The 111,697-nt window shown below is 72.7% G+C and carries 108 protein-coding genes, 1 other RNA gene and 1 pseudogene (1 of these 110 cut by a window edge); 51 read left to right on the forward strand and 59 right to left on the reverse strand.

What is annotated here, in order from left to right:
- Positions 1–2: 2 nt before the first annotated feature.
- From ACIG36_RS02815 to ACIG36_RS02830, 4 genes are all read right to left on the reverse strand, one after another.
- Positions 3–1,136, reverse strand: a complete 1,134-nt coding sequence (locus ACIG36_RS02815; protein ID WP_399920775.1) for an MAB_1171c family putative transporter — start codon at positions 1,134–1,136, stop codon at positions 3–5.
- Positions 1,133–1,648, reverse strand: coding sequence for a hypothetical protein (locus ACIG36_RS02820; protein ID WP_399920778.1), 516 nt, complete (start codon positions 1,646–1,648; stop codon positions 1,133–1,135). Before ACIG36_RS02820 ends, ACIG36_RS02815 begins: the two co-directional genes overlap by 4 nt.
- A gap of 266 nt (positions 1,649–1,914) precedes the next feature.
- Positions 1,915–2,496 (reverse strand): TMEM165/GDT1 family protein, encoded by a 582-nt coding sequence (locus tag ACIG36_RS02825; RefSeq protein ID WP_399920781.1) that lies wholly within the window; start codon positions 2,494–2,496, stop codon positions 1,915–1,917.
- Between the two features lie 208 nt (positions 2,497–2,704).
- Positions 2,705–3,487 (reverse strand): ABC transporter permease, encoded by a 783-nt coding sequence (locus ACIG36_RS02830; RefSeq protein WP_399920784.1) that lies wholly within the window; start codon positions 3,485–3,487, stop codon positions 2,705–2,707.
- Between the two features lie 268 nt (positions 3,488–3,755).
- Between ACIG36_RS02830 and ACIG36_RS02835 the strand changes: the two genes are divergently transcribed.
- From ACIG36_RS02835 to ACIG36_RS02845, 3 genes are all read left to right on the forward strand, one after another.
- Positions 3,756–4,424, forward strand: a complete 669-nt coding sequence (locus ACIG36_RS02835) for a DUF1524 domain-containing protein (RefSeq protein ID WP_399920787.1) — start codon at positions 3,756–3,758, stop codon at positions 4,422–4,424.
- A 255-nt stretch (positions 4,425–4,679) separates the two neighbouring features.
- Entirely contained in the window at positions 4,680–5,171 is a 492-nt protein-coding gene (locus ACIG36_RS02840) for a DoxX family protein (RefSeq protein WP_399920790.1), read from the forward strand.
- Between the two features lie 276 nt (positions 5,172–5,447).
- The gene (locus ACIG36_RS02845; protein WP_399920793.1) at positions 5,448–6,086 is read left to right on the forward strand and encodes a DedA family protein; all 639 of its coding nucleotides are present in this window, start codon (positions 5,448–5,450) and stop codon (positions 6,084–6,086) included.
- Positions 6,087–6,227: 141 nt separating this feature from the next.
- Here the strand turns inward: ACIG36_RS02845 and snpA are convergent, their stop codons facing one another.
- Positions 6,228–6,890, reverse strand: coding sequence for a snapalysin (gene snpA, locus ACIG36_RS02850; RefSeq protein ID WP_399920796.1), 663 nt, complete (start codon positions 6,888–6,890; stop codon positions 6,228–6,230).
- Between the two features lie 243 nt (positions 6,891–7,133).
- On the opposite strand from snpA, the gene ACIG36_RS02855 reads away from it, so the two are divergent.
- The 3 genes from ACIG36_RS02855 to ACIG36_RS02865 all read left to right on the forward strand — a co-directional run bounded on the left by ACIG36_RS02855 (position 7,134) and on the right by ACIG36_RS02865 (position 10,463).
- Positions 7,134–8,108 (forward strand): LysR family transcriptional regulator, encoded by a 975-nt coding sequence (locus ACIG36_RS02855; protein WP_399920799.1) that lies wholly within the window; start codon positions 7,134–7,136, stop codon positions 8,106–8,108.
- Positions 8,109–8,204: 96 nt separating this feature from the next.
- Complete coding sequence (locus tag ACIG36_RS02860; RefSeq protein ID WP_399920802.1) at positions 8,205–9,764, forward strand: glycoside hydrolase domain-containing protein; 1,560 nt, start codon at positions 8,205–8,207, stop codon at positions 9,762–9,764.
- 3 nt (positions 9,765–9,767) lie between these two features.
- Positions 9,768–10,463: a twin-arginine translocation signal domain-containing protein gene (locus tag ACIG36_RS02865; RefSeq protein WP_399920805.1), complete on the forward strand. Its 696-nt coding sequence runs from the start codon at positions 9,768–9,770 to the stop codon at positions 10,461–10,463.
- Here the strand turns inward: ACIG36_RS02865 and ACIG36_RS02870 are convergent.
- Positions 10,460–11,116, reverse strand: a complete 657-nt coding sequence (locus ACIG36_RS02870) for a hypothetical protein (protein WP_399920809.1) — start codon at positions 11,114–11,116, stop codon at positions 10,460–10,462. The two genes, ACIG36_RS02865 and ACIG36_RS02870, sit on opposite strands and share 4 nt — an antisense overlap.
- Before the next feature lie 208 nt (positions 11,117–11,324).
- On the reverse strand, positions 11,325–11,849 hold the full coding sequence (locus ACIG36_RS02875) for a GNAT family N-acetyltransferase (protein WP_399920812.1): 525 nt from the start codon (positions 11,847–11,849) through the stop codon (positions 11,325–11,327).
- 369 nt (positions 11,850–12,218) lie between these two features.
- Between ACIG36_RS02875 and ACIG36_RS02880 the strand changes: the two genes are divergently transcribed.
- On the forward strand, positions 12,219–12,746 hold the full coding sequence (locus ACIG36_RS02880) for a GNAT family N-acetyltransferase (protein WP_399920815.1): 528 nt from the start codon (positions 12,219–12,221) through the stop codon (positions 12,744–12,746).
- Positions 12,747–12,793: 47 nt separating this feature from the next.
- On the opposite strand, the gene ACIG36_RS02885 is transcribed toward ACIG36_RS02880, so the two are convergent.
- Positions 12,794–13,237, reverse strand: a complete 444-nt coding sequence (locus ACIG36_RS02885; RefSeq protein ID WP_399920818.1) for a DUF6255 family natural product biosynthesis protein — start codon at positions 13,235–13,237, stop codon at positions 12,794–12,796.
- Positions 13,234–13,419: a hypothetical protein gene (locus tag ACIG36_RS02890; protein WP_399920823.1), complete on the reverse strand. Its 186-nt coding sequence runs from the start codon at positions 13,417–13,419 to the stop codon at positions 13,234–13,236. The genes ACIG36_RS02885 and ACIG36_RS02890 overlap by 4 nt, the downstream gene beginning before the upstream one ends.
- A 282-nt stretch (positions 13,420–13,701) precedes the next feature.
- On the opposite strand from ACIG36_RS02890, the gene ACIG36_RS02895 reads away from it, so the two are divergent.
- The 3 genes from ACIG36_RS02895 (at position 13,702) to ACIG36_RS02905 (ending at position 15,692) form a co-directional block, all read left to right on the forward strand.
- A complete protein-coding gene (locus tag ACIG36_RS02895) occupies positions 13,702–14,289 on the forward strand; it encodes a DUF5919 domain-containing protein (protein WP_399920826.1) in 588 nt (195 codons plus the stop codon).
- Positions 14,276–14,752, forward strand: coding sequence for an NUDIX domain-containing protein (locus ACIG36_RS02900; RefSeq protein ID WP_399920829.1), 477 nt, complete (start codon positions 14,276–14,278; stop codon positions 14,750–14,752). Before ACIG36_RS02895 ends, ACIG36_RS02900 begins: the two co-directional genes overlap by 14 nt.
- 358 nt (positions 14,753–15,110) lie before the next feature.
- Positions 15,111–15,692 (forward strand): hypothetical protein, encoded by a 582-nt coding sequence (locus ACIG36_RS02905; protein WP_399920832.1) that lies wholly within the window; start codon positions 15,111–15,113, stop codon positions 15,690–15,692.
- Positions 15,693–15,725: 33 nt separating this feature from the next.
- On the opposite strand, the gene ACIG36_RS02910 is transcribed toward ACIG36_RS02905, so the two are convergent.
- Positions 15,726–16,064 carry a deoxyxylulose-5-phosphate synthase gene (locus ACIG36_RS02910; RefSeq protein ID WP_399920834.1) on the reverse strand — a complete coding sequence of 113 codons (339 nt, stop codon included), beginning with the start codon at positions 16,062–16,064 and terminating at the stop codon, positions 15,726–15,728.
- Positions 16,065–16,243: 179 nt separating this feature from the next.
- Here ACIG36_RS02910 and ACIG36_RS02915 point away from each other — a divergent pair, with 179 nt between their 5' ends.
- On the forward strand, positions 16,244–16,873 hold the full coding sequence (locus ACIG36_RS02915; RefSeq protein ID WP_399920837.1) for an ALF repeat-containing protein: 630 nt from the start codon (positions 16,244–16,246) through the stop codon (positions 16,871–16,873).
- A 91-nt stretch (positions 16,874–16,964) separates the two neighbouring features.
- On the opposite strand, the gene ACIG36_RS02920 is transcribed toward ACIG36_RS02915, so the two are convergent.
- The gene (locus ACIG36_RS02920) at positions 16,965–17,627 is read right to left on the reverse strand and encodes an HAD-IA family hydrolase (protein ID WP_399920840.1); all 663 of its coding nucleotides are present in this window, start codon (positions 17,625–17,627) and stop codon (positions 16,965–16,967) included.
- 222 nt (positions 17,628–17,849) lie between these two features.
- Between ACIG36_RS02920 and ACIG36_RS02925 the strand changes: the two genes are divergently transcribed.
- Positions 17,850–19,925, forward strand: a complete 2,076-nt coding sequence (locus ACIG36_RS02925; RefSeq protein ID WP_399920843.1) for a DHA2 family efflux MFS transporter permease subunit — start codon at positions 17,850–17,852, stop codon at positions 19,923–19,925.
- A gap of 85 nt (positions 19,926–20,010) precedes the next feature.
- Here ACIG36_RS02925 and ACIG36_RS02930 read toward each other — a convergent pair whose 3' ends face one another.
- Together ACIG36_RS02930 and ACIG36_RS02935 are read right to left on the reverse strand one after the other, a co-directional pair.
- A complete protein-coding gene (locus tag ACIG36_RS02930) occupies positions 20,011–20,547 on the reverse strand; it encodes a GNAT family N-acetyltransferase (RefSeq protein ID WP_399920846.1) in 537 nt (178 codons plus the stop codon).
- Between the two features lie 33 nt (positions 20,548–20,580).
- On the reverse strand, positions 20,581–20,907 hold the full coding sequence (locus ACIG36_RS02935; protein ID WP_399920849.1) for an antibiotic biosynthesis monooxygenase family protein: 327 nt from the start codon (positions 20,905–20,907) through the stop codon (positions 20,581–20,583).
- A gap of 158 nt (positions 20,908–21,065) precedes the next feature.
- On the opposite strand from ACIG36_RS02935, the gene ACIG36_RS02940 reads away from it, so the two are divergent.
- The gene (locus tag ACIG36_RS02940; RefSeq protein ID WP_399920852.1) at positions 21,066–23,117 is read left to right on the forward strand and encodes a bifunctional glycosyltransferase 87/phosphatase PAP2 family protein; all 2,052 of its coding nucleotides are present in this window, start codon (positions 21,066–21,068) and stop codon (positions 23,115–23,117) included.
- 62 nt (positions 23,118–23,179) lie between these two features.
- On the opposite strand, the gene ACIG36_RS02945 is transcribed toward ACIG36_RS02940, so the two are convergent.
- The 4 genes from ACIG36_RS02945 to ACIG36_RS02960 all read right to left on the reverse strand — a co-directional run bounded on the left by ACIG36_RS02945 (position 23,180) and on the right by ACIG36_RS02960 (position 26,398).
- Positions 23,180–23,875, reverse strand: a complete 696-nt coding sequence (locus ACIG36_RS02945; RefSeq protein ID WP_399920854.1) for a hypothetical protein — start codon at positions 23,873–23,875, stop codon at positions 23,180–23,182.
- The gene (locus tag ACIG36_RS02950; RefSeq protein ID WP_399920857.1) at positions 23,872–24,318 is read right to left on the reverse strand and encodes a DUF6114 domain-containing protein; all 447 of its coding nucleotides are present in this window, start codon (positions 24,316–24,318) and stop codon (positions 23,872–23,874) included. The genes ACIG36_RS02945 and ACIG36_RS02950 overlap by 4 nt, the downstream gene beginning before the upstream one ends.
- 1 nt (position 24,319) lies before the next feature.
- Entirely contained in the window at positions 24,320–24,940 is a 621-nt protein-coding gene (locus ACIG36_RS02955; RefSeq protein ID WP_399920860.1) for a DUF6230 family protein, read from the reverse strand.
- A gap of 219 nt (positions 24,941–25,159) precedes the next feature.
- Positions 25,160–26,398 carry a cytochrome P450 gene (locus ACIG36_RS02960; RefSeq protein WP_399920864.1) on the reverse strand — a complete coding sequence of 413 codons (1,239 nt, stop codon included), beginning with the start codon at positions 26,396–26,398 and terminating at the stop codon, positions 25,160–25,162.
- A gap of 299 nt (positions 26,399–26,697) precedes the next feature.
- Here ACIG36_RS02960 and ACIG36_RS02965 point away from each other — a divergent pair, with 299 nt between their 5' ends.
- Positions 26,698–27,867, forward strand: a complete 1,170-nt coding sequence (locus tag ACIG36_RS02965) for a steroid 3-ketoacyl-CoA thiolase (protein WP_399920868.1) — start codon at positions 26,698–26,700, stop codon at positions 27,865–27,867.
- Here the strand turns inward: ACIG36_RS02965 and ACIG36_RS02970 are convergent, their stop codons facing one another.
- Genes ACIG36_RS02970 through ACIG36_RS02990 form a run of 5 tightly spaced genes read right to left on the reverse strand, consistent with a single transcriptional unit; the run spans position 27,868 to position 33,617 of the window.
- Entirely contained in the window at positions 27,868–28,854 is a 987-nt protein-coding gene (locus ACIG36_RS02970) for an ECF transporter S component (protein ID WP_399920871.1), read from the reverse strand.
- A complete protein-coding gene (locus ACIG36_RS02975) occupies positions 28,851–30,473 on the reverse strand; it encodes an ABC transporter ATP-binding protein (RefSeq protein WP_399920874.1) in 1,623 nt (540 codons plus the stop codon). The genes ACIG36_RS02970 and ACIG36_RS02975 overlap by 4 nt, the downstream gene beginning before the upstream one ends.
- Entirely contained in the window at positions 30,470–31,684 is a 1,215-nt protein-coding gene (locus tag ACIG36_RS02980) for an energy-coupling factor transporter transmembrane component T (protein WP_399922159.1), read from the reverse strand. Before ACIG36_RS02980 ends, ACIG36_RS02975 begins: the two co-directional genes overlap by 4 nt.
- Entirely contained in the window at positions 31,681–32,370 is a 690-nt protein-coding gene (locus ACIG36_RS02985; protein ID WP_399920877.1) for an SCO2322 family protein, read from the reverse strand. The genes ACIG36_RS02980 and ACIG36_RS02985 overlap by 4 nt, the downstream gene beginning before the upstream one ends.
- Entirely contained in the window at positions 32,367–33,617 is a 1,251-nt protein-coding gene (locus ACIG36_RS02990) for a prenyltransferase/squalene oxidase repeat-containing protein (RefSeq protein ID WP_399920879.1), read from the reverse strand. The genes ACIG36_RS02985 and ACIG36_RS02990 overlap by 4 nt, the downstream gene beginning before the upstream one ends.
- A 318-nt stretch (positions 33,618–33,935) precedes the next feature.
- Here ACIG36_RS02990 and ACIG36_RS02995 point away from each other — a divergent pair, with 318 nt between their 5' ends.
- The 5 genes from ACIG36_RS02995 (at position 33,936) to ACIG36_RS03015 (ending at position 42,096) form a co-directional block, all read left to right on the forward strand.
- Entirely contained in the window at positions 33,936–35,423 is a 1,488-nt protein-coding gene (locus ACIG36_RS02995) for an aldehyde dehydrogenase (RefSeq protein ID WP_399920881.1), read from the forward strand.
- A gap of 174 nt (positions 35,424–35,597) precedes the next feature.
- Positions 35,598–38,252 (forward strand): class III lanthionine synthetase LanKC, encoded by a 2,655-nt coding sequence (gene lanKC / locus ACIG36_RS03000; protein ID WP_399920884.1) that lies wholly within the window; start codon positions 35,598–35,600, stop codon positions 38,250–38,252.
- Positions 38,253–38,291: 39 nt separating this feature from the next.
- Positions 38,292–38,411 (forward strand): SapB/AmfS family lanthipeptide, encoded by a 120-nt coding sequence (locus ACIG36_RS03005; protein ID WP_399920887.1) that lies wholly within the window; start codon positions 38,292–38,294, stop codon positions 38,409–38,411.
- Positions 38,412–38,545: 134 nt separating this feature from the next.
- A complete protein-coding gene (locus ACIG36_RS03010; RefSeq protein WP_399920890.1) occupies positions 38,546–40,261 on the forward strand; it encodes an ABC transporter ATP-binding protein in 1,716 nt (571 codons plus the stop codon).
- Positions 40,258–42,096 (forward strand): ATP-binding cassette domain-containing protein, encoded by a 1,839-nt coding sequence (locus ACIG36_RS03015; RefSeq protein ID WP_399920893.1) that lies wholly within the window; start codon positions 40,258–40,260, stop codon positions 42,094–42,096. The genes ACIG36_RS03010 and ACIG36_RS03015 overlap by 4 nt, the downstream gene beginning before the upstream one ends.
- Here the strand turns inward: ACIG36_RS03015 and ACIG36_RS03020 are convergent.
- Both ACIG36_RS03020 and ACIG36_RS03025 read right to left on the reverse strand, forming a co-directional pair.
- Positions 42,022–42,618, reverse strand: a pseudogene (locus ACIG36_RS03020) (LuxR C-terminal-related transcriptional regulator); the annotation flags it as partial. The gene ACIG36_RS03015 and the pseudogene ACIG36_RS03020 sit on opposite strands and share 75 nt — an antisense overlap.
- Before the next feature lie 35 nt (positions 42,619–42,653).
- Positions 42,654–43,292, reverse strand: a complete 639-nt coding sequence (locus tag ACIG36_RS03025) for a TetR family transcriptional regulator (RefSeq protein ID WP_399922163.1) — start codon at positions 43,290–43,292, stop codon at positions 42,654–42,656.
- A 252-nt stretch (positions 43,293–43,544) separates the two neighbouring features.
- Between ACIG36_RS03025 and ACIG36_RS03030 the strand changes: the two genes are divergently transcribed.
- The 4 genes from ACIG36_RS03030 to ACIG36_RS03045 all read left to right on the forward strand — a co-directional run bounded on the left by ACIG36_RS03030 (position 43,545) and on the right by ACIG36_RS03045 (position 47,698).
- Positions 43,545–44,918 (forward strand): glycosyltransferase family 4 protein, encoded by a 1,374-nt coding sequence (locus ACIG36_RS03030; protein ID WP_399920895.1) that lies wholly within the window; start codon positions 43,545–43,547, stop codon positions 44,916–44,918.
- 108 nt (positions 44,919–45,026) lie between these two features.
- The gene (locus tag ACIG36_RS03035; RefSeq protein ID WP_399920898.1) at positions 45,027–45,773 is read left to right on the forward strand and encodes a methyltransferase domain-containing protein; all 747 of its coding nucleotides are present in this window, start codon (positions 45,027–45,029) and stop codon (positions 45,771–45,773) included.
- Positions 45,770–46,876 (forward strand): prenyltransferase/squalene oxidase repeat-containing protein, encoded by a 1,107-nt coding sequence (locus tag ACIG36_RS03040; RefSeq protein ID WP_399920901.1) that lies wholly within the window; start codon positions 45,770–45,772, stop codon positions 46,874–46,876. The genes ACIG36_RS03035 and ACIG36_RS03040 overlap by 4 nt, the downstream gene beginning before the upstream one ends.
- Positions 46,877–46,909: 33 nt before the next feature.
- Positions 46,910–47,698, forward strand: a complete 789-nt coding sequence (locus ACIG36_RS03045; RefSeq protein WP_399920904.1) for a maleylpyruvate isomerase family mycothiol-dependent enzyme — start codon at positions 46,910–46,912, stop codon at positions 47,696–47,698.
- A gap of 18 nt (positions 47,699–47,716) precedes the next feature.
- On the opposite strand, the gene ACIG36_RS03050 is transcribed toward ACIG36_RS03045, so the two are convergent.
- The 7 genes from ACIG36_RS03050 to ACIG36_RS03080 all read right to left on the reverse strand — a co-directional run bounded on the left by ACIG36_RS03050 (position 47,717) and on the right by ACIG36_RS03080 (position 54,028).
- Positions 47,717–48,727, reverse strand: a complete 1,011-nt coding sequence (locus ACIG36_RS03050; RefSeq protein ID WP_399920907.1) for an LLM class F420-dependent oxidoreductase — start codon at positions 48,725–48,727, stop codon at positions 47,717–47,719.
- 178 nt (positions 48,728–48,905) lie between these two features.
- Entirely contained in the window at positions 48,906–49,796 is an 891-nt protein-coding gene (locus ACIG36_RS03055; RefSeq protein WP_399920910.1) for a hypothetical protein, read from the reverse strand.
- Positions 49,797–49,968: 172 nt separating this feature from the next.
- Positions 49,969–50,982 (reverse strand): N-acetylmuramoyl-L-alanine amidase, encoded by a 1,014-nt coding sequence (locus ACIG36_RS03060; protein WP_399920913.1) that lies wholly within the window; start codon positions 50,980–50,982, stop codon positions 49,969–49,971.
- A gap of 44 nt (positions 50,983–51,026) precedes the next feature.
- The gene (locus tag ACIG36_RS03065; RefSeq protein WP_399920916.1) at positions 51,027–51,665 is read right to left on the reverse strand and encodes a class I SAM-dependent methyltransferase; all 639 of its coding nucleotides are present in this window, start codon (positions 51,663–51,665) and stop codon (positions 51,027–51,029) included.
- A gap of 91 nt (positions 51,666–51,756) precedes the next feature.
- Positions 51,757–52,101, reverse strand: coding sequence for a DUF6083 domain-containing protein (locus ACIG36_RS03070; protein ID WP_399920919.1), 345 nt, complete (start codon positions 52,099–52,101; stop codon positions 51,757–51,759).
- Positions 52,102–52,253: 152 nt separating this feature from the next.
- Positions 52,254–52,871, reverse strand: coding sequence for a DNA-binding response regulator (locus tag ACIG36_RS03075; RefSeq protein ID WP_399920922.1), 618 nt, complete (start codon positions 52,869–52,871; stop codon positions 52,254–52,256).
- On the reverse strand, positions 52,868–54,028 hold the full coding sequence (locus ACIG36_RS03080; protein WP_399920925.1) for a sensor histidine kinase: 1,161 nt from the start codon (positions 54,026–54,028) through the stop codon (positions 52,868–52,870). Before ACIG36_RS03080 ends, ACIG36_RS03075 begins: the two co-directional genes overlap by 4 nt.
- A gap of 184 nt (positions 54,029–54,212) precedes the next feature.
- Between ACIG36_RS03080 and ACIG36_RS03085 the strand changes: the two genes are divergently transcribed.
- The 3 genes from ACIG36_RS03085 to ACIG36_RS03095 are packed head-to-tail and all read left to right on the forward strand — an operon-like array spanning position 54,213 to position 57,148.
- The gene (locus ACIG36_RS03085) at positions 54,213–55,079 is read left to right on the forward strand and encodes a MaoC/PaaZ C-terminal domain-containing protein (protein ID WP_399920928.1); all 867 of its coding nucleotides are present in this window, start codon (positions 54,213–54,215) and stop codon (positions 55,077–55,079) included.
- Between the two features lie 24 nt (positions 55,080–55,103).
- The gene (locus ACIG36_RS03090; RefSeq protein ID WP_399920931.1) at positions 55,104–56,189 is read left to right on the forward strand and encodes a Zn-dependent alcohol dehydrogenase; all 1,086 of its coding nucleotides are present in this window, start codon (positions 55,104–55,106) and stop codon (positions 56,187–56,189) included.
- Positions 56,189–57,148, forward strand: coding sequence for a 3-oxoacyl-ACP reductase (locus ACIG36_RS03095; RefSeq protein WP_399920934.1), 960 nt, complete (start codon positions 56,189–56,191; stop codon positions 57,146–57,148). The genes ACIG36_RS03090 and ACIG36_RS03095 overlap by 1 nt, the downstream gene beginning before the upstream one ends.
- 97 nt (positions 57,149–57,245) lie before the next feature.
- Here the strand turns inward: ACIG36_RS03095 and ACIG36_RS03100 are convergent, their stop codons facing one another.
- Together ACIG36_RS03100 and ACIG36_RS03105 are read right to left on the reverse strand one after the other, a co-directional pair.
- Complete coding sequence (locus ACIG36_RS03100) at positions 57,246–57,401, reverse strand: hypothetical protein (RefSeq protein WP_399920937.1); 156 nt, start codon at positions 57,399–57,401, stop codon at positions 57,246–57,248.
- A gap of 238 nt (positions 57,402–57,639) precedes the next feature.
- Positions 57,640–58,848: a hypothetical protein gene (locus tag ACIG36_RS03105; protein WP_399920940.1), complete on the reverse strand. Its 1,209-nt coding sequence runs from the start codon at positions 58,846–58,848 to the stop codon at positions 57,640–57,642.
- Between the two features lie 260 nt (positions 58,849–59,108).
- Between ACIG36_RS03105 and ACIG36_RS03110 the strand changes: the two genes are divergently transcribed.
- The 4 genes from ACIG36_RS03110 (at position 59,109) to ACIG36_RS03125 (ending at position 62,999) form a co-directional block, all read left to right on the forward strand.
- Positions 59,109–60,143, forward strand: coding sequence for an ABC transporter substrate-binding protein (locus ACIG36_RS03110; RefSeq protein WP_399920942.1), 1,035 nt, complete (start codon positions 59,109–59,111; stop codon positions 60,141–60,143).
- 89 nt (positions 60,144–60,232) lie between these two features.
- A complete protein-coding gene (locus tag ACIG36_RS03115) occupies positions 60,233–61,072 on the forward strand; it encodes a Nif3-like dinuclear metal center hexameric protein (protein ID WP_399920945.1) in 840 nt (279 codons plus the stop codon).
- Between the two features lie 13 nt (positions 61,073–61,085).
- Complete coding sequence (locus ACIG36_RS03120) at positions 61,086–61,829, forward strand: zinc ribbon domain-containing protein (RefSeq protein ID WP_399922166.1); 744 nt, start codon at positions 61,086–61,088, stop codon at positions 61,827–61,829.
- Between the two features lie 6 nt (positions 61,830–61,835).
- Positions 61,836–62,999 carry a bifunctional RNase H/acid phosphatase gene (locus ACIG36_RS03125; RefSeq protein ID WP_399920948.1) on the forward strand — a complete coding sequence of 388 codons (1,164 nt, stop codon included), beginning with the start codon at positions 61,836–61,838 and terminating at the stop codon, positions 62,997–62,999.
- A 96-nt stretch (positions 63,000–63,095) separates the two neighbouring features.
- Here ACIG36_RS03125 and ACIG36_RS03130 read toward each other — a convergent pair whose 3' ends face one another.
- From ACIG36_RS03130 to yaaA, 3 genes are all read right to left on the reverse strand, one after another.
- Positions 63,096–63,455: a hypothetical protein gene (locus tag ACIG36_RS03130; protein ID WP_399920951.1), complete on the reverse strand. Its 360-nt coding sequence runs from the start codon at positions 63,453–63,455 to the stop codon at positions 63,096–63,098.
- A 103-nt stretch (positions 63,456–63,558) separates the two neighbouring features.
- Positions 63,559–64,200, reverse strand: coding sequence for a bifunctional 4-hydroxy-2-oxoglutarate aldolase/2-dehydro-3-deoxy-phosphogluconate aldolase (gene eda, locus ACIG36_RS03135; RefSeq protein WP_399920953.1), 642 nt, complete (start codon positions 64,198–64,200; stop codon positions 63,559–63,561).
- Between the two features lie 92 nt (positions 64,201–64,292).
- A complete protein-coding gene (yaaA, locus tag ACIG36_RS03140; RefSeq protein WP_399920956.1) occupies positions 64,293–65,093 on the reverse strand; it encodes a peroxide stress protein YaaA in 801 nt (266 codons plus the stop codon).
- A 161-nt stretch (positions 65,094–65,254) separates the two neighbouring features.
- Between yaaA and ACIG36_RS03145 the strand changes: the two genes are divergently transcribed.
- From ACIG36_RS03145 to ACIG36_RS03155, 3 genes are all read left to right on the forward strand, one after another.
- On the forward strand, positions 65,255–66,721 hold the full coding sequence (locus tag ACIG36_RS03145; RefSeq protein ID WP_399920959.1) for an RNB domain-containing ribonuclease: 1,467 nt from the start codon (positions 65,255–65,257) through the stop codon (positions 66,719–66,721).
- Between the two features lie 29 nt (positions 66,722–66,750).
- Positions 66,751–67,161: RNase P RNA component class A (gene rnpB, locus ACIG36_RS03150), an RNA gene on the forward strand.
- 624 nt (positions 67,162–67,785) lie between these two features.
- Positions 67,786–68,067: a peptidylprolyl isomerase gene (locus tag ACIG36_RS03155; protein ID WP_399920962.1), complete on the forward strand. Its 282-nt coding sequence runs from the start codon at positions 67,786–67,788 to the stop codon at positions 68,065–68,067.
- Between the two features lie 127 nt (positions 68,068–68,194).
- Here the strand turns inward: ACIG36_RS03155 and ACIG36_RS03160 are convergent, their stop codons facing one another.
- Positions 68,195–68,620 (reverse strand): superoxide dismutase family protein, encoded by a 426-nt coding sequence (locus ACIG36_RS03160; protein WP_399920965.1) that lies wholly within the window; start codon positions 68,618–68,620, stop codon positions 68,195–68,197.
- A gap of 273 nt (positions 68,621–68,893) precedes the next feature.
- Positions 68,894–69,499 (reverse strand): hypothetical protein, encoded by a 606-nt coding sequence (locus ACIG36_RS03165; protein WP_399920968.1) that lies wholly within the window; start codon positions 69,497–69,499, stop codon positions 68,894–68,896.
- Between the two features lie 241 nt (positions 69,500–69,740).
- On the opposite strand from ACIG36_RS03165, the gene ACIG36_RS03170 reads away from it, so the two are divergent.
- The gene (locus ACIG36_RS03170; protein ID WP_399920971.1) at positions 69,741–71,222 is read left to right on the forward strand and encodes an alkaline phosphatase D family protein; all 1,482 of its coding nucleotides are present in this window, start codon (positions 69,741–69,743) and stop codon (positions 71,220–71,222) included.
- Positions 71,223–71,505: 283 nt separating this feature from the next.
- On the opposite strand, the gene ACIG36_RS03175 is transcribed toward ACIG36_RS03170, so the two are convergent.
- A complete protein-coding gene (locus ACIG36_RS03175; RefSeq protein WP_399920974.1) occupies positions 71,506–72,084 on the reverse strand; it encodes a methyltransferase family protein in 579 nt (192 codons plus the stop codon).
- A gap of 316 nt (positions 72,085–72,400) precedes the next feature.
- Between ACIG36_RS03175 and ACIG36_RS03180 the strand changes: the two genes are divergently transcribed.
- Complete coding sequence (locus tag ACIG36_RS03180; RefSeq protein WP_399920976.1) at positions 72,401–73,729, forward strand: multidrug effflux MFS transporter; 1,329 nt, start codon at positions 72,401–72,403, stop codon at positions 73,727–73,729.
- Positions 73,730–73,739: 10 nt separating this feature from the next.
- A complete protein-coding gene (locus ACIG36_RS03185) occupies positions 73,740–74,756 on the forward strand; it encodes a small ribosomal subunit Rsm22 family protein (RefSeq protein ID WP_399920979.1) in 1,017 nt (338 codons plus the stop codon).
- A 92-nt stretch (positions 74,757–74,848) separates the two neighbouring features.
- Here the strand turns inward: ACIG36_RS03185 and ddaH are convergent, their stop codons facing one another.
- Positions 74,849–75,730, reverse strand: a complete 882-nt coding sequence (ddaH, locus tag ACIG36_RS03190; protein WP_399922169.1) for a dimethylargininase — start codon at positions 75,728–75,730, stop codon at positions 74,849–74,851.
- Between the two features lie 71 nt (positions 75,731–75,801).
- Positions 75,802–75,987, reverse strand: a complete 186-nt coding sequence (locus tag ACIG36_RS03195; protein ID WP_399920982.1) for a DUF6243 family protein — start codon at positions 75,985–75,987, stop codon at positions 75,802–75,804.
- A 129-nt stretch (positions 75,988–76,116) separates the two neighbouring features.
- Here ACIG36_RS03195 and ACIG36_RS03200 point away from each other — a divergent pair, with 129 nt between their 5' ends.
- Positions 76,117–76,710 (forward strand): TetR/AcrR family transcriptional regulator, encoded by a 594-nt coding sequence (locus ACIG36_RS03200; protein WP_399920985.1) that lies wholly within the window; start codon positions 76,117–76,119, stop codon positions 76,708–76,710.
- Positions 76,711–76,873: 163 nt separating this feature from the next.
- A complete protein-coding gene (locus ACIG36_RS03205; RefSeq protein ID WP_399920988.1) occupies positions 76,874–77,605 on the forward strand; it encodes a bifunctional DNA primase/polymerase in 732 nt (243 codons plus the stop codon).
- Between the two features lie 68 nt (positions 77,606–77,673).
- On the opposite strand, the gene ACIG36_RS03210 is transcribed toward ACIG36_RS03205, so the two are convergent.
- The 7 genes from ACIG36_RS03210 to ACIG36_RS03240 all read right to left on the reverse strand — a co-directional run bounded on the left by ACIG36_RS03210 (position 77,674) and on the right by ACIG36_RS03240 (position 85,184).
- A complete protein-coding gene (locus tag ACIG36_RS03210; RefSeq protein ID WP_399920990.1) occupies positions 77,674–78,540 on the reverse strand; it encodes a hypothetical protein in 867 nt (288 codons plus the stop codon).
- Positions 78,524–79,516 (reverse strand): iron uptake transporter permease EfeU, encoded by a 993-nt coding sequence (gene efeU / locus ACIG36_RS03215; RefSeq protein ID WP_399920993.1) that lies wholly within the window; start codon positions 79,514–79,516, stop codon positions 78,524–78,526. Before efeU ends, ACIG36_RS03210 begins: the two co-directional genes overlap by 17 nt.
- A 37-nt stretch (positions 79,517–79,553) precedes the next feature.
- Positions 79,554–80,909, reverse strand: a complete 1,356-nt coding sequence (gene efeB / locus ACIG36_RS03220) for an iron uptake transporter deferrochelatase/peroxidase subunit (RefSeq protein WP_399920996.1) — start codon at positions 80,907–80,909, stop codon at positions 79,554–79,556.
- A 15-nt stretch (positions 80,910–80,924) separates the two neighbouring features.
- A complete protein-coding gene (efeO, locus tag ACIG36_RS03225; protein WP_399920999.1) occupies positions 80,925–82,055 on the reverse strand; it encodes an iron uptake system protein EfeO in 1,131 nt (376 codons plus the stop codon).
- Positions 82,056–82,179: 124 nt separating this feature from the next.
- On the reverse strand, positions 82,180–83,028 hold the full coding sequence (locus ACIG36_RS03230; RefSeq protein ID WP_399921002.1) for a heme ABC transporter ATP-binding protein: 849 nt from the start codon (positions 83,026–83,028) through the stop codon (positions 82,180–82,182).
- Between the two features lie 49 nt (positions 83,029–83,077).
- A complete protein-coding gene (locus tag ACIG36_RS03235) occupies positions 83,078–84,172 on the reverse strand; it encodes a FecCD family ABC transporter permease (protein WP_399921005.1) in 1,095 nt (364 codons plus the stop codon).
- Between the two features lies 1 nt (position 84,173).
- The gene (locus ACIG36_RS03240) at positions 84,174–85,184 is read right to left on the reverse strand and encodes a hemin ABC transporter substrate-binding protein (RefSeq protein ID WP_399921007.1); all 1,011 of its coding nucleotides are present in this window, start codon (positions 85,182–85,184) and stop codon (positions 84,174–84,176) included.
- Between the two features lie 113 nt (positions 85,185–85,297).
- On the opposite strand from ACIG36_RS03240, the gene ACIG36_RS03245 reads away from it, so the two are divergent.
- Together ACIG36_RS03245 and ACIG36_RS03250 are read left to right on the forward strand one after the other, a co-directional pair.
- Positions 85,298–86,740 (forward strand): HtaA domain-containing protein, encoded by a 1,443-nt coding sequence (locus ACIG36_RS03245; RefSeq protein WP_399921010.1) that lies wholly within the window; start codon positions 85,298–85,300, stop codon positions 86,738–86,740.
- Between the two features lie 139 nt (positions 86,741–86,879).
- Positions 86,880–88,481: an HtaA domain-containing protein gene (locus ACIG36_RS03250; RefSeq protein WP_399921013.1), complete on the forward strand. Its 1,602-nt coding sequence runs from the start codon at positions 86,880–86,882 to the stop codon at positions 88,479–88,481.
- Between the two features lie 81 nt (positions 88,482–88,562).
- On the opposite strand, the gene ACIG36_RS03255 is transcribed toward ACIG36_RS03250, so the two are convergent.
- Both ACIG36_RS03255 and map read right to left on the reverse strand, forming a co-directional pair.
- Complete coding sequence (locus ACIG36_RS03255) at positions 88,563–89,225, reverse strand: heme oxygenase (biliverdin-producing) (RefSeq protein ID WP_399921016.1); 663 nt, start codon at positions 89,223–89,225, stop codon at positions 88,563–88,565.
- Between the two features lie 148 nt (positions 89,226–89,373).
- On the reverse strand, positions 89,374–90,231 hold the full coding sequence (gene map, locus ACIG36_RS03260) for a type I methionyl aminopeptidase (protein ID WP_399921019.1): 858 nt from the start codon (positions 90,229–90,231) through the stop codon (positions 89,374–89,376).
- A gap of 76 nt (positions 90,232–90,307) precedes the next feature.
- Between map and ACIG36_RS03265 the strand changes: the two genes are divergently transcribed.
- Positions 90,308–90,538 (forward strand): hypothetical protein, encoded by a 231-nt coding sequence (locus tag ACIG36_RS03265; protein WP_399921022.1) that lies wholly within the window; start codon positions 90,308–90,310, stop codon positions 90,536–90,538.
- A gap of 416 nt (positions 90,539–90,954) precedes the next feature.
- On the opposite strand, the gene ACIG36_RS03270 is transcribed toward ACIG36_RS03265, so the two are convergent.
- Positions 90,955–92,289, reverse strand: a complete 1,335-nt coding sequence (locus ACIG36_RS03270) for an MFS transporter (RefSeq protein ID WP_399921023.1) — start codon at positions 92,287–92,289, stop codon at positions 90,955–90,957.
- 96 nt (positions 92,290–92,385) lie between these two features.
- A complete protein-coding gene (locus ACIG36_RS03275; RefSeq protein WP_399921026.1) occupies positions 92,386–93,003 on the reverse strand; it encodes a hypothetical protein in 618 nt (205 codons plus the stop codon).
- Positions 93,004–93,136: 133 nt separating this feature from the next.
- Between ACIG36_RS03275 and npdG the strand changes: the two genes are divergently transcribed.
- Entirely contained in the window at positions 93,137–93,850 is a 714-nt protein-coding gene (npdG, locus tag ACIG36_RS03280) for an NADPH-dependent F420 reductase (protein ID WP_399921029.1), read from the forward strand.
- Between the two features lie 99 nt (positions 93,851–93,949).
- A complete protein-coding gene (locus tag ACIG36_RS03285) occupies positions 93,950–94,141 on the forward strand; it encodes a hypothetical protein (RefSeq protein ID WP_399921032.1) in 192 nt (63 codons plus the stop codon).
- On the opposite strand, the gene ACIG36_RS03290 is transcribed toward ACIG36_RS03285, so the two are convergent.
- Positions 94,138–94,947 (reverse strand): site-2 protease family protein, encoded by an 810-nt coding sequence (locus tag ACIG36_RS03290; protein WP_399921034.1) that lies wholly within the window; start codon positions 94,945–94,947, stop codon positions 94,138–94,140. The two genes, ACIG36_RS03285 and ACIG36_RS03290, sit on opposite strands and share 4 nt — an antisense overlap.
- Before the next feature lie 125 nt (positions 94,948–95,072).
- On the opposite strand from ACIG36_RS03290, the gene ACIG36_RS03295 reads away from it, so the two are divergent.
- Positions 95,073–98,495, forward strand: coding sequence for an AfsR/SARP family transcriptional regulator (locus ACIG36_RS03295; protein ID WP_399921037.1), 3,423 nt, complete (start codon positions 95,073–95,075; stop codon positions 98,493–98,495).
- A gap of 45 nt (positions 98,496–98,540) precedes the next feature.
- Here the strand turns inward: ACIG36_RS03295 and ACIG36_RS03300 are convergent, their stop codons facing one another.
- The 3 genes from ACIG36_RS03300 to panB form a co-directional block, all read right to left on the reverse strand.
- Positions 98,541–99,365, reverse strand: a complete 825-nt coding sequence (locus tag ACIG36_RS03300; RefSeq protein WP_399921040.1) for an ABC transporter permease — start codon at positions 99,363–99,365, stop codon at positions 98,541–98,543.
- Positions 99,362–100,384 carry an ATP-binding cassette domain-containing protein gene (locus ACIG36_RS03305; protein ID WP_399921043.1) on the reverse strand — a complete coding sequence of 341 codons (1,023 nt, stop codon included), beginning with the start codon at positions 100,382–100,384 and terminating at the stop codon, positions 99,362–99,364. Before ACIG36_RS03305 ends, ACIG36_RS03300 begins: the two co-directional genes overlap by 4 nt.
- Before the next feature lie 115 nt (positions 100,385–100,499).
- Entirely contained in the window at positions 100,500–101,369 is an 870-nt protein-coding gene (gene panB, locus ACIG36_RS03310) for a 3-methyl-2-oxobutanoate hydroxymethyltransferase (RefSeq protein ID WP_399921046.1), read from the reverse strand.
- A gap of 204 nt (positions 101,370–101,573) precedes the next feature.
- Between panB and ACIG36_RS03315 the strand changes: the two genes are divergently transcribed.
- From ACIG36_RS03315 to ACIG36_RS03335, 5 genes are all read left to right on the forward strand, one after another.
- Positions 101,574–103,217 (forward strand): MFS transporter, encoded by a 1,644-nt coding sequence (locus ACIG36_RS03315; protein ID WP_399921049.1) that lies wholly within the window; start codon positions 101,574–101,576, stop codon positions 103,215–103,217.
- Entirely contained in the window at positions 103,214–103,813 is a 600-nt protein-coding gene (locus tag ACIG36_RS03320; RefSeq protein ID WP_399921051.1) for a TetR/AcrR family transcriptional regulator, read from the forward strand. The genes ACIG36_RS03315 and ACIG36_RS03320 overlap by 4 nt, the downstream gene beginning before the upstream one ends.
- Positions 103,814–104,024: 211 nt before the next feature.
- Complete coding sequence (locus ACIG36_RS03325) at positions 104,025–105,050, forward strand: endonuclease/exonuclease/phosphatase family protein (protein WP_399921054.1); 1,026 nt, start codon at positions 104,025–104,027, stop codon at positions 105,048–105,050.
- Positions 105,051–105,108: 58 nt separating this feature from the next.
- Positions 105,109–106,338 (forward strand): MFS transporter, encoded by a 1,230-nt coding sequence (locus tag ACIG36_RS03330; RefSeq protein WP_399921057.1) that lies wholly within the window; start codon positions 105,109–105,111, stop codon positions 106,336–106,338.
- On the forward strand, positions 106,286–106,507 hold the full coding sequence (locus ACIG36_RS03335) for a DUF2277 domain-containing protein (protein WP_399921060.1): 222 nt from the start codon (positions 106,286–106,288) through the stop codon (positions 106,505–106,507). Before ACIG36_RS03330 ends, ACIG36_RS03335 begins: the two co-directional genes overlap by 53 nt.
- Positions 106,508–106,603: 96 nt before the next feature.
- Here the strand turns inward: ACIG36_RS03335 and ACIG36_RS03340 are convergent, their stop codons facing one another.
- On the reverse strand, positions 106,604–108,358 hold the full coding sequence (locus ACIG36_RS03340; RefSeq protein WP_399921063.1) for an NAD+ synthase: 1,755 nt from the start codon (positions 108,356–108,358) through the stop codon (positions 106,604–106,606).
- 192 nt (positions 108,359–108,550) lie between these two features.
- Here ACIG36_RS03340 and ACIG36_RS03345 point away from each other — a divergent pair, with 192 nt between their 5' ends.
- Positions 108,551–109,150 (forward strand): DUF4234 domain-containing protein, encoded by a 600-nt coding sequence (locus ACIG36_RS03345; RefSeq protein WP_399921066.1) that lies wholly within the window; start codon positions 108,551–108,553, stop codon positions 109,148–109,150.
- A 96-nt stretch (positions 109,151–109,246) separates the two neighbouring features.
- Here the strand turns inward: ACIG36_RS03345 and ACIG36_RS03350 are convergent, their stop codons facing one another.
- Both ACIG36_RS03350 and ACIG36_RS03355 read right to left on the reverse strand, forming a co-directional pair.
- Positions 109,247–110,866: a multicopper oxidase family protein gene (locus ACIG36_RS03350; protein WP_399921070.1), complete on the reverse strand. Its 1,620-nt coding sequence runs from the start codon at positions 110,864–110,866 to the stop codon at positions 109,247–109,249.
- 79 nt (positions 110,867–110,945) lie between these two features.
- The gene (locus ACIG36_RS03355) at positions 110,946–111,434 is read right to left on the reverse strand and encodes a hypothetical protein (RefSeq protein ID WP_399921073.1); all 489 of its coding nucleotides are present in this window, start codon (positions 111,432–111,434) and stop codon (positions 110,946–110,948) included.
- 180 nt (positions 111,435–111,614) lie between these two features.
- On the opposite strand from ACIG36_RS03355, the gene ACIG36_RS03360 reads away from it, so the two are divergent.
- Positions 111,615–111,697, forward strand: the start of a protein-coding gene (locus ACIG36_RS03360) for an APC family permease (protein ID WP_399921076.1). The gene runs 1,384 nt beyond the window's last position; 83 of the gene's 1,467 nt are visible here — the first part of the coding sequence; its start codon is at positions 111,615–111,617; the stop codon falls past the right edge of the window.

Raw genomic sequence — 111,697 nt, forward strand, 5'->3', positions numbered from 1 at the left:
CGTCACGACGTCGCCCGCAGGGCGTCCGACAGGGCCACGAGCTGCCGTACGTCGGCGTCGAGTCCCTCCCCGTCGGGCATGGCGACCGGTACTGCCCGCACCACCGTGCGGTCGTCCGGGTCGTAGGCCTTCAGCGCGATCCGCAGCTTCCGCGCGACCTCCTCGGGAGAGGCGTTCCGCGCGGCCTCGCCCTCGAGTCCGAGCCGGGCCAGATACGGGCTGATCCGCACCAGGCCGTCCCGGCATTCGATGGCCCGCCGGTAGTGGCTGCGGTGCACACTGCGCACGCGCAGCGCGTCGCGCCAGGCGTTGGTGGGCACGCGGTGCAGCGCGTCCTGCGGGTAGGCGTCGTGCAGCAGCAGCCAAAGGGGCCGCAGCCGGTGGTAGTTGCGGCGGTGCTGCCACCAGACGCGCAGCGCCGCGCAACGGGTGGCGATGCCCGGATAGGTCACCCCGACGACGAACAGCGGAATGGACAGGGCCAGCAGCAGCGCCACGACCCGGGTCAGCGGCGGAGAAACGGTTCCGCCGTTCCAGCGGACCACGATGAACACCGCGCGAGCCGCACTGGAGATCACCATTCCGGCCATGGCCGCGGCCGCCAGCCACAGGCCGGTGGACAGCGGCCGGCGCGACGCGCGGGCGTAGCGCCAGGTCCACACGAAGGCCGAGGCGAGCGCGTAGTCCAGATACAGCCCGGCCGTCAGATAGAAGAGCGCGACGTGTGTGACCCGCATGTCGGCGGTGGCGTACACATGACCGTGCGCGCGTTCCGGCGTCAGCACGGTCAGCAGGGTGATCGCGGCGATCGTGAACGCCAGCGGAACCGTTTCCCGGCGGGCCCGCACGCGTCCGCGGCGGCGGTCCGTCGCCGAGTAGAGGTAGAAGCACATCAGGCAGTAGACGGTGCCGAGCAGCAGCACGTTCTGCAGCAGTTTGGCCGTGCCGTGCCCGACGGCCGCGTCGACGGCCCCGGCGATCGCGGGCATCCCGAAGGGGAAGGCCAGGCTCGCGCAGGCGAGGCAGAGGGTGACCGCCCGCAGCGGGTCGTCGTGCGGGGCCTTCACCAGCTGGTACGTCTTCCAGACCAGCGCCACGACCAGCACGACGCCGAGCAGCAGGGTCAGCGCGATCACAGCCACCCCTGCCGGTCGCCGAGGGCCGTCTGGACCCGTTCCAGGGAGGGGTCGTCGACGGCCCTGGGGGCCACCCGGTCCAGGACCGAGGCCCACTCCAGAATGATGGTGGCGACCAACTCGGCCTCGCGTTCGTGTTGTTCGTCGTAGGAGGTGCGGCGCAGGGCCCGTTTGACGGTGTCGAGGGAGAGGTTGGGCGTCATCTGACGCCAGAACTCGTCGTCGGTGTCGTCACTGTGATGGTCCGCCAGGATGTGCCCGACCTCGTGCAGGATGATGTGGTCCTGATGGGTCTTGCTGGTCTCCTGCTGGTACAGGATGTAGTCGGCGGTGGCGGTGGCGATCCACACCCCGAACGGGCCCGGCATGGGCAGCGAATAGGGCACCAGACGAATGGGCCTGCCGCGCTGTTCCCCCAGCAGCCGGCACAGTTCCTCCACCCGCAACGGCGGCCGGATGTCCAGGGCACGAAGCTCGCGCTTGCAGCGGCGCCGCAGCTCTCGCTCTTTCAAAGGTGCTCCCGCTTCAAAGGTGCTCCTGCTTCACATGCTTCGAATGTGCTCCGTGCTTCCTGTTTCCCGGGCGAGTCTAGGCCGTTCGGTGATCAATGCGGGTGGGGGGAGGGAGCGCCCGTTCCTTTCGTCCGCGGGCGTGCGGAGGGCCCCGCACCCCGGCGAGTACCTGGGGTGCGGGGCCCTTCGCATGCCTGTGGAAGCCGCCCGCGGACGGACGTCAACGGACGTCAGCGCCGGACGTCAACGGACGTCAGCGACGGACGTCAGGCGATGGCCGCCTCGTACAGGCTGAAGCCCGCCAGTGCCAGCATCACCAGCGCCGCCACCTTCGTGATCAGCCGCAGCGGGACCCGGCGCATCAGGGTGCGGCCGCCGACGATGCCCAGGCCGGCCACCGACCACAGGGCCAGGACCGCGCCCACGCCGACGGAGACCGGGTCGTCGTAGCGGGCGGCGAGGTTGGCCGTCATGATCTGGGTCAGGTCGCCGAACTCGGCGACCAGGATCAGCATGAAACCGGCACCGGAGACCTTCCAGAAGGACTGGTCGGCGGGCCTGGCGACCTCTTCCTCCCCGTCGTTCTTCTTCAGCAGCAGCATCGCCGCGCCCGCGAGGAAGAGCACTCCGACCACGGCCTGGACGAGCCGCTGGGGGAGCAGGGTGAGCACGCTGCCGGCCGCGATGGCGAGCGCCACATGGACGAGGAAGGCGGCCGCGACGCCCGCGAAGACGTAGGACGCGCGGTAGCGGGTGCCGAGCACCAGCCCGGCGAGGGCGGTCTTGTCGGGCAGCTCGGCCAGGAAGACGACGCCGAAGGCCAGGGCGGCGACGGTGAGACTGAACACGGGGTGGATCCCTCTGTCGGTGGGGCTGCCGCACCGGAACAGTGACCTGGGACGAATCAGGGGTCGCTTCGGCACGGCAGCGTCATGGACACTGCGGCCGAAGGTCTCGCCGGCCCCGGCGCGGTGTCCGAGGCCTCCGGGCGCCGGCCGGGCCTGGCCCAGCAGTATGTCGACGGTCCGGCGAAGAGCTACTCCCCTTCTGCTCCCCTCAGGATACGGGACCGCCGCACCGGTGCAGCCGGCCGCGCGCGACCAGCTCCAGCACCACCGCGACCGCCACCGCCTGCACCATCATCAGCGCGACCAGCACAAACATCTGCACCACGCCCGCCTGCACCGGCGAGGCGCCGCCCAGCAGCATCCCCACGTACGACCCGGGCAGCGTGACCAGCCCCACAGTGCGCGTCTGGTCCAGGCCCGGCAGCAGCGCGTCGGAGGCGGCCGGCCGGGCGATCTCCAGCCGGGCCTCGCGCGGCTGCAGGCCCAGCGCCAGGCCCGCCTCCACCTCGCCGTGCCGCGTGGACAGCTCGTCCAGCGCCCGGCGGCCGCCCAGGACGGTCGCGGTCAGGGCGCCGCCGATGAGGATGCCGGTGACGGGGATCAGGGCGATGCCCCGCAGTGGTACGAGCCCGGTCGCCAGCAGCGCGAGGACGGGCGGCACCACCCCGGCGGCGATCGGCGCGGCCGCCCACCACCAGCTGCCGTTGTCCGTGACGCGCCGCCCGGCCGTGCGCACCGCGACGGCGTACATCAGCACCAGGAAGCACAGCAGCAGCGGAACGGCCCGTACGACCCAGCCGATGAGGGCCGAGACCGCGGCCAGCTGGAGGACCGCGCGCAGCCCGGCGAGGGCGATCTGCCGGCTGTAGCCGCGCTCGCGGCTGTCGGCGAGGCGGGCGACGGCCGCGACGGTCACGGCGGCGGCCAGCAGGACGGCGAGGACCGCACCGAGCGTGGCGTTGGCGGGCAGCAGGACGTCGGCGGCGAGCACGCGGCCACCCTACGGCCCGTCGGCCGGGACCCGGTCCCGCGTGGCGGGGGCCGCCGGCCGGTCACGTCGGCTGAACACCCGTACGGGCGTGTGCATCTGGCGCCGCATCAGGAACGGGGGATTCCGGGACATCTCACGTCGCCGACCCCTTGCCTTGACATGGCCGCGTCGCCATCCTGTCACCTGGCGACCACCCCCTATACATCCGTCGCCGCGATGCTGGCCGCGCTCCGGCGGCCCCACCCCCTCCACCCTCAAGGGAGTTCTCATGTCCGCACTGCGCGTCCCATCGGCCTCGCGCGGCGTCTACGCGCGTCGTACGGCCGTCGTCGCGGGCCTCACCGCCCTCGTCGGCACGCTCGTGCTGAACGGCCCGGCCGCCCAGGCCGCGCCGCCCACCCCGCCGGACGCCGCCACGGCCCGCGCCCAGCTGGGCAAGCTGACGGTGAAGTCCGAGGGCTCGATGGACGGCTACAGCCGGTCGAAGTTCCCGCACTGGAGCACCCAGCACGGTGCCTGCAACACCCGCGAGGTCGTCCTCGAGCGCGACGGCGAGGACGTCGAGCAGGACGCGAAGTGCGCGGCCGTCAGCGGCAGCTGGTACTCCCCGTACGACGGTGCGACCTGGGAGGACGCCCAGGACATCGACATCGACCACGTCGTGCCGCTCGCGCAGGCGTGGCGGTCGGGGGCCAACACCTGGACCAACGCCCAGCGCCAGGCCTTCGCCAACGACCTCTCCCGCCCCCAGCTGATCGCGGTCACCGACCGCGTCAACCAGGCCAAGGGCGACAAGGACCCCGCACAGTGGCTGCCGCCGCTCAACTCCTACCGCTGTACGTACGCGCGGATGTGGGTGTCGGTGAAGTACGACTACAAGCTGACCGTCGACTCCGCCGAGAAGGCCGCCCTGGCCGGCATCCTCAACGGCTGCTGAGCGACTGCTGAGCGACGTACGAACCGGAACCGGCCGGGCCCCCGTGTGCGAGGAGGGCCCGGCCGCCGACGTTCGCGGGCTGCCGCGGAGGGCGGAGGGCGGAGGGCTGTGGGGCTTCGGGTCGGCATGTTGCGGTTTGTTGCGGGTGTGTTGCGTAAGCAAGAAATCAAGAAACTTGAACTTGCAAGTACTGCTGAGGCATGCCTAACCTGATGGGGTCCTTGTTTCCTGTCCCCGACACGAGGAGCTCGACCCATGCCCCCCACGCCCACCGCGGCCGCGCCCTCCCCGACCCCGGCGCGCACCGCTTCGGACGTTTCCGCCTCCCCGCTCGTCGAGCGCCTCGACGCGGCTCGCCCGTACGCCCTGTCCCTGTTCCGCATCGTCGTCGGCCTGCTCTTCGCCTGCCACGGCGCGGCGTCGCTGTTCGGCGTGCTCGGCGGTGCCATGGGCTCCAACGGCGGCACGATCGCCGCGGGCACCTGGCCCGGCTGGTACGCGGCCGTGATCCAGCTCGTCGGCGGTGCGCTCGTGCTGCTCGGCGTCGGCACCCGCAGTGCGGCCTTCATCGCCTCGGGCTCGATGGCCTACGCCTACTTCAACGTGCACCAGGGCGAGGGTCTGTGGCCGATGCAGAACGGTGGCGAGGCCTCCGCGATGTTCGCCTGGGCGTTCCTGCTGCTGGTCTTCACCGGCCCGGGTCCGCTGGCGCTCGACCGGATCTTCGGTCGCGGCAAGCGGGGCTGATGCCGGGCGACGTCGCGCCGACGGTGACATAGGTGTCACCCGGCGTCATCGTCTGTCGCCTCACGTCACCGGCCGGTGCTCCGCTTGTGCGGGACACCGGCCGCGGTGTGATGGTCGCGACGTCCGGAGCCCGGCGTCCGGCGCGTGATTCGAACAACATCGCGGACCCTGCGCTCATCCCCCAGCAGCCCCAGGCGTACGCTGTACGGTTGTGAAGGCCGCCCCTGCCGCTCCCCTGCGACGTCGCGGCGGGGGACCGTACCGGGAGATCAGGACGTGCTGGAACAGTTGGGGTCATTGGCCGAGACCCCATGGATATACGTGATCGTCGGCCTGTCCGTGCTACTTGACGTGTTCCTCCCGGTGCTGCCGAGCGGGGTCCTCGTGATCGCCGCCGCCACCGCGGCCGCCGGCTCCGCCGCGGGTGCCGTGGGCGAGGCCGCGCACGGTCACGCCGGCTTCGCCGACATGTTCGCGCTCGTGATGTGCGCCGCCACCGCCTCCGTACTCGGCGACATGGTCGCCTACCGCCTGGCCTTCCGCGGCGGCGACCGCTTCGACCGCGCCATCGCCCGCTCCCGGCGGCTGACCGCCGCCCAGGCCAAGCTCGGCACGGCCCTGCTGCGCGGCGGCGGCCCGCTCGTCGTCCTGGCCCGCTTCGCGCCCGCCGGGCGCTCGGTGGTCAGCCTCGGCGCGGGTGTGATGCACCGCAGGGTGAAGGAGTTCCTGCCGTGGTCCGCGCTGGCCGGCCTGACCTGGGCCGCGTACAGCGTGAGCCTGGGCTACTTCGGCGGCCAGTGGCTGGGCGCGACGTGGCTCAGCACGGCGGTCTCGGCGTTCGCGCTCTTCGCGGCCGGCGCGGGGGCGGCGTTCCTGATGCGGCGCCCGGTGGAGCCCGAGGCGCAGCCGCAGTAGCCGCGAGCAGCCGCAGTAGCCGCAGTAGCGTCGCGCGGATGTCATGACACCACGGCCCGGTTCCGCTCGGAACCGGGCCGTGGTGCTTGGTGCTCAGTGCCCGGTGCTTCGCACTCAGTGCCTTGCGCCGGCCTCGTCGGGTCAGTGGGCCTTGGTGAAGGGCGCCTTGTCGAAGGCCTTCAGGCCGTTCGCCCAGAGCTGGTTGACGCGGCTCTTCTCGGCCGAGTTCGGGTAGGCGTTGGTGCAGGACGGGCCGGGGCCGCCGCCGGACATCAGCTCGCTGCACGGACCGGAGTAGTGGTCCGGCAGGCCGAGCACGTGACCGGTCTCGTGCGCGGTGACGCGGGTGGAGTCGTACTGCTCGTTCTGCCGGTAGTCGAGGAAGATGTAGCCGCGGCCGTGGCCGTCGGTGCTGGCGTACGAGCCGCGGGAGTCGTTGCCCTCGTAGTATCTGAAGTCGGCGTTCGAGCCCGAGCGCAGCTGAACGTTACGGACCGAGCTGTTCCAGATCTGCGCGCTTCTGGCTATCTCCGTCGCGAAGCTCGGCGCCCGGCTGGCGTCGTAGGTGACGGTGACGACGCGGATGCCCGGCGAGGCGGCCTGCTTGGCCTTCGCGGACTTCATGACGGCCTCGAAGAAGGCCTTGTTGTTGGCCTCTTCGGACTTCGAGCCGACGTACGAGGACTGTGTGTGCTGCGGGGCCGCGCCCTGGTCCGCGGTGACGGCGGAGGCGGGAACGGCGGTCATCGTCGCTGCCAGCCCGAGGCCGAGGGCAGCCGACAGCACCATCGTGGAGCGTTTCATGTGGGGGACTCCATTCGTGCCGAGAGCCTCTTCGGCCGTCGCGCGGTGGGTCGCGACGGCCGGGGCTCACCGGGTGAACTCCTGTTCCCCTTGAGTCTCTGACGAGATATCAATGGTGCGGATGATGCCAGTTGGGCATAGCGCCATCCAATCGCCTATCCTCCGCCACCTGGTGGCCGGCCAGGGCGTCCAACTGCTGATATGCGTCCGGGATGTGTCTGGTGTGACGTACGGGGCGCGGTTATGCTCCCTGCCGTGGAGCTTGAGGTCAGGCACCTCCGTGCACTTTGCGCCATCGCGGACACCGGCAGCGTGCGGAAGGCCGCCGTCCAGCTGGGCATGACCCAGCCCTCGCTCACCACCCAGCTCCGCCGCATCGAATCCACCATCGGCGGACTCCTCTTCACCCGGGGCCAGCACGGCAGCCACCCCACGCCCCTGGGTCACTCCGTCCTCACCCGTGCGCGGCCGATCATCGCGGAGATGGCCGCGCTGGTGGCGGCCGCCCGGGACGCGGCCGTCGGCGTCGGCGGACTGCGCCTGCGCATCGGCAGCATCGGCAGCCGCGCCGTGACGGGCTGGCTGCGCCGCATCCACCAGCGCCTTCCGGACACGGACACCACGATCCACATAGAGGTCTCGTCCAACACCCTGCTGCAGCTGCTGGCGACCAACCAGCTCGACGTGGCCTTCGTCCACGAGACGGCGGGCTTCCCGCTGCACGTGCCGGAGGGCGTCGAACGCCGCGTCCTCATCGCCTCCGAGCCCCGCTTCGTCGCCCTGTCCGCCGGCCACGCGGCCGCCGGGCGGCCGGTGGTCCGGCTCGCCGAGCTGGCGAACGACGCCTGGATCGTCGACCCGACGGCGGACGACGAGGCCACGGCCCTGCGCCGCGCCTTCATGGCGGCCGGGCTCGACCCCCGCCTCGTCCACGTCCGCGACAACACCACGGCCGCCGAGCTCGTCGCCGTCGGCGAGGCCGTCCGCCCCTGCCCGCCGACCGCCGAACCGGTGCCGGGCACGGTCGTCCGCCCCCTCTGCGGCGACCCCCTGACCACCCAGCTCTCCCTGGCCTCCCGGCACGGCTCCTTACCCCTGTGCGAGCTGGACGCCCTCTTCACCGACCTGACGTCCGCCTACGCGGAGGTCGCCCGCGCCAACGCCACGTACCGCGCCTGGCTCGACCGCAAGGGCGGGCTGCTGCTGCCCTCGCCCTAGGGGGTGTCCGATGGGGCGGCGGGGGCACGTCGGCCCGGGGCCACGTTGGCCGTACTGCGTCTGTGTCCGTGCCGAGGGGCGGTGCGAGCATGCGGCATGGCAGATGAAATGGTGCGCAAGGCGCAGCAGCTGTACAACGCCACCTACCGTGGCGTGGCCGGCCTGCCGGTGCTGGAGGAGAACGGGCGGACGTCGTGGGACGTCATGTACGCCCTCACCCGGGCCCTGCAGTACGAACTCGGCATCGCGCCGCTGTCCAACAACTTCGGCCCCGCCACGCTGGCCGCGCTGCAGGCGAAATATCCGGTCGTCGACCGGAACAACGGGACGGTGAACATCAATCGCCTCGTGCAGACCGCCCTTTACTGCAAGGGCTACGACGGCGGCGACCTCGGCGGCGTGTACGACGACCGGGTGGCGGCCGCCGTCGGCAGCCTGAAGCAGAACATGGGCGTGGCCGGCGCGTTCCCCGGCGACGGCGTCACGCCGAAGGTCTTCAAGGCGCTGCTGACCATGGACGCGTACGTCACGGCGAACGGCGGAAGCGATACCGTCCGGTCCATTCAGCAGTGGCTGAACGGCCGGTACGTCGACCGACGGAATTTCTTCGTCGTGCCGTGCGACGGGCATTACTCGCGCGATGTGCAAAAGGCCCTGCTGTTCGCCATCCAGTACCAGCTCGGCATGAGCGACGACGTCGCCACCGGGAACTTCGGGCCCGCGACGAAGGAGGGGCTGAAGAAGAACACGGTGTTCGTGGGCTCCAGCGGCACGTTCGTACTGCTCTTCTCCGCCGCCATGATCTTCAACAAGCGGACGGGGGTGTCCTTCCGCGACACGTTCACCTACGAACTCTCCCAGGCCGTCCGCGGCTTCCAGGACTTCGTGAAGCTGCCGGTCACGGGGACCGGTGACTTCCCCACCTGGGCGTCACTGCTGGTGTCCAGCGGCGACACCACCCGGCGCGGCGCCGCCTTCGACTGCGTCACCGAGATCACCCCGGCACGGGCCGACGCGCTGCGGGAGGCCGGGTACGTGGTCGCGGGCCGGTACCTGACGAACGCCCCTGGCTCGTCCTGGGACAAGAAGATCCAGCCCGGCGAACTGGAGGTCATCAGGAGCAAGGGCCTGCGGGTCTTCCCCATCTATCAGACGTACGGCGGATCGGTGTCGTACTTCAACGAGAACCAGGGCCTCGCGGACGCGCAGGCGGCGTTCGACGCCGCGCGCGGATACGGATTCAAGCGCGACACCTGGATCTATTTCGCCGTCGATTTCGACGTCCTGGACCACCAGGTGACCGACGCCATCCTCCCGCATTTCCGGGGCGTCAAGCGGAGGATGGACGAACTGGGCGGCGGCGCGGACGGCACGGACGGCACGGACGGTGCGTATTACCGGATCGGCGTCTACGGTCCGCGCAACGCCTGTTCCCGGGTCTCGGCGGCGGGGCTGGCCACATCGGCGTTCGTGGCGGACATGTCGACCGGTTTCTCGGGAAACCTCGGATATCCGCTGCCGGAGAACTGGGCGTTCGACCAGATCGCCACCGTGACCGTCGGGAGCGGCGACGGAAAGATCGAGATCGACAACAACATCCTGTCCGGGCTCGACATGGGCCAGAACGAGTTCGACGAGATCGAGGGAGGCCGCTGACTCATGGCCGGGATATCGCGTCGCACGGTGCTGAAGGGGGCCGGCGTGGTGGCGGGAGCCGCCGCGTTCGGAGGATTCGGCGGACTCGACGGATTCGCCGCGCCTGCGGAGGCTGCAGGGCATCGCCTCAGCGCCAACGGCTGGGAGATGACCCCTGCCGTCGACGGCGGAGGCCCCGTCCCCGGCACCGACCTCGACGTGGCGCTGCGCGCCGGCGCCGTGACGATCGTCCTCGTCCACGTGGTGCGCCGGTTCCACTACGAGATCGCGCCGCTGGGGGAGGGCCAGGTCGTCGGCCACCTCGCGCCGGGCCGGGTGGCCCGTACGTCCGCTGAAAGCAACCACGCGTCCGGGACGGCGGTGGCGATCCGCCCCGACTGGTACCCGCGGGGAGGGCGGGGCGGGTTCTTCCCGCTCGAGATGCTGGTGGTCCGCGACGTCCTCGCCGAATGCGAGGGCGTGGTCAGGTGGGGCGGCGACGACCGGACGCGCCCGTACGAGGCCTTGTTCCACATCGACGTACCGCCCGGCGACCCCCGGCTCGACCGGGTCGCCGCGAAGATCCGCGGCTGGGCGGCGAGACCGGGGGCCGGGGCGGGGGCGCCCGTTGACGTGTCGGCGCCGCAGCGCCGGGCGGCGGCGGAACGGCTGGCGCGCCGGCAGGGAGGGCGGGAGGGGCCGGGGGCGGTAGAGGGCTAGCGGGGTGAACCGTCCAGCAGGTTGGTGATGAGCTTGCGCAGCCGTCCCTCGATCACCGGCTGTACGCCGTGCACGAGCTGTGCGCCGTAGACGACGGCGGTCCCGGCGGGCGGGGCGCTGGTCCAGCGGGTGCGGGGGACGTGCCGCAGCGCGGCCAGGGCCTCGGGCGGGGCATGGTGCGAGATCTCACGGGCGAATCGCGTGCCGGGCAGGAAGCCGCTGCCCGGTTCGGCGGTGCGGTCGGTCCACAGGGCTTCGGAGGAGGAGGTGTCGACGAAGAACTCCCCGCCGCGCTCCGCCTCCTGGAGGTGGAAGGCCACGCGCGCGACGCGCTGGGGCCGCGTGTACGGGTCCTCGACGCCGTGGAGGTGCGGCGGTATCTCGTCCCCGGGGCCGAGGTCGTGGTAGTCCCACGGCGTGACTCCGGCGACGGACGGGAAGACCCGCCGGATCGCTGGCAGGGCCCGTTCGACGGCGCCGTTCAGGATGTCCTGGACGTCGTCGGGCGGCGTCATGCCGTCGCTGGGGCGCGCGGGAACCCATCCCGTCGCGTCGAGGTGCTCGTCCAGCGTCTTGATGACGTGGGCGGTCTCGTCGGGGGTGAGGAACCCCTCGATGGTGTGGACGGCCAGCGTCTCGGTCATGTGAATCACGCGGTAACTCACACCTCTCGCGGTGGTCGGCGGTGTGGAGCGACGTGAAGCGTCGTGCAGTGTTGTGGAGCGTTCCGTCGCTGCGCATTCCAGTCGCGTGAGGTGGGGAGGGCAAGCGCCGGAACATGCCCCGCGGAAGCGCGGCGGCGCGTACGCGGGCGCGCCGGGGGCGCACGTGGGTGTCCCCCCGGCGGTCCGTACCGGGTGGCTAGATGCCGAAGGGTGCGGCGTAGCGGACGGTGCCGCTGGGCAGCGGCCGGCCGGCGTCGAGGGCGAGGGCCATCATGGCCTCGTCCGGGACGTCGATGGTCAGCCGGATGCCGTGGGCGGACGCACGGGTGAAGCCGAACCGCGGGTAGTAGTCCGGGTGCCCGAGGACGGTGACGAAGTGCTCGCCCATGCCCTCGGCGGCCAGCAGCACGGCCCGTACGACGGCCGAGCCGGCGCCGGTCCTCTGGTACTCGGGCAGGACGGCGACGGGGGCCAGGCACAGGGCCGGTGTGTCGTCGATGTGGCAGCGGGTCAGCAGCGCGTGCGCGACGGGCCGCGTGCCGTGCCGCGGGTCGGTGGCGACGACGGACAGACCGTCGATCCACGAGGCGTCGGCGCGCAGGGCGTCGACGAGGTCGGCCTCGAGGGGGGTCTCGAAGGCGGCCAGGACGATCTCCCGGACGGCGGGGATGTCGGCGGCGGTCTCGGCGCGGGTGATCCAGTCGGTGCGGCGAGTGCTCATGACGGTGACGATTCCCGATTCTGTGAGGTGTGGTGTTCGTAGGGAGGACGGACGGACCGGGCGAGGTCAGGCGGTCGCCGTCGCCGTCGCCCGGGACATGGGGGTGGCCTCGAGCACGGTCATCAACCCCACCTCCCTTGCTTCCTCGATCAGGCCGAACACAACACGAGGCCGTCCACCGTAGCAGCCGGAAAATGGGTTGCTGAGTGCGAAAAGGCGTTGTTAGCGTCGCGTCTGCGCGAGGGGTATCGCGCAACACGTGAGAGGCCTGTGAGGCCTGCGGCAAGGGAGGTTGATGAATATGGCCGCCGTCGGCCGTCATCAGCATGCCCTTTTCCGTTTTCACCGTTCCGATGACCGGAGTCTCACGTGTCTTCTGCTTCCTCTTCCTCTTCTTCCTCTTCCATCTCATCCCAACTCGACCTGACGACCGACCGCCTGGTCCTGCGGCCGTGGACGGCCGACGAGGCCACCGCCGTCGTGGCGGGCGACCGCCGGCCCGGCTGGGCCGAGGACTTCCCCGCCGAGGGCGACGGCGTCGTTGCCGGCCTCTTCGGCGAGTTCCCGGCCTGGCTGGGCGCGTACGGCCACCGCTTGGTCGTCGAGCGCGACAGCGGCTCGGTGGTCGGCTCGATCGGCCTGTTCTGGCCCCCGAACGACGGCACGCTCGAGATCGGCTACGGCATCGTGCCGTCGCGGCGGGGCCGCGGCTACGCACCCGAGGCGACGCGGGCACTGGCGGAGTTCGCCCTGACCGCACCGGACGTCCACACAGTATTCGCGAACGTGGAGTTGGCGAACCCGGCGTCGGTGCGGGTGCTGGAGAAGGCAGGCTTCGAACGGTGCGGTGCCGATGATTCCGCCGAGGGTGTGGCGCGGTTCCGCTTCATGAGGTGAGGCGAGGGGCGGCGCCCTGTGGGGCGCCGCCCCTTCCCCATGGGGCCTCAGGGCGTGCCGCGGGCGCTCCACCGGTTCGCTTCGCGCAACTTGCGGAGGAGTTCGGCGCGCCGCGCGTCGGCTCCCATCGCTCCCGTACCGACGACGGTGGGCCCGTCGGGGTCCGGCCGCTCCGGCGGTTCGAGGGCCAGACCGAGGGCCCGGTAGTCGCTGACGCGCCGGGTGCCGCAGTGGGGGCAGGTCCGGATGCCGCCGGATGCCGGCCAGTCGCTCTCGGGGTGCGAGCAGGTACGAGCGCCCCCTTCGAGGCCCGGCCCCTCGGAACGTGCGAGGGGCAGTCGGCGGCGGGGCGGTTGGCGTTCGGCGCGTGGCGGTGGGTACGAGGGCGTCGGCGCGGCGGCGAGCACGGGCCGGGTGCCCAACGCACACCCGGCGCGGTGCAGCACCATGACCATGGGCAAGGCCGAGAGCGCCGCCTGCACGCCGCTCACGAGTGCGCCGCCCGCAGATGGCGCCCCATGGCGACGGCCGTCGCCTCGGCCTTCTTCCGGTTGCCGTCTCTTACGGATGCGTAGTGCTTGGCCTTGATCTCCGCGCATCCCGCGCACGGCGCGGACGGCGAGACGGCGACGCTCTCTTCAGGGAGGGGGCTGTTGAACTGGACATTGGTCATGGTGGCCAATCTCCTGCCTCGAAGGGGTCGTTCCTACTGCGTTCGGCGGCCGTTGGGGACGAAGTGGGGCTAGCTTGCCAAGCGTCCCTAACGTCCCCGGGGGTAGTGATGAACGAAGCTCTGCGCCGTGCGATGGCCGACGCGAGGGTTACGGACCGCCAGCTGGCTGAGCGGTGCGGCGTTGACATCAAGACAGTGAGCAGGTGGATCACCCAAGCGGGAAGAGTGCCCCGTGCCCGCCACCGCTGGGCCGCTTGTGAGGCACTTGGGGAGGATGAGGCAGTGCTCTGGCCGGCGGCCGCCAGGAAAGCCATCAAACTCGGGCCGGACAGGGAGGTCGTCTCCGTCTACCCGTATCGCTCCGCTTGCCCGGCATCCCTGTGGCGCTCGTTGATCACCAACGCTACGAATGAGCTGACCTTCGCCGGGTACACCAACTACTTTCTCTGGCTGGAACAGGCGCGCTTCGGTACGGCACTGCGTCGCAAGGCGGCCCAAGGTTGCCGTGTCCGCTTTCTCGTCGGAGAGCCGGACAGCGCCCTGACACGGGCCAGAGAGGAGGACGAAGGGGTGCCTCTGACTCTGTCCACCCGTATTCGGGTAACTCTCGCGGAGCTGGAGAAGATCAGGAACCAGTCAGGCATCGAGGCGCGGTTCAGCGGGGGGCACGCTCACCTCTCGGTTTTCCGCTTCGATGACGACATGATCGTGACTCCGTTGCTGACACACCGCGTCGGGCACGATGCTCCTACGCTTCATCTGCGCCGCTGTCAGAACGACGGCATGTTCGATCGTTTTGCCTCCCATGTCGAAGAACTGTGGCGGAACGGGACTTCGGTCTGGGAAGGGGATCGCCATGGGCAGGCGTGACTTCGAGGACGACCCCGATGCTCCTGCAGCCAACAGCCTGGTTCCTGCTGCGTCGGTGGTCGTCGTCGACGGTGCCGGGTGTGTGCTGCTTCAGCGGCGAAGCGACAACGGGATGTGGGCCCTGCCAGGCGGTGCCATGTGTCTCGGCGAGTCCTTGGAGGAGTGCGCCGTACGGGAGACGAAGGAGGAGACCGGCATTGATGTCGAGGTGCTCGGCATCGTGGGCACGTACACCAATCCCCGGCACGTCTTCGCATACGACGACGGGGAAGTACGCCAGGAGTTCTCCATCTGCTTCCTCGCCCGCCCGCTCGGGGACGAGGCCGGACCACTCACGGTGTCGGACGAGTCCACGGACGTGCGTTGGTTCGCCCCTGAGGAGGTGGACGCGTTGCCTATGGTGCCGAGCATCCGCAAGCGCGTGGACGACTGGCGGCATGGGCGCATGCCTGCGATTCGGTAGAGGGGGCAGTGCATGACGAGCCATCGTGAGGCCGCCACTCACCACTCGGTTGCGGTCGTAGGAGCGGTCGTACGCCATGACGGGCGTGTCCTGGCAATCCGACGGGCGGTCAACGGGCGTTGGGAGCCGCCGGGTGGATGCGCTGAGCGATGACGGCCCGCACGTACGGACCCACGATGGTCAGCGATTGATTCCCGCTGTCTGACGCAGTGCAGTGGGCGTGCGACCCGTCGTCGGCACGAAAGAAAACGCAGTGGCACGGTGTCTCACCGGCTGCTTACCATGATTCATATTATGAAGGGCATTGCAGGTTGCAGTGCACATTGTTCTGTTTTGCGTCACCAGGGGGCCAACTCACATGAAGTTCCATCGGATCGCGGCAGCCGTCGCCGTGGCCGCGATCGCGCCGGCCGTTTTCCTTTCCGCGCCGGCTGTCGCAGCCGAGAAGGCCACGGCATCGCCCGCCGCGCAGTCGGCCGGCGCCGGGCAGGCGGACGAGGCGGTCTATCCGGGAAGCCCCAGGTCCGGCTGGCGTGGTCCCCAGCTCACCCTCACGGCCCCGGCGCCTGACGCGCGCGTCGCCGCAGGGAGCTGGACTGGCCTGAAGATGGCCGTTGACAACCGTCAAGGTGAAACGGTCGAAGGCTTCAACTTGGCCTTCGACATCAGTGGCCCCCTCGCTCCGGCGAAGAGTGCCGAGCTCGAATACCGGGCCCAGGACGGCTCTTGGCGCAAGGCATTCGGCAACGGCAAGGTCTTCAGGATCGACTGGGGTCAGGTGAAGGCGGGGGATTCCTTCACGGTCGAGCTGCGCATGCGGTTCGCACCGAATGCCTCCGGCCTTGCCCGGGTGCTCACTTTCGCGACCTCGAGCAGCGGCCTCAGCGGTGGATCCGTGGACTGCATGTCCCAGTTCTTCGACGTTCAGCCTCCCAAGTAGGGCCAACGGCTGAAGCCCGAACGGTTCCCGCCGCTACGGCACCTCCCGCAGCACCAGTGCCCGCTCCGCCGGCACCCCGTGCCGTCTGGCGTACGTCAGCCGCTCGCGCACCTCGCCCAGGGTGCGGGGGCGGTAGCCGGGGCCGTCGCTGCAGCCCATGTGGAAGCGGATGCCTGCGTTCAGCAGTAGTGAGAGCGTGCGCCAGGCGGCCTTGTCCCGGCGGGGTGGTGGCGCGAACGCGGCGCCCACGTGGAGGAGCGGACGCGCGCAGCGCGGGCATCGGCGGTCCGCCCGGTCGTGACGGTCGGGGCGGGGCTGCTTGTACGCGGCCCGGCAGGGCAGGCAGACGTACGACGTCTTGGCGGGCGGCATGGGGAGTGAGTGTAAGCCCGGGACAGGGCCCGCCGGGGGCAGGTGAGGCTGCTGCCGATGGCCGGACTTGGCATCAATATGACGCAAAAAAGCGGCTGTTCCAGGTCAGTGGGCGGCAAAGGTCGGCATAGCCTGCGAAGACTATCGATGATCTTGCTCAGGAAAAGTAGGTGTACCACGTGAAGTCGACCCGCGCCGCGTCTGTCGTCGCGGCCGCCGCCATCGTGCCGGCCGTCCTGTTCTCCTCTCCGGCGTTCGCCGCCGACGCCGCCGCGAAGGCTCCCGTCGCTGCTGCCACCGCCGCGACCACCGGGGCCTCCGACATGTCGGAGGAGGAGCTTCGGGTCGCCATTCTCAGGATCATGGGCAAGCCGGACGCCGGCCCGGCGGTCAAGGCGGCGGGGAGCAAGGCGCTCGACGGCACCCTCGAGGACATGCGTCAGTTCCTCGAGGCCGGGCAGTACCGGGCCCGTGAGGAGGACGACCGGGTCGCCACCCTCAAGATCATGGCCAACGCCGGGCGGTCGGTGCGCGAGGCGGGAGACCGTGCGCTCAAGGGCACCCCTGCCGACGTGCGTCACTTCCTCGAGGTCGGGCAGTACCGGGCTCGTGAGGAGGACGACCGGGTCGCCACCCTCAAGATCATGCACGAGGGCGGCCCTGCCGTGAAGGCGGCCGGCGACAAGGCGCTCAAGGGCACGCCCGACGACGTCCGCCGCTTCCTCGAGACGGGCCAGTACGAGGCCCGCAAGCTCGACGAGCAGCAGAAGAAGGCCGACCGGAAGAAGCCGGCCACAGGCAAGCGCTGAACCGTGCCACCGGCTGCGGGCGCCGGCCGCTCGCAGCCGGCGCCGCTGGAGCAGACCTACTGCGGCGCGCCCGTCACGCCCTCCCCGCCCGTCAGTCCTTCGTGATCGTCAGGACGATCCCGCCGTCCGGCGCCGCCTCCACCCGTACTCGCGTCAGGTCCGCCACCGCCACGTCCGGCCCGTGCGCCGCCGCGCGCGGGCCCACGCCCACCACGCGCATGCCCGCCGCCTTGCCCGCCGTGATGCCGGCCTCGGAGTCCTCGAAGACCACGCACTGCTCCGGCGTGAAGCCCAGCTCGGCCGCCCCCTTGAGGAAGCCCTCCGGGTCCGGCTTGCTGGCGCCCACGGACTCCGCCGTCACGCGCACCGCCGGCATCGGCAGTCCCGCCGCGCCCATGCGGGCCTCGGACAGGGCGCGGTCGGCCGAGGTGACCAGGGCGTGGGGGAGGGCGGCGAGGGCGGCCATGAAGGCGGGGGCGCCGGGGACCGGGACGACGCCGTCGACGTCGGCCGTCTCGGCCTCGAGCATGCGCCGGTTGTCCTCGTGGTTGAGCTCCATGGGGCGGTCCGGGAGGAGGACGGCCATCGTGGCGTAGCCCTGGCGGCCGTGGACCACCTTCAGGGCCTCGTCGGCGTCCAGGCCGTGTTCCTCGGCCCAGCGGCGCCAGCAGCGCTCGACGACCGCGTCGGAGTTGACGATCGTCCCGTCCATGTCCAGGAGCAGGGCACGGGCCGTGAGAGTGGTCGTCGTCATGGGTGACTCCAGAGCTCCAGGGCGCGGAGGCCCGCGGAAAAAGACAAGCGGCTCCACCCGCCGGTCAGGGAGTGCGGGCGGAGCCACTTTGTTTCTCAAAGATACAAAACGGATCGGGGAGAACGCCAACGGCCCTGGTCGGCGTACCCCGACGGGCCGTGACGGGCCGCCCGGCCCACCATGGAACAAGCGGAACCGACACCCCCGCCCTGAGGAGCGCCCATGGCCCAGGACACCCCGGGCCCCGAGCCCGGCCCCGCCGTGGCCGCGGCCCCCGCGCCCGTGCCCGGCGAGGGGCAGACCGGACGGGGTGTGCGCGTGGCGATCGGCGCGCTGCTGCTCGGCATGCTGCTGGCCGCACTGGACCAGACCATCGTCTCCACCGCCCTGCCGACGATCGTCAGCGACCTCGGCGGCCTCGAGCACCTGTCCTGGGTGGTCACCGCCTATATGCTCGCCGCCACCGCCGCCACCCCGCTGTGGGGCAAGCTCGGCGACCAGTACGGGCGCAAGAAGCTCTTCCAGACCGCGATCGTGATCTTCCTGCTGGGCTCCGCGCTCTGCGGGCTGGCCCAGGACATGCCCGAGCTGATCGGCTTCCGTGCCCTGCAGGGCCTGGGCGGCGGCGGGCTGATGGTGCTCTCGATGGCGATCGTCGGCGACATCGTGCCGCCCCGCGACCGGGGCCGCTACCAGGGCCTGTTCGGCGCGGTCTTCGGCGGCGCGAGCGTCCTGGGTCCGCTGCTCGGCGGGCTGTTCGTGGACCACCTCAGCTGGCGCTGGGTGTTCTACATCAACCTGCCCATCGGCATCGTCGCGCTCGCCGTCATCGCCGCCGTGCTGCACATCCCCGCCCGCCGCACCCAGCACCGCATCGACTACCTCGGCACCTTCCTGATCGCCGCCGTCGCCGCCTGCCTGGTGCTGATGACCTCGCTCGGCGGTACCACCTACCCGTGGTCGTCGTGGCAGATCATCGGCCTGGGCGTGCTCGGGGCGGCGCTGCTGGTGCCGTTCGTCCTCGTCGAGCGGCGCGCGGCCGAGCCCGTGCTGCCGCTGGGGCTCTTCCGGATCCACACCTTCGCGCTCTGCTCGGTCATCGGCTTCGTCGTCGGCTTCGCGATGTTCGGGTCCATGACCTACCTGCCGACCTTCCTCCAGGTCGTCCAGGGCGTTTCGCCCACCATGTCCGGCGTGCACATGCTGCCGATGGTCGCCGGCATGCTGATCGCCTCGACCGGCTCGGGCCAGATCGTCAGCCGCACCGGCCGCTACAAGGTCTTCCCCGTCACCGGCACCCTGGTGATCGCCATCGGCCTGCTCCTGCTCCACCAGCTCGCCCCCGCCACCGGCGCCGCCGAGACCAGCGCGTACTTCTTCGTCTTCGGCTTCGGGCTCGGCCTGGTCATGCAGGTGCTGGTGCTGATCGTGCAGAACTCCGTCGGCTACGAGAACCTGGGCGTCGCCACCTCGGGCGCCACCTTCTTCCGGTCCATCGGCGCCTCGTTCGGCGTCTCCGTCTTCGGCACGATCTTCGCCAACAAGCTCGGCCCCCGCATCACCGACGCCCTCGCCGGCGCCACCCTGCCGCCGGGCGTCACCCCCGCCGCCCTGCAGGCCGACCCACGGGCCGTGCACCGGCTGCCGCCGGCCGAGCGCGCCGACGTACTGGCCGCGTACTCCGTCTCCATCACCGACGTCTTCCTCTACGCCGTGCCGCCGGTGCTGCTCGCCTTCGCCCTCGCCTGGCTGCTCAAGGAGCAGCCGCTGCGCGGCAGCGTGACCGCCCCCGACACCAGCGAGGTCCTCTCCAGCAACCCCGTCGAGCGCTCCTCGCGCGAGGAGGCCGCCCGCGCGCTGTCCGTCCTCGGCAGCCGCGAGGGGCGCCGCAAGGTCTATGTGAAGATCACCGAACGGGCCGGGCTGCACCTCCACCCCGCCGCGAGCTGGATGATCCTGCGCATCCAGCGCGACGGCCACGCCGAGCCGTCCCTGCTCGCCGAGCGGATCGACGTGCCGCTGCGGGTGATAACGGAGGCGGCGCGACAGCTGGAGACGGAGGGGCTGGCGGTACGCGAGGGACTGCGGCTCGTCCTCACCGAGAAGGGCGCGCAGCAGGCGCGCCTGTTGTTCCAGGTGCGCGAGGAGATGCTGGCGGAGCTGCTGGGCGACTGGTGGACGGCCAAGGACCGGCCCCACGACCTCAGGGAGCTCGTCCGCGAACTCAACCACGAGCTGTGCGGCTCCGACGCCGAGCAGCCGCACAACGGCGACATGCGGCCCGACCACCGGCTCTGACGACCACCGGCTCTGACGACCACTGGCTCTGACGACCACTGGCTCTGACGACCATCGGGCCGCCGAGCCCCCAGCCGTCCGGCCGTCACCCCGCCCGCCCCAGCTCCTTGGCCAGCCACACCTCGGCGAACGGGTCCTCCTCCGGCGCCTTGTAGGGCGCGGACTCCGCGAAGCCGTGCCGGGCGTACAACGCCCGTGCCTCGGCCAGGTCCCGGCGCGTGTTCAGCACCAGCCGCCCCACGCCCCAGTCCCGCGCCGTCCGCTCGGCCGCCGCCAGCAGGGCGGGCGCCCCGCCCAGCCCGCGCCTGCCGGCCCGTACGAACATCCGCGTCACCTCGGCCGTTCGCGCGTCCAGGCGGCGCAGCCCCACGCACCCGGCCGGGTCGTCCTCACCGCCGTACCGGGCGACCAGCAGCACGCCGCCGGGCCGGGCGAGCGCGGCGTCCTCGCCGGCCATCTCGCCCAGGTGCCGCTCGATCTCCTCGGGGGTGACGCCGCGGCCGTGGTGCAGCCGGTACCAGCGGTCGGCGAGCTCGACGAGGTACGCGCGCAGCAGCGCGGCCGACTCCGGGGAGCCGACCGGCTGCGGGGCGACGGTCCAGGACACGGCGGCGGTCGTCATGCCGCGGATCGTCGCACGGGGCGTACGACCCGGTCAGCTGGTTTTCGGCGCGGCCTGCTGGACGACCTCGAAGGACCACAGCGTCGAACCGGAGGCGGCGGGACGCTGCTTGGGCGCGCCCTCGCCACCGCCCTGGTGGGCGGCCTTCATCGGGCCCTCCATCCATGCCTGGAAGTCCTCCTCGCTGCGCCAGCGGGTGTAGACGAGGTACTGGTCGGTCCCCTCGACCGGGCGCAGCAGTTCGAACCACTCGAAGCCGTCGGAGTTCTCGACCGACCCGGCACGCGACGCGAAGCGCTGCTCGAGGACCTCGCGCTGCTCGGCGGGGACGGTCAGGACATTGATCTTCACGATGCTCATGGACCCATCCTGCCGCACGGGCCACCGCCCGCCGCAGCCCCCATGGGCGCAAGCCCGCGCACCCTAATGGGCGCCGGAGCGTTGGATTCAGGCCACCTGTGGAAGGTAACAGCCCTGAGGGGCCGACCGGGCTGGGCGACGTGGAGGAGCGGCGGAGCGTGGCGGATGCGGAGCGGGGCGGACCGGCCGGTCCGTCGCGGGCGGGCTCGCGGACCGGCATGGTCCTGGGGGCGCTGTGGCTGCTCGCCGGGCTGCTGGCCGTGCGTCAGGCGGCCGCGGTGCTGCGGCTGCCCCCGGAGCACCGGTTCACCGGCCTCGGGACGTGGGCCGGCGAGAACGGCGTCCTGCGCGTGGGCGGCTCCCTCTACGACAGCGGCAGGTTCACCGGCAGCCCCTTCGCGGGCCTTGTCCTCAAACCGCCGGCGGGCGCCGCCGAACAGAGCCTGGGCCTCGTGTGGACGCTGGGCACGCTGCTGCTCGTCGTCGCCGTCGCGCTCGTCGCCGCCCGCGCCCTGCCCGGCCGCGGCGCCACCGGCCCGGCCGGGCGACGCGCCGCGCTGCCGGCCGCGCCCGTCGCCGTCATCCTGACCGTCGCCTCGCTGCCCGTGCGCAACACCTTCACCTTGGGGCAGACCAGCATCATCCCGGTGCTGCTGGTCCTCCTCGGCTGCTGCCTGCCGCGCCCGGCCCAGGGGTCCGGCCGCGCCACCGGTGTGCTCGTCGGCCTCGCCGCGGCCCTGCAGCCTCCGGTGCTGCTGTTCGCCCCGCTGCTCCTGCTCACCGGCCGCCGCCGCGCGGCGGCCACGGCCTGCGTCACCTTCGCGGCCGCCACGGCACTGGCGTGGGTGACCATGCCGGACGACTCGTGGACGTACTGGGTGCACCACGTCGCCGGCGCCGGGCTCGGTGAGGCGCCCGACAGCCTCGCCAACCAGTCCCTGCACGGACTGCTGCTGCGCATCGGCCTGCACGGTCCGCTCGAGCTCGCCCTGTACGCGGCGCTGGCGATCGCCGTGACCGTGCTGGGCCTGCGCCGGGCCGCCCGCTACGCCGAGGACGGGCAGGTCCTGCTCGCCACGGCCGTCACGGGCTGCGTCGCGGTCGCCGTCGCCCCCACCGCCTGGCAGCACCAGCAGCTGTGGATCCTGCTCGCGGTCACCGGGCGGGTGGGCAGACGCCGCGCCGACCGGCTGGTGTGGCCGGTGCTCGTCGTGCTCGTCATGACGCTCACCAGCGACGTCCTGGTGCCGCCGAACCTCGGCCCGCTCGGCCGGCACGCGCCGCTGCTCGCCGCCCTCGCCGCCGCCTGCGCGGTGCCGTTCCTCCCGCGCACCTCGCCGCTGTGGGACCGGCCCCTGCCCACCCCGGTCGCCGAGCCGCAGCGCGGCCGCTTCGCGTGGGTGCCGCTGCTCGGTTTCTTCAAGCGCGCCCTCAACCGCCCGAACCTGCTGCTGGAGCTGATGCTGATACGGGTCGGCTACTGGGCCTACTCCTACATCCGTGCCCAGGCCCCCGACTCCCGCGGCCTCGCGGAGTCCCACGGCCGGCAGATCATCCGGATCGAGGAGTTCCTGTGGATGGACGTCGAGCACGGCTTCAACCACTTCGTGGCGGGCATCGGCTGGCTCGAGGACAGCATGAACTACTACTACGGCACCTTCCACTTCCTGGTGCCGCTGTCCCTGCTGGGCTACCTGTACCTGCGCCGCCCGGCGACCTACCGCTGGGCCCGTACCGCGCTGGGCTTCGCCACGCTGGTGGCGCTCGCCGGCTTCTGGCTCTACCCGCTGGCGCCGCCGCGGCTGATGCCGGGCCGCGGCTTCATCGACACCGCCAACGGCCCGCAGGACCTGTCCCACCCCGACTTCGGGGCGCTGACGGAGCTGTCCAACCAGTACGCGGCGATGCCCTCGCTGCACATCGGGTGGTCGCTGTGGTGCGGCGTGGTGATCGCGGCGGTGGCGCCGAAGCGGTGGACGAGATGGCTGGGCATGCTGTACCCGCTGCTGACGTTCTCGGTCATCCTCGGCACCGCCAACCACTATGTGCTCGACGCGGTCGGCGGCGCGCTGGTCGTCGCCTCCGGCTTCGCCATCCAGTACGCCCTGACCGGACCGGGCCGGGTGGCCCTGGCGACCATCCCGGCCGCCCGCAAGGGCAGCGACGCGGAGGCCGCCGCCGGGCGCGAACCGGTGCGGACCGGGAGCTGACACCCGGCCCGCACCGTTTCGCGGTCGATCGCCGTCAGGGAGCCGGCCGTGACCAGCCGTGACTAGCCGCTGACGACGATCTGCGACGACGGGTCCGTGACGTCCGTGATGTCGTACGTCGCGTTGAACACCGCGGTCTTGGATGTGGTCGGGCAGCCGAAGCCGCCCTCGATCTTCACCGGCACCGACACGTCGGTGACCGTGATCTGGGACGGCGCGCCGTTGGTGAAGGCGGCCGGGATGAAGGCGGGGCCGTCGGGCGCGGCCGTCACGGTGCAGTTGGCCAGGCCGCTGGACTTGAGCACCATGCCGCCTGCGGGTGCGGTGAGGCCGGCCGTGCTCGGTGTGCCGTGCTGCATCGAGATGTCCCAGGCGCCGGACGTGGTGATGACGATGTCCACGCCGGGCAGGCTGCCGTGGCAGCCCGAGTAGGTGGGCGGGTTGGCCTTGCTGACGACCGGCCCGGAGGGGTTGGTGTTGCCGGGGGCGGCCGGCACGTGGTTGTTGTCGCTGCCGGCCACCGGTAAGGAACTGGAGGCCGTACAGGTCACGGTGAGGGAACCGGCCTTGAAGGTGACCTCGCCGTTGAGGGTGGCCGCGAACGCGTGGCCGGCCGGCTCGACGGTGGTCGGACCGGCTTGCGCGGCCGGTGTGGCGGCGGTCGCGGTGCCGGTGGTGCCGGCGGCCAGGGCGAGGGTGGCGGAGAGGGCGAAGGCGGCGCCGAGCGCACGCCGGCGGCCGGGGGTGGGGGGAATCATGACAGCTCCTTGGGTGGGAGACGGGGCTCGGATTCCGGTGCCGACACCTCCTCCGGTGCCAGCGGTTGCCAGGCGAAGATCAGGCCGCCGCCGATGACGCCGACGACGGTGCCGAAGAGGAATCCCCCGAGGTTGGACATGACCAGGGCGGCCGTGGCGACCATGACCGTGAGGACCCCGGCCAGCGACCGGTACTGCGGCGCGAACCACGCGCTCAGGCCCATCACCACCATCACCAGGCCCATGAGGACCGAGGGGATGCCCGCGATCCCCTGTTCGAGCATGATCTTCAGCGGTGCCAGCGGGAGCGCGCAGATCTCCGCGCCGGCGACGACGGCGGCCAGGCCGCCCCAGAAGGGCCGCCCCTTCCGCCACCGCCGCCACGCCGCCCACCAGTGGCGGCGCGGTGACGGCGAGGGGGCGGGTACTGTGCCGCCCGCCACGTCAGAAGCATTCCGACTTGCCGAGGCCGATCTTCATGTTCAGCCCGTTGAGCTTGAACGAACCGGCGTTGGTCGCCCAGGCGACCTGTCGCATGTTGGTCATCTCGACCCGGTCGGCCTGCTGTCCGAAGGCGTCCTGCAACCCCTGCGCGGAGGTCGGGCCCTTGTTGAGGGTCGAGGCGTCGCGCCCGATCTCGATATTCTTGAAGCTGGCGTCGCCGGCGAGCTGGGTGGCGTCGAGGAACAGGTTCTCCGCCTCGACGGGCTTGCCGCCCCCGCCCGCGGAGAGCCGCAGCGAGATGTCGCCGAGTCCGGGCAGGGTGGTCACCACGGACTGGCAGAGATCGGTGATCTTCGCCTTCTTGACGGCGGTGACCGCGACGGGCAGCAGTTTGCCGCGGACGTTGCGGTCGATGCTGCCGTACTGCGCGAAGCCGTCGCCCTCGAGGGTCTTGGCGGCCACCTTGAACTCCTGCCCGGAGACGGCGAACGACGCGGCCAGCGCGCCCTGGGCGAGGGCGACGGCCAGCGCGCCGGTGGCCGCGAACCCGGGGACCGCCAGGACGGCGAACCTCCGCCACCTGACCCGTCCGGTCACCTGTCTTCCGTGATCGTCCTTCATGCGTTGTCCCCTCGAAGAGTGTGGACAGCGCTGACCGCGCTGTCGCGGTGCGTGGGGTTGTTCGTGAACGGGCGCGGCGCAAGGCGTGGTCGATCGCACGCGCGTCCCATTCCGGAAGGTGTACTCGAGAGTAAGTCCGCCACGTGCACCTGACAAGGGTTCAGCTCCGAACAATCCCCTTGCGGAAAACGGGAGTTGGGCGGACCCGCCGTGCCGGGTCTACGCGCCGTAGTCCACCCGCAGTTCCTTGATGCCGTTGATCCAGGCCGAGCGCAGCCGCCGGGGCTCGCCCACCGCCCGGATGCCGGGCAGGACGTCCGCGATCGCGTCGAAGATCAGCCGGATCTCCAGCACCGCGAGGGACTTGCCCAGGCAGAAGTGCGGGCCGCCGCCCCCGAAGCCGAGGTGGGGATTGGGGTCGCGGGTGATGTCGAAGGCGCCGGGGTCGTCGAAGACCTCGGGGTCGTGGTTGGCGGACGCGTAGAACAGCCCCACCCGCTGGCCCTTGCCGACGGGTACGCCGCCCAGCTCGGTGTCGCACGTCGCCGTGCGCTGGAAGGAGACGACCGGTGTCGCCCAGCGGACGATCTCCTCGGCCGCCGACGCCGGGCGTTCGCCGCGGTAGAGCTCCCACTGCTCGGGGTGGGTGAGGAAGGCGTGCATGCCGTGGCTGATGGCGTTGCGGGTGGTCTCGTTGCCCGCGACGGCCAGCATCAGTACGAAGAGCCCGAACTCGTCGGAGCCGAGGTTGCCCTCGCCCTCGGCGGCCACCAGCCGGCTGACGATGTCGTCGGCCGGGCGGGCGCCGCGCGCGGCGGCCAGCTCCATCGCGTAGCCGATGAGCTCCATCGCGGAGAGGGTGCCGATCTCCTCGCTGACGGCCAGCTCGGGGTCGTCGTAGGAGATCATCCGGTTCGACCACTCGAAGATCTTCGCGCGGTCGCGCTGGGGGATGCCGATGAGCTCGGCGATGGCCTGCAGGGGCAGTTCGCAGGCGATGTCGGTGACGAAGTCGCCGCTGCCGCGCTCCCGCGCGCCGGCCACGATGGCGGCGGCGCGCTCGCGCAGCGCGGCCTCCAGGGAGCGGATGGCGCGCGGGGTGAAGCCGCGCTGGACGATCTGGCGGACGCGGGTGTGCTCCGGCGGGTCCATGTTGAGCATCATCAGCTTCTGGGCGTCGATCTGTTCGCGCCGGATGCTGGGGTGGAAGCGGATGACGGCGGTGTTCAGGGCGGAGGAGAACAGCTCCGGGCGGGCGGAGACCCAGCGGACGTCGGCGTGCCGGGTCACCGCCCAGTAGCCCTCGTCGTCGAAGCCCGCGATGCCGCGCGGCTGGGGGCTCCACGCCACCGGGGCGGTCCGCCGGAGCAGGGCGAACTCCGGGAGCGGGACGCGCTGCCGGTACAGATCGGGGTCGGTGGGGTCGAAACCGCCGGGCAGCGCGGGACAGGACGTCATGGCCACCACTTCCTTTTCCGTTTCCGATGGCTGACGGGTTGTCAGAAGGGTGTCGGGCGACGGTAGTGACGGGCCCGTCAAGCGGCAAGGCCGGTGACGCCATCTGTTGCGCGGGGCGGGGGTGCGCGACCCTTGCGTACCGGGGGTAAGGCTCGCAAGACTGCGCACGGAACCACGGAACTAGAACGTGTACTACCGCACGCCCGAGCCGCCGGCGAGGGCGGGTGCGGACGCACGCCCTGGTTCCGGGCCGGGGGCGCCGGGACGCCCTGCGGACGCGAGGAGAGGACGAGTTGGTCATGCCCGCGGAACCTGTCATCGTCGAAGCCGTACGCACCCCCATCGGCAAGCGCGGCGGCGCGCTCGCCAACCTCCACCCGGCCTACCTGCTGGGGGAGACCTACCGGGAGGTCCTCGCCCGCACCGGCATCCAGCCGGACTGCGTCGAGCAGATCGTCGGCGGCACGGTCACCCACGCCGGCGAGCAGTCGATGAACCCCGCCCGTACCGCCTGGCTCGCCATGGGCCTGCCCTACGAGACCGCGGCCACCACCGTGGACTGCCAGTGCGGCTCCTCCCAGCAGGCCAACCACCTCGTCGCCAACATGGTCGCGAACGGCGTCATCGACGTCGGCATCGCCTGCGGCGTCGAGGCCATGTCCCGCGTCCCGCTCGGCAGCGGCTCCAAACACGGGCCCGGCAAGCCCTTCCCCGACGAGTGGAACGTCGACCTGCCCAACCAGTTCGAGGCCGCCGAACGCATCGCCCGCAGGCGCGGCCTGACCCGCGAGCGCGTCGACGAACTCGGCCTGCTCTCCCAGCAACGGGCGGCCCGCGCCTGGGCGGAGGAACGCTTCAAGCGCGAGACCTTCGCCGTCCAGGTGCCCACGACCGAGGAGGAACAGTTCGCGGGCCAGGGCATGTGGCGCCTGGTCGACCGCGACGAGGGGCTGCGCGACACCAGCATGGAGGCGCTCGCCGGGCTCAAGCCCGTCATGCCCACCGCCGTCCACACCGCCGGCAACTCCTCGCAGATATCCGACGGCGCGGCCGCCCTGATGTGGGCCTCCAAACGCATGGCCCGCGCCCTGCGGCTGCGCCCCCGGGCCCGCATCGTCGCCCAGGCGCTCGTCGGCGCCGACCCGCACTTCCACCTGGACGGGCCCGTCGACGCCACCCGGGCGGTGCTGGGCCGGGCGGGCATGTCGCTGCGCGACATCGACCTCGTGGAGATCAACGAGGCCTTCGCGTCGGTCGTGCTCTCCTGGGCCCAGGTCTTCGAGCAGGACCTGGAGAAGGTCAACGTCAACGGCGGCGCCATCGCGCTGGGCCACCCGGTCGGGGCCACAGGGGCCCGGCTGATCACCACGGCGCTGCACGAGCTGGAGCGCAGGGACGGGGAGTTCGCGCTGATCACGATGTGCGCGGGCGGGGCGCAGGCGACAGCAACGATCATCCAGCGGCTGTGATCACGCGTCCTCGCGCGTGTCCTTGCGTGCTTCCTCGCGCGTGTCCCTACGCGTGTCCCTACGCGTGTCCTCGCGTGCCTCCTCGCGCGCGGACTCGAAGGCCACCGGCGCGTGGAAGGCGGCGCGCCGGGTGGCCCGGCGCAGCGCCTTGAGGACGGTGGGGCCGAGGGTGAGCGTGGCCACGACCGTGACCACGGCGCGCGGCAGGTCCCAGCCCAGGGACGTCGCCAGGCAGTAGGCGACGAAGCGGGCGAGGTTCTCGGTCAGCGGGTCGCCCGGCACGAACGCGATGCCGGAGACGAGGGAGCCGATGTAGGGCCAGCCCTGGAGGTTCATGACCGTGCCGTACGCGACGGAGGCCACGGCCCCGTACGCCGCGAGCATCACCGTCTCGCGCCGCCCCCGCAGCCGGTCCGGGCCCGGCAGGAGGCCCGCACCCATGGACACCCAGCCCATGGCCAGCATCTGGAACGGCATCCACGGCCCGACGCCGCCGGTCAGCAGCGCCGACGCGAACATCGACAGCGCGCCGAGCACGAACCCGAAGCCGGGGCCCAGCACCCGGCCGGACAGCACCATCAGGAAGAACATCGGCTCGATGCCGGCCGTCCCCGCCCCCAGCGGCCGCAACGCGGCCCCGGCCGCGGCCAGGACGCCGAGCATGGCGATGGCCTTGGCGTCGAGCCCGGTGTCGGCGATCGTCGCCACGACGACGGCCAGCAGCAGCGGCAGCAGCGCCGCGAACAGCCAGGGGGCGTCCTGCGAGTGGGCGAGGCCGGATGCCTGGGAGGCGAGGAGGGGCCAGCCGAATGCCGCTGCGCCTATGGCGGTGATCAGGACGAGGGCGGTGATGGAACGGGGGCCCAGGCGTATGGCGTGTGCTTGACGGTCGGGTGCGGCCCGGTGGTCGGGTTGTGCCCACCCTCCCCCAGCTACCGCTGGGGGTGCCCCCAGCCCTGCGGAACGATTGCCCACAACCCGGGTCATGAGGCTGCCTCCAGGGCGTCCCGGACCTGCGGCACCGTCAGCCATGGCTGGGGCGCCAGGACCTTTGACACCTGGGGGGCGAAGGCCGGGGAGGAGACCACCACCTCGGCCGTCGGGCCGTCGGCGACGATCTCGCCCTCCGCGATGATCAGCACCCGGTGCGCCAGCTCCGCCGCCAGCTCCACGTCGTGCGTGGCCAGGGCGATCGCGTGGCCCTCGTCCGCCAGGCCGCGCAGGATCTCCACCAGGCGGGTCTTCGCCGCGTAGTCCAGGCCGCGCGTCGGCTCGTCCAGAAGGATCAGCGGCGGCCGGGCGGTGAGCACCACGGCGAGCGCGAGCGCCAGGCGCTGGCCCTCGGACAGGTCGCGGGGGTGCGTGGTGTCGGAGACGTCCGGCAGGAGCTCCGACACCAGGGCCCGGCACGTGCCGGGCGCGGCGTCCGCGTCGCGGTCGGCGGCCTCGCACTCCGCGGCGACGGTGTCGGCGTAGAGCAGGTCGCGGGGCTCCTGCGGTACGAGGCCCACGTGCCGCAGCAGTTCGCGCGGGCCCGTGCGGTGCGGCGTCGCACCGCCCACACGCACCGCACCGCGTGCGGGCGTGTGCATGCCGACGAGGGTGCGCAGCAGCGTGGACTTGCCCGCGCCGTTGCGGCCCATCAGCGCCACCGTCTCCCCGGCCCGTACCGACAGCTCCACGTCGTGCAGCGCCACCACGTGGCCGTGCCGGACGCCCAGCCCGCTCACCAGGGCGGCGGGCTCGGCTGCGGGAGCCGTACCGGCGGACCGTGCGGGCGGCGGGATCAGCGGTGCCAGCCGCTCGCGCAGGGGAGCCGCCTTGCGGCGCGCGTCCCGCACCGTCAGCGGCAGCGGCGTCCAGCCCGCCAGCCGGCCCAGGGCGACGACGGGCGGGTGGACCGGCGAGAGCGCCATGACCTCGGCGGGCGTGCCGGTGACGGGTGCCTCGCCGGGGCCCGGCAGCAGGATCACCTGGTCCGCGTACTGCACCACCCGCTCCAGCCGGTGCTCGGCGAGCAGCACGGTGGTGCCCAGGTCGTGGACCAGGCGCTGCAGCACCGCCAGCACCTCCTCGGCGGCGGCCGGGTCCAGGGCGGACGTCGGCTCGTCCAGGACCAGCACCTTGGGGTGGGTGGTCAGCACGGACCCGATGGCGACGCGCTGCTGCTGGCCGCCGGAGAGCGTGGCGATGGGCCGGTCCCGGAGCGTGGCCAGGCCCAGCAGGTCCAGCGTTTCCTCGACGCGGCGGCGCATGGTGGCGGGCGGCACGCCCAGGCACTCCATGCCGTAGGCGAGTTCGTCCTCGACGGTGTCGGTGACGAAGTGGGCCAGCGGGTCCTGGCCCACGGTCCCGACGACGTCGGCCAGTTCGCGGGGCTTGTGGGTACGGGTGTCGCGGCCGTCGACGGTGACGCGCCCGTGCAGGGTGCCGCCGGTGAAGTGGGGGACGAGGCCGCTGACGGTGCCGAGGAGGGTGGACTTGCCGACGCCCGACGGGCCGACCAGCAGGCACAACTCGCCTTCGGGGACGGTGACGTCGACGTCGGCGACGACCGGGTGTTCGGCGCCGTCGTAGGAGACCGAGACGTGTTCGAAGCGGATCACTGCGGGGTCTCCTTGCTGTGGGTGGCGGGCTGGGGGTTCGGCTGATCGCCGTCGTTCCGTTGTGCCCACCCTCCCCCAGCTACCGCTGGGGGTGCCCCCAGCCCTGCGGAACGATTGCCCGCAACGGGTGGCGCCACAACCGCCGGCAGCAGACCGATCAGGATGGACGCCGCAGGCCAGAGCGGCAGGGTCGGGGGCGTCAGTGGGACCGCCGGGGGGTGGAGGGCTTCCGGGGCGTATGTGCCCGCGTGGATCATCAGGGCCGCCACCGCCGCGCCCGAGGCGGAGACCAGCCAGGCCCGCGCGCCCCAGCGGTCGGGGCGGTAGCGGGTGCGCACCGAGCGGCGGCCGCCCAGCCACAGGCCGGCCAGGGCCAGGACCAGTCCGGCTGCCAGCAGCGGCAGCCCGTAGCCCCCGCCCGTGTCGCCCAGCAGTCCGTACGTACCCGCGCACACGCCGAGCAGACCGCCCAGCGTCAGGACGGCGGTGGTGCGCCGGACGGCGGCCGGCACCTCGGCCGTGCGGCCGTAGCCGCGCGCGTCCATGGCCGCGGCCAGGGCCACCGAACGCTCCAGCGCGCCCTCGAGCACCGGCAGTCCCACCTGCAGCAAGGCCTTGAGGCCGCGGTCCGTGCGGCCGCGCAGGCGGCGCGCCGCCCGCAGCCGCTGGACGTCGGCCACCAGGTTGGGCGCGAACGTCATCGCGACGACGACCGCCACCCCCGCCTCGTACAGCGCGCCCGGCAGGGACTTCAGCAGCCGCGCCGGGTTCGCCAGCGCGTTGGCCGCGCCCACGCAGACCAGCAGGGTGGCCAGCTTCAGCCCGTCGTACAGCGCGAAGAGCAGGCCCTCCGCCGTCACCCGGCCCCCGATGCGCACCCCCCTCGCCCACTCCGGCAGCGGCACCTCCGGCAGGGTCAGGACGGTGTGCGTGCCGGGGATCGGCGAGCCGAGGACGACCGCGAAGGCGAGCCGGATGCCGATGATCACGAGCCCCAGCTTGAGGAACGCCCCGTACGAGCGCGCCCACGGCGCCTCGGTGCGCCGCGCGGCGACCACATAACCGGCGACGCCGATCAGCATCGCCAGCAGCAGCGGATTGGTCGTGCGCGAGGCGGCCGTCGCCAGCCCCAGCGCCCATATCCACCACGCCCCGGCGTGCAGGGCGAAGGCACGCCCACTCACCCGGTTCACCCGGTCCCCCCGGCTCATCCGCGCCGACGCCGCCTGGTCTGCCACACCGCGGCGCCCGCGAGGACGGCCACGACGGCGATCCCGCCGATCAGCCCGGCCGACGGGCCGGAGTCACCGCCCGCATCGTCCTTCTTCCCGCCCTCGGCCTCCGGCTTCTGCTGCTCGTCCGCCGTGCTGCCGCCGGCACCCTCGACCTTCTCGCCGCAGCCCGACTTCGGGTAGCCCGCGATCCCGCACAGCAGCGCGTCCGCGTTGTAGCGCAGCGGCTTGGCGACGGCCGCCAGCGCCTCGCCGGCGCTCGCGTCCTTGCCGACCCGCGCGCAGGCGCTGCGGTTCGCGGGCGGACGCTCGCCGCCCGGCGCGTCGGCGGCCGTGCCGAAGTCGAGCACGACGGCGACGCGCTTGGTGCCGTCCTCGGCGGGCGTACCGTCGCACACCGCCGCGAAGTCCGCCGCGCCCCTGGGCTTGGCGGCGTCGGCGGAGTCCTTGCTCACGGCGAAGCGGAAGCCGATGACCTCCCCGTCGCCGGGCCGCAGGCTGCCCGGCCCCTGGGTGGCGTACGCCCAGTCGGCGGCCTTGGCGCCGTGCTGCCAGAAGGACCAGTAGCGGTAGCCCTCGGCGTGCGCGGGCGCGGCGGCGAGGACGGCCAGCAGGCCGGCCAGGAGCAGGGCGCCGGCGCTGCGGCGTGCGACGGCCACCGTCACAGCTGGTTCTTCTTGCGGTTGCTGAGCAGGAAGCCGACGCCGACGCTCGCGACGAAGAAGACGCCGACGAACCACCAGACGCCGAACCCGTCGCCGCCGTCCTTCTTCTTCTCGTCCTCGTCCTTCTTCTCCGGCGACGCCGCCGCCTCCGGCTTCGGGCCGGTCTCGTTCAGCGCCTTGACGAAGTCGGTGCCGGCGAAGGAGCGCGGGTCGCCGCCCGCGGCGTGCACGGTGAGAACGATCTTGGCGAGGCGGCCGGGGTTGCCCTTGGCCCACTCGGCGGTTCCGTTGCGGTCGCCCTGGAGCCACCTCATCGCCTTGTCGGCCGCCTCCGTGTGGCCGCCGGCCGCGAGGGCGAGGGCGGCGTCGGCGGTCGTACCGGTGTCCGGGCCCTGCGCAGGGGTCATGGACGACTTCAGGAAGCCCCCGTTCGCCTCGATCTTCTTCGACAGCTGCGCCGCCACCGCCTCGGCGGCGGCCGGGGCGTCCTTCGGCTTGGCGCTCTCGTCGTCCGCGCACTCCAGCGGCTTGACGGGCTTGTCCTTGCCCTTGCCGGCCGGGGCGACCAGATAGCCCTTGCCGAGGGTGCCCAGCGCGGCGGCGGCCGAGGCGAGGTCGTTGGGGGCGAAGCCGCCGCGCTCGTCCTCCTTCTTGTCGCAGCCCGCCTGGAAGGACAGCAGCGAGTCGTAGGGGTTCTTGCCGCTCTTGGCCGTGGCCTCGGCCGGGTCCTGGCCGGCGGCGGCGAGGGCGCCGATCGCGGTGGAGGTGGAGTTGGCGTCGCTGGGGGAGCCGGGGTTCATGCCCCAGCCGCCGTCCTCGTTCTGGTGGGAGGTGAGCCACCCGAGGCCCTTCTTCACCGCGTCGGCACGCCCGCCGACCGCGGCCAGGGCCTGCACGGCGGCCGCCGTGGCGTCCGTGAACTCGCCCGCCTTCTCGTCGCACGCCTTGCCCGTCTCCGCGCGGAAGGCCGCGAAGCCGCCGTCGGCGCACTGCTGCCCGGCCAGCCAGTCGACGGACTGGGCGGCGGGGGAGACCCCGGCCGCCTTCTGGGCGAGCAGGGCCAGCGACTGCCGGAAGACACCGTCGAACTTCGGGTCGCCCGTTCCGAACAGCCCCGGGGCCGCCGGGGCGGCCGGGGACGGCGAGCCGTCGGCGAAGGCGGCGGGGGCACCGGCCGTGCCCAGCACGGCGGCGGTGGCCAGGGCCGCGGCGGCGCGGCGCGCGTGGACGGCGAGGGAGGGAGCCATGAAAGTGGTGCCTCTCGGTGGTGCCGGTGGTTCGACCGACGTCGCTTTGGTGGGGGGGGGGCTGGACAACTTTATCCGGCCCTTTACCGGCCGCTGATACCGCCACGTAAGCGGTCGTTCGAGGGGCATGTTCATGGCGAATCCCATGGCGGATCCCATGGCGAATCCCATGGCGGATCACGGGGTGGTCCCCGCGCCCCGGTCATTGCCCCCTGCATGCGGAACTGCTATCCCAACAGCCAGTACGTCTGATGCAGCGTCAGCTCCGAGGTGGCTCCGGGTCCGCCCCGGGCCACCTCCGACGAGGAGGCGAAGGCCATGGCCGGAACCGTCGAACACGGACAGCTCTTCATCGGCGGCATCCTCAGGGACCCGCTGGCAGACCCGGCCGCCGGGCCCGGCGGCGACGTCATCGAGGTCGTCTCCCCGCACACCGAGGCCGTCATCGGCCGCGTCCCGCACGCCTCGCGCGCGGACGTGGACCGGGCCGTGGCCGCCGCCCGCGCGTCCTTCGATACGGGGGTGTGGGCCGGGCTGCCGCTCGAGGAGCGGATCGCGGTCGTCACCCGCATCAAGGACGGCATCGCGGCCCGCCACGAGGAACTGGCCCGGCTGATCTCCGCGCAGAACGGCTCCCCCTATTCCTGGAGCGTCCTCGCCCAGGCCCTCGGCGCGGTGATGATGTGGGACGGCGCCATCGCCATCGCCCGCGACTTCCCCTACGAGGAGCGGCGTGCCGGCGCCCTCGGCCCGCTGATCGTGCGCCGGGAGCCGGTGGGCGTGGTGGCGGCGGTGCTGCCGTGGAACGTCCCGCAGTTCCTGGCCGCGGCCAAGCTGGGGCCCGCGCTGCTGGCCGGCTGCTCGGTGGTGCTCAAGCCCTCGCCGGAGACCCCGCTGGACTCCTACGTCCTCGCCGAGGTCGTCGCCGAGGCGGGGCTGCCGGAGGGCGTGCTGTCGATCCTTCCCGCCGGCCGGGAGGTCAGCGAGTACCTGGTCGGCCACCCCGGCGTCGACAAGATCTCCTTCACCGGGTCCGTCGCGGCCGGCAAGCGCGTGATGGAGGTCGCCGCCGCCCACCTGACCCGGGTGACCCTGGAGCTGGGCGGCAAGTCCGCCGCGATCGTCCTGCCGGACGCCGACCTCGACGCGGCCGTCGCCGGCATCGTGCCCAGCGCATGGATGAACAACGGCCAGGCCTGTGTGGCCCAGACCCGCGTGCTCGCCCCCCGCTCCCGCTACGCCGAGCTCGCCGAGCGCCTGGCCGCCGCGGCGAGCGCGCTGACCGTCGGCGACCCGCTCGACCCCGCCACCCAGGTGGGTCCGCTGGTCACCCGCCGCCAGCGCGAGCGCTCGCTGGAGTACATCGGGCTCGGGCAGCGCGAGGGCGCCAAGGTGCTCGCGGGCGGCGGTCGGCCCGCCGGGCAGCCCACCGGCTGGTACGTGCAGCCGACGCTCTTCGGGGACGTCACCAACGACATGCGCGTCGCCCGCGAGGAGATCTTCGGCCCGGTGGTGTGCCTGCTGCCCTACGACGACGAGGAGGAGGCCGTGCGCATCGCCGACGACTCCGACTACGGCCTGTCCGGCAGCGTTTGGACCGCCGACGTCGAGCACGGCATCGACATCGCCCGCCGGGTGCGGACGGGCACGTACTCGGTGAACACCTTCAGCCTCGACACGTTCGGGCCGTTCGGCGGCTACAAGGACTCCGGCCTGGGGCGCGAGGGCGGCCCCGAGGGCTACGCCGAGTACTTCGAGCAGAAGACCGTCCACCTGCCCACGGGGACGCGGCCGCCGTTCGCCTGACGACCGGCTTCCGTACCGTCTTCACCGTCTTCGCACGCTGTCGAACGTAACTTTTCGCACGGTTCCGAAAGCAACTTTACGCATGCGTTCCTCATGGGATGTTCATGACATGCGTGACTGTCCCGGCCCCCCGCCGCGTGGAAATCTCTTCCCGTCCGCAGCAGAGGGGGGCCGATGGAGAAGCGGTACGAGGTGTACTGCCTGGCAGACAGGCACTTCTACGAGATCCCGGACCGGCTGTCCGCCCCGGCGGACGGCCGCCCGGCGACCCGCCTCTTCGAGACCGCGCAGCGCCCGGTGCCCGACGGCTGGAAGAGCGCCCGCAGCGGTGACTGGCTGAGCCTCGTCCCCGTGGACGCCGACGGGAACCCGCGCCCGGGACAGCCCGCCCAGGGCTGGAAGGTCCATGTGTCGGCCACCGCCCGGAACGCGGACAAGACCGCGGCCGCCGTCTGGGACTACTGCGTCCCCAGGGGCATCCCGTTCAAGTTCGTCCCCGCACCGCACCTGCTCCACCTGCGCAACAGCAAGTACGCGCCGCGCGACGGCAGCGGAAAGTTCGTCACCGTCTACCCGGCCGGCGAGCGGCAGCTGCACACGGTCCTCACCGAGCTGCACGAGGTCCTCGGCGGCGCCCCCGGCCCGTACGTCCTCACCGACCTGCGCTGGCACGAGGGACCGCTGCACGTGCGCTACGGAGCCTTTGCCCGCCGCTACTGCACCGACTCCACCGGCGCCCTCGTGCCCGCCGTCGCGGACCCGGACGGCACCCTCGTGCCCGACCTGCGCGCCCCGTCCTTCCGGACGCCCCCGTGGGTCACCCTGCCGGCCTTCCTCCGACCCCACCTCGCCGCCCGCAACGCCACCACCCTCGGCGACATCCCCTACCGCATCGAGAAGGCCCTGCACTTCTCCAACGGCGGTGGCGTCTACCGCGGCACCGACACCCGCGACGGCAGCGCCGTCGTCCTCAAGGAAGGCCGCCCGCACGCGGGACTCGCCGCCGACGGCGCCGACGCCGTCGCCCGCCTGGAACGGGAGAAGGACGCCCTGGAACGGCTCTCCGGGCTCGGCGTCGCCCCCGGCCTGCGCGACTGGCTGACCATCGGCGAACACCGCTTCCTCGTCATGGACTTCGTCGAGGGCCGCCCCCTCAACTCCTTCTTCGCCGAGCGCCACCCGCTGCTCGTCACCGACCCCGACCCCGCCGCGGTGGCCGAGTACACGGCCTGGGCACTGCGCCTGCACCGGGCCGTCGAGGAGGCGGTCGAGGCCGTGCACGCCAGGGGCGTGGTCTTCAACGACCTGCACATGTTCAACATCCTCGTCGGGCCGGACGAACAATCCGTGACGCTCATCGACTTCGAGGCCGCCGCGCCCGTCTCCGAGGCCGGCCGGCAGATCGTCGCCCACCCCGGCTTCGTCGCCCCGCCCGACCGCACCGGCACCGACGTCGACCGCTACGCGCTCGCCTGCCTGCGCCTCGCGCTGTTCCTGCCCGTCACCACGCTCCTGGGCATCGACCGCGCCAAGGCCGCCCACCTGGCCGCCGTCGTCACCGAACACTTCCCCGTACCGGGGGAGTTCCTGGCGGAGGCGGTCGCGGAGATCACCCGCGACGCCGGTACGACCCCCGGTGCCGCGACGGCCACCTCCGTTCGCTCCCCGGCCGCCCCGCTCGCCCCGCCCGACCCCGGCGACTGGCCGGCCGCCCGCGACTCCATGGTCCGCGCCATCCTCGCCTCCGCCACGCCCGAACGCGACGACCGGCTCTTCCCCGGCGACATCGCGCAGTTCACCGACGGCGGGGGACTGGGGCTCGCGCACGGCGCCGCCGGAGTGCTGCACGCCCTCGCCGAGGCCGGCGCCGAGCGCTACGAACAGGGGGAACAGTGGATCCTCGACCACACCGCCCCCGCGCCGCCCGGCACCCCGCTCGGCCTCTACGACGGCCTCGCGGGCATCGCCCTCACCCTCCACCGCCTCGGCCACACCGGGCGCGCCCTCGACCTCACCGGTTCCCTGCTGGCGGAGAACTGGCAGCGCCTGGGCCCCGGCCTGCACGGCGGCCTCGCCGGAGTGGCCCTGGTCCTCGACCACCTCGCCGAGGCCACCGGCGAGGACTCCCTGCGCCGGAGCTCCCTGCACGCCGCCCAGCTCCTCGCCGACCGGCTCGCGGACGGCTCCGCCGCCCCCACAGGCCGCCGCGCCGGGCTGATGCGCGGTGCCACCGGCGCCGCCCTGCTCTTCCTCCGGCTCCACGAACGCACCGGCGCACCTGCCCTCCTGGAGCTCGCCGGCACCGCCCTGCGCGCCGACCTCGCCCGCTGCGTCCGCACGCCCACCGGCTCCCTCGACGTGGACGAGGGGTGGCGCACCATGCCCTACCTCGGCGACGGCAGCGTCGGCATCGGCGCGGTGCTCGACGACTACCTCGCCCACCGGCCCGCCGCCGCGGACGACGACCTCACCGAGGCCCGCGACCGCATCGTCACCGCCGCCCGGTCCCGCTTCTACGCCCAGCCCGGCCTCTTCCAGGGCCGCGCCGGGATGATCTGGCACCTCGCCCGCACCACGGCACCGGGCGTCACCCGCGAGCACATCGACGCGCAGATCTCCGCCCTGGCCTGGTACGCGATGCCCTACCGGGGCGGGACGGCCTACCCCGGCCACCAGATGATGCGGCTGTCGATGGACCTCGCCACCGGAACGGCCGGCTGCCTGCTGGCGCTCGCCGCTGCCCACGGCGGCGACCGGCCCGCGCGACTGCCCTTCCTGCCGCCCCCAGGGGCGCCCCAGAGCCGGCTCCGCCACGACGCGGAGTCGTGACCGCACCACGTCCGATCCGTCCCCACGAAAGGAAGAACCATGGCGCTTCTCGACCTGCAGAGCATGGAGTCCGACGAGCTGTCCCACGGCGGAGGCGGCGGCAGCAACGTCAGCCTGCTGCTGTGCTGGAGCACCGCCAGCGTCGCGCTGTGCCTGTGACCGGCTGACCGCCGTCCGCGGGTGACCGCTCCCGGTGGGCCCTCCCCGGCGGAGGGCCCACCGGCACGTCCGGCCTTGCCCGGTCGCAGCCCGTTCCACCACAGCCCGCCCGCCCAGAGGAAGGTGTCCCGCGCATGGCTGTCACGGCCCCGCACCACCCGGCGGGCGCGCGGGGCGGCGACCGCATCCTCGCCGCCGCGCTCCGGCACGGCGCGGGCCGCACCCTCGCCCTCGCCGTCGTCACCACAGCGAGCACCGGCGCCGCCCTGCTGCTGCCCGCCGTCCTCGGGCACACCCTCGACCTGCTGCTCGCCCGCCACGCCGACGCCGGCCGGTGGGTGCTGCTGAGCACCGCCCTGATCTGCGTCCCCGCCGTGCTGGACGCCCTCGACGGACTCCTCACCGCCACCACCACGGCCCGCGCCACCGCCTGGCTGCGCCACCGCGCCCTCGGCGAGATCCTGGCGGCCGGCCCCCGGGCCACCGCCCGGTTCCCCGCCGGCGACCTCGTCACCCGCCTCGTCGGCAACACCGCCCACGCCGCGACCGCCCCCGCCTCCCTCGCCGGCACCGTAGCCGCCCTCGCCGGCCCCGTCGGCGGCATCGTCGCGCTGGGCGTCATCAACCCCTGGCTCGCCGTCGCCTTCCTCGCCGGGGCGCCCCTGCTCGCCCTGCTGCTGCGCGCCTTCGCCCGCGCCTCCACCGACACGCTCACCGCCTACCAGCGCCTCCAGGGCGACATCGCCGCCCGCCTGCTCGAAGCACTGCGCGGCGCCCGCACGATTGCCGCCGCCGGCACCGCCGCCCGCGAGCGCGACCGCGTCCTCGAGCCGCTGGCGGACCTCTCCCGCCACGGACACCGCATGTGGCGCGTGCAGGGACGCTCCACCGCCCAGGCCGCCACGCTGGTGCCGCTGCTGCAGATCGCCGTGCTGGCCGTCGCCGGACTCCAGCTGTCCCGGGGCCGGCTGAGCGTCGGCGACCTGCTGGCCGCCTCCCGCTACGCCGTCCTCGCCACCGGCGTCGGCATGCTCGTCGGACACCTCAACGCCCTGGTGCACAGCCGCACCGCCGCCGCGCGCCTGGCCGGCGTACGGGCCCTGCCGCCCGTCCCGTACGGCACGCGCCGCCTGCCGCCCGGCGGCGACGGCACGCTGCGGATGCGCGGCGTGAGCGCCGGGCGCGGCGGACGGACCGTGCTGCGCGGCGCCGACCTCGTCGTCCCCGGCGGCACCACCCTGGCCCTCGTCGGACGCTCCGGCACCGGCAAGTCCGTCCTGGCCGAACTCGCCGGACGCCTGGCCGATCCCGACTCCGGTGAGATCACCCTCGACGGCGTCCCGCTGCGCGACCTCACCCACGACGAGCTGCGCCGCGCCGTCGGCCACGCCTTCGCCCGCCCCGCCCCGCTCGGCGGCACCGTCGCCGGCACCATCGCCTTCGGCTCCTTCACCCCACCCCCGTCCGCCGTGGTGGCCGCGGCACGCGCCGCCTGCGCCGACCCCTTCGTACGGCGACTGCCCGACGGCTACAGCACACCCCTGGCGGCCGCGCCGCTCTCCGGCGGCGAGGCCCAACGCCTGGGCCTGGCCCGCGCCTTCGCCCACGCGCGGCGCCTGCTCGTCCTGGACGACGCCACGTCCAGCCTCGACTCGGTCACCGAACGCCAGGTCACCGCCGCCCTGCTGACGGACGTCGCCGCCCCCACCCGCCTGATCGTCGCCCACCGCCCGGCGACGGCGGCCCGCGCCGACCGCGTGGCGTGGCTGGACGACGGGCGCGTGCGGGCGGTCGGGACGCACGAGGAGTTGTGGCGCGAGCCGGAGTACCGGGCGGTGTTCGGCGGATGAGGACGCTGCTGCTTCAGCTTCGGGAAGCGGCCGGCGGGTGGGACCGCCGCGCTCTCGCCCGCCTCGCCGCCTGGTCCCTCGTCGAGGCGGCCCAGACGTTCACCACCGGCTACGCCCTCGCCCGCGCCCTGGACGCCGGATACCTCGCCGGGCGCCCCCTCGACGGAACGGCGTGGCTGGCGGCCGCCGCGGTGGCCGTCGCCGCCGGGGCCTACGGCACCGGACGCACGTACCGCTGCGTCGCCGGCCTCGTCGAGCCGCTGCGCGACGGCCTCGTCCGGCGCGTCGTCACGCGCGCGCTGGACGACGGGGACGGTGCCGCCGTCTCCCGTCTGACGCACCAGGTGGAGATCGCCCGTGACACCTTCGCGGGCCTGCTGATGGTGGCGCGTTCCTTCGTGTTCACCGCCGTCGGCGCCCTGACCGGGCTCTTCCTGCTCGCGCCCGTCCTGCTGGCGGTCGTCGTGCCGCCGCTCGTCCTCGGCATCGGCCTGTTCGTGCTGACGCTGCGCCCGCTGGCCCGCCGGCAGGAGGCGTACCTGGCCGCCGACGAGGCCCTGGCCCGCTCGGCCGAGGCCGCCTGCGCCGGCCTGCGGGACATCACCGCGGGCGGCGCCGAACACCTGGTGCGCGCGGAGACGGGCGCCCTCGTCGACGAGGGCCTGCGCACCGCGAACTCCCTGGCCCGCTGGTCCGTCAGCCGTGCCGTCGCCCTGGCCGTCGCCGGCCGGCTGCCCGTCGTACCGTTGCTCGCCGCCACGCCCTGGCTGCTGGGCCACGGCGTCTCGCCGGGCGCGCTGGTGGGAGCCCTGGCCTATCTGACGCAGTCGCTGCTGCCCGCCCTGCAGAGCCTGGTCCACGGGCTGGGCACCAGCGGGTCACGGCTGGCGGTGGTCCTGCGCCGACTGACGGCCGCCCCGCCGCCGGATTCGCCGCCGCCCCCGGCCGCCCCGGTGCCGGCCGGCGCCCCGGCCCTCGAGCTGCGCGGCGTCACCTTCGGGTACGGCCGGCACGCCGAGCCCCTCCTGCACGGCCTCGACCTCACGCTGCCCGCCGGCGGCCGGCTGGCGGTCGTGGGCCCCAGCGGCGCCGGCAAGTCCACGCTCACGGCCCTCGTCGCGGGCCTGCTCGAACCGTGGGACGGCCGGGTGCGGGTGGGCGGCGCACCGGCCCGCTCCGCGGGGGCGGCCGCGCGCCGGGTGGTCGTCCCGCAGGAGGCCTACGTCTTCTCCGGCACCCTCGGCGAGAACCTGCGCTACCTGCGCGACGGCGAGGCGGACCCGGCGGACGACCGGGAGGTCATGGCCGCCGCCGAGGCCGTCGGCGCGGCCGGGCTGGTGCGGCGGCTGGGCGGCCTCGGCGCGCCGGTCGTGCCCGGCGAGCTCTCGGCGGGGGAGCGTCAGTTGATCGCGCTGGCCCGCGCGTACCTCTCGCCGGCACCCCTGGCGGTGCTCGACGAGGCGGCCTGCCATCTGGACCCGGCGGCGGAGGCGCGCGCGGAGCGCGCGTTCGCGGCGCGCCCCGGCGGCAGCCTCGTGGTGGTCGCCCACCGCGCGGGCTCGGCCCGCCGCGCCGACCGCGTGCTGGTGATTGACGGCTCCAGCACGACGGCGGGTACGCACGCGGAGCTGCTGGCGCGCTCGGCGCTGTACCGGGACCTGATGGGTGGGGACGGCTCAGACCCAGCCGGCGCACCGGGAGATGCGGATGGCGTCGACCCGGTTGCGGGCGCCGGTCTTGCGGGTGATGGCGGCCATGTAGTTGCGCACCGTCCCGTTCGACAGATGCAGGCTGCGCGCGATCTCGCCGACGGAGGCGCCCTCGGCGGCCAGTGACAGCACGCTCAGCTCGCGGCGGGTCAGCGGGATCTCCGCCGCCTCGAGAAAGCCGAAGCCCAGGCTCTCGTCGATGTAGCGCTCGCCCTGCGCCACCTGTCGTATGCCCTCGACCAGACGGTCGGGAGAAGCGTTTTTGCTCAAGTACCCCAAGGCCCCCACCTCATAGGCCCGGCGCAGTGGCCCCGGCCGTCCGGCGGTCGCCAGGGCCAGCAGCGCCCCCGGCGGGTCCCCGGCGTCCCCGCCGGTACATCGGCCCTCCACCGCTTCCCTGATGTGCCCGCACCCCTCGCCTGCCGCGGGGCTGTCCATGTCGGCCACGTACACCTGCGGCCGCAGGGCCCGGGAGGTGGCCACGGCGCCCTGCCACGACGCCGAGGACACCTCGAGGTCCGGCTCTCTGCCGAGCCACGCCGCCAGGGCGGTGCGCAGCAGATAGGTGTCGTGTATCAGAAGGACGCGTGTCACGTTGCCTCTCCCGCTCCGTGTAGCGAACCACTTCGGGCACGTCGGTAAATTCATACCGGCGGAGCCGCCGCTTCGGGGGCGGTTACCCGCTACGCCGGGGGCGTACGGTCGTGGGGCGCGGGGGAGATGAGCCGGCAGACGGTCTCGATGTCCACCTTCACCTGGGCGATGGACGCCCGTCCCGACAGCCAGGTGATCAGCGCCGAGTGCCAGGTGTGCTCGATGACGCGCACCACCGACAGCTGCTCCGGCCGGGCGGGGCCGGACAGGCCCATCGCGTCGAGGACGATCGCCGTGGTCAGGCGCGAGACCCGGTCGACCTCGGCGCTCACCGAGCGGTCGGCGAAGGTCAGCGCCCGCACCATGGCGTCGGCCAGGTTCGGCTCGCGCTGCATCGCGCGGAAGGCCCGCATCAGGGTCTGGGCGACGCGGGCGGCCGGATCCTCCTCGGTCGGGGGCCGCTTGCGCAGTGTCTCGTGCAGCCGGCCGAGCTGGTCCTGCATGGTGGCGACCAGCAGGTGGACCTTGGAGGGGAAGTAGCGGTAGAGGGTGCCGAGCGCGACGCCGGCGGACTCGGCGACCTCGCGCATCTGCACCGCGTCGAAGCCGCCGCGGCTCGCCAGGCGCGCGGTGGCCTGCAGGATGCGGCGGCGCCGGGCCTCCTGACGTTCCGTCAGACCGGGCGGGGTGGTGGCGGGGGCGGACGCCATCGACGCGACAGACGTCATGGCCGACTTGGGTTCCGTCGTCATATGTCCCGTTCCATGGCGTTTCGTGACTCTCCGTCCGGCGCTGCCGGTGCGGCCCGGACGGCACAGCATGGCAGGGGTCGGGCCGTGGCGCGAATCACCTGGCGGGGCCCTTTCGCCCCTCTGACATCCCGGTAGATTCAAGCTTCTGGACGACCCAGTCTGAAACTTGTTCTAGATTAGCGCGACCCGTTACGCTCCGGCGGAACAGCCAGCGAGAAGGAGGCCGGAGTGACCGCTGAGGCCACGGAGGCATCGCTCACGCGAGACCGCAGCCTCCTGGGCAAGGGCGCCGGCGAAAGCGCCGACGAACGGCCGCTGCGCATCGCGCTGCTCACCTACAAGGGCAACCCCTTCTGCGGCGGCCAGGGCGTCTACGTCCGCCACCTCTCCCGCGAACTCGCCCGGCTCGGCCACTCCGTCGAGGTCATCGGCGCCCAGCCCTACCCGGTCCTCGACGAGGGCGTCACCCTCACCGAGCTCCCCAGCCTCGACCTCTACCGGCAGCCCGACCCCTTCCGCACTCCCCGCCGCGAGGAGTTCCGCGACTGGATCGACGCCCTCGAGGTCGGCACCATGTGGGCCGGCCGCTTCCCCGAGCCGCTGACCTTCTCGCTGCGCGCCCGCCGCCATCTGGCCGCCCGGCGCGGCGACTTCGACGTCATCCACGACAACCAGACCCTCGGCTACGGGCTCCTCGGCGGCCCCGCCGCCCTCGGCGCACCGCTCGTCACCACCATCCACCACCCCATCACCGTCGACCGGCAGCTGGAGCTGGACGCCGCCCAGGACTGGAAGCGGCGCGCCGCCGTCCGCCGCTGGTACGCCTTCACCACCATGCAGAAGCGGGTGGCCCGGCGGCTGCCGTCCGTGCTCACCGTCTCCGGCTCCTCCCGCCAGGAGATCGCCGAGCACCTCGGCGTGCGGCACAACCGGATCCACGTCGTCCACATCGGCGCCGACACCGGCCTGTTCTCGCCGGACCCCGCCGTCGCCGAGATCCCCGGCCGGATCGTCACCACCTCCAGCGCCGACGTCCCGCTCAAGGGCCTGGTCCACCTGATCGACGCGCTGGCCAAGGTCCGCGCCGAGCACCCCGGCGCCCACCTCGTCGTCGTCGGCAAGCGCGCCGAGAACGGGCCGGTCGCCACCGCCATCCGCCGCCACGGCCTGGAGAGCGCCGTCGAGTTCGTCAAGGGCATCACCGACGCCGAACTCGTCGACCTGGTCCGCTCCGCCGAGGTCGCCTGCGTCCCCTCCCTCTACGAGGGCTTCTCCCTGCCCGCCGCCGAGGCCATGGCCACCGGCACCCCGCTGGTGGCCACCACCGGCGGGGCCATCCCCGAGGTCGCCGGCCCCGACGGCGAGACCTGCCTGGCCGTGCCCCCCGGCGACGCGGACGCGCTGGCCGTCGCCCTCAACCGGCTGCTCGGCGACCCGGACCTGCGCCGCCGCCTGGGCGCGGCGGGGCGCGAGCGCGTACTGGCCAAGTTCACCTGGCGGCAGGCGGCGATCGGGACGGCGGCGCACTACCGCGTGGCGATGGCGCGCGCCGCGGCGACCCCGGGCCGGCCCGGCACCGCCGCTCGCGTCGCCGGTGGCTGACCGGGGCCGCACTCCCCGCCGCGACGGCGACCGGACACCGTGGTGCGGCCCGGCGGTGCCCGGCCGGCCGCACCCCATAACCCTTGGAAATCTCACGAAGGTGAACACGTGCTGACCGTCGATTTCTCCCGCTTCCCGCTCGCCGCAGGCGACCGCGTCCTCGACCTGGGCTGCGGCGCGGGCCGGCACGCCTTCGAGTGCTACCGGCGCGGCGCCCACGTCGTCGCCCTCGACCGCAACGGCGAGGAGATCCGGGAGGTCGCCAAGTGGTTCGCCGCCATGAAGGAGGCCGGTGAGGCCCCCGCAGGCGCCACCGCCCAGGCCATGGAGGGCGACGCGCTCGCCCTGCCCTTCCCCGACGAGAGCTTCGATGTCGTCATCATCTCCGAGGTCATGGAGCACATCCCGGACGACAAGGGCGTGCTCGCCGAGATGGTGCGCGTCCTCAAGCCCGGCGGCCGGATAGCCGTCACCGTCCCCCGCTACGGCCCCGAGAAGGTCTGCTGGGCACTCAGCGACGCCTACCACGAGGTCGAGGGCGGCCACATCCGCATCTACAAGGCCGACGAACTGCTGCGCAGGATGGAGGAGGCCGGGCTCGAGCCCTACGGCACCCACCACGCCCACGGCCTGCACAGCCCGTACTGGTGGCTCAAGTGCGCCTTCGGCGTCGACAACGACAAGGCCCTGCCCGTGCGCGCCTACCACAAGCTGCTGGTCTGGGACATCATGAAGAAGCCCAAGGCCACGCGGGTCGCCGAGCAGCTGCTCAACCCCGTCATCGGCAAGAGCTTCGTGGCGTACGCGACCAAGCCGCACACGCCCGCCGCCACGGTGGCCGAGGAGCGCGCGTGAGCGCGGCCGGCCGCCGGCCGCACCGCACCGAACGCCTCGTCCTGCAGGGCGTCCTCACCGCCGAACAGGCGGCCCGCACCGTCGCCGGCATCGCCGCCGTGCAGCGCGCCGACGGCGCCATACCGTGGTTCCGGGGCCACCACCTCGACCCCTGGGACCACGTCGAGGCCGCCATGGCCCTGGACACGGCCGGCGAGCACCCCCGCGCCGAGGCCGCCTACCGCTGGCTCGCCGACCACCAGAACCCCGACGGCTCCTGGTACGCCGCCTACGCCGACGGCGACGCCGCCGAACCCACCGACCGCTCCCTGGAGACCAACTTCGTCGCCTACGTCGCCGTCGGCGTCTGGCACCACTACCTCTCCACCGGCGACGACGCCTTCCTCGACCGCATGTGGCCCACCGTCCACGCCGCCGTCGAGTTCGTCCTGCGGCTCCAGCAGCCCGACGGCCGGATCGGCTGGAAGCGCGAGTCCCCCGAGGACGGCGGCCGCGACGTCACCGACGCCCTGCTGACCGGCTGCTCCTCCATCCACCAGGCCCTGCGCTGCGCCCTGGCCATCGCCGAGCACCGCGAGGAGCCGCAGCCGGACTGGGAGCTGGCGGCGGGCCTGCTCGGCCACGCCATCCGGCACCACCCCGAGCGGTTCCTCGACAAGAGCCGCTACTCCATGGACTGGTACTACCCCGTCCTCGGCGGCGCCGTGACCGGCGCGGCCGCCAAGGAGCGCATCGAGGAGCGCTGGGACGACTTCGTGGTGCCCCAACTGGGCGTGCGCTGCGTCGTGCCCAACCCGTGGGTGACCGGCGGCGAGAGCTGCGAACTGGCCCTCGCGCTATGGGTGATGGGGGAGTCCGACCGGGCGGTGGAGATCCTGCAGTGGATCCAGCACCTGCGCGCGGAGGACGGCATGTACTGGACGGGCTACGTCTTCGAGGACGACGCCGTGTGGCCGCAGGAGCTGACGGCCTGGACGGCCGGGTCGCTGCTGCTGGCCGTCGCGGCCCTGGGCGGCGACGAGGCGACGACGGCAGTCTTCGGCGGTGAACTGCTGCCCGAGGGGCTCGAGCCGGAGTGCGAGTGCCGGGGAACCCGCGCCTGACGGTCGTTCAGGTGCGGGTTCTACAGTGGTGACATGACCAATTTCAGCCATGAACGCTACTGCTCGGAGATCATCAACCAGACCGACCTGCTGCGCGCCGCGATCCGCGGCGCCGACCTCTCCACCATGGTCCCCACCTGCCCCGAGTGGACCCTTGCCCAGCTCCTGCTGCACGTCTCCAGCGCCCACCGCGGCATCGCGGAGCTCGTGCGCAACCGCGTCACCGAGTTCGTCGTCCCCGAGGGGGACGTCTCCGGCGTGGAGGGCGCCGAGAACTTCGACGCGGACGCGCTCGACGCCTGGCTGGCCGAGGGTGCCGAGATGGTCTCGAAGACCCTGCTCGAGGCCGGGCCCGACGTCCATGTGTGGACGTTCGGCGAGCCCAGGACCGCCTTCTGGGCCCGCCGGATGGTCCACGAGACGGTGATGCACCGCGCCGACGCCTTCGCCGCCGTCGGCGCCGACTTCACCGTGGACGCGGCCGTCGCGGCGGACTGCCTCGACGAGTGGCTGACCATCGTCACCTCCCCGCAGGCCGTCGCGTACAAGCCGGTCTACGGAGAGCTGCCCGGCCCCGGCCGCACCCTGCACCTGCACGCCACCGACACGGCCCCCGAGCTGAACGCCGAGTGGTTCATCGACGCCACCGGCACCCCCATCACCTGGCGCCGGTCCCACGAGAAGGCGGCCGTCGCGGTGCGCGGGCCGATGACCGAGCTCCTGCGCGTGATGTACCGGCGCTCGCCCGCCGACACCCCCGGCGTCGAGGTGATCGGCGACCGCGCCGTGCTCGACCACTGGCTGGAGCGGGCCAGCTTCTGACGCCCCGGGCGCGCGTCCTCACGCGTTGAGCTCGGCGAGCACCCGCAGCGTGGCGGGGTCCGGCGCGGTGACGAGCAGGTCGGTGACCGGACTCCGGCGCCACAGCTCCAGGCGCTCGGCGATGCGTTCGCGCGGGCCGACGAGGGAGATCTCGTCGGCGAAGGCGTCCGGCACGGCCGCGACGGCCTCCTCCCGGCGCCCGGACAGGAACAGCTCCTGGACCGCGCGCGCCTGCTCCCCGTAGCCCATGCGCGCCATCAGGCCGGCGTGGAAGTTGCGGGAGGCGTGGCCCATGCCGCCCACGTAGAGGGCGAGCATCGTCTTCACCGGGCGCAGCCCCTCGGCGACGTCCACGCACAGCCGTGCCCGGACCAGGGGGGCCACCATGAAGCCCTCGGGCGCGGCGGCGAGGGCCTCGGTGTGCAGGTCCGTGCGCTCCGGCGACCAGTACAGCGGCAGCCAGCCGTCGGCGATGCGCGCGGTCTGGGCGACGTTGCGCGGCCCCTCGGCGCCCAGCAGCACGGGCAGTCCGGGCCGCAGGGGATGGGTGATGGACCTCAGCGGCTTGCCGAGCCCGGTCGTGCCGGGGCCGGTGCGGGGCAGCGGGTGGAAGCGCCCGTCGAGGGCGACCGGCGCCTCGCGGCGCAGCACCTGCCGGACGACGTCCACGTACTCCCGGGTCGCGGTCAGCGGGCTCCGCGGGAACGGGCGCCCGTACCAGCCCTCGACGACCTGCGGTCCCGACAGGCCGAGGCCGAGCAGCACGCGGCCGCCGGAGAGGTGGTCGAGGGTGAGGGCGTGCATGGCCGTCGCGGTGGGGGAGCGGGCCGCCATCTGCGCGACGGCCGTGCCGAGCCGGATGCGGCGGGTGTGGGCGGCGATCCAGGTCAGCGGGGTGAAGGCGTCGGAGCCCCAGGACTCGGCGGTCCACACGGAGTGGTAGCCGAGCCGCTCGGCGTGCCGGGCGAGCGTCAGGTGCCGGGGGTCGGGGCGGCGGCCCCAGTAGCCGAGGGCGAGACCGAGCCGCACGGGCGGACCTCCGATCTGACGGTAAGTCAGCTACGTCGGTGCGCAAGGACTGTAGGCCGGTGCCCGCCACGGCGGCAAGACGGAGTGAGGGGCAAGGCGGAATGAGGAGTCGCGGCAGCAGGACGGCGGCCCGCCGGGAAGAACCCGGCGGGCCGCCGTACGGGAGCGAGGCCGCTGATCAGCCGCGCTGAATGCCCGAGGTGTCCTGCAGGACGCCGCGACGGCCGTCCTGCGTCTGCGCGACCAGGGCCGTGCCGCGCTGGTCCACCGCGAGGTACCAGGTGCCGGGCGCGAGCTCGGCGATCGGGGCCGCGGAGCCGTCCTCCCCGTACAGCGGGCGGTTCACCGGCACGGCGAACCAGAACGGGGCGAACTCGCCGCCGGCGGCCGGGGCCGGCTGGCCCGAGGCGGCCGGCTGCGGAGCGGGCGCGGCGGCGCCGCTGTCCGCCTGCGGCTGGGCCTGCGCCGGGCCGGGCTGGCCCGGCTGGGCGCCGTAGGGCTGCTGGACCTGCGCACCGTACGGGGACGGGGCGCCGGGCTGCACGCCGCCCGCGTTCGGGTAGCCGTAGCCCTGCTGCGGGGCGCCGACGCCGTACGGCGACGGGGCGCCGGCCTGCGGGGCGGCCATCAGCGGCGCCTTGAGGGCGGGCACGCGCGGGGTGAGCAGGGCGACCGCGGCCAGCGCCAGGTTGGCGATGAGCGCCAGGATCTGGCCGACGCCCGGCGAGACCGCGTCCACGTCCGGACCACCGAAGATCGTCCACAGCGAGGACCACGCGGCGGACGCGGCGAGCACGGTGCCCCACTGGTCCAGGGTCAGACCGAGAACCTTGCGCCCCTCGGGCTGGAAGCGGGAGGCGACGATGAGCACGGCGGCGATGATCCCGGCGAGGAAGATCGACGGCAGTACGGGGAAGAGTTCAGGCTTCCAGCCGATCGGCTCCTTGGGGCAGCCGATCGAACTCTGCCCGCAGTCGTACGAGCGGAAGCTGAGGAACGAGGCGATGAACAGCAACACCGCTGCTCCGATCACCCCGCCGTCGCCTCGAGTGAGGGAGCGGATGTTCACCTAAAATCCTTTGTCAGTGCTGTCAGTAAATCGTCGCTGTCGCCGGACGCGAGATGCCGGGGCGCGCGGGCGCGGGGGTGGCGGCCACCCATCGTACGGTGAACCTATCGCCTGGGCGGCCTGGGCGTCCTCTTCGTATCACCCTCGTGACACGGCCGTGGCCTGGTGGTACTTACCCGCGCAGGAAGTCCGTAATGCCGTTCGCGATGCCCTGCGCCGCCTTTTGCCGCCAGTCCTCGTCGGTCAGCTGCCGCACGTCCTGCGGATCGCGCATATTGCCGCATTCGATGAAAACCTTGGGAATCGTCGAGAGATTGAGCCCGCCCAGATCACCGCGCGTGTCGAGGCCTGTGCCCTGGCCGATGTAATTGGAGGGCCCGGTTCCGGTCGACTTGACGAAGTTCCCCGCGATGCGCTCGCCCAACTCCTTCGACGGCCCGACGATGGCCGAGGTGTCCGCCGCGCCGCCGCGCACCGACGCGGGCAGGATCACATGGAAGCCGCGCTGCCCGGGGCCCGCCCCGTCCGCGTGGATGGACACGGCGGCATCGCCGCGCGCCTTGTTGCCGATGGCCGCCCGCTCGGTGACGCACGGACCGTAGGCCCGGTCGCCGTCGTGCGTCAGGACGACCTTGGCCCCCTGCCGCTGGAGGATCGTGCGGAGCCGGTGCGCGACGTCGAGGCTGAAGGCCGCCTCGGTGTAACCGGAGTTGGTCTCGGTGCCGGTGGTGTCGCACTCCTTGTGGCCGGTGCCGATGTCGACCTGACGGTTGATCTCGGCGGTGTGAGCGCTGTTGCGGGCGTTGTGGCCGGGGTCCACGACGACCACCTTGCCCTTGAGGGGGCCGTCGGCCGCGGGGGCGTCGTCCGTCTCCGCCGAGGGCGTGGGGGAGGGGGAGTCCTGCCGCGGGGACGGGGAGGGGGACGGGCCGGCCGACTCCGGCCGGGCGCTGTCACGGCTCGCCGGATCCGCCACCGGCGTGGAGGCGACGGCCGACGGACTCCCGCCGTCACCGCCCTCGCCACGGGCCCCGCCCTCGGCGCCGCCCGAACAGCCCGCCAGCCCACCGGCCAGGAACAGCCCGGCCACCCCGGCGGCGAGACGCCGGGTCACACGGGTACGGGGAAGGGGACGACGGGGACGGCTGCCATAGGACACGCGGGCGAGCCTAGCGCTGCCGCTCATTTTCCGAGACCCGTAATACGAAGTCATGACCGTCGTAACGACCGTCAGGCCGTCCGCCGCAGCACCCGCAGCGAACGCGTCACCGAGACCTCGGTGAACGCCCCGGACTCCAGAGCCCTGCGGTACACACGGTACGGAGCCTGGCCGCCGTCGGCCGGATCGGGGAAGACGTCATGGATGACGAGCAGCCCGCCGGGCGCCACATGCGGCGCCCACCCCTCGTAATCGGCCCTCGCGTGCTCGTCGGTGTGCCCGCCGTCGATGAACACCAGCCCCAGCGGTGCCCCCCACACCGCCGCGACCTGCGGCGAGCGCCCGACGACGGCGACGACGTGCTCCTCGAGCCCCGCCCGGTACAGCGTGCGGCGGAAGGTGGGCAGCGTGTCCATCCGCCCGACGCCGGGCGTGTCGTCCACGACCGAGGGGTCGTGGTACTCCCAGCCCGGCTGCTGCTCCTCGCTGCCGCGGTGGTGGTCGACGGTCACGGCCACCGTGCCCGCCTCGCGCGCCGCGTCGGCGAGCAGGATCGTGGACCGGCCGCAGTACGTCCCCACCTCCAGCAACGGCAGCCCCAGCCGCCCGGCCACCTCGGTGGCCGCCGCATGGAGGGCGAGCCCCTCGTCCACCGGCATGAACCCCTTCGCCGCCTCGAAAGCGGCGAGTATCTCGGGCTTGGGTGCCATGGTCCTGTCCCCGTCCTGCGCGTGCGTTGTGTTCCCTGGCGGCCCATGCTGCCGTACGGGCCCGGAGGGGCCGGGGGCGGGGCGGGCGTCGTCAGCCGGCCTCGGTCCGGTGCCCGTGCCAGAGCAGACCCGTCCTGCGCCCGTAGTGGTCCCAGAGCGCGACCAGGCACGTCCACCGCTCGTCGGGGCGCTCGCCGAGAGGACAGACGAGGTCATGCCGGACGCGGCAGGAAGCGTCGGCCGGCAGATCCTCGCCACCGCCCTTGACGGCCCGTCCGTCCGGGGCGATGAACCACTGCTCGTCCGGCGGCACCGTCGCCACGGTGAACGTGTACGGGTCGAGGAGCTCCTCGTACCCGTCGAGCGTCTCGTGCACGTCCCGGCGGAGCCCGCACTCACAGTCCGGTGACGTCGGATGCCACCCGTTGTCCCCCATGCCCGCACAGTGCGCGCGCGAACAGCCCGCGGCCAGGCCGTCGCCGGTCAACCGGCACGCGCAACGCGACCGCTGGAGGGGCCGCCGGAGACAAGCGAGTCACCACCGGCCCCGCCGCCGGGCAGTCGCGGCGGCCGGTGCGGCGCTCTTGCCTACAACCACCCGTTCTGCCGCGCCGCCCGGACCGCCTCCATCCGGTTGCGTGTCTGCGTCTTGCCGATCGCCGCCGACAGATAGTTCCGCACCGTCGCCGGCGACAGGTGCACCCTCGCCGCGATGTCCGCGACCGTCGCCCCGTCCACCGCCGCGGCGAGCACATCCCGCTCCCGCTGCGTCAGCGGATTGGGGCCGGCGCTCAAAGCTGCCGCCGCCAGGGCCGGGTCGATGACGCGCTCGCCCGCCAGCACCCGGCGGATCGCCGCCGCCAGCTCCTCCACCGGCCCGTCCTTGACCAGGAAACCCGACGCGCTCGCCTCCATCGCGCGCCGCAGATACCCCGGCCTGCCGAACGTGGTGAGGATCAGCACCCGGCAGCCGGGGAGCCGGTCGCGCAGGTCGGCGGCGGCGTCCAGGCCGCTGCGGCCGGGGAGTTCGATGTCGAGGAGGGCTATGTCGGGGCGCAGCTCCAGGGCCTTGGGCAGGATCTCCTCGCCGTCACCCACCTGGGCGACGATCTCCAGGTCCTCCTCCAGCCCCAGCAGCAGCGCCAGCGCGCCCCGCATCATCCCCTGGTCCTCGGCCAGCAGTACCTTCGTCGGCTCGCTGCTCACGCGACGCGCCCCTCCTCGTCCTTCTCGTCCACCGGAAGCTCCGCCACGAGCCGGAATCCCCGCCGCTCGCCGGGGCCCGAGCGCAGCGAGCCCCCGGCGGCGGCCAGCCGTTCGGCCAGGCCCTTCAGGCCGTTGCCCCCGGTGCCCGTCGTGCCGTCGACCGAGCCTATGCCGCACCCGTCGTCGCCGATCTCCAGATGGACGCGGTCCGGTTCCCCGCGCACTTCGATCACGCACCGCCCGGCCCCGCTGTGCCGTACGACGTTGGTGACGCCCTCGCGCACCACCCACCCCAGCAGCGCCGCCGTCTGCGGCGGCAGCGGTGGCCCCGACTGGCGGATGTCGACGTCGATGCCGGAGGAGCCGAGCACGGACCGGGCGCTCTCCAGCTCCGCCGTGAGCCCGCCCTCGCGGTAGCCGGTCACCGCCTCGCGTATCTCCGTCAGGGCCTGCCGGCCCACCGCCTCTATGTCGGCCGCCTGCCCCAGCGCCGCCTCCAGGTTGCGCGGGGCCAGCCGCCGCACCGCCTCCGCCTTGACCACGATGACGGACATGGTGTGGCCGAGCAGGTCGTGCAGGTCGCGGGAGAAGCGCAGCCGTTCGCGCTCGACGGCCGCGTGCGCCAGCTCCTCCCGCGTCGCGCCGAGCTTCCTGTTCGCCTCGAACAGGTTCAGCACCGCGGCGGCCACCAGCCCCGAAAGAGCCGTGCCCCAGACGACGGCGAGTATGTTCTCCGTGGTGTTCTGGGAGGCCATCAGGACACCCACCGTGGCGCCGAGCACCCCCAGCGTCGGCCCGAGCCGGCTCCCGGCACGCAGCACCACACCCGCGGCCAGCGACAGCAGCGGGAAGCACAACAGCCAGTCGCCGCCGTACCCGATGGCCAGCGCATAGGTGACGACCGCCAGCGCCGCGAGCAACGCGAGCGGAACACGGGTGCGCCGGCGCTCCTCGTCCAGCCCGGTGAAGACCGCGGCGTAGTACAGGGCCAGGAACGCCACCACTCCCAGCCCCGCGAGCCAGGGGTAGGGCAGCTCGCCCTGGAACAGATCGACGACGTCGCCGGTAATGAAGAAGGGCCACGGTGCGAACGTCCGTCTGCTGGGTGGTTTGATCCGCGGGGCGTCGCCGGCTCCCCCGGCTCTCCAGGCTGTCATGGCTTTCCTCATGCCGTGAGCCTATGAAATGGGGAGATCAAGACGTCAGATGCGAATGTCCCCGCCCACCCATGACATTTGTCTTCACACGCCGAGCGTCGTCCGCTATACAGAGGCGATTGACTGTAGAACGCGTTCTATTCACCGGTCAGAAGTCGTCGGTCAGACAGGAGCAGCCCCCTCCATGCCCATCGACCCCGCCAGGGCCACCGCCGCCGAGCCGCGGACCGTTCCCCTCGTCTGGGACCACAAGGACGTCATCCTCTACCACCTCGGCATCGGCGCCGGCACCCCCGCCACGGACCCCGCCGAACTGCGCTACACCCTGGAGAGCCGACTCCACGTCCTGCCCTCCTTCGCGACCGTCGCCGGCGGCGGCATGGCCCTGGCCGGCGGCCTCACCGCGCCCGGCATCGACGTGGACCTCGCCGCCGTGCTGCACGGCGGGCAGTCCATCACCGTCCACCGCCCCATCCCCGTCCGCTCCAGCGGCACCACCCTGACCTCGCGAGTCGCCGCCGTCCACGACAAGGGCAAGGCCGCCGTCATCGTGCTCCGCGCGGACGTCGCCGACCACGACGGGCCGCTGTGGACCGCCGTCAGCCAGATCTTCGTCAAGGGCGAGGGCGGCTTCGGCGGCGAACGGGGTGCCACCGAAAGGCTCGAGGCTCCCGTCGGCGCCCCCGACGTCACCACCGACCGCCTCATCCGGGAGGACCAGGCCCTCCTCTACCGCCTGTCCGGCGACTGGAACCCCCTGCACGCCGACCCCGCGTTCGCCAGGACCGCAGGCTTCGACAAGCCGATCCTGCACGGCCTGTGCTCCTACGGCATCGCCCTCAAGGCCGTCGTCGACACCGCGCTCGGCGGGGACGTCGCCCGCGTGCGCGCGTACTCCACCCGCTTCGCCGGCGTCGTGTACCCCGGCGAGACCCTGCGCGTGCGGATGTGGCGCGACACCCCGGGCCCCGGCCGGATCCAGCTGACCGCCACCGCCGTCGAGCGCGAGGACGCGCCGGTGCTGACCGACACGGTCGTCGAGTACGCGTAACGAACCCGCGAAGGGAGCTCCGTCATGCGCGCCGCCGTACAGCACAAGACAGGGCAGGAAACGCTCGAGGTCCTCGAGGACGTCGAAGCCGTCGGCTTCGGCCCCGGCAAGGTCAGAATCCGGGTGCGGGCCGCCGGGCTGTGCCACTCCGACCTCTCCGCGATGTCCGGCGTCCTCCCGCAGAACGCGCCCTTCGTCCCCGGCCACGAGGGCGCGGGCGTCGTCACCGAGGCGGGCCCCGGCGTCACCGAGGCCACCGGCCTCGCACAGGGCTCCCGCGTGCTCGTCTGCTGGCTGCCGCCCTGCGGCGGCTGTGCCGCCTGCCGGCGCGGGCAGGGCCAGCTCTGCCTCGCCTCGCTCCGCAACGCGGGCGTCCCCAACTTCCGGCGCCGCACCACCGACCTCTACGGCTTCGCCGGCACCGGCACCTTCGCCGAGGAGATCGTCGTCGACGCCCGCTGCGCCGTACCGATCCCCGACGACGTCCCCTACGAGATCGCCGCCCTCATCGGCTGCGGCGTCACCACCGGCCTGGGCGCCGCGCTCAACACCGCGCGCGTGGAGGCCGGTTCCTCGGTCGCCGTCATCGGCTGCGGCGGCGTCGGCGTCTCCGTCATCCAGGGGGCCCGCGTCAGCGGCGCCGCGCAGATCGTCGCCGTCGACCCCGTCGAGTCCCGCCGCGAGGCCGCCCTGCGCTTCGGCGCGACCGAGGCCGTCGCCCCCGAGGGACTGGCCGACGCCAGGGCCCGCATCACCGGCCGCGAGGGCTTCGACTACGCCTTCGAGGTCGTCGGCACCTCCGCCACCGCCCGCACCGCCTACGAGGCCACGCGCCGCGGCGGCACCCTGTGCATCGTCGGGGCCGGGGCGCTGGACGACCACCTCAGCCTCAACATGTTCGAGCTGTTCTTCGACGAGAAGAAGATCCTGCCCTCCCTCTACGGCGGCGGCGACGTCCTGCGGTCCTACGAACGCGCCATCGCCCTGTGGCGGGCCGGCCGCGTCGACCTCGAGGGCCTGATCACCCATCGCGTCCCGCTCGCCCGCATCAACGACGCCGTCGAGCAGATGCGCACGGGCGAGGCGCTGCGCACCTGGGTGACGATGTGATGACGGCCCCTCCCGGGCGGCCCCTCCGGGGCAGGACCGCCGTCGTCACCGGCGCCGCGCGCGGCCTCGGCCGGGCGGAGGCTCTCGAACTCGCCCGCCTGGGCGCCGACGTCGTCGTCAACGACCACGGCCGCCCCGGCCGCGACGGGTCCGGCGAGTCATGCGCCGAGCCCGCCGAGGCCGTCGTCGCGGAGATCCGGGCGGCCGGCGGGCGGGCCACCGCCCACGTCGGCGACGTCGCCGACTTCGACCAGGCCCGTGCGCTGGTCCGACTGGCCGTCGAGACCTACGGAGCGCTCGACATCCTCGTCAACAACGCGGGCATCCTGCGCGACCGCATGGTCTTCTCCATGACCGAGGACGAATGGGACTCGGTCGTCCGCGTGCACCTCAAGGGCCACTTCAACACGATCCGCTTCGCCGCCGAGCACTGGCGCGAGCGCGCCAAGGCGGCCGCGCCCGGCGCGCCCCCGGTCTACGGACGGATCGTCAACACCTCCTCCGAGGCCTTCCTGGCGGGCTCGGCCGGACAGCCCAACTACGCGGCGGCCAAGGGCGGCATCGTCGGCCTGACCACCTCCTCGGCACAGGCGCTGCGCAAGTACGGGGTGACGGTGAACGCGATCTGCCCACGTGCGCGGACCCGGATGACGCGGGACGTCTTCCCCGACGCCGCCCCCGCCGACGGCGGGACGGACCCGCTCGCACCCGAGCACGTGTCACCGCTGGTGGCCTACCTCGCCTCCCCGGCTGCGGCCGGGGTCAGCGGGCAGGTCTTCGTGGTGCACGGCGGGATGGTGGCCGTCATGGAGCGCCCCCGGGTGGCGGCGCGGTTCGACGCGAAGGGGGACGTCTTCAGCGTGGCGGAGCTGGACGCGCTCCTGACGCCCTATTACGCGGCGCGGCCGGAGGGCGAGGGCTTCGCGGCGCCGGAGGTGCTGCGGCTGAAGCGGGACTGAGGAGGGGCTGAAGCGGGAGCGAGACGGGCCGAGCCGGAAAAGCCGGACGCCGGGCGGGCCGGTTTCTCCAGCCCGCCCGGCGTCCGGGAACGATCGATCAGTTGGCGTCGGCGCGGCGGTGCTTGCCTTGGGCGGGAGCGCGGTTCTCGTCCGGGGACGCGGGACCGCGGTGCCTGCCGGTGCCGGCGGCTGCGGCCTGGGCGGACGCCTCTGCGTGGCGCGCCTCGGTCGTGTCGGTTCGGGCATCGGGCATGGGGAAAGTCACTCCGTCGGATGTGGATGCGTGCTCTGCGCGTCAGGGGCCACACAGCGGTGGCGCACGGCATCACAGACATCACCAGACGTCAACACGCGTTCCACGCCCGACCGTTCGGCTCACCCCGGTTCACCCGGGTGCCCGTCCGGTACAGCTGCGCGACCCCCGGCCGAGTTTAACGGGACCTTGATCACCGGGCCACTCGCACCCGTTCGCGTGTCCGCCATGTCCCCCGTTATGACGTACGGGCGCACGGTGCCTGCTGCAGCGGCACCGGCCGGGGTGCCGGCACGAGCGACGGGCCGTCCGGGTCGTCCGGGCGGTCCGATTCGTCGTCCTCCGCTCCCGCCGCGAGGGCGCACCCGGCCTCCTCCCGGGCCTCGCCCACCACCACGCCCGCCCCGTCCTCCGACAGCCGCAGCCGGGCCAGACCGCAGGGAACCCCCGGTGTCACGAACGGCAGCCGCAGCTCCCCGTCCGCCGTCCACAGCCCGGCCCCCGCCAGCCATCCCACTGGGCCCTGGAACTGCTGCAGCCGTTTCTTCGCCGGACGCCACACCCCCACCCAGCTGCCCGCCGCCCGGTCGATGCGGAACGCCACCGAGCAGGCCTCGGGCGACAGGCCCTGGCCCGGCTGTGCGGCGAACGGCGTCACGGAGGCGTCCGGCAGCAGCAGGCACTCCGGGAAGCGCACCGGCCGGGCCGAGCCGAGCACGCCCCAGCCCAGCCGGTCGACGCCGGGCGCGTCGGACCGTACGAGCAGCAGACCGCTGTCCGGCTCGGCCAGCAGCAGCCGGTCGTTGCTCTTGTCCGTGATCTGCAGCAGCGGGCTGGTCTCGCCGCCGCGGCCGAGGTCGACGACGACGGCCTTGGTCAGCCCGTCCAGCTCCCGGTCCAGCGCCAGCAGACGGCCCGAACGATCCAGCCACGCGCCGCCCTCGCACCGCCCCGGAACGGTGGCCAGCAGCTCCGGCCCGCCCGGTCCGCCGTGGACGCGCCAGAGCGTGGTCCGCTCCTCGCCGTGCACCAGCGCGTAGGCGGACGAGCCGTCGGGCGCGGGCGGCAGCAGCGACAGGTACGGGCACTCGATGGCGCCCAGCGGCAGCTCGCCCGTGCCGGGCCCGGTGGGGTAGAGCAGCGAGAGCGCGTACCGTTCGGCCACCCGGCGCCGGATCAGCACCCGGCCGTCGGTGAGCGGCAGCACCTCGGTGTCCGGCTCCTCGGGCTGGCTGCCGGGGAGGGACACCGCGTACGGCTCGGGCCCGTCGAGGGTCCAGCGCTCGGGGAACCACCCGTCGGTGCCGTGGCCGAGGGCCAGCCAGGCGGCGTACGAGCCGTCGACAGTGACCGTGAATGCCGTACGTCTCATGTCCACCGGCGGCGACGCACCCTGGGAAGTGCTTTGCGGGGCGCTCTGGGTGCCATGGGGAGCACAGACCGTCATGAGAAACGTCACCTCCGGCACTGAACGTAGTTATCGTGCCTCGGGCTCAACCCTCCGACCCCGGGTGCTTCACGCGTAAGGGTGGCGGATTCCGGGTTCGGCCGATGTGCGGGGGGCGGTTGTGCTGCGTAGGCAAAGCATGTTTAAAGTTCGACCGAGGTTAGGCGAGCCTAAGCACTGCCGCACCTGGCTGACCGGCGCTCTTGACTTGGGCTTGACCACCGCCCACCCCCACCCCGCACCACCCAAGGAGTCCCCCCATGACCCTCCGCCGCCGCGGCACCGCCGCAGCCCTGTCCATAGCGGCCGCGCTCTCCCTCGCGGCCTGCGGCTCGTCCGACAAGGGCGACGACAAGGCCGGAAAGGACGGCGGGGCGGGCTCCAAGTCCGTCGCCCAGGGCGGCAAGGACTTCGGCAAGGCCGCCGAGGACACCGCGAAGCTCGGCACGGACGCCAAGCCCGGCCAGTTCCCGCGCACCGTCACGCACGCGCTCGGTAAGACCGAGATCAAGGAGATGCCCAAGCGCGTCGTCGTCCTCGACGTCGGCGAGCTCGACAACGTCGTCTCCCTCGGCATCAAGCCCGTCGGCTGGGCCCCCAGCGAGGGCAGCCAGGAGATCCCCGAGTACCTGAAGAAGGACGTCGGCGAGCCCAAGAGCGTCGGCACCATCAACAACCTCAACCTCGAGGCGATCAACGAGCTCAAGCCCGACCTGATCCTCGGCAGCAAGCTGCGCGCGGAGAAGAGCTACAAGGACCTCTCCAAGATCGCCCCCACCGTCTTCTCCATCCGTCCGGGCTTCACCTGGAAGGAGAACTACCTCCTCAACGCCGCGGCCCTGGACAAGACCGCCGACGCCAAGAAGCAGCTCGAGGCCTACGAGGCCAAGGCCAAGAAGCTCGGCACCGACCTCGGCGACAAGAAGCCCACCATCAGCATGGTGCGCTACCTGCCGCAGTTCACCCGCCTGTACGCCCAGCAGTCCTTCATCGGCACCATCCTCAAGGACTCCGGCCTGCCCCGCCCGAAGATCCAGCAGGCCGACAAGCTCGCCGTCGAGATCAGCCCGGAGAACATCGACAAGGCCGACGGCGACTGGATCTTCACCGGCGTCTACGGTGACCCGGAGAAGACCAAGCAGAGCGCCGCCGAGGAGAACCCGCTGTGGAAGAACCTCAAGGCGGTCAAGGACGGCCAGGCCAAGCCCGTCAAGGACGAGACCTGGTACCTGGGCCTCGGCGTCACGGCCGCCAACAGCGTCCTGGACGACCTCCGCGGCTTCCTGGTGAAGTAACGGCGTCCTCCTGAGGTTCTCCCCGCGAAGTTCTTCGCGAAGCAGGACGTCAGCCGAGTCCGGGCACGGAGGCAGGTAGCCTTTCCTCCGTGCCCGTACTGTCTGAAGTCATCGCCGCCCTCGACGCCCTGTGGCCCCCGGAGCGGGCCGAGCAGTGGGACGCCGTCGGTACGGTCTGCGGCGACCCCGACGCCGAGGTCGGCCGGGTCCTGTTCGCCGTCGATCCCGTGCAGGAGGTCGTGGACGAGGCCGTGGAACTCGGCGCCGACCTGCTCGTCACCCACCACCCGCTCTACCTGCGCGGCACGACGACGGTCTCGGCCGGCACCTTCAAGGGCCGCGCCGTGCACACCCTCATCAAGAACGACATCGCCCTGCACGTCGCGCACACCAACGCCGACAGCGCCGACCCCGGCGTCTCCGACGCCCTCGCCGGCGCCCTCGACCTGCGCGTCACCGGCCCCCTCGTGCCCGACCCGGCCGACCCCGCCGGCCGCCGCGGCCTGGGCCGGATCTGCGAGCTCGACCCGCCGATGAGCCTGGCCGACTTCGCCGAGCGCGCCGCCAAGCGCCTGCCCGCCACCGCGCAGGGCATCCGCGTCGCAGGCGACACCACGCGCACCATCCGCACGGTCGCCGTCTGCGGCGGCTCCGGCGACTCCCTCTTCGACCAGGTACGGGCCGCCGGCGTCGACGCCTACGTCACCGCCGACCTGCGCCACCACCCCGCCTCCGAGGCCCAGCAGCACAGCCCGCTCGCCCTCGTCGACGCGGCGCACTGGGCCACCGAGTGGCCCTGGACCGAGCAGGCCGCGGCCCAGCTCGACGAGATCTCCGACCGCCACGGCTGGGGCCTGCGCACCCATGTCTCGCGAACGGTCACCGACCCCTGGACCGCCCACGCGGCGTCGTCCGCCCACAACCACTAACAGGAGCCCCCAACTGAACGCCGCGCCCGCCGACCAGATCCGACTTCTCGACCTCCAGGCCCTCGACGTCCGCCTGACGCAGCTCGCCCACAAGCGCAAGAGCCTGCCCGAGCACGCCGAGATCGCCTCCCTCGAGGGCGACCTCACCCAGCACCGCGACCTGCTCGTCGCCGCGCAGACCGAGGAGAGCGACTGCGCCCGCGAGCAGACCAAGGCCGAGCAGGACGTCGACCAGGTCCGCCAGCGCGCCGCCCGCGACCAGAAGCGCCTGGACTCCGGCGCCGGCATGTCCCCCAAGGACCTGGAGAACCTGCAGCACGAGGTCGCCTCCCTCGCCAAGCGCCAGGGCGACCTGGAGGACGTCGTCCTCGAGGTCATGGAGCGCCGCGAGGCCGCCCAGGAGCGCGTCCAGGAGCTGACCGGCCGCGTCGGGTCCGTGCAGGCCAAGGTCAACGACGCCGCCGCGCGCCGCGACGCCGCCACCGCGGACATCGACGCCGACGTCGCCACGGCCGCCAAGGAGCGCGAGCTGGTCGCCGGCTCCATCCCCGCCGACCTCCTCAAGCTCTACGACAAGCTGCGTGCCCAGTCCGGCGGCGTCGGCGCCGCCCGCCTCTACCAGCGCCGCTGCGAGGGCTGCCGCCTGGAGCTGAACATCACCGAGCTCAACGAGGTGCGCGCGGCCGCCGCGGACGCCGTGGTGCGCTGCGAGAACTGCCGCCGCATCCTGGTCCGCACGCCCGAGTCGGGCCTCTGAGCCACGATGGTGAATCGCTTCATCGTCGAGGCCGACGGCGGTTCCCGGGGCAACCCGGGCCCCGCCGGCTACGGTGCGGTGGTCCTCGACCCCGTGACGGGCGAGGCGCTGGCCGAGGCCGCCGAGTACATCGGCACGGCGACGAACAACGTCGCCGAGTACAAGGGCCTCATCGCCGGGCTCGAGGCCGCCAGGGCCCTCGACCCCGACGCTGAGATCCAGGTCCGGATGGACTCCAAGCTCGTCGTCGAGCAGATGTCCGGCCGCTGGAAGATCAAGCACCCGGACATGAAGCCGCTGGCCGCGCTCGCCCAGCGGATCTTCCCGCCGGGCCGGGTGACGTACCAGTGGATCCCGCGCGAGAAGAACAAGCACGCCGACCGGCTGGCCAACGAGGCCATGGACGCGGGCAAGGCGGGCCGGCAGTGGGAGCCGGGCCGCTCGGCCGCCGGCCTCGCCGTGGCCGCCTCCGCCGCGGTCCCGGTCGCCGAACCGCTCGAGGAGCCGAAGGCCGCACCTGTCGGATGGGGGGCCGCAGCCGACCTCGGGGCGCCCACCACGTTCGTCCTGCTGCGCCACGGCGAGACCGCGCTGACGCCGCAGAAGCGCTTCTCCGGCAGCGGGGGCACGGACCCCGAGCTGTCGGAGGCCGGCCGCCGCCAGGCCGAGGCCGTCGCGGCGGCGCTGGCCGCCCGGGGCACCGTCCAGGCGATCGTCAGCTCGCCGATGCGGCGCACCCGGCAGACGGCCGAGGCCGTCGCCAAGGCGCTCGGCCTCGAGGTGCGCATCGACGAGGGCCTGCGTGAGGCCGACTTCGGCAAGTGGGAGGGCCTGACCTTCGCCGAGGTCAAGGAGCGCCACCCCGAGGACCTGGACGCCTGGCTGTCGTCGTCCAAGGCGGCGCCCACCGGCGGCGGCGAGAGCTTCGCGACGGTGGCCCGGCGCATCGCGGTGACGCGCGACAAGCTGCTGGCCCGGTACGCGGGCCGGACGGTGCTGCTGGTCACCCATGTGACGCCGGTGAAGACGCTGGTGCGGCTGGCCCTGGGCGCGCCGCCCGAGTCGCTGTTCCGCATGGAGCTGTCGGCGGCGTCGCTGTCGGCGGTGGCCTACTACGCGGACGGCAACGCGTCGCTGCGGCTGCTGAACGACACGTCGCACCTGCGGTAGTTCTCCGTAGATCCGTTCGACGAATGACGAGGCCCCCGCCGATTCGCGGCGGGGGCCTCGGTCATTCGTCAGGCGCCCAGGGGGCCGGGCGGGCCGTCAGGGGGCCGTCGGCGAGGCGATGCTGTCGCAGGTGGGGCACTCCCAGCGGTCCGGGTCGCCGATGCGCGGCGGCGTCATGTCGATGTCGCAGTGCGCGCACCGTACGACGATGGGCTCGACGTGCCCGCATGTGCCGCAGACCCACAACGGCCCCTCGGAGTCGTGCTGGCGCCATGCGGTCCGCAGGCAGCGCCGGCAGCCCGTGGTGACGATGCCCGCGCCCCGGCTTATCACCGGCGGCTCCGGAGTCGTGTCGGCGTACTCGATGATCTGTGCCCTGATCCGGCCGTCGGTCGTATTGGCCATCCGGAGCAGATGTGCGACTCGCGAGCGTGCTTCGTCAACGAAATCGTTCATGGCGGGCAGCAGGTTATCGTTCCGCCGGTCACCCGCGAACAGTTGTGGTCAGTGAAACCGCCCGTTGGTGTCACCCCGCGACCACGGCTGATGACCGGGGTGGCTACTTCGACGCGCCCTGGTCCCCCAATCGAGCCGCCTGCCGGGCGAGTTCCGTGACCCGGTCCCAGTCGCGGGCGCGTACCGCGTCCGGCGGGAGCATCCAGGTGCCGCCGACGCAGCCGACGTTGGGCAGCGCCAGGTACGCGCGTGCCGAGTCCGGCCCGATGCCGCCCGTGGGGCAGAAGCGGGCGGTGGGCAGGGGAGCGGCGAGCGAGCTCAGGTAGCCGACGCCGCCCGCCGCTTCCGCCGGGAAGAACTTCATCTCCCGCACGCCGCGCTCGAGCAGCGCCATCACCTCCGACGCGGTCGAGACCCCCGGCAGGAACGGCACCCCGGTGGCCCGCAGCGCGTCCAGCAGCCGGTCCGTCCACCCGGGGCTGACCAGGAACTCGGCGCCCGCCTCGAGGGCCGCCTCCGCCTGTGCGGGCCGCAGGACCGTTCCGGCTCCGACGATCGCGCCGGGCACGCTCTCGGTGATCGCCCGTATCGCGTCGAGCGCCGTGTGCGTGCGCAGGGTGATCTCGATGGCGGGCAGCCCGCCCGCGACCAGGGCGCGGGCGAGCGGTACGGCGTCGGCGGCGTCGTGGAGAACGACGACGGGGATGACGGGCGAGAGATCCAGGAGATCGTTCACGCCGGTCATCCTGCCGAGGCGTTCCTACTCAGCGCAATGGATGTTGCACTATGTGCAACGGCGGGCTACGGGATCGGCCAACGGCGGCATCCCGGATACCGCTACAGCTCGGTCACCACGACGTCGAGTGCCCACGGCTTGCCGGCCTTCGCGGGCGTGTCGTCGCCCTCCACCACGTACCCGAGGTCGCGCAGGGCCTCCGCCAGTTCGCGCGGGCCGGCGGGCGTGAGGCCGGCGGTGAGGAGATCGCGGACCAGGCGGCCCTTGGTGGCCTTGTTGAAGTGGCTGACGACCGACCGCTTCTCCACGCCCTTGACGATTTTCGACTGCAGCACGCGCACGGTCGCCGTGCGCTCGGCGAGCTCGCCCTTCGGCTTCCAGGCCGTGGCGTAGGCGGCGGACCGCAGGTCCAGCACCATGCCGTCGCCCGCCTCCCGCGGCAGGGCCTCGGCCATCGGACCGCGCCAGTACGCGCCGAGCGCGCCCAGCCCCGGGAGCCTGACGCCCATCGAGCACCGGTAGGACGGGACCGCGTCGCCGATGCGCACGGCGCCCCACAGGCCCGAGAAGACCAGCAGCGAACGTTCCGCCGCCGCCCGCGCGGGCGCGCTCAGCGTGGCGAGGTCCAGCGCGTCGTAGAGGACGCCCGTGTAGAGCCGCCCGGCGGGCATGGTCGCGGCCGTCCTGAGCCCGGCGTTCTTGGCGATCTCGCCGCGCAGGCCCGGACTGAGGCCCAGCACCTCCGCCGCCTTGTCCTCGTCGCCGGAGCACAGCTCCACCAGCTCGGCCAGGACGGTCTCGCGCGCGTCGCCGAGCCCCCGCAGGGACAGCGATCCGGTCCCGAGGGCCGGTCCGGTGCCACCGGTGGCCTTCCCCTCGGACGGCGGCAGCAGCACGAGCACGGTCGTTCCCCTTATTACGGATGGCGCGGTTGCACGGATAAGTGGGTGGCGCGGATATATGGATCGCGCGGACGGACCCAGCAACCCTAACGCCGTCCGCCGGGCTCGCCGTCCGCCCCACTCGCCGTGCCCCGCGCCCGGGGCGCCCATAGGCTCGGTGCATGGCCCGGCGCCCGATGCATGTGACGGACACGGAGCGCGCTCCGCTGGTGTCCGCACTGCGCGAGCTGCGCGGACGCACGAACGTACCGACGGGCTTCGCCGCGCCCGTCCTCGCCGAGGCCGAACAGGCCGCCCGGCGGCCGCGCATGCCCGCCCACGACGCGACGGACGTGCCGCTGTTCACGATCGACCCGCCGGGTTCGACGGACCTGGACCAGGCGATGTACCTGGCGCGGCGGAAGGAGGGGGGCTTTCGCGTCCACTACGCGATCGCCGACGTGGCCGCGTTCGTCACTCCGGGCGGCGCGCTGGACGAGGAGGCGCACGCCCGGGTGATGACCCTCTACTACCCGGACGTCCGCATTCCGCTGCACCCGCCGGTCCTGGGCGAGGGCGCCGCCAGTCTCCTCCCGGACCACGACCGGCCCGCGGTCCTGTGGCAGCTGGACCTGGATGGCGCCGGCGAGGTCGTACGCACCGACGTGCGGCGGGCGGTCGTGCGCAGCAGGGCGCGGCTGGACTACGCGGGCGTGCAGCGGGCGATCGACTCGGGAGCGGCCGAGGAGCCGCTGTCGCTCCTGAAGGAGATCGGCCTGCGGCGGGAGGAGCTGGAGCGCACGCGCGGCGGGATCTCGCTGAACGTGCCGGAACAGGAGGTCGTACGGCGGGACGACGGCCACTACGAGCTCGCCTACCGTGCCCCGCTGCCGGTGGAGGGCTGGAACGCCCAGGTGTCGCTCATGACCGGCATGGCCGGCGCCCAGCTGATGCTGGCCGCCGGGACGGGCATCCTGCGCACCCTCCCCGCAGCGCCCGAGAGCGCGATCGACAGGCTGCGGCGGGTGGCGAGGGCGCTGGGCGTGACCTGGCCGGAGACGATGCCGTACGCGGTGGTCGTGCGCGCCCTGGATCCGGGGCACCCCCAGCACGCCGCCTTCCTGCAGGAATGCACGGCGCTGCTGCGCGGCGCCGGCTACCGGATCTTCGACCGCGACCGCCCTGCTCTCCACCCCCGCCCGGCCGACCCGGTCCACGCGGCGCTCGCGGCCCCGTACGCCCACTGCACCGCGCCGCTGCGCCGCCTCGTCGACCGCTACACCGCCGAGCTGTGCCTGGCGGCCTCGTCCGGGGCCGCCGCTCCCGAGTGGGTGCGGGCGGCGATGGACGCGCTGCCCCAGGAGATGGAGCGGGGGGCGCGGCGGGCGGCGGAGGCCGAGCGGGAGTGCGTGGACCTGATCGAGGCGGCGCTGCTGCGCGACCGCATCGGTGAGGTCTTCGACGCATACGTGATCGACGTCATCGACTCCCGCCCGACGGCGGGCACGGTCCACCTCTACGACCCGGCCGTCGTCGGCCACGTCGAGGGCGACGGCGACGGGCCGCCGCTGCCGCTGGGCAAGCGCATGCAGGTCCGGGTGATCCAGGCGAACCCGGGACGGGAGAAGGTGTGGTTCGCCCCCGCGTGAGCGGCCGGTAACATGGTCGTCACGGCGGACGAGCCGGCCGGGCGGCCGCGAGGGACCTTCACCGGTCCTTCGAGGAACGTCCGGGCTCCACACGGCAGGGTGGTGGGTAACGCCCACCCGGGGTGACCCGCGGGACAGTGCCACAGAAAACAGACCGCCGGGGATCTTCGGATTCCCGGTAAGGGTGAAACGGTGGTGTAAGAGACCACCAGCGTCCGAGGTGACTCGGACGGCTAGGTAAACCCCACCCGGAGCAAGGTCAAGAGGGGCAGCCGCTTCACGGCGGCGGCCCTGCGCGGACGACCGAGGGCTGCCCGCCCGAGTCCGCGGGTAGACCGCACGAGCCTGCCGGCAACGGCAGGCCTAGATGGATGGCCGCCTCCCCGGCCCCCGCAAGGGGACCGGGAGACAGAACCCGGCGTACAGGCCGGTCTCGTCCGTCGGCCATCTGAGGCGGGGCCCTCTGATCTGCGAATCCGCAGGTCAGAGGGTTTTTGCGTGGGGCGAGTCCGCCACCGCGTCGGCGACCTACCGGATCGGGGTTGATACCGCCGGCGACGACGGTGGTCCGATCGTCATCATCCCCAAACCGAGTGGCTGAGGCGCGTACGCTGCCTCGAAACGGAAGGGGCAGTGAACCAGTGGAATGGATCGACCCCAGGTATGCCGACCTCGTCGAGGCGATGCGGAAGGCTCGAGCTCTTGCCGCTCACGAAGGTGCCGACCGGCCAGTGAGGGGGTTCGTCGTCCCGACCGAGCACGACAGCGCCGAGTGAACCCGGCGGGCCCGGCTGCTTCTTCTCGCAGTGGCGGCCGGGAGTCGCCGCGAAGTGGCGATTCCGTGGCGACCGCGTCCTCCGGACGAGGAACGTCGCAGGTCAGCGCATGTGAGTGCACTATGCCCGGCGTACAGGCCGGTCTCGTCCGGCGCCCGGCTCCGCATGAATCGTTGGGGCGTGACCATCGGCAAGGAACACGCCGCGTTGCCCGAACAACGCCGGATCAGGGCTCTGTAGCATGCCGAGTAGCTCATTTCATGATCGGGCCACTTGAAAGGACATGTGATGGCCAGGGCCACTGCTCGCCACATCCTGGTGAAGACGGAAGCCGAAGCGTTGCAGCTCAAGGAGCAGATCGAGGGCGGTGCGGACTTTGCCGAGCTCGCCAAGAAGCACTCCTCGTGCCCCTCTTCTCGCGATGGAGGCAACCTCGGCTCGTTCGGGCCGGGACAGATGGTTCCCGAGTTCGACCAGGTTGTCTTCAGCGCGCCGATCAACGAGGTTCAGGGCCCGGTGAAGACGCAGTTCGGGATGCATCTCATCGAGGTCACCAGCCGGCAGGACTAGGAGAGCTGCACGGCCGATCACGCGCCATCGCCGTGATCGGCCGGACAGCTGGAAGCGGCTCGCAGGGTCAGACCGGGGTGCAGGAAACGACGCCAGGGAGGCGTACTGCTGTGCCCCCGCAGTCAAGTCACCGGAAAGGCACATTCACGCACGCCAGCCGGGCGCCCGCCATTCCCGCGTGGCCGGGGGCCGTTTCCGTGGCGTGTTCGTGGATGACCACCGAACGGGCCTCGCCCGCACGGAATCGCCATTGCACCGTCGATGAAGAGTCGCCGTCGCCGCGCCCGTTCGTGGTGAAGTCGAGCCACACCTCGTTGCGCGGGTTCGCGAATTGAGGGTCGGTCGAGGGCGGGTTGGGGTCCTTGACGTTCTGGTAGTGCGGGCCCGACGCGTCCGGTGTGTTGCCGCACGGCTCGGTGTGGACATGGGCGCCGAACGTCCGGTTCGCCTGGATGCCCTCCACGCTCAGCTCGACGACGGTTTCGTCGTCATCGACGCTTTCCGTCACCGTCACCCCGCTGCCGTCCGGTATCGCCTTCGTGTCGAAGGTCACCGCCTGGTGGGTGCCGCCTCCGGCAGCGGATCTGAACCGGCCCTCCACCACGACGTCGTGATCTGTCGCCACCCCCGTCATGGGCGATGACACCGCCATGGCAGCGGCAAGCACGGAAATGAGAAGGGACATGCTCCGACCCCTTTCCTCGCGCCGCCCATTCCTTTCCGTCCACCCGCCCCACGGGCCGCGCGATCTCATCCCACCGTATCCGGCCGGTCCGGCCCTCGCGCGGTGAGAAAGTCGAGAAAGGCGGCAACAGCCGGAATCGCCTCACGGCGTGCTGAACGTGAAGTTCGAGTGCCCCGTCGCCAGCCGGGTGCCGTCCGACGCGTACGCGGTGACCTGGACCTGCCAGTGGACGGTCGGGGTCGGGACGATGAAGGTGGGCTTCCAGTCCGTGCGGTCCCAGTTGAGGACCGGGGACGTGATCGTGCTGTCCTCGCTCATCGGGAGCTTGGTGGCGTTGTTGTAGGTGTGCCACCTGATGAAGCCCGTGCGGCCCTTGAGGCCGGTGAAGGTGATGTTGGCCTGGAGCTTGGTGACGGTCGGGGTCACCGCGCCCAGCGGGACCACGCTGTTGATCTTTGCCGAGACCCTGAGCGTCGGGGCGGCGGTCGTCGGGGCCGTGGAGAGTACGGGCGACGGCGGCGCGGTCGTCGTGGCGGGCGGGGGTGCCGGGGGAGGGGACGGCGGGGCGTCCTCGGCCCAGGGGGCCGCCTTGACCAGGACCGGGACGAACGCCGCCAGCACCACGGCCAGACCGCCCGTGACCCAGTACGTCCACACCCGCGACCAGATCCGGCCGCCCGGCGACGGATCCGGCGACGGCCCCGGCGCCGGGCCCGGTGGTGGTGGAGGGTCTCCGTCCGGGCTCATGCGGCCACCCCCTCGGTGTCCCCTCGGTCCGCCCCTCGTTCTGGGAGGACGCTACACCCGGAATCGGCCATTCAGGCCGGTGGGGAAGCCGTCTCGAGGGGTGCGCGAGCCGCCGTGCGCCCCCGGCGGCCCCAGGAGACGTCCCGCCCCCGGGGCAGCGCACCGCGCCACCCTGATCTGCCGTCAAATGTTCGTCCCCACAGGCCTTCACAGTCACCCCAGCCACGCGCACTCTGTGCGCATGACCCCCCTCGGAGAAAACCCCTTCACCCTCGGCGTGGCGTCCGGCGACTGCCTCCCCGACTCCGTGGTCCTGTGGACCCGGCTCGCCCCCGCCCCCTACGAGCCCGGCAACGGTCTCCCCGCCGACGGCGCCATCGACGTCCAGTGGGAACTGTCCTTGGACGAATCGTTCAGCAGGCTCCAGCAGAGCGGCACCGTCCCGGCCCCCGCCGCCGACAACCACACCGTCCACCTCGAGTTACGCGGCCTCGAGCCCGGCCGCGTGTACTGGTACCGCTTCCGCACCGGCAGATGGATCAGCCCCGTCGGCCGCACCCGCACCGCTCCCGCCCCCGATGCCGCCGTCCCCGGCCTCGCCTTCGGGCTGCTGTCCTGCCAGCAGTACGACGAGGGGTACTACACCGCCCTCGCCCACCTCGCGCGCGAGGAGCTCGACGCGGTCTTCTTCGTCGGCGACTACATCTACGAGAACGCCATCGACGCCCAGGCCGGCGCGCGCCGGTACACCGAGACGCCCCTCCCCGAGTTCTTCGACCACTGGACGTGGGACCTGACCGACTACCGCCTGCGCTACGCCCTGGGCAAGTCCGACCCCGACCTGCAGGCCGCGCACGCCGCCCACCCCTGGTTCGTCACCTGGGACGACCACGAGGTCGAGAACAACTACGCGGGCCTGGTCTCCCAGAACAACGACCCCCTCGACGTCTTCCGCGCCCGCCGCGCCGCCGCGTACCGGGCGTACTGGGAGAACATGCCGCTGCGGGAGGCACACAGACCCACGGGCCCCGACATGCCCCTGTACCGCCGCTTCCACTACGGGCGCCTCGCGCAGTTCGACATCCTCGACATCCGCCAGTACCGCTCCGACCAGGCCTACGGCAATGGCTGGGAGTACCCGGGGCCCGAGTCCGAGGACCCCGCCCGCACCATCACCGGGGACGCGCAGGAGCGCTGGATCGTCGACGGCTTCCACGCCTCCACCGCCCGCTGGAATGTCGTCGCCCAGCCGGTCGTCCTCAGCCGCCGCAAGAACACCACCGCCGCCCGCTCCCGCCTCTCCATGGACGCCTGGGACGGCTACCCGGCGTCCCGCGCCCGCGTCCTGGACGGCGCCGAGCGGGCCGGCGTCGAGAACCTGGTCGTCCTCTCCGGTGACGTGCACGTCCACTACGCCATGGACATCAAGCGCGACTTCGACGACCCCGCCTCCCGCACCGTGGGCGTCGAGGTGGTCGGCACGTCCGTCTCCAGCGGATTCGACGGCGAGGAGCGCCCGGACGACTGGAACCTGATGCTGGCCGCCAACCCGCACATGAAGTATTACGACGCCCGCCGCGGCTATGTGATCGTCACCCTCGACGAGGAACGGCTGGAGGCCGATTTCCGCACGCTGACGGGCGTGGTCACCCCCGGCGGAGCCATCTCCACCGCCGCCCGCTTCGTCTCCGAGGCCGGGGCCCCGGGCTTCAGCCGGGCCTGAGGCGTGTCCGACGGATCGCGTGCCTGCGTCGTGCCGGCGTCGTTCCGGCCGACATGGGGCGAGGCGACCTGTCGGATCGGGAGTGGGCCCGGCTTGAGCCGCACTTTGACGGACTGCGAGTGGCTGCCACGCCGGGCCGGCAGGCGGGGCCGCGGGCTTCCTTACCCGCGCGGCCGCGTGCTTCCACGGCCAGGGCATTCCCCGCATCGAGCGGCGGGCCAATACACCTAGGCCCTGTCCGGTGGGTCCGTGCGGTACCGGTGGTGATCCCAGGTACTGCGTTTCACCACACTCCTGGGATCAGCCTGCGGGTACGGCCGGCGTACGCCCGGTACTCCTCGCCCAGGCCGTCGAGCAGCATCCGCTCTTCCACGTGTATCCGGTACCCCACGGCCGTCAGGCAGCACGCAGCGATGAGCAGCCAGGACAGTGCGTTGCCGAACAGGACGGAATAGCCGAGCACGGCCAGCAGCAGGCCGCCGTAGGCGGGGTGCCGCATCCACCGGTAGGGCCCGGAGCTGACCACTCGGTGCTCGTGCTGGATGTGCACCGCGACCCGGAAGAACCGGCCCAGCGTGATGACCGACCACAAGCGCAGCGCGATGCCTGCCGATGCGACGGCCAGCACTGCGCCTCGCAATACCTGCCCGTGGACGGGATAGGACAAGGCCGTGACCTCGTGCCGCGTCAGCGTGGCCAGCGTCGTACCACCGGCCAGGAGCGCCAAGAGGACCACCAAGCTGCGTCGCTCGGTCCGCTCGGTCCGCTCGCTGCTCAGCTGCTCGTGCAGTTGCAGCAACAGCTCGCCCGCAGCCCACGCCCACCCCGTACAGATCAAGGCGAGGTCCACAAGCTGGTGCATCGCCGCGCCTCCGGTCTGTCCGGCACCCTGCCGGGCAATGGGTTCCCCTCTCAAGAGTCCCCCCGGGGGACTGTCCGAAAAACGGATGCCCGCCTGTCCACCATGGCTGCGTCGGCCCGTTCAGCCGGACTCCCCCATGCGAGCCGTCGGACACGCCCCAGCCAGGGCGTCCCCATCGGACGGCACGGCTCCTCGCCCGCCGCCCCCGCGTAGCGCACATCACTACCTGTAAGGGCCATGGATCCGGCACGCGCATGACACCATGGAAGTAACTTGAAACTTGCATGAAACACCCCAAATCCATGGAGAAGCGACGATGACGGACCCCGGCCGCCCCCAGGCCGTAGCCGACCGGACCACCGGGCGGCCGGCCGCCGCGGCCGGCGCCCGCCGCACCAGCCTGCTCGTCACCTTCGTCCTCGGCGGCCTCACCGCCCTCCCGCCGCTCTCCATGGACATGTACCTCCCCGCTCTGCCGGAGGTCACCGACGCGCTGCGCAGTCCCGCCGCGACCGTTCAGCTCACCCTCACCGCCTGCCTCATGGGCATGGCGCTGGGCCAGCTCGTCGTCGGCCCTATGAGCGACAAGTGGGGGCGCCGCCGTCCCCTGCTGGCCGGCATGGTGATCTACGTCCTGGCCACCGCCGCCTGCGCGCTGGCCCCCACCGCCGGACTGCTGATCACCTTCCGGCTGATCCAGGGCCTCGCGGGCGCCGCGGGCATCGTGATCGCCCGTGCGGTCGTGCGCGACCTGTACGACGGCGTGGCCATGGCCCGCTTCTTCTCCACCCTCATGCTGATCTCCGGCGTCGCCCCCGTCGTCGCGCCGCTCATCGGCGGCCAGATCCTGCGCCTGACCGACTGGCGGGGCGTCTTCGTCGTCCTGACCGTCATCGGTGCCGTCCTCACCGTCGTGGTCTGGCGCTCGCTGGACGAGACCCTGCCGCCCGGCCGGCGGCAGGCCGGCGGCCTCGGCCAGGCGCTGCGCACCATGCGCGGCCTGCTGGCCGACCGGGTCTTCACCGGCTACATGCTCGCCGGCGGCTTCGCCTTCGCCGCGCTCTTCGCCTACATCTCCGCCTCGCCGTTCGTCGTCCAGGACATCTACGGCGCCTCCCCGCAGACCTTCAGCCTGCTCTTCGGCCTGAACTCCGTCGGGCTGGTCGCCGTCGGGCAGATCAACGGCAAGCTGCTGGTCGGCCGGGTGAGCATGGACAAGGTCCTGGCCGTGGGCCTGGCGGTCATCGCGCTCGCGGCGGCCGCGCTGCTCGTCATGGCCTCCGGCGTCCTCGGCCGGCCGGGGCTGGCGCCGGTGGCGGCCGGGCTGTTCGTCCTGATGTCCGCGATGGGCCTGGCCATGCCCAACACCAACGCGCAGGCGCTGATGCGCTCGGGCAACGCCGCGGGCTCCGCCTCCGCGCTGCTGGGCACGTCCACGTTCCTGCTCGGTGCCGTCGCCTCCCCGCTCGTCGGCATCGCGGGCGAGCACACGGCGGTGCCCATGGCGACGGTCCAGCTCGTCTGCGCGCTGGCGGGCGTCGCCTGCTTCGCCCTGCTGTGCCGGCCCTGGCGCCCCCGGCCGGAAGCCTCAGCAGGGACATCAGCAGAAACATCAGAAGAAACAACAGTCACGTCAGCCGCCTAGACTTTCTGAAATGCACGCTCCCGTACACGCGCCGACCGGCGAAACCCTGCGTACCGCCCTGGCCGGCCTCCTCGACGGTCTGCCGCCCCGGCAGGCCACCCAGGCCGTGGAGCGGCTGATATCCCACTACCGGGGCCGCATCCCCACCCACACCCCCGTGCTGCGCGACCGTTCCGACGTCGTCGCCTACGCCGCCTACCGCATGCCCGCCACCTTCGAGGCCGTGCGCTCGGCTCTCGAGGCCTTCCGCGACCGGCTGCCGGAGTGGACGCCCGCCACCCACGTGGACGTCGGCGGCGGCACGGGCGCGGCGACCTGGGCGGTGGCCGCCGCGTGGAGCGAGGACGAGCACCGCACGACCGTCCTGGACTGGGCGGAGCCCGCGCTGGCGCTGGGCGAGGAACTGGCGCGGGAGGCGGAGTCGCGGGCGCTGCGCACCGCGACCTGGCAGCGGCGGACGATCGGGGACGGGCTGACGATCCCCGGCGCCGACCTGATCACCGTCTCGTACGTGCTGAACGAGCTCACCGAGGCCGACCGCCGGGCGCTGACCGACGAGGTGGCCCGCGCGGCGCGCGGAGTGGTCGTCGTCGAGCCGGGCACCCCGGACGGCTATCTGCGGATCAACGAGGCCCGCGACCGGCTCGTCGCCGCCGGCTTCCGCATCGTCGCACCCTGCCCGCACAGCACCGCGTGCCCCATAGCGCCGGGCGAGGACTGGTGCCACTTCTCGGCCCGGGTGAGCCGTTCGTCGCTGCACCGGCAGGTCAAGGGCGGCTCGCTGGCCTACGAGGACGAGAAGTTCGCGTACGTGGCGGCCGTCCGCGAGGGCGAGGCCCCCGGCGCCGCGGGCCGCATCGTGCGCAAGCCGCAGATCCGCAAGGGCCAGGTGCTGCTCGACCTGTGCACGCCCGAGGGCGGCCTGACGCGGGAGACGGTGACCAAGCGGCACGGCACCCTCTACCGCGCGGCGCGCGACGCCGAGTGGGGCGACGAGTGGGACGTGCCGGCCGCGGCCGGCCAGTAGCCAGTAGCCGGGGCCGGGGCCCGAACCAGTAGCCGGGGCCGGTGGCCGGAGCGCCGCCCCGGCCGCCGCCCCGGCCACCGCTCACCGGGGCGTCAGCCCCTGAGCTCCTGCGTGCAGCACTTCACGCTGCCGCCGCCCTTGAGGAGTTCACCGAGGTCCATGCCGATCGGCTCGTAGCCTCTCGCCCGCAGCGGCTCGAAGAGGCCCACCGCCGCCTGCGGCAGCAGGACATGGCGGCCGTCGCTGACCGCGTTGAGGCCCAGGGCCGCCGCGTCCTCCTCGGTCGCGATCAGCGCGTCGGGGAACAGCCGCTCGAGGACCGCCCGGCTGCCGGGTGAGAACGCGCCGGGGTAGTACATGATCTCGCCGTCGGTGGAGTCGTCGAGCACGCACAGCGCCGTGTCGAGGTGGTAGTAGCGCGGGTCGACCAGGTCGAGCCCGATGACCGGGCGGCCGAAGAACTCCTGTGCCTCGGGGTGCGAGAGCGGGCTGCTGCGGAAGCCGCGGCCGGCGAGCAGCCAGGTGGCGGTGACGGCGAAGTCGCCCTCGGCCTCGTTGATGTGGTTCGGCTCGCGCACCTCGGCGTACCCGTTGGCCCGGAACCACTCCAGGTGCACGCCCGCCTCGGCCCAGCGCTCGGGGTGCGCGAAGCGGGCGCCGAGGACGCGGCCGTCGACGACCGTGGCGCCGTTGGCGGCGTAGACCATGTCGGGCAGGTCGGGGCGAGGGGTGAGCTCCTCCACGGTGTGGCCGAGGGAGCGGTAGCGGTCGCGCAGGTGCTCCCACTGCGCGAGGGCGAGCGGCAGGTCGACCGGCTTGCCCGGGTCCATCCAGGGGTTGATCGAGTATGTGACCCGGAAGTACGTGGGCGGGCACATCAGGTAGCGCCGAGGGGTGGATGCACGCGGGGCTGTACGCAAGTCGCGCTCCTCACGGTGGTGTTGGGCACGTACGTGGCTGTCGTACGTGCCCAAATCGTCCACGCTGCGCGACGTCGGCGCATGAACCGTACGGGTGGTTTATCGACGGCCCATTTACGGAGCGGCTACGCACCGCCCCGGCCCGCGCGCCCCTCCCGCAGAGAGCGCAGCAGCTCCCGCTTCTGCGCGTTGGCGTCGATGGCGCCCCCGTTCGCGCGCCCGCCCCGGCCGCCGCCGCGCAGCGCCTTGCGGGAGAGGTTGCTGCGGGTACCGCCGACTCCGAGCATTCCGCCCGCATTGCCCCGGCTCATATGGGTTCTCCCTTCGTTTGGCGAGACGCATCGTCTCGCAACACCCCTCACTTTGAACGAGACGGTTCGTCTTGTCAAGGGTTTTGGAGACGATACGTTTCGCCTCAAGCCCCCGCTACACTGCGCGCCATGGCCACCACCAGAACCCCCGACGCCACCCGCCGCAGCGAACGCTCCCGGCGCGCGATCTTCGACGCCGCCCTCGAACTCGTCGGCGAGGTCGGCTACGACAAGCTCACCATCGAGGGCATCGCCTCCCGCGCCGGCGTCGGCAAGCAGACGATCTACCGCTGGTGGCCGTCCAAGGCCGCCGTGCTCCTCGACGCGTTCATCGCCGACGCGGGCGACGAGCCGATCCGGCTGCCCGACACCGGCGACGTGGCCGCCGACCTCAAGTCCGTCCTGCGTGCCACCGTCGACGAGTTCAACGACCCCAAGTTCGAGGCCCCCTACCGGGCGCTCGCGGTCGCCGGGGCCAATGACCCCGAACTCTCCGAACAGTTCGTGAACCGGCTGCAGGACACCGGCTTCCAGGCCTACGTCGAGCGGCTGCGGCGCGCCCGCGAGGCCGGCCAGATCGCCGAGGACGCCGACCTCGGCATCGCCGCCGAGACGATCGTGAGCCCCTTCTCCCAGCGCTGGCTCATGCGTACGGCCCCGCTCACCTACGACTTCGTCGACACCCTCGTCGACCAGGTGCTGCGCGGCATCGCCAAGCGCTGAAACCCCCGCCAGCTCCACCGACGCCCCGCCGGACCCCGCCGCCCGCCCGCGTGCCGCCCGCCGACGCGGCCGGTCTCACACCCCCCGGATGCGTTCGGCGGTCACACCAGGAGCAGGATGGTGGCAGCATTGACCGGAGACCGCGGTCGAAGTGAGGGGATAGATGGAACGCAAGAGCAGGTTCTCCCAATGGCTGCGCCGCCCCAGGAGCGGAGCGGGCGGCGATACGGGCACGGGGGCGGCCACCGGAGCCGCCCGCGAGGAGCTGCTCCTGGCCGCGGCCGCCGCGGGGTTCCCCCTGGCACCGGCCGCGCACCCCTCCGGCTACGGCTGTTCCTGTGAGCGCATCGGCTGTCCCACCCCCGGGCGCCACCCGGTCTCCTTCGCCTGGCAGACCCTCGCCACCACCGACGCCGACAAGGTCACCAAATGGCTGCGCGGCCAGCCGGAGGCCAACTTCGTCACCGCCACCGGCATCGCCCACGACGTCCTCGACGTCCCCGCCGAGGCCGGCCGCAAGGCACTGGACCGGCTGACGGCCGCCGGCATCGAGGTGGGCCCGGTCGCCACCATCGCCCAGGACGACCGGATGCTGTTCTTCACGGCCACCCGCGGCACCCCGGACGACGAGGACGAGTGGTGGCCCTGCGAGCTGGACTGCCATCCCGAGACCATGGACGAGCATCCGGGCCTGCGCTGGCACTGCCGCGGCAGCTATGTGCTGCTGCCCCCGTCCCGGCTGCCCGGTGACGAGCCGGTGGTCTGGCTGCTGGGCGCCGAACGCCCGCTGCCGGACCCGCTGACCCTGCTGGAGGCGCTGACCGACGCCTGCGCCCAGTACGCGGGGGACCGTCAGGACCACGAGCCGGCCCACCCCTGGCCGATCGGCCGCTGAAGCCCGCCGTGGCCACCGGCCCTTGACGGGGTTGCTCGCCCCTCGAGGCGTTGCTCGCCCTTTCGGCGCTACTCGCCCTTGACGGCGGTCAGGGACTCGATCCGGTTGAGGAAGACCACCGGCCCGCCCCCGGACCCCGCCGGGATCCGCACCGCCGACTCCGACACGCGCGTGTACGTCACCGCCCGCTCGAGGTCGCCCTTGAGCAGCGCCTTCGTCCGCGGCTCGGTGACCGAGGGGCGCACGCCCTTGACCATGGTGCGCTTCTCGCGGTGGTGCGCGGTGAAGAAGGCCACCACCGCGCCGTCGCGCGTGCGCAGCGCCGGCACGGGGAAGCCGGGGGCCTTGTCGGGCGTGTCGATGTACTCGGTCCAGAACGTGGGGGTCCGCGCCAGCTTCGCCCGCTCGGCGCGCAGCAGCGAGGTCGCGCCACCGGGGGCGAACGTCCTGCCCTCGCCGGTGCGCAGGTAGTCGGTGTACGAGCGGCTCAGCGCCTCCGGCGCCGGGCCCGGCCCGTCCCCGCCGGCCGGCACGGCCTCGGCGTAGCCGTCCTTGCCGACCGCGAACTCCGGCACCTTCCCCTCGGCCAGCAGCGTCAGGTAGGAGGCCTTCCAGGGTTCCTTCGCCGCTTCGCGCGTGAACACCACCAGCCACCGGTTCCGGTCCCGGTTGCTGCGGGTGTCGGCGACGAAGAACTTCGGCCAGCCGGCCATCTTCGGGATGGTGAATCGGGCGTTGTCCAGCTTGAGCGCGGGATAGCCCGGATTGCCGCGCGGGGTGACGGCGCGCTGGGCGGCCAGATCGGCCCTGCCTATCTCGGCCAGCGCACCGCTCTCGACCCGGTCCACCAGGGCCGGGTCGAGCTTGCGGTACGCCTCGGTGTAGCCGTCCGTGAACGCCGTGAGGACCTCGGCGGCCTCAGCCCTGCTGCTCACCGACGGAATGACCGCCCGTTCGCCGTGCACCGTCACGCAGCCTGTCGCCGTCAGCAGCAGCGGCACCGTCAGAGCCGCGGACAGAACCGGGGACAGAGCCGGGGACAGTCGGCGTGGCGACCGGCGTCTCATCGTGCTTGGACTCCTCGGTGGCTGCTCGGGACGGCGCCACACTACCCGCCCGGCCCGGGGCGAAGAACACCACCAGGGTCGGGACCAGGTACAGCGTCCACACCGCGACCTGAAGCCACGTCGGGTCGGCCTGGAAGTTGAGGACGCCCTTCAGCAGCGTGCCGTACCAGCTGTCGGCCGGCACCTGCTCGCTGACGTCGAACGCCTTGTTCCCCAGGCCCGGCAGGACGTCGGCCTCCTGCAGGTCGTGGAAGCCGTAGGCGAGGACGCCCGCCGCGACCACGACCAGCATGGCGCCGGTCCAGGTGAAGAACCTCGCCAGATTGATCCGCAGCGCGCCCCGGTAGAACAGCCAGCCCAGCGCCACCGCCGTCAGCAGGCCCAGCACCGCGCCGGTCAGCGGCCGCAGCCCGTCGTCGGTGGCCTGCGCGGCGGCCCACACGAACAGCGCGGTCTCCAGGCCCTCCCGGCCGACGGCCAGGAAGGCGGTGACGACCAGCGCGCCCGTGCCCATCGCCAGCGCCGCGTCCAGCTTGCCGTGCAGTTCCCGCTTCAGATGCCGCGCGGTGCGCCGCATCCAGAAGACCATCCACGTCACCAGGCCGACGGCGATGATCGACAGCGAGCCGCCGAGCAGCTCCTGCGCCTCGAAGGTCAGGGTCTGCGAGCCGAAGGTGAGCAGGGCGCCGAAGCCCATGCTGAGCAGCACGGCCACGGCGATGCCGGTCCACACCGGCGGCAGGGCGTCCTTGCGCCCTGTCTTCACCAGGTAGGCGACGAGGATGCAGACGACCAGGCCGGCCTCGAGGCCCTCGCGCAGGCCGATCAGGTAGTTGCCGAACACGCGGCGCCCCCCTTCCGGTCGAAACCACGGATACGGATCACGCGAACAGCCCCTTGCCCCACCAGTCGCCCTCGTCCCGGACGCCCGGCGGCACGGCGAAGACGGCCGACCCCACGTGCTGGATGTACTCGTTCAGCGAGTCGTTGCGGGCGAGGTTCATCTGCAGCGGCACGAAGGAGTCCCGCACGTCCCGCTGGTACGCGATGAAGAACAGCCCGGCGTCCAGGCGGCCCAGCCTGTCGGTGCCGTCCGTGAAGGAGTAGCCGCGGCGGAGGATGGTGGCGCCCGCGTTGCTGTCCGGGTGGGCCAGGCGCACATGGGCGTCCGGCTTCATCGCCTTGAGGTTGGGCTCGTCGCGCTCGCGCTGCCCGCCCACCGGCGCGCCCTGGGCCTTGTCGCGGCCGAAGATGTCCTCCTGCTCCTGCAGCGAGGTGCGGTCCCAGGTCTCGATGTGCATCCGGATCCGGCGGGCCACCAGGTACGAGCCGCCGGCCATCCACGCCGGGCCGTCCTTCCCGCCCACCCAGACGTGCTGGTCGAGGGCGGCGTCGTCGGTGCCCGAGATGTTCCGGGTGCCGTCCTTGAAGCCCATCATGTTGCGCGGCGTCTGCTCGTCCGGCGTCGTCGAGGACGTCTTGCCGAAGCCGAGCTGCGACCAGCGGATCGCGACCTTCCCCATGCCGATGCGGGCCAGGTTGCGGATCGCGTGCACCGCGACCTGCGGGTCGTCGGCGCAGGCCTGTACGCACAGGTCGCCGCCGCTGCGCGCCGGGTCGAGGTTGTCGCCGGGGAAGGCGGGCAGGTCGATCAGGGCCTGCGGGCGGCGTGCCTTGATGCCGAAGCGGTCCTCGCCGTCCTTCTCGAACAGGCCCGGTCCGACGCCGAAGGTCAGGGTCAGCCGGGACGGCTTGAGGCCGAGGGCCTCGCCGGTGTCGTCCGGCGGCAGCTCCGGCTGCCCGCCGTACGCGCCGTCGCCGACCTCCTGACCGGCCGTCATCCGCTCGGCGGCGGCCGTCCATTCCCGCAGCACCTTGACCAGCGCGGCGCGGTCGGAGGTGGTGACGTCGAACGCCGCGAAGTGCAGGCGGTCCTGCACGGGCGTGGCGATGCCGGCCTGGTGGGCGCCGCGGAAGGGCACCGCGGCACCGGCCGACGCGGCCGGGCCGGCGGCGCCGCCGGTGCGCAGCGCGGCCGCGGTGCCCCCGGCGGCGGCCGCGCCGAGCGCGAGCCCGGCGCCGCCCCAGCCCAGTACCGCACGGCGCGAGGGGGTGGCCCGCACGGCCTCGCCTCTCCCGTCCGTCCCGTTGCCGTCGCTGGTCGCGTCTGTCGCGTTCTTCGGGGCTGTCGCGTCCGTCGGGTCCGTCGCGTTCGTCGGGTCCGTCACGTCCGTCATGGGAATGTCCTCCCGTTACTTCGCGACCGCGCCCGCGAGCTTGGACAGCGGCTCGGCCAGGGCGTTGACGGCGTCGGACAGCTTCTTGCGGTCGTCCTTGCCGACGCTGTCGTAGGACTTGAAGGTGTCGCCGTCGCGGTGCTCGCCGAGCAGCTTCTTCAGGGCGGCGAACTGCTTGTCCAGCTCCTGGGCGAGACCGGAGTCGTTCTTCGAGGCGACCGGCTTGAGCAGCTCGTAGGCCTTCTCGGCGCCCTCCACGTTGGCCTGGAAGTCGACCAGGTCGGTGTGGCTGTAGCGCTCCTCCTCACCGGTGACCTTGCCGGTGGCCACCTCGTCGAGCAGCTCCTTGGCGCCGTTGGCCATGCTCGTCGGGGTGATCTCGGCGGTGCCGACGACCTTCTGCCAGCCCTTGAGGTCCGCCATCAGCTGGTCGGCCAGCTTCTTGTCGTCCTCGGTGATCTTCTTGTCCTCCCAGAGGGACTTCTCCAGCCGGTGCCAGCCGGTCCACTTCTGGTCCTTCTCCAGGCCGTCCTCGCGGACGTCGACCTTGGGGTCGATGTCGCCGAAGGACTCGGCCACCGGCTCGGTGCGCTCCCAGCCGATGCGGGAGACGGCGTACTGCTTCTTCGCCTCGTCCACGTCGCCGGCCTTGACGGCGTCGGCGAACCTCTGCGCCGCCGGGATCGTCTCGTCGGCCTGCTGCTGGACGTACTTGCGGTATTCGGCGACCGCCTTGTCCAGTTCGGGATTGCTCTTCTCGGCCTTGTCGGCGCCCGTCACGGTGATCTTCTGCCGGATGCCGTCGCCCTTCATTCCGGGCTTGCAGGCGATTTCGTACGAACCGGCCTTCTTGATCGTCGCGGTGATCTCGGCCTTGGTGCCGGGGCCTATGTTCTCCCGCTCGGTGACAATGCGGTCGCCCGGGGCGTAAACGTAGACCTCGGTGACCTTGGAACCCTTGTTCTCCACATTGATCTTGACGTGACCGGCCGGGAACGAGGTCTTCGACACCTCGCACGAGTCGTCACCGGCCTTGACGACGACGGCGTCCGAGCCCTTCGCGTCCGACTTCTCGGCACAACCGGACACAGCGGTCAGGGCCGTTGCCGCGGCGAGGGCGGCGACGGAGGAGCGGAGAACGCGCATGAGGGCTCCAGGAATGGTCGGAGGGCGGACACCGGAACGGCCGGAAATGATCGGCCGAATTAGGCCGCCCTAACTTATCTGAGCCTTGCCTTCCCTGTTCCCCGATCGGTGCGTGATTCTGCTCTCACGAAGCAAAATCTCCGACATCCCGTCGCGGGACCACCAAGGGTTCTCCCGTTCGCGGGTGATCGATTACCTCGACGGGCTGCGAATAGACGCGACTCAGCAATTCGGGCGCGTACACCTGGAGCGGCGGGCCCTCCGCCGCGATACGCCCCTCGTGCAGCACCGCGACCCGGTCCGCGTACGCCCCGGCCAGGCCCAGGTCGTGCAGGACGACCACCACCGCGTCCCCGGCGGCGGCCCGTTCGCGGCAGACGCGCAGCACGAGTTCCTGGTGCCGCAGGTCCAGCGCGGCCGTCGGCTCGTCGAGCAGCAGCAGCGGGGTGCGCTGCGCCAGGACGCGGGCCAGCGCCACCCGCGCCCGCTCGCCGCCGGAGAGGGAGGCGAAGGAGCGGGCGGCGAACGCGGTCACCTCGGCGGCGGCCATCGCCTCAGCGACGGCCGCGTCGTCCTCGTCCTCGGCGGCCGTGCCCGCCCACGGCGCGCGGCCCATGCGGACGACCTCCTCGACGGGGAACGGGAACGACAGCTCGGCCGACTGCGGCAGCACCGCCCGGCGCAGGGCCAGTTCGGCCGGGCTCCAGGCGGCGGCCGGCAGCCCGTCGACGAACACCTCGCCCGACTCGGGGACCAGGTCGTGGGCGAGCGCGGCCAGCAGCGTGGACTTCCCGGCGCCGTTGGGGCCGACGAGCGCGAGGACTTCGCCCGCCGTGACGCTCAGGTCCACCTCGGACAGCACCGTGCGGCCGCCGAGCCGCAGCCGCAGGGCGCGGGTCTCGACGCGGACCGAGCCCGGGAGGGAGGGGGCGGGCAGCCGCCTGGAGCGGTGACCGAAGAACGAGCGGATCACGCCGGGCCTCCCCGCTTCGGCCGCGTGCACCGCAGCAACGCCAAGGGGTTCACGCCCAGCCTCCCTGCTTCCGCCGCGTCCGCCGCAGCAGCACGAAGAAGAACGGACTGCCGAACAGCGCCGTCAGCACGCCCAGCGGCAGCTCGGCCGGCTGCGCGGCCGTGCGTGCCGCCAGATCCGCCGCGACCAGCACCAGCGCGCCGCCCAGCGCGCTGCCCGGCACCAGGAAGCGGTGACCGGGCCCCGCGGCCATGCGCAGCACGTGCGGCACCAGCAGGCCCACGAAGGTGATGACACCGGCCACCGCCACCGCCGCCGCCGTCAGCAGCGCGACGACCACGACGAGCACCAGCCGCAAACGCTCGACGTCCACGCCCAGATGGCGCGCGGGACGCTCGCCGAGGGCCAGCAGGTCCAGCTTGCGCGCGTACAGCGGGGCGGCGGCCAGCCCGGCCAGCGCGCACGGCAGCACGGCGAGCACTTTCGGCCAGGTCGCCTGCGCGAGCGAGCCGAGCTGCCAGAAGGTGATCTGGGTGACCTGCGCGTTGTCGGCGAGGAAGACACCCAGGCCGATCAGGGCGCCGCCGAAGGCGTTCACCGCGATGCCGGTGAGGATGAGGGTGACCACCTCCGTCCGGCCGCCCGACCGCGACAGCACGTACACCAGCAGGACGGTCCCCAGTCCGGAGACGAACGCGCAGGCGGTGACGGTCCAGTTGCCGAGGAAGCTCAGTCCCAGTGCGATGGCGGCGACCGCGCCGACCGCCGAGCCGACCGAGATGCCGATGACGCCCGGCTCGGCCAGCGGATTGCCGAACACCCCTTGCATCAGGGCGCCCGCGCAGCCCAGCGACGCCCCGACCAGCAGCGCCAGGGCCACGCGCGGCAGCCGGACGTTCCACAGCACGCTCTCGCCCACCCGGTCCAGTGCCGCGCCGCCGAGGCCCGTCCGGTGCAGCAGCGAGCCCACCACGTCCCCGACCGGGATGTCGTAGGCGCCGATGCCCGCCGAGAGCAGGCAGAGGCCGACCAGGGCGGCGCCCATGGCGCACGCCAGCACCACGGACGTACGGCCGCGCCGGCGCGGGGCGGCGGCCTGGTCCGCCGGAAGCGTGCCCGGCGGGGTCTGTGCGACGGCCGTCATCTCACTTGCCACCCTTGTGGATCTGCTCGACCAGGGAGGTGAGAACGGTGTCCGTGCGCGGGCCGAAGTTGAGCAGGACGCCGTCGTCGATCGACGCGACGCGCCGGTCGAGGCCGGCCGGGGTCTGGCCGACGCCGGGGATCTTCAGCAGGCCGTCCACGCCGCCCACCGAGTCCAGGCCCTTGGTCATCACGAGGATCACATCGGGGGCCGCCGCGGCCAGCGCCTCGCTGGTGATGGGGGTGAAGTCCTTCTTCAGCCCCGACTCCTTGCCCGCGTCCACCCCGCCGGCGGCCTCGATGAGGGAGTCCGCCCCCGAACCCGCGCCGCCCAGCAGATAGACGGACGCCGAGCCGCGCAGGTAGAGGAAGGCCACCCGCGGCTTCCTGCCCTCGCCGGGGATGCCCTTCCTGGCCGCCTCCAGGCGCTGTTCGGTGCGCTTGCGCAGCTCGTCGCCGGCGGCGCGCACCCCGAGCGTTTCGGCCACCTTGCCGATGCGCGTGGAGACGTCGGCGAGCTTCTTCGCCGGGTCGAGGACGACGAGCGGGACGCCGGCGGCCCGGATCTGGCCGATGGCCTCGGCGGGCCCTGTGGTGCTCTCGGCCAGGACGAGCGTGGGCTTGAGGGAGAGCACGCTCTCGGCCGAGACGTCATGTCCGCGCGTGACGACGGGCAGTTCGCGCGCCTGCTCGAACGTGGCGGTGATGTCGCGGGCGACGACCTTGCCACCCAGACCGAGGCCGAAAACCACCTCGGACAACGAGCCGGTGAGTGGGACGATGCGATCTGCGGCCTTGACGGTGACGTCATGGCCGTCGGCGGACCGCACGGTGACGGGCAGTCGGGGCGAGGGCGTCCCGGCTAGCGGTTCGACGCGGTCGGCCGCCGCCCGCTTGCCGCTCGCGGAGTCGCCGGGGGTGCCGGACGAGGTGCCGCCCGAGCCGCAGCCGACGAGGACGGCGGTCAGGGCCAGCAGGGCCGCGAGGGCGCCGAGAAGGCGTGGGAGGCGCATTCGCCCACCCACCGACTGGCGTTGAGACACGTTCCCGCCTTTCCCCTGTGAACTCTTCCGGATATAGCTTAGGTTAGCCTTACCTAAATTGCTATCGCCCGAGAGGGGTTCCGATGCCGCCGTTCAGACCTGCCCGCGCGCCCGTCGCCGCGCTGTTCGGGGCATTGGCGGGGGCATTGCCGGCGGCATTGCTGGTGGCATTGCTCCCCGCGGGCGTGTCGCATGCGGCGGAAAGCCGGGAGGTGTCGGGCGGGAGGCTGGACTGGGGCATCAAATCCTCCTTCCAGAGCTATGTCACCGGGCCGGTGGCGCAGGGGCGTTGGGAATTGCGCGACGGAGCGGCCACGGTCGGCGGCAGCCAGTTCCGCTTCCACTCCGCCAAGGGCTCCTACCGGCCCGGCAGCGGCGCATTCGAGGCGGCCTTCTCCGGCGGGGTGCACTTCACCGGGCACCGCAAGGCCGACGGATCGAACGAACTCGACCTCACCGTCAGCCGGCCCGCCGTCCGCCTCTCGGGCCGGGACGGCACCCTCTACGTGGACGTGGTCAGCAAGGCCAAGGGCACGGGCGAGGTCACCACGGCCACCCACGTCCCGTTCGCCTCGCTCGACCTCTCCGGGATCGATCTGCGCGGAGCCGGAACGGCCGTCACCCTGGCCAACGTTCCGGCCACGCTCACCGCGCGGGGCGCCACGGCGTTCGCGGGCTACTACACCGAGGGCACGGCCCTGGACCGGCTCAGCCTCTCCGCCGACGTCCTGGCCGCCGCGGCCACGTCCTCGCCGAGCGCGAGCCCGTCGGCCACCCCGGAGGAGAAGGACAGGCACAAGGGCGAGTTCACGGGCGCGGCCGTCGACTGGGGCGTGCGCCGGACGTTCCGGGAGTACGTCACCGGGTCCATCGCCCAGGGCTCCTGGAAGCTCACCGACGGCGCCCAGGACGGAGGCGCGCTCTTCCGCTTCCCGGCCGGCAAAGGCACCTACGACGCGGACACCGGCCGTCTCGACGCCGCCTTCGCGGGCACCGTGCGCTTCACCGGCAAGGACCTCGACCTGGCGCTGAGCCGGGTCGTGGTGGCGGCGAAGGACGGCAGGGGCACGCTGTCGGCGGACGTGACGAGGGGCGGCGGGCAGGCGGAGAGAACAGAGAAAACGGAGAAAACAGAGAAAAACGTTCCACTGGTCTCCTTCGACACCTCCGGCCTCAAGGAGAAGGACGGCCTGGCGGCCGTCAGCCAGGCCCCGGCGAAGCTCACGGCCGAAGGGGCCAAGGCGTTCGGCGGGATGTACCAGGAGGGGGCGGAGATGGACCCCGTCTCGCTCGCCGTCCCCCTCGACGGGAAGGCACAGCTGCCGGCCCTGCCGAACCTGGGCAGCGCGCCCAAGGCCGCTCCGGCGGCCTCGGTTTCGGCGTCGGCGCCGGCCGCGGCGGTCGAGGAGGAGGCCTCGTCGTCGTTCCCGGTGCTGCCGGTCGCCATCGGCGCGGGTGTGCTGGTGGCGGCGGGCGCCGCCGGGTATCTCGTGGTACGCAAGCGGAGGGCGACGAACGGAACCTGACGTTCCATCGGATGTGGCGCACCCCGCATCCGCTCCGGCCGCCGCGCACCTTCCCCGGCCTCCTCCGTCCTGATGTCATGGAGGCCGCACTCTCTTGACCCACTTACGTAACTCATGTCCCGCTAGGAGAGAACAGACGATGACCGTCACCGCACGCCGCGCCGCACTCGCCGCGCTGGCCACGGCGACCGCGCTCGGCGCCACCGCGCTGACCGTGCCTGCCAGCGCCGCGGGCGCTTCCGCGGGCGCCGATGGGCAGCAGCCACCGAAGCTGGAGATCACGGACGGCACGCTGCAGTGGGGGGTGAAGAAGTCCTTCCGCGACTACGTTGCCGCGATGAAGGGCACGATCGAGGTCGGCGACGGCGCCAAGCAGGCCAAGAAGAACGGTGCGTTCACCTTCGTCGGGGCCAAGGGCTCCTACAACGGCCCGACGCACGCCGTCTCCACCACGTTCAAGGGCAACGTGCACTTCACGGCGCACGGCGGCAAGCTGGACCTCAAGTTCGACGACTTCAAGCTCGTCACCGACGACGCGACGAAGGGCACGACCGGCCGGATCACGGCGGACGTCACACGCGACGGCAAGACCGTGCAGGACATCGCCATAGCCTCGCTCACTGTCGGGAAGGACCAGATGAGCGGGGGCGCGGACGGCTCCGTCACCTTCAAGAAGGTCCCCGCGAAGCTGACCCAGGCCGGCGCGGACGTGTTCTCGTACGAGGGCTCGAGTTTCTACAAGGAGGGTGACGCCCTCGACCCGGCCACCGTCTCGGTGAAGGCTGCCCCGGCCGAGAAGCCGAACCCCGACAAGCCCAACCCGGACAAGCCGAACCCCGACAAGCCGAATCCGGACAAGCCCAACCCCGACAAGCCGAACCCGGACCCGAACGAGCCCAAGCCTGACGGGAACCCCAAGCCCGAAGAGGGCAAGATCTACGACGGCAACGTCGACTGGGGCGTGAAGAAGTCCTTCCGCGAGTACGTCGCCCGGATGAAGGGCAAGGTCGAGGCCGGCGACGGCGCCAAGGACAACGGCGCGTCCGGCTACCGATTCCCCAAGGGCAGCGGCAAGTTCGACGCCAAGGCCGGTTCGGTCGACGCGGCGTTCAACGGAAGCGTCCGCTTCACGGCGCACGGTGGCAAGCTGGACCTGAAGTTCAGCGACGTCAAGGTCAAGGCGACCGGCGCCGCCGGCATCCTCACCGCCGACGTCACCTCCAGTGGCAAGGTCAGCGATGACGTGCCGATCGCGACCCTCAAACTGGCCGAGGGCTCGCTCAAGGCCAAGGACGGTGTGGTCCTGGTGTCCGCCGCTCCGGCGACGCTGACCAAGGCCGGCGCGGACGTCTTCTCGTACGAGGGCTCGAGTTTCTACAAGGAGGGTGACGCCCTCGACCCCGTGACCGTGGCCGTCGCGCTCGACGCCAACGCCAAGCTGCCCGACCCGCCCGCCCCTGACACGGGCTCCACCACCGGTGGTTCGGGCTCGACCGGCGGCTCCACCGGCGGCAGCTCCACCACCGGTGGTTCGACGACCGGCGGTTCCACCACCGGCGGTTCGACCACCGGCGGCTCCACCACCGGTGGCGGCTCCACGACCGGTGGGGACTCCGGTGCCCTCGCCCAGACCGGCGCCAACACCCCCACCGCCCCCCTCCTCGGCGCGGCCGGTGCCATGCTCCTCGCGGGCGGTGGCGCCGTCTACGCCACCCGTCGCCGTCGCGGCGCCCAGGGCTGACCCGGACCCCTGCCCACAAGCACCCGCGCCCGCCGGTACGGTCACCGGCGGGCGCGGGTTTCTCCCGAGAAGCGAAAACGGTCAGGCGCTGAGCGGGAACTCCCGGCCCAGCTCCTGGAAGACGGCCGTGTTGAGCGCGAACGCGCGCTTGCACTCGTCGATCACGCGCTGCTTCTCCAGGTCGTCGACCGGCAGCGCGTCCAGCAGCTCGCGGTACTCGCGCTTGAAGGCGGCGGGGTTGGCGATGCCCTCGAAGACGTAGAAGCGGACGCCGTCGCCCTTGCGCTCGAAGCCCCAGGTCTTCTCGGCGGTGCCGCGGATGATCTGGCCGCCGGAGAGGTCGCCGAGGTAGCGCGTGTAGTGGTGGGCGACGTAGCCGGCCGGCCACTGCCGGGCGCACTCCTCGATGCGGGCCGCGTACGCCGCCGTGGCGGGCAGGGGCGTCAGGCCCGTACGCCAGCCGGCGCCGCCGAGGTGGGCCAGGTCGCGCTCGAGCCGGTCTACCCGGGCCAGCTCGGGGCGTATGAACGGACCGGCGACGGGGTCGGCGGACAGCGCCTCGGAGGCGGATTCCAGGGCCCGGTAGACGAACCAGAGCTGCTCGGTGTAGCGGCGGTAGGCGTCGACGCCGAGCCGGCCACCGAGCATGTCGCTCATGAACGACGAGTTCTCGGCCTCCGTGTGCTGCTCGTGGGAGGCGGTGCGGATCAGCGTGGAGAACGGAGTCGTGGCTGGCGCGTCCAAGGCGGACCTCCGGTGACCGAGGGGACGGGAAGGAACAGCAAGGAATCAGGCGGAAACGGATGCGCCAGGGGCGCGCGCCGTCACCGCCATCCTCTCCACTTAGGCTTACCTAAGTCAATTGCTTCCCGACATGCTGTCGGTAAAAACTCTACGGGAGCGTGAGGATCTCCGCACCCGTGTCCGTCACGACCAGCGTGTGCTCGAACTGGGCCGTGCGCTTCCGGTCCTTGGTGACGACCGTCCAGCCGTCCTCCCACATGTCGTACTCGTACGTGCCCAGCGTCAGCATCGGCTCGATGGTGAACGTCATGCCCGGCTGGATGAGCGTGTCGTGGTGGGGGCTGTCGTAGTGCGGGACGATCAGGCCGGAGTGGAAGGAGGAGTTGATGCCGTGGCCCGTGAAGTCGCGGACGACGCCGTAGCCGAAGCGCTTGGCGTACGACTCGATGACGCGGCCGATGATGTTGATCCGGCGGCCCGGCTTGACCGCCTTGACGGCCCGGTTCAGCGCCTCGCGCGTGCGCTCGACGAGCAGCCGCGACTCCTCGTCCACGTCGCCGCACAGGTAGGTGGCGTTGTTGTCGCCGTGGACGCCGCCGATGTAGGCGGTGACGTCGAGGTTCACGATGTCGCCGTCGCGCAGGACGGTGGAGTCCGGGATGCCGTGGCAGATGACCTCGTTGATCGAGGCGCACAGGGACTTGGGGAAGCCGCGGTAGCCGAGCGTCGAGGGGTAGGCGCCGTGGTCGCACATGTACTCGTGCGCGACCCGGTCCAGCTCGTCGGTGGTGACGCCCGGAGCGATGTGCTTGGCCGCCTCCTCCATCGCGCGGGCGGCGATGGAGCCGGCGATCCGCATCTTCTCGATCGTCTCGGCGTCCTGGACCTCGGGGCCGGAGTACGGGGTGGGGGCGTCCTTGCCGACGTACTCGGGACGCCGGATCGAGGTGGGGACGGAACGGGCGGGGGAGAGCGTCCCCGGGACAAGAAGCGACTGGCCAGACATATCAGCGAGTGTAGCCAGGGGCCATCGGGGACCATTGCGGCGAGAGCCGCTCACGAGGGACGACGAGGAGAGCGCGATGGCCCTGTTCAAGAGGCGCCCGGAAGGCAAGCCGGGCGAGTGGTACTACTGCCTCAAGCACGGCACGGTGGAGGAGGGCCCGGAATGCCGGGCCGCGGACCGGCTGGGGCCGTACGCGACGCGCGAGGAGGCGTCGCACGCGATGGAGACCGCGGCCGAGCGGAACGAGGAGTGGCGCAAGGATCCGCGCTGGAACGACGAGCCGGAGGGTGAGGACCGGGCCGGTTGAGTCCGGCTGAGGCCGGTTGGGCACCGCCGGGTGCGTGGGCGGGGGCTGGTCGCCGTCGCGGCGGGGGCTTCTTCCCCAGCCCCGCCCCTTCCCGAAACCGGGGGCAAGCCCCCGGACCCCCGGACCTCGGGGCCCCCGGACCCGGGCCCTTAGGCCCTCGGGCTCCCGGCTTTCCGGGCCCCGGCCCCGGGGCGGGCAGTCGGGGCTTCGCGCCCCTGGCTCCAGGGCTTCGCCCGTTCCGCCCCGGGGGGCTGGGGGCTCGCCCCCAGGAAACGGTGAAATGGGGGCACCTCCCAGCGGTAGCTGGGGGAGGGACCGGGGCCTCTCCCCCCGCCGCCACGGCGCGCAACCCCCACGGCGTGGCCCGGCGGTGCCGGACCGGGCGGTGCCGGACCCGGCGGTGCCGGACCCGCCGGCTACGCCGCCTCCGCCACGGCGCCGCCCCCCGCCGCCGCCCGCCGCTCCCGCATCCGTACGGCATGCTCGTCCGTCCGCTGGTCGTACGACATCAGCTTCGGCAGCGACAGAGCCAGCAGGCCCACCGAGGCCACGCACGCCAGGCCGCCCGTCCAGACCGACGCGCGGACGTTGGTCAGGGCGGCCATGCCGCCGGCGCGGACCTGGCCCAGCTGCGGGCCCACCGAGTACGACAGCAGCTCGATGCCGGCCAGGCGGCCGCGCAGCTCGTCGGGGATCGTCTGGTCCCAGATGGCCGAGCGGAACAGCCCGCTCACGGTGTCGCAGGCGCCCGCCGCGGCCAGGAACAGCAGTACCAGCCAGATGTTGTGCATCCAGCCCGCGACCGCCATCGCCAGGCCCCAGCCCGCCGCCGCGTAGACCACCATCCGGCCGTGCCGGTTCACGCGGGAGACCCAGCCGCTGGTCAGGCTCACCACCAGCGAGCCGACCGCGCCCGCCGCGTACATCATGCCCAGCGCCCACCGGGCGTCCAGGTCGTCGGCGAGGAACGGGAAGATCGCCGTGGGGAAGGCGAAGAACATCGCCGCCATGTCGATCGCGTAGGTGCCCAGCAGCTCCTTGCGGCTCCACGCGTAGCGGGCGCCCTCGAGGATGCCGCGCAGCGAGGGCTTGTCGGCGTCGTGCGAGGCGGGGGAGGGGGCGAGCCGGACCGTGAGGGCCACGGAGATCGCGAACGAGGCCATGTCCAGGACGTACGCCCACTGCAGCCCGGCGACGGTGATGATCACGCCCGCCAGGGAGGGGCCCGCGATGGCGCCGACCTGCCAGCGCATGGAGTTCAGGGCGATGGCGGCCGGCAGCTGCTCGTGCGCCACGATGCGCGGCACGATCGCCTGCAGCGCCGGGCGCTGCAGGCCCGTCAGCGCGCTGACCAGGGCGGCCACCACGTACAGGGGCCAGATCATCGGGTGCGGCAGCACCGTGTTGAGCAGCAGCATCCCGCTCAGGACGCCGAGGCCGGCCTCCGTCCACAGGATCAGCTTGCGCCGGTCCATGGCGTCGGCGAGCGCGCCGCCGTACAGGCCGAAGACGATCAGCGGTACGAGCTCGGCCGCGCCGACCGCGCCGACCGCGAGGGTCGAGCCGGTGAGCTCCTTGAGCTGCAGCGGCACCGCGATGAACGTCAGGAAGCTGCCGAAGACGGTCACCAGCCCCGCGAGCCACATGCGGCGGAAGTCGGCCGAGGAGTGCCAGGGCGTCAGATCCGGCAGCAGGGCACGCAGGCGGCCGGTACGGGCGGGGGTGGGGGGAGGGGGATGGTGCTCGGTCACGGGGCACCATGGTGCGGGCAGGGCACGGGTGTGGCAAAACGATTATTTTCGGTCAAGGCCGGACGACCGGGGGCCGGCCGGCCCCCGGCGGCTGTCTCACCAGCGCTGCGGCGGCGGGGCGGAGAGCTGGTCGGCGAGCCGGGAGAGGCGGTCGCGGAAGCGGCGGCCGCGCGGGGCGGCCGGGGCGTTCTCCCCGGCGGCGGCGCTGACCAGGTGCTGGACGGTGTCGAGATCGAGCTCCGCCGACGCGGGCACGGCCAGCGCGTCGTGCGCGAGCGCGCGCAGGTCGCGGTGGGGGGCGTCGTCCTCCGGGCGGCCGTCCAGCGCCAGTACGGTCGCCCCGCCCCGGCGGGCGTCGTGCACCCGCTCCAGCAGCCCGTCCTCCGGCCGGCCCTCCGCCACCACCAGCAGTGTCTCCCCGCGCCGGGCGGCCTCCAGCCGGCCCAGCCCGACCGCCAGGTGCGCGGGCGCGCCGGGCGGCACCAGGTGGCGGACGAGCGTGGGGGACAGCTCGGGCAGCCCCGACCAGGCGGCCTCGTCGTCCAGGTGCGCGGCCAGGTGCCAGGGCTCGTACTCGGCGGTCCCCACCAGTAGCAGGCCCCCGCCGTGGGCACCGACCGACGTGCGCAGCACCCCGGCGAAGCGGCGGGTGGCCTGCAGCCACTCGGTCCCGGCGAGCGCTTCGCGCAGCAGCGCGACCCGTACGGCGTCCATGCGCGGCATCCTGCCCCAACCACCGCGTACGAAAGCGGAGTTATGGGACGGCTCACCCGTTCGGGCGCGTGGGCGGGCCGGGGCGGCCGCACCGGGCGGCCGGTGCCTCGAGGGGCGTGACAGTATCGCTGTCATGACTGCTTCTGATGACGTGACGAACGCGAAGAAGGCCCCGGCGAAGGACCCTTGGGACCTTCCGGATGTGTCCGGCCTGGTGGTCGGCGTGCTCGGCGGCACCGGCGACCAGGGCCGCGGCCTCGCCTACCGGCTGGCCAAGGCCGGTCAGAAGGTGATCATCGGCTCGCGCGCCGCCGAGCGGGCGCGGACCGCCGCCGAGGAGCTGGGCCTGGGCATCGAGGGCCTGGACAACGCCGAGTGCGCCCGCCGCAGCGACATCGTGATCGTCGCCGTGCCGTGGGAGGGCCACGCGAAGACCCTCGAGGCGCTGCGCGAGGAGCTGGCCGGAAAGCTCGTCGTCGACTGCGTCAACCCGCTCGGCTTCGACAAGCAGGGCGCGTACGCGCTGAAGCCGGAGGAGGGCAGTGCGGCGCAGCAGGCCGCGGCCCTGCTGCCCGACTCCCGGGTGACCGCCGCCTTCCACCACCTGTCCGCCGTGCTGCTCTCCGACCCGGAGGTCGCGGAGATCGACACCGATGTGATGGTGCTGGGCGAGAAGCGGGCCGACACCGACATCGTGCAGGCCCTGGCCGCCCGCATCCCCGGCATGCGCGGCGTCTTCGCGGGCCGGCTGCGCAACGCCCACCAGGTGGAGTCGCTGGTCGCCAACCTGATCTCCGTCAACCGCCGCTACAAGGCGCACGCGGGGCTGCGGGTCACCGACGTCTGACGGGCCCCGCGGCCGGGGACCGGCCGGGGCGGGGCGTGGGGGACAATGACCGGGATCGTACGCACATGCGCCCCCGGACACCGGACAGGAGCCGCCCCCATGCCCCGCCTCGCCCTCTACGCCCTCGCCGTCTGCGCCCTCGCGGTGGTGGCGGCCGTCGTCTCGTTCGCCCGGGGCAGCTGGCTGGGCATCGTCTGGATCCTGCTCGTCGGCGTCTCGTCCAACATCGCCTGGTACTACGTGCGCAAGGCGAAGAACGACCGGGCGGCGGCGGAGCAGGGGCAGCGCTAGCCGAAGTCGACCGCGTTCAGCGGCGGGATCTCGGGCGTACCCCGCCAGAAGCGGAACAGCTCGTAGCCCCAGTAGGTGTCCCACTCCGTCACGCCCAGCGCCCGCAGCACCGAATTGATCATGTCGAAGAAGGCATGGTTGACCTCGGGGATCCACAGGAAGCCGAACACCGCCAGCAGACCGAACGGCGCGAACGGCTCCACCTGGCGGCGGAGCTTGTACGACAGCCAGGGCTCGATCACCCCGTAGCCGTCCAGGCCCGGGACGGGCAGGAAGTTCAGGATCGCCGCCGTCACCTGCAGCAGGGCCAGGAAGCCGAGCGCGTAGCGGAAGTTGTCCGGCACGCCCTCCAGGGCGTCCAGCCAGAACGGGGCCGAGACCACGACAGCGAACAGCACGTTGGTCAGCGGGCCCGCCGCCGAGATCAGGCTGTGCTTCCAGCGGCCGCGGATGCGGTGGGTCTCGATGAAGACGGCGCCACCCGGCAGGCCGATGCCGCCCATGATCACGAAGATCACCGGCAGCACGATGCTCAGCAGGGCATGGGTGTACTTGAAGGGGTTGAGGGTGAGGTAGCCCTTCGCCCCGATGCTGATGTCGCCGCCGTGCAGGGCCGTGCGCGCGTGCGCGTACTCGTGCAGGCAGAGCGAGACGATCCAGCCCGAGGCCACGAACAGGAACACGGCGAAGCCGGGGCTCGCCGAGAAGTCGGTCCACACCGCCCATATGGAGACCGCCATGATGGCGACGAGGGCGAGGAAGACGGGGCTGATGCGCCGTTCGCCGCGAGTCGCGTCGGATGCCATGTGTGACTGCTCCTGGGGGTCGGGGGGCCGCCGGGAACGTCCGGCGCGCGGGGTTACCGGGCGACCGTACTCGGTGGGGGACGATATCTCGTAGCGCGATGTTCGAGCGGGGGGAGAATAGGGCGGTGCGTTACGGCATCCTCGGCAGCACACAGGTCCACACCGACGACGGGCAACCCCTTGCCCTCGGCGGTGCCCGGCTGCGCGCGCTGCTGGCCGCGCTGGCGCTGCACCCGGGGCGCGTGCGCGGTGCGCAGGCACTGATCGGCGAGGTCTGGGAGGGGGCGCCGCCCGCCGACGCGACGGGCGCCCTGCAGGCGCTCGTCGGCCGGTTGCGGCGGGTCCTCGGACGGGAGGCGGTGGCCTCCGTCGCGGGCGGCTACCGGCTGTGCGCCGAGCCGGACGACGTGGACCTGCACCGCTTCGAGCGCCTGGCCGGCGAGGGGGAGGCGGCGCTGGCCGACGGCGACCCGGCCAAGGCGGCGGCCCTCCTCGACGACGCCCTCGCCCTGTGGCGGGGCCCGGCCCTGGCCGACCTCCCCGACCGCACGGGCCCGGCGGCCCGCTGCGACGCCCGCCACCTGGGGGCGCGTCGCGCCCGCCTGGCCGCCGACGTCGCCCTCGGCAACGCCGCCGGGGCGCTGCCCGCCCTCGCCGAACTGTGCGACGACCACCCCCTGGACGAGCCCCTGCAGGCCCTCCGCCTGCGCGCCCTGCGCGCCGCGGGCCGCCCCGCCGAGGCGCTCGCCGCGTACGCGGCAACCGCCCGCCTGCTGTCCGACCGCCTCGGCACCGACCCCGGCCCGGAGCTGCGGGCCCTGCACACGGAACTGCTGGCGGGCCAGGCGGGGCCGACGGGGCCGGCCGAGGACCGGCCGGTGCCCGGCGCCGGCGCCGGCGCGCCTGACCAGCGCGGCCCCATTCACCTCCCCCCGCCCGGAAACCTCCGGGCCCGGCTCACCTCCTTCGTCGGGCGGGAGGACGATCTCCTGCTGATCCGGGAGGATCTGGGCCGGCATCGGCTGGTGACGTTGCTGGGGCCCGGTGGGGCCGGGAAGACACGGTTGTCGCAGGAGGCCGCCGAGGCCGCGGCCGCCGTGGGGGAGCGGTGGCCCGACGGCGTGTGGTTCGCCGAGCTGGCGCCCGTCGACGATCCGGAGACCGTGCCCGAGGCCGTGCTCACCGCGCTCGGGGCGCGCGAGACCGTGGTGCGCGGCACCGCCGCCGAGGGGCTGCGGGCGGCCACCGACGCCACCGCGCTCGATCCGCTGGGGCGGCTCGCCGAGCACTGCGCGCGCCGCCGCATGCTGCTCGTGCTCGACAACTGCGAGCACGTCGTCGACGCCGCCGCCCGGCTCGCCGACACCCTCCTCGCGCACTGCCCCGGCGTCACCGTGCTGGCCACCAGCCGCGAACCCCTGGCCGTCCCCGGCGAGCTGGTGCGGCCCGTCGAGCCGCTGCCCGACCCGGTGGCGCTGCGGCTGCTCGCCGACCGGGGCGCCGCCGCCCGTCCCGGCTTCCGGGTGGAGGACGACCCGGCGGCCTGCGCCGAGATCTGCCGCCGCCTGGACGGGCTGCCGCTCGCCATCGAGCTCGCCGCGGCCCGGCTGCGGCTGCTCACCCCGCGCGGCCTCGCCGACCGCCTCGACGACCGTTTCCGGCTGCTGACGTCCGGCAGCCGGACCGTCCTGCCCCGCCAGCAGACCCTCCGCGCGGTCGTCGACTGGTCGTGGGACCTGCTGGACGCCCCCGAACGCGCCGTCCTGCGCCGGCTGTCCGTCTTCTCGGGCGGCTGCGACCTGTCGGCGGCCGAGGAGGTATGCGCCGACGGCCCGGCAGCCACGGGCCCAGCCGTCACCAACACAGCCGTCACCGACACGCCCGCCACCGACACGCCCGTCACCGACACGCCCGTCACCGCGTACGACGTTGCGGGCCTGCTCGGCTCGCTGGTCGACAAGTCGCTGGTGGTCGCCGCCCCCGCCGCCGGCGGCCAGATGCGCTACCGGCTGCTGGAGACCGTGGGCGAGTACGCCGGCGAGCGGCTGGACGAGGCCGGCGAACGGGCCGCCGTGGAACGGCTCCACCTCGTCACCTTCCGCGAACTGGCCCGCACCGCCGACCCCTTGCTGCGCGGACCGGAGCAACGCGCCTGGCTGGACCGGCTGGAGCTCGAACACGACAACCTCCGCACCGCCCTGCGGCGGGCCGTCGCCGCCCGGGACGAGCACGAGGCCCTGTGCCTGGTGCTGTCCCTGGGCTGGTTCTGGCAGCTGCGCGACCACCGCGCCGACGCCCGCCACTGGGCGGAGGCCGCCGCCGCGCTCGGCCCGGACCCGTTCGCCGAACCCATCACCCCCGCCCCGCCCCTGTCCGAGACGTGCACCGAGGCGCCGCCGCCGATGCGGCCGGAGATCCTCGAGGAGGCGCGCCGGGGCGTGCGGCTGATCGCGATCGCCAACGTGGACGCCAACATGCGCGAAATCGGCTCCCCCGAGACGCAGCGGATGCTGCGCGGCATCGTCACCGCCTACGGCGACGGACAGCCGCAGAACTGCCGGCTGCCGGGCATGCTGTGGTACTTCGCGATCCTGATGACCGGCGCCGCCCAGGACATGTACGCGGTCCTCGACGACGCCGTGGACCGCTGCCGCGAGCTCGGCTACGCCTGGGAGCTGGCCAACATGCTCCAGTTGCGCGCCAAGGTGCTCAACGACAGCGTCGACCGCGTCGACCAGGGCATCGCGGACGCCGACGAAAGCCTGGAGATCTTCCGTGGTTTCGGCGACTCCTGGGGCGTGGCCGAGGCGCTGACCGGCCGCGGCGAGGCCCGCGAGAAGCACGGCCGGCTCGCGGCCGCCGCCGACGACTACCGCGAGGCCATCGACCGGGTCGAGGAGCTGGGCTCCGTCGGCCAGGTGCCGATGCTGCGGGCCCGGCTGGCCGAGGTGCTGCTGGAGGACGGGAAGATCGGCGCGGCGGAGGGCGAAGGGATGTTCCTCCGGGCGCTCGCCGACGCGGAGCGGGTCAGCCCGGACGCGACCGCCTTCATTCGCGTCCAGCTCGGCATCCTCCTGGCCCGCGCGGGCCGCCTGGCGGAGGCCAGGGAGCACTTCGACCACCTCGCGGCGGACTTCGGGGACCGGGCCATCGCCGTGTTCCAGGGCATGATGAGCGGCCTGCTCGGCTGGCTCGACACCCTCAGCGGGCGTCCGCAGGAGGCGCTGCCCAGGCTGCGTTTCGCCCTGGAGAAGTGCGAGGACCCCCTCGCCCAACTGGTCGCGCCGCAGATGGCGTCGATGCAGCTGTTCAACGCCGCCCATGCCCATGCCGTGCTGGGCGGCGAGAGCCATGCCCTGACATCGGCCCGGCTGCTCGGCGCCGCCCACGCGCTGCGCCCCCCGGCCCTCCATGTGGCGTCCACCGAGCGCGAGATCAGGGAGGCGGCCGAGCACGCCGCGCGGGCGGTGCTGGGCGCCGAGGCGTACGAGCTCGCCTACGCCGAGGGTGGCGGACTCTCCCCCGCGGAGGCCGCCGCCCTCGTCTGACGCGCCCGGTCGCACCCGGCCCCGCCCCGGCACGGTCGTGCCGCCTCAGGTCTTCTTGCGGAACTTGGCGACCGCCAGCGGGGCCGTCACCAGCGTGATGCCCAGCGACCAGGCCAGCGTCATCCACACCGAGTGGGCCACCGGCCCGCCGTTGATCAGGTTGCGGGAGGCGTCGGCGAGGTTGGACAGCGGGTTGTAGTCGGTGAAGGCCTCGAGCCAGCCCGGCATCTTGGTGGTCGGGGCGAAGATCGAGCTGCCGAACTGCAGCGGCATCAGGACGAGCATGGCGACCCCCTGGACGGCCTGCGCCGTCTTCATGGTCAGTCCCAGCAGAATGAAGATCCACATCAGTGAGGCACCGAAGACCATGGCGAGCGCCACCGCCCCCAGCAGGTGCGCCACCGAGGTGGAGACGGTCAGGCCGAGGGCGAAGCCCATGCCCAGCAGGATCGAGGACGCGATGAGCATCCGGCCGACCTCGACGACGATCTTCGCGATGAGGACGGAGGACCGGGCTATCGGCATGGTGCGGAAGCGGTCCATCACCCCCTTCTTGAAGTCGTCGTTGATGCCGGTGCCGACGGCCATGGCGATGTTCAGGCCCATCATCGCCATCAGGCCGGGCACCAGGTAGTTGACGTATTCCTTCTCGTGGCCCTTGCCGGCGATCGAGCCGCCGAAGACATAGGTGAACAGCAGGATGAAGATGACGGGCATCAGCACCGCGTCGAACATCGACTCGGGATCCTGCTTGATCTGCAGCATGTTGCGCCGCGCGAGCGCGCCGATGTGCCGCAGATTGGCCCGCAGGCCGATCCGGCCCTCCCGGGCGGGCGCCGCCGTGGGCGCGCTGGCCGTAGCCGCGCTCATGCCGCGACCTCCTCGAGCTCGTCGGTGTGCGGGGCGGCTGCCGGTGCGGAGGTCTTCTGGCCCGTGACGGCCAGGAACACCTCGTCGAGGCTGGGCAGATGGGTGCTGATCCCGGCCAGGGCGAAGCCGCGCGAGGCCAGCAGCCCGACCACGGCGGTCAGTTGCTCGTCGCTGACGATCGGGACGTTGACCACGCCCTCCGCCTCGTCGGCGGTCGCGCCGGCGATCCCGTCCAGCCCGGCCTGCGCCACCGCGCCGACCATCCGGTGGAGTTCGGCCGGGTCCGCCGGGCGGACCTGCAGGGTCCGGCCGCCGACCTTCGCCTTCAGCTCGTCCACCCCGCCACCGGCGATCACCCGGCCGCGGTCGACCACGGTCAGCTCGTGGGCCAGCTGCTCGGCTTCCTCCATGTACTGGGTGGTCAGCAGAACCGTGGTGCCCTCGCCGACCATCCGGCGGACCTCGTCCCACACCTCGTTGCGGGTGCGGGGGTCAAGGCCGGTGGTGGGCTCGTCCAGATAGAGCACCGACGGGCGGCCGATCATGGAGGCGGCGAGGTCGAGCCGCCGGCGCATGCCACCGGAGTACTGGCCGGCGGGGCGCTTGGCGGCCTCCGTCAGCGAGAAGCGCTCCAGCATCCCGTCCGCCCGCTGCCGGGCCTCCTTGCGGGACAGATCGAGCAGCCGCCCGATCATGTACAGGTTCTCGTACCCGGAGAGCTTCTCGTCGACCGAGGCGTACTGGCCGGTGAGCCCGATGACCCGGCGCAGCTGCCGGGGCTGGCGCAGCACGTCGTAACCCGCCACGCGGGCGGTGCCCGCGTCCGGCCTGAGCAGGGTGGACAGGCAGCGGACCAGCGTGGTCTTGCCCGCCCCGTTGGGGCCCAGCACGCCGAGGACGGTGCCCTCGCGCACATCGAGATCGACCCCGTCGAGCGCCTTCGTCTCGCCGAAGTGCTTGACCAGGCCCCGTACTTCGACGGCGTTCCCGCCGCTTCCCGGTCTGTCGTTTCGCGTCATGGACACCAAGGTGCCAGCACCCACTGACAACGGGCCGACAGCCGTCCGACGGCCGGGCCGGGCGCCGACAGATCACCGACAGATCGCCGACACCCGGCCCTCACCACCCGGGGTGTCAGTGGAAGGAGTGCTCCTCCGCCGGGTACGCGCCGCCCACCACGTCCTCCGCGAAGGCCCTGGCCGCGTCACCGAGGGTCTCGCGCAGGTTCGCGTACTGCTTGACGAAGCGCGGCACCCGGCCGGCCGTCATGCCGGCCATGTCCGTCCAGACCAGCACCTGCGCGTCGCACTCGGCGCCGGCGCCGATGCCGACGGTCGGGATGTGCAGGACGCGGGTGACCTCCGCGGCCAGCTCGGCGGGGACCAGCTCCAGGACGACGGCGAACGCGCCCGCGTCCTGGACGGCCTTGGCGTCGCGCAGCAGCTGCGCCGCCGCCTCCTCGCCGCGACCCTGCACCGGGTAGCCGCCGTAGGCGTTGACCGACTGCGGGGTCAGGCCGATGTGGGCCATGACCGGGATGCCGGACCGGACCAGCAGCTCGATCTGGTGGGCCGAGCGCTCGCCGCCCTCCAGCTTGACCGCGCCGACGCCCGCCTCCTTCACCAGCCGGGTGGCGCTGCGCAGCGCCTGGACCGCGCCCTCCTGGAACGAGCCGAAGGGCAGGTCGCCGACGATCAGGGCGCGCTTGGTGCCCCGTACGACGGCGGCCGAGAGAAGGGCGATCTGGTCCATGGTGACCGGCACCGTGGACTCGTAGCCGAGGTGGCAGTTGCCCATGGAGTCGCCCACGAGCATGACGGGGATGCCGGCCTCGTCGAAGACGGAGGCGGTCATCGCGTCGTAGGCGGTGAGCATGGGCCACTTCTCGCCGCGCGCCTTGGCGGCGGCTATGTCACGTACGGTGATGCGCCGAGAGCTTTTCCCGCCGTACAGCGCCTTGTCGTTCCTCGGGCCGCTGTCGGGCGTGTTCGAGGCATGCGTCATTGCCGTGGCTCCTGTGTTGTCGTCTCGAGGCGCCCTGACGGCGTCCCCGGATCCCCTCCATGCTGACACGGCCCGGCGGGGCGGGGAAGTGACCCCGGGTATCCGCGTTCGCGGCCCGTACGAGACCGATACGAGAACCGATACGAGAACCGGGATCAGACCAATACGAGACGGCCCCGTATCGGAAATGGGTAGGGTTGACCCATGGCTACCCCCGACACCGCAGGCGGCGCCTCCCCGCCGCCCCGCAAGGTCCCCGAGGCCGTCCACCGCAGGCGCTGGGCGGTCCTGGCCGTGCTGCTGTGCAGCCTGCTCGTGGTCGTGCTGGGCAACTCGGTCCTCAACGTGGCGATGAAGACGATCGCCGCGCCCGCCCCCACCGGCCTGGGGGCCACCCAGAGCGAGCTGGCCTGGGCGATCAACGCCTACACGCTCGTCTTCGCCGGAATACTGTTCACCGCCGGCGTGCTCGGCGACCGGTTCGGCCGCAAGAAGGTCCTGCTCTTCGGCATGACCGTGTTCGGGATCGGCTCCGCGCTCGCCTCGATGGCCGGCTCGCCCACCGAGCTGATCGCCTACCGCGCGCTGATGGGCTTCGGCGGGGCGTTCGTCATGCCCGCCACCCTCGCGATCATCATGAACGTCTTCGAACGAGCGGAACAGCCCCGGGCCATCGGCATCTGGGCCGGCGCGGTGGGGCTCGCCATCGCCATAGGGCCGATCACCGGCGGCATCATGCTCAGCCACTTCTGGTGGGGCTCGGTCTTCCTGATCAACATCCCGATCGTCGCCGGCGCCGTGATCGCGATGGTGGTGCTGGTGCCCGACTCCAAGGACCCCAGGCCCGGCCGGCTCGACCCGCTCGGCGTGCTGCTGTCCGTCGTCGGGCTCGTCCTGCTGGTCTACGGCATCATCACGGGCGGCCGGCTCGCCGACTTCACCGTCCCCGAGGTCTACGGAACGGTCGGCGGCGGCCTGCTGGTCCTCGTGCTGTTCGTGCTGCACGAGCGGCGCAGCAGCCACCCCGCCATGGATGTGCGCTACTTCCGCAACCCGGCCTTCTCCGCCGCCGTCTCCTCGCTGGCGCTGGTCTTCTTCGCGCTGATGGGCGTCACCTTCTTCATGGTCTTCTACACCCAGAGCGTCCGCGGCTTCACCCCGCTGCAGAGCGGGCTGCTGATGCTGCCGCTCGCGGCCGCCCAGATGGTCTTCGCGCCGCGCGCCCGGCTGGCCGTCGAGCGGTTCGGCGCCCGCGCGGTGTGCACCACGGGCATGGTGGTCATGGCCGCGACCATGGCCGGCTACGCGCTGCTCGACACGCACACCCCGATCTGGGTGCTGGAGGTCCTCTTCCTCTTCCAGGGCGCGGCGATGGCGCACATCACCCCGCCCGCCACCGTCTCGATCATGCAGTCGCTGCCCCGCGAGAAGGCCGGCTCCGGCTCCGCCGTCAACAACACCTTCCGGCAGATCGGCGGCGCGCTCGGGGTCGCCGTGCTCGGCTCGGTCCTCTCCACCGTCTACCGCGACCGGATCTCCGGCCGGCTCGAGGCCGTCGACGGACTGGGCGACGAGGCCCGGCATGCTGCCGGCGAGTCCATCGAGGCCACTCTCAACACCGCCGGACGGCTCGGCGCGGCGGGCGAGGGCCTGGCCGGGCCGGCCCGCGACGCCTTCGTGCACGCCATGCACGTCACCGTCCTCGGCGCCGCCGCCGTCGCCCTCCTCGGGGCGCTCGTCGCCGCCCTGTTCCTGCCCGCCGGGCGCCCCCGCCCCGCCACGGCCGGAGCGGACCGTCCCGGCCAGGACAAGGAGCAGGCCGGGGCCGGAAGCGGGGCGGAGAATTGACCGCGCGCGACGGGCGCCGGGGGCGGCCGCGCAGCGCCGCCGTCGACACCGCCGTCCTGGAGACCGTGCTGCGGCTGCTCGAGGAGGGCGTCACCGCCGCCGAGCTGTCCATGGAGCGGATAGCCCGCGAGGCCGGCGTCGGCAAGGCCACCGTCTACCGGCGCTGGCCCGGCAAGGAGGCGCTGATGCTCGACGTGCTGCGCTCCCTCGACGAGGCCCTGCCCCGGCCCGTCGGCGGATCCGTCCGCGACGACCTCGTCGCCCTGCTGGAGTTCCTGCGCCGCCGGGGCCTGGCCAAGCGCTCGTCCGCCGTGCTGCGCACCGTCGTGGCCGAGGTGCGCTCGCGGCCGGCGCTGTGGGCCGAGTACCACGGGACGGTCGTCAGGGCCCGGCGCGAGGCGTTCGAGGCCGTGCTGCGGCGAGGCACGGCCACCGGCGAGATCCGCGCCGACCTCGACACCGAGCTCCTCACCGACCTCTTCGTCAGCCCGATGCTCTCGCGCGCCCTCTTCCACGAGGACAAGGAGCTGCCGGAGGGCCTCTCCGAGCGGATCGTGGACACCCTGCTGGAGGGCGTGCGCCCCGCCGCCCGCTGAGGCGGGCGGAGGCCGTCCGCCGCCCTCGCCCCGAATGTGCTTGTTGTGTCACAGCACCCGCCGACGGGCCCTTGCGGAGGAACCCGGTCAGGCCGGACGGTCGTCCTCCTCCCCGACGCCCCCGCCAGGGGTGTCCGGTCAAGCACCGCCGCCATGATCACCTATGGTCGGGTGGCGGGGAAGCAGCAGACGGAAGCAGTGAGGACAGCGGATGCCGCAGGCGTACATGGAGGAGACGGGCCTCGAGGCGGAGGGTCCGGAGCGGACCGGCTCCGGAGCCCGGCGCTTCCTGAGCCGCCGGCGGGAGCAGTGGACGGGGCCGGGCGTCTGGCGGCGCGGCGTGGTCGTCGCGGCGCTCGCCGTCCTGCTCGGCCTGCTGATGCTGCTGCACGCCGACATCCCCAACCGGGTCGGCAACCTCGGCAGCCTCACCGAGACCTTTCTGCCCTGGCTGGGCCTGCTGATCCCGGTGCTGCTGGCACTCGCCCTCTGGCGGCGCTCGGCCACCGCCCTGATAGCCCTGCTGCTGCCCGCCGTCATCTGGGTCAACCTCTTCGGCGGCCTGCTGGGCGAGAAGTCCGGCAAGGGCGGCAACTTCACGGTGGCCACCCACAACGTCAACGCCCAGAACCCCGACCCCGCCGCCACCGCCAGGGCCGTCGCCGCCTCGGGCGCCGACGTGGTGGCCCTGGAGGAGCTCAGCGACGCCTCGCGGTACGAGAAGGCGCTGGCGGGCACGTACAAGTACCACGCCGTGCACGGCACGGTCGGGGTGTGGAGCAAGTACCCGCTCAGTGACGACCGGCCGGTCGACATCCAGATGGGCTGGACCCGCGCGCTGCGCGCCACCGTCCACACCCCGCAGGGTCCGGTGGCTGTCTACGTCGCCCACCTGCCCTCGGTGCGGGTGAAGTTCAACGCGGGCTTCACCGCCGGGCAGCGCGACAACAGCGCCGAGGCACTGGGCCGGGCCATCTCCCGCGAGCCCGTGCGGAAGGTCGTCCTGCTCGGCGACCTCAACGGCACCATGAACGACCGCTCGCTGGCACCCGTCACCTCGCAGCTGCGCTCGGCGCAGGGCGCGGCCGGCGACGGCTTCGGCTTCAGCTGGCCGGCGGACTTCCCGATGGCACGCATCGACCAGATCATGGTGCGCGGCATGGACCCCGTCTCGGCGTGGACCCTCCCGGCGACCGCCAGCGACCACCTGCCGGTGGCGGCCCGGGTCAAGATCTGACCCGGCGGACCCCTTAGGCTGGACGGCTGCTTCGTACATCATTCCGGAAGGCCGTTCCATGCCCGTGGCGCTGCTGGCGCTCGCCGTGTCCGCCTTCGGCATCGGGACGACCGAGTTCGTGATGATGGGCCTGCTGCCCAACGTCGCGGACGACCTCGGCACCTCCGTCCCCACCGCCGGCCACCTCGTCTCCGCCTACGCGCTGGGCGTCGTCATCGGCGCCCCGCTGCTCACCGCCCTGGGCGCGCGCCTTCCGCGCAAGCGGATGCTCGTCCTGCTCATGGGCCTGTTCACGGTGGGCAACCTCGCCTCGGCCCTGGCGCCCTCCTTCGGGCTGCTCGTCGCGGGCCGGGTCCTGGCCGGGCTGCCGCACGGCGCGTTCTTCGGCGTGGGGTCGGTCGTCGCCGCCCGGCTGGTGAACGAGGGCCGTCAGGCGCGGGCCGTCGCCACGATGTTCCTCGGCCTGACCGTCGCCAACATCGTCGGCGTCCCCACCGCCACCCTGCTCGGCCAGCACCTCGGCTGGCGCGCCACGTTCCTGGTGGTCGCGGGCATCGGGGTGCTCGCCATGGGCGCGCTCGTCCTGCTCGTCCCGCACATCCCGCGTGAGGCCGGCGGCGGCCTGGGCCGGGAACTGCGCGCGCTGGGCGGCCGTCAGGTCCTGCTCGGGCTGCTCACCGCCGTCTTCGGCTTCGCGGGCGTCTTCGCCGTCTACAGCTACCTGGCGTCGATGAGCACCGAGGTCACGGGCTTCTCCGAGACCTCGGTGACGGTCGTCCTCGCCCTCTTCGGCCTGGGCATGACCCTGGGCGCGCTCGTGGCCGGCCCGCTGACCGACCGGGCCCTGCGGCCCACTCTGTACGGGTCGCTGGCCGCGCTCGCCGCCGTGCTGGTGCTCTTCGACGTCACCGTGCATGTGAAGTGGGCGGCGCTGGTCACCGTCGTCCTGCTCGGCGCGGTCGGCTTCATGACGACCACGCCGCTGCAGATGCTGGTGATGAACAAGGCCCGCCACGCGCCCACCCTGGCCGCCGCCTCCAACCACTCGGCGTTCAACCTCGCCAACGCGGGCGGCGCCTGGCTGGGCGGCGCGGCCATCGCCGCCGGATGGGGCTGGACCTCACCCACCCTGGTGGGCGCCGCCCTCGCGGTCGTGGGCCTGGCGGTCGCGGTGACGGCGGGCGCGCTGGACCGTGACGGCGGCTCGCGGGTGGTGGCGGGTGCACACTGGGAGCATGTGCCGCAGCATCAAGACGCTCAGGCCGCCGGCCACACCCGAGGCGACTGAGGACGACGTCCGCGCCGCAGCCCTGCAGTACGTCCGCAAGGTCTCCGGCTTCCGCGCCCCGGCCGCGCACAACCAGGCCGTCTTCGACGAGGCCGTCGACGCCGTGGCGAAGGCCACGGCGCGACTGCTGGACGAGCTGGTGGTGCGCGGCGCTTCCGCGCGGACGTGACCGCTCGGGTCGCCCCGGCAGAGGGCATTGCGCCGGCACCGGCGGCCATCAGGGTGAGCGGACGAGGACCGGCCTACCGGCTGCCGAAGCCGCAGGTCAGGCCGTTTCGCGCCAGCCGTTGGTGATCGGCAGGCGGCGGTCCTTGCCGAAGCCCTTGGCGGAGATCTTCGTGCCCGGCGGGTACTGGCGGCGCTTGTACTCCGCGGTGTCCACCAGCCGCAGGATCCGCGTCACCAGCTCCGGGTCGAAGCCCGCCGCCACGATGTCGGCGCGGCCGCGGTCGCGGTCGACGTAGAGCTCGAGGATGCGGTCGAGCACGTCGTAGTCCGGCAGCGAGTCCGTGTCGACCTGGCCGGGACGCAGCTCGGCGCTCGGCGGCTTGGAGATGGAGTTCTCCGGGATGGGCGGCGTCTCGCCGCGCTCGGCCGCCGCCCGGTTGCGCCAGTGGGCGAGGCGGAAGATGCCGGTCTTGTAGACGTCCTTGATCGGGCCGTACGCGCCCACGGAGTCGCCGTAGAGCGTGGAGTAGCCGCACGCCAGCTCGGATTTGTTGCCCGGCGCGAGCACGATGTGGCCCTCCTGGTTGGAGATCGCCATCAGCATCGTGCCGCGCAGCCGCGACTGCAGGTTCTCCTCGGCCAGGCCGGTCAGCCCCAGCGAGCCCATGTACGCGTCGAACATCGGCGCGATCGGCACGGTGCGGAAGTGCAGGCCGGTGCGCCGGGCCAGCTCCTCGGCGTCGGCGATGGAGTGGTCGGAGGAATAGCGGGAGGGCATGGCCACGCCGTACACGTTGTCCGCGCCGACCGCGTCGCAGGCGATCGCGGCGACCAGCGCGGAGTCGATGCCGCCGGACAGGCCGATCAGGACGCTGCGGAAGCCGTTCTTCTCCACGTACGCCCGCAGGCCCGTCACCAGCGCCCGGTAGACCTCCTCGTCGTCACCGAGGTGGTCGGCGAGGCCGCCGGTGAACTCCGGCTCGTACGCGGGCAGGGGCTCGGCGGAGAGGGTGACGTGCTCGATGCGCAGGCCGTCGTCGACGACGCCGGAGGGCGCCTCGGCCGCCGCCTCGGGCAGCTCGAGGTCGAGGACCACGCACAGCTCCTCGAACTGCGGGGCGCGGGCGATGACCTGGCCGTCGCGGTCGACGACGATCGTGTCGCCGTCGAAGACCAGCTCGTCCTGGCCGCCGGTCATCGCCAGGTAGGCGGTGGTGCAGCCGGCCTCCTGGGCGCGCTTGCGGACCAGCTCCAGGCGGGTGTCGTCCTTCTCGCGCTCGTAGGGGGAGGCGTTGATGGACAGCAGCAGCCCGGCGCCGGCGGAGCGCGTGGCGGGCACCCGGCCGCCGTCCTGCCACAGGTCCTCGCAGATGGCCAGGGCGACGTCCACGCCGTGCACCCGGACCACCGGCATGGTCTCGCCGGGCACGAAGTAGCGGAACTCGTCGAAGACGCCGTAGTTCGGCAGGTGGTGCTTGGCGAAGGTCAGCACGGCCTCGCCGCGGTGCAGCACGGCGGCCGCGTTGCGCGGCGCCCCGGCGGGGCGGCCCAGCTTGGGGCGGGCCTCCTCGCTGCGGTCGAGGTAGCCGACGACCACCGGCAGCTCCCCGAGGCCCTCGGCCTGCAGGCGCTCGGCCAGCGAGCGCAGCGCGGCGCGGCTGGCCTCGACGAAGGAGGGCCGCAGCGCCAGGTCCTCGACGGGGTAGCCCGTCAGCGCCATCTCGGGGAACGCCACCAGGTGGGCGCCCCGCTCGGCCGAGTGCCGGGTCCAGCGGAGGACGGCCTCGGCGTTCTTCTCGAGGTCGCCGACGCGCGAGTCGATCTGGTTCAGGGCGAGACGAAGTTGAGCCACGCCCCACAGTGTAATCGTCTAATTGACGCAATGTGGTGTGAGGGCGGCCACGCGGGAAGCGGTAAAGGCCATTCCCCGGGAACCCCCTGGCAACAAAATGTGATCTTGTGACAAGCTGCGCGATCTACCCGTGGCGAATTCCAGCCGCGGGTTCATTGATGTTTTGTCAGGGAATTTCCTTTAGGAGCGCAGTTGAGCACGCAGCCGCCGCAGTGGGGTCCGCCGTCCCCGAACAGCAACCCCTACACCCCGGCCGCGCCCGCCCAGGCCCCCAGCCCCTACCAGGGCGGTTACCCCCAGCAGGGCGGCTACCCGCAGCAGCAGGCGCCCGCCGGCTACGGCTACCCCGCCGCCGCCCCCGTCCCCGGCTACCCGCAGCAGGGCGGTGCGGCCCACTTCGGCCTGTCCATGAAGCGGCGCAATGTCGCCGGCGTCTGGCTGGGTCTGCCACTCATCACGCTCGGCATCTACAGCATCGTGTGGCACTACAAGATCAACAAGGAGATGGCGCAGTTCGACAGCCGTCGCCAGGTCAACCCCGCGATGTCGGTGCTCGCCGTCACGCTGGGCGCCTTCCTGATCATTCCGCCGTTCGTCTCCATCCACGCCACCGGCAAGCGCATCGGCGAGGCCCAGCGCGCGGCGGGTCTCGCGCCCTCGTGCAGCGCCGGTCTCGGTGTGCTGCTGGCGTTCTTCGGCTTCTACTCGCTCTACTACCAGATCGAGCTGAACCGGGTCGTCGACCACTACGGTCAGGTCGCCCCCGGCACCCAGGTGCCGCTGGCCGTCTGATCCGCCTCCCGGCGGTACGCCCGGCGGTCCACCCGGCGGTACGAAGGGGCCCGCGCCGACTCCGGCGCGGGCCCCTGGCGTACGTACGGGGGCGCCCTAACTCCGGTAGCCCAGCACCGCCATCATCCCCGACTCGGCGTGGTAGACGTTGTGGCAGTGGAGCATCCACAGCCCCGGGTTGTCCGCGTCGAAATCGGCCTCCAGCCGCTTGCCCGGCAGCACGATCGCGGTGTCCTTGCGCGGCCCGCCGCCCGGCAGCGCGAAGGTGTGGCCGTGCAGGTGCATGGGGTGCCACATGGTGGTGTCGTTGACGAACACCAGCCGCACCCGCTCGCCCGCGCGCACCGGGTACCGCTGTCCGGGGGTGTACTTACGGCCGTTGATCGCCCAGTCGTACTTGGCCATCGAGCCCGTCAGCCGCAGCGTGACCGTGCGGTCCGGGCGCCGCTCCTTCAGCCGCACGCTCGCGTCGGCCTTCAGCAGGCCGGCGGTCAGCGGCGTGCTCTCCAGCTCCCGGGGGCGCGTGTCCGCGCCGGGTGCCGAGCCGCCGCCCGTCCGCAGCACGGCCAGCCCGGTGCGCTTCTTGCCCTCCGCCAGCGCGGTCAGCGGGAAGGCGCCGTCCTTCGCCTCCACCAGCACGTCGTAGCGCTCGCCCATGCCGAGCAGCAGCGCGTCCGTTGCCGTGTGCTCGACGGGGAAGCCGTCCGCGTGGGTGACGGTCATGCGGTGGTCGCCCAGGGCCACGCGGAAGGCGGTGTCGCCGCCGGCGTTGATCAGGCGGATGCGGACGCGGTCGCCGGGCTTCGCGGTGAAGGTCTCCGGGTCCTCGGGCGTACGGCCGTTGATCAGGTAGTGCGGATAGGCGACGTCACCGGCGTCGCCGCCCAGGACGTCGCTGGTGGCGCCCATCAGCATGCGGGAGGGGCCGGTGGGGGACGGGGACGCCTTCGCCGACGTCATGGACATGTGTGACATGTCGTGGCCGCCGCCGTGCCCCGCGCCGTGCCCCGCTCCGCCGTGGCCCGTGCCCCCGCCGCCGTGGTCCATCCCGCTCATCCCCTTGGCGAGCTCAGCGAGCACGGCGTCCGGAGTGCTGCCGTCGATGCCGTCGACCCAGTCGTCGAGGACGACGACCCACTCCTTGTCGTACTCCAGCGGCTCCTTCGGGTCCTCCACGATCAGCGGCGCGTACAGCCCCCGGTCCTGCTGGGTGCCCGAGTGCGGGTGGATCCAGTACGTACCGGGGTGCGTGACCTTGAAGCGGTAGGCGTGCGACGCACCGGCCCTGACGGCCCGTTGGGTCAGGTCGGGGACGCCGTCCATGTCGTTGCGCAGCGCCAGCCCGTGCCAGTGCAGGGACGTGGGCTCGGGCAGGTGGTTGGCCAGGGTGAGGGCGAGCGTGTCGCCCGCGGTGACCCGGATCTCCTTGCCGGGCAGGACGTCGCCGTACGCCCAGGACGCGACCGTCCGGCCGCCGCCCAGGTCCAGGCGGGCGGGGGTGGCGGTGAGCCGGACCTCGCGGACGGAGCCGGCGCCGGCGCGCGCGGCCTCGGCGGCCGCGACCTCCTTGCCGTCCGGGGTGACGTACCCGGCAGGGGCGGCGGTGGGCGACGGGCCGTCCGAGGGGCCGCCGCCCTTCGAGCAGGCGGCGAGCAGGCCGCTTCCGGCAGCGGCGATTCCCGCGCCGAGCACGGCGCGGCGGGTGGTTGTGCGCATGGCAGAGCACCTCGTGGTGTCGGTTTCGTGGTGTGCGTACGAGCGCGTGCGCCGCACGGGAGCGCGGCGGGACGCGCGCCTATACGCGCAGCACCGACAGCCGGGCGAGGGCCTTGTGCCGTGGGGGCGGATCCGGCCACAGCGCGCGCGAGAACCACGCGCGCACCGCCGCCGGGGCGCCACCGGCGGGACGGCGCAGGGCGGCGAGGGCGATCAGGAGGGCGACGGTCCAGCCGGCGCCGAGGACCGCGAGGCAGACGGACATGGGGTCCATGCCGTCACCGTGCGCCGGGACGGCGGCGGGTCCGCCGACGCGGGCGGGCGCTCCGGCGGCGTCGGGGGCGGGATGGTGTGCGACCCCGGGCGTCCCGGCGGCGGGGACGGGACGGTGCGCGACCCCGGGCGCCGCGGAGGCGTCGGAGGCCTCCTGCGAGGTAACTGCGGAAGGGGCCGGTCCGGAGTGCTCCGCCGGGTGCCCGAGTGTGTGCATCGTCACGATGCCGAGCACCAGCGCGGCGAACAGCAGCAGCCGGCCGTACCACGCGGCGGCCTTCCCCTGTCCGTGCACTGCCTGCCTCCAGCGGCCACCGGCGTCCCTCGGATTGCCCCCGCACCCTACCCCCTCGGGGTATCGCGCCCCCGAGGGGCCCATGGCCGGAGATCAGCGGCGGATGTGCGTCGGATGCCGCCAAGGGCCGATTATGGGGCGAAAACGAACGACGCACGGCCCGAAGGACGCTCTACCCCCATGACCATCACGGAACAGGTGCGGGGCGAACGTCCCCGCACCGCCGTCGCCGCACCCGGCACCGCCACGGCGCAGTTCATCTC

It is taken from the genome of Streptomyces sp. NPDC053048 (genome assembly GCF_044547045.1).
GTDB lineage: Bacteria > Actinomycetota > Actinomycetes > Streptomycetales > Streptomycetaceae > Streptomyces.

Coding starts and splice junctions, on each gene's coding strand:
- ACIG36_RS03305 (WP_399921043.1), bottom strand. CDS start 100,384: ATGACGCGAAACGACAGACCGGGAAGCGGCGGGAACGCCGTCGAAGTA.
- eda (WP_399920953.1), bottom strand. CDS start 64,200: ATGACCGGCGTGAACGATCTCCTGGATCTCTCGCCCGTCATCCCCGTC.
- panB (WP_399921046.1), bottom strand. CDS start 101,369: ATGACGCATGCCTCGAACACGCCCGACAGCGGCCCGAGGAACGACAAG.
- map (WP_399921019.1), bottom strand. CDS start 90,231: ATGTCTGGCCAGTCGCTTCTTGTCCCGGGGACGCTCTCCCCCGCCCGT.
- ACIG36_RS03095 (WP_399920934.1), top strand. CDS start 56,189: ATGACGGCCCCTCCCGGGCGGCCCCTCCGGGGCAGGACCGCCGTCGTC.
- ACIG36_RS03330 (WP_399921057.1), top strand. CDS start 105,109: ATGCCCGTGGCGCTGCTGGCGCTCGCCGTGTCCGCCTTCGGCATCGGG.
- ACIG36_RS02905 (WP_399920832.1), top strand. CDS start 15,111: ATGAAGTTCCATCGGATCGCGGCAGCCGTCGCCGTGGCCGCGATCGCG.
- ACIG36_RS03110 (WP_399920942.1), top strand. CDS start 59,109: ATGACCCTCCGCCGCCGCGGCACCGCCGCAGCCCTGTCCATAGCGGCC.
- ACIG36_RS03205 (WP_399920988.1), top strand. CDS start 76,874: ATGGAACGCAAGAGCAGGTTCTCCCAATGGCTGCGCCGCCCCAGGAGC.
- ACIG36_RS03070 (WP_399920919.1), bottom strand. CDS start 52,101: ATGGGGGACAACGGGTGGCATCCGACGTCACCGGACTGTGAGTGCGGG.
- ACIG36_RS03105 (WP_399920940.1), bottom strand. CDS start 58,848: ATGACGGTCTGTGCTCCCCATGGCACCCAGAGCGCCCCGCAAAGCACT.
- ACIG36_RS03275 (WP_399921026.1), bottom strand. CDS start 93,003: ATGGACGCCGTACGGGTCGCGCTGCTGCGCGAAGCGCTCGCCGGGACC.
- ACIG36_RS03350 (WP_399921070.1), bottom strand. CDS start 110,866: ATGCGCACAACCACCCGCCGCGCCGTGCTCGGCGCGGGAATCGCCGCT.
- ACIG36_RS03065 (WP_399920916.1), bottom strand. CDS start 51,665: ATGGCACCCAAGCCCGAGATACTCGCCGCTTTCGAGGCGGCGAAGGGG.
- ACIG36_RS03265 (WP_399921022.1), top strand. CDS start 90,308: ATGGCCCTGTTCAAGAGGCGCCCGGAAGGCAAGCCGGGCGAGTGGTAC.
- efeO (WP_399920999.1), bottom strand. CDS start 82,055: ATGCGCGTTCTCCGCTCCTCCGTCGCCGCCCTCGCCGCGGCAACGGCC.
- ACIG36_RS03300 (WP_399921040.1), bottom strand. CDS start 99,365: ATGAGCGCGGCTACGGCCAGCGCGCCCACGGCGGCGCCCGCCCGGGAG.
- ACIG36_RS03195 (WP_399920982.1), bottom strand. CDS start 75,987: ATGAGCCGGGGCAATGCGGGCGGAATGCTCGGAGTCGGCGGTACCCGC.
- ACIG36_RS03015 (WP_399920893.1), top strand. CDS start 40,258: ATGAGGACGCTGCTGCTTCAGCTTCGGGAAGCGGCCGGCGGGTGGGAC.
- ACIG36_RS02995 (WP_399920881.1), top strand. CDS start 33,936: ATGGCCGGAACCGTCGAACACGGACAGCTCTTCATCGGCGGCATCCTC.
- ACIG36_RS02900 (WP_399920829.1), top strand. CDS start 14,276: ATGGGCAGGCGTGACTTCGAGGACGACCCCGATGCTCCTGCAGCCAAC.
- ACIG36_RS02965 (WP_399920868.1), top strand. CDS start 26,698: ATGCCCGCGGAACCTGTCATCGTCGAAGCCGTACGCACCCCCATCGGC.
- ACIG36_RS03045 (WP_399920904.1), top strand. CDS start 46,910: ATGACCAATTTCAGCCATGAACGCTACTGCTCGGAGATCATCAACCAG.
- ACIG36_RS03125 (WP_399920948.1), top strand. CDS start 61,836: ATGGTGAATCGCTTCATCGTCGAGGCCGACGGCGGTTCCCGGGGCAAC.
- ACIG36_RS03005 (WP_399920887.1), top strand. CDS start 38,292: ATGGCGCTTCTCGACCTGCAGAGCATGGAGTCCGACGAGCTGTCCCAC.
- ACIG36_RS03090 (WP_399920931.1), top strand. CDS start 55,104: ATGCGCGCCGCCGTACAGCACAAGACAGGGCAGGAAACGCTCGAGGTC.
- ACIG36_RS02920 (WP_399920840.1), bottom strand. CDS start 17,627: ATGACGACGACCACTCTCACGGCCCGTGCCCTGCTCCTGGACATGGAC.
- ACIG36_RS03235 (WP_399921005.1), bottom strand. CDS start 84,172: ATGACGGCCGTCGCACAGACCCCGCCGGGCACGCTTCCGGCGGACCAG.
- ACIG36_RS02970 (WP_399920871.1), bottom strand. CDS start 28,854: ATGACCCGGGTTGTGGGCAATCGTTCCGCAGGGCTGGGGGCACCCCCA.
- ACIG36_RS03185 (WP_399920979.1), top strand. CDS start 73,740: ATGCACGCTCCCGTACACGCGCCGACCGGCGAAACCCTGCGTACCGCC.
- ACIG36_RS03335 (WP_399921060.1), top strand. CDS start 106,286: ATGTGCCGCAGCATCAAGACGCTCAGGCCGCCGGCCACACCCGAGGCG.
- ACIG36_RS02935 (WP_399920849.1), bottom strand. CDS start 20,907: ATGAGCATCGTGAAGATCAATGTCCTGACCGTCCCCGCCGAGCAGCGC.
- ACIG36_RS02955 (WP_399920860.1), bottom strand. CDS start 24,940: ATGAAGGACGATCACGGAAGACAGGTGACCGGACGGGTCAGGTGGCGG.
- ACIG36_RS02980 (WP_399922159.1), bottom strand. CDS start 31,684: ATGAGCCGGGGGGACCGGGTGAACCGGGTGAGTGGGCGTGCCTTCGCC.
- ACIG36_RS03245 (WP_399921010.1), top strand. CDS start 85,298: ATGCCGCCGTTCAGACCTGCCCGCGCGCCCGTCGCCGCGCTGTTCGGG.
- ACIG36_RS02945 (WP_399920854.1), bottom strand. CDS start 23,875: ATGATTCCCCCCACCCCCGGCCGCCGGCGTGCGCTCGGCGCCGCCTTC.
- ACIG36_RS02855 (WP_399920799.1), top strand. CDS start 7,134: ATGCTCCCTGCCGTGGAGCTTGAGGTCAGGCACCTCCGTGCACTTTGC.
- ACIG36_RS03250 (WP_399921013.1), top strand. CDS start 86,880: ATGACCGTCACCGCACGCCGCGCCGCACTCGCCGCGCTGGCCACGGCG.
- efeB (WP_399920996.1), bottom strand. CDS start 80,909: ATGACGGACGTGACGGACCCGACGAACGCGACGGACCCGACGGACGCG.
- ACIG36_RS03285 (WP_399921032.1), top strand. CDS start 93,950: ATGCCCCGCCTCGCCCTCTACGCCCTCGCCGTCTGCGCCCTCGCGGTG.
- ACIG36_RS03100 (WP_399920937.1), bottom strand. CDS start 57,401: ATGCCCGATGCCCGAACCGACACGACCGAGGCGCGCCACGCAGAGGCG.
- ACIG36_RS03145 (WP_399920959.1), top strand. CDS start 65,255: ATGGCCCGGCGCCCGATGCATGTGACGGACACGGAGCGCGCTCCGCTG.
- ACIG36_RS02990 (WP_399920879.1), bottom strand. CDS start 33,617: ATGGCTCCCTCCCTCGCCGTCCACGCGCGCCGCGCCGCCGCGGCCCTG.
- ACIG36_RS03200 (WP_399920985.1), top strand. CDS start 76,117: ATGGCCACCACCAGAACCCCCGACGCCACCCGCCGCAGCGAACGCTCC.
- ACIG36_RS02960 (WP_399920864.1), bottom strand. CDS start 26,398: ATGACGTCCTGTCCCGCGCTGCCCGGCGGTTTCGACCCCACCGACCCC.
- ACIG36_RS03170 (WP_399920971.1), top strand. CDS start 69,741: ATGACCCCCCTCGGAGAAAACCCCTTCACCCTCGGCGTGGCGTCCGGC.
- ACIG36_RS03130 (WP_399920951.1), bottom strand. CDS start 63,455: ATGAACGATTTCGTTGACGAAGCACGCTCGCGAGTCGCACATCTGCTC.
- ACIG36_RS02910 (WP_399920834.1), bottom strand. CDS start 16,064: ATGCCGCCCGCCAAGACGTCGTACGTCTGCCTGCCCTGCCGGGCCGCG.
- ACIG36_RS02930 (WP_399920846.1), bottom strand. CDS start 20,547: ATGACGACCGCCGCCGTGTCCTGGACCGTCGCCCCGCAGCCGGTCGGC.
- ACIG36_RS02835 (WP_399920787.1), top strand. CDS start 3,756: ATGTCCGCACTGCGCGTCCCATCGGCCTCGCGCGGCGTCTACGCGCGT.
- ACIG36_RS03165 (WP_399920968.1), bottom strand. CDS start 69,499: ATGAGCCCGGACGGAGACCCTCCACCACCACCGGGCCCGGCGCCGGGG.
- ACIG36_RS03325 (WP_399921054.1), top strand. CDS start 104,025: ATGCCGCAGGCGTACATGGAGGAGACGGGCCTCGAGGCGGAGGGTCCG.
- ACIG36_RS03155 (WP_399920962.1), top strand. CDS start 67,786: ATGGCCAGGGCCACTGCTCGCCACATCCTGGTGAAGACGGAAGCCGAA.
- lanKC (WP_399920884.1), top strand. CDS start 35,598: ATGGAGAAGCGGTACGAGGTGTACTGCCTGGCAGACAGGCACTTCTAC.
- ACIG36_RS02860 (WP_399920802.1), top strand. CDS start 8,205: ATGGCAGATGAAATGGTGCGCAAGGCGCAGCAGCTGTACAACGCCACC.
- ACIG36_RS02875 (WP_399920812.1), bottom strand. CDS start 11,849: ATGAGCACTCGCCGCACCGACTGGATCACCCGCGCCGAGACCGCCGCC.
- ACIG36_RS03180 (WP_399920976.1), top strand. CDS start 72,401: ATGACGGACCCCGGCCGCCCCCAGGCCGTAGCCGACCGGACCACCGGG.
- snpA (WP_399920796.1), bottom strand. CDS start 6,890: ATGAAACGCTCCACGATGGTGCTGTCGGCTGCCCTCGGCCTCGGGCTG.
- ACIG36_RS03240 (WP_399921007.1), bottom strand. CDS start 85,184: ATGCGCCTCCCACGCCTTCTCGGCGCCCTCGCGGCCCTGCTGGCCCTG.
- ACIG36_RS03060 (WP_399920913.1), bottom strand. CDS start 50,982: ATGAGCGGCAGCGCTAGGCTCGCCCGCGTGTCCTATGGCAGCCGTCCC.
- ACIG36_RS02925 (WP_399920843.1), top strand. CDS start 17,850: ATGGCCCAGGACACCCCGGGCCCCGAGCCCGGCCCCGCCGTGGCCGCG.
- ACIG36_RS02840 (WP_399920790.1), top strand. CDS start 4,680: ATGCCCCCCACGCCCACCGCGGCCGCGCCCTCCCCGACCCCGGCGCGC.
- ACIG36_RS03175 (WP_399920974.1), bottom strand. CDS start 72,084: ATGCACCAGCTTGTGGACCTCGCCTTGATCTGTACGGGGTGGGCGTGG.
- ACIG36_RS03025 (WP_399922163.1), bottom strand. CDS start 43,292: ATGACGTCTGTCGCGTCGATGGCGTCCGCCCCCGCCACCACCCCGCCC.
- ACIG36_RS03080 (WP_399920925.1), bottom strand. CDS start 54,028: ATGACAGCCTGGAGAGCCGGGGGAGCCGGCGACGCCCCGCGGATCAAA.
- ACIG36_RS03315 (WP_399921049.1), top strand. CDS start 101,574: ATGGCTACCCCCGACACCGCAGGCGGCGCCTCCCCGCCGCCCCGCAAG.
- ACIG36_RS02865 (WP_399920805.1), top strand. CDS start 9,768: ATGGCCGGGATATCGCGTCGCACGGTGCTGAAGGGGGCCGGCGTGGTG.
- npdG (WP_399921029.1), top strand. CDS start 93,137: ATGACTGCTTCTGATGACGTGACGAACGCGAAGAAGGCCCCGGCGAAG.
- ACIG36_RS03085 (WP_399920928.1), top strand. CDS start 54,213: ATGCCCATCGACCCCGCCAGGGCCACCGCCGCCGAGCCGCGGACCGTT.
- ACIG36_RS03290 (WP_399921034.1), bottom strand. CDS start 94,947: ATGGCATCCGACGCGACTCGCGGCGAACGGCGCATCAGCCCCGTCTTC.
- ACIG36_RS03010 (WP_399920890.1), top strand. CDS start 38,546: ATGGCTGTCACGGCCCCGCACCACCCGGCGGGCGCGCGGGGCGGCGAC.
- ACIG36_RS02890 (WP_399920823.1), bottom strand. CDS start 13,419: ATGACCAATGTCCAGTTCAACAGCCCCCTCCCTGAAGAGAGCGTCGCC.